This is a genomic window from Peteryoungia aggregata LMG 23059, assembly GCF_030814435.1.
Taxonomy (GTDB): domain Bacteria; phylum Pseudomonadota; class Alphaproteobacteria; order Rhizobiales; family Rhizobiaceae; genus Allorhizobium; species Allorhizobium aggregatum.
On the sequence record NZ_JAUSUW010000001.1, the window covers coordinates 454,986 to 570,328 of the forward strand.

The following is a 115,343-nucleotide window of genomic DNA, read 5'->3' on the forward strand; positions in this document are numbered from 1 at the left end:
GCAGCAGGCTGCCGAGCCAGACATAGGGCACACGCCGCCAGCCGAGCACGGATTTGTAGGTGTCGGACCGGAAACCGAAGAGCAGACGAAGCGGTGCTGCCAAAACCGGAATGGCGATCACGGCCGAAACGAGCGCAACGGAAACGCCGAGTTCGACGATCAGCACGCGGTTCAAGGTCCCGGTCAGGAGAACAAGCACGCAACCGGCAGAGACCTGAAACAGCGAAAGGCGCAGCAGCCTCGACAAGGGCATCTCGGCCGTTGCAGCATCCGCAAACGGCATGAAGCGCGTTCCGAGCTTCTGCCAGAACGCGATCATCTTGGCGTTGGCGGCGGCGATGCTCATGACTGGATCACCTCCATGGCCTGCGAGGTATAAAAGCCGACGGCAACCTTGTGGCTGCGCGCGGACTGCCAATGAGAGAACTCCGGATGATGCAGCATCTCGGCGACCAGCCGTGACGGATCGACAGGATAGATCGCCGGTGCGCGATTGCCGCGCGGAAAGACCTTGCCGGCGGCCAGCATGGCCCGCAGCAGACGCGATCCCGGCGCCAGCGTGAAGATCATCTGGCGCGAAGTGCGCTCGGCCAGGGTGTGAAGCACGCGCACGGCATCGGCAGGGCGATAGTGAATGAGCACATCCATCGCGACCACGGCATCGAAACGCCCGTGACGTGGGTCGAGCATGTCGCCGCTGTGGAAGGTGACGGAGCCCTTGAAACGACCATGGGCGGCTTCGAGGTCATGCGCCCGCTGGCGGGCATGCGCGATCATTTGCGCAGACAGATCAATGCCGACGACTTCGGCACCACGTGCGATGAGCTCGAAGGACAGAACTCCCGAGCCACAGCCTGCATCGAGGATGCGCCAGCCTGTGAGGTCCTGCGGCAGCCACGAAGCAAGCGTACCACGCATCTCTTCGCGCCCCTTGCGCACGGTGGCGCGAATGCCGCTCACCGGCTGGTCGCCGGTCAGCCGCTTCCAGGCATCGAGCGCGGTGCGGTCGAAGTAGTGTTCGATCTCGCCGGTGCGTCTGATGTAATCGGCCTGACTCATGACAACCTCACTCGAAGCCGAGAAATTCGAAAATTTCCCGGTCCTTCATCGGTTCGGCCTCAAGCGCAGGGGTGCCTGCCCAGAGGCGCTCGGCCAGTTGCATGTATTCCTTCTGGATGCCGAGGATCTCCGGGCTGTCGCCCATCTCGAACAGTGTGCTCTTCTTCAGCCGGCTCAGCCGCACATGGTCACTATCAGGCACATGAGCGAGGCGCGTCAGCCCGATCGCCGCATTGTAGCGGTCGATCTGGTCCGTTTCGCGCGAACGGTTGGCAATCACGCCGCCGAGGCGCACATCGTAGTTCTTCGACTTCGCCTTGATGGCGGCGACGATCCGGTTCATCGCGAAGATGGAATCGAAGTCGTTGGCGGCGACGATGACCGCGCGTTCGGCATGCTGCAGCGGCGAGGCAAAGCCGCCGCAGACCACGTCGCCGAGAACGTCGAAGATCACGACATCGGTGTCGTCGAGCAGATGATGCTCCTTGAGCAACTTCACCGTCTGGCCAACGACGTAACCGCCGCAGCCGGTGCCGGCCGGCGGACCACCCGCCTCGATGCATTGAACGCCGTTATAGCCCTCGACCATATAGTCTTCCGGACGGAGTTCTTCCGAATGGAAGTCGACTTTTTCGAGAACGTCGATGACGGTCGGGATCAGACTTTTGGTCAGCGTGAAGGTCGAATCATGCTTCGGGTCACAGCCGATCTGCAGCACGCGCTTGCCGAGCATGGAGAAGGCAACCGAGAGGTTCGACGATGTCGTCGATTTGCCGATTCCACCCTTGCCGTAGACCGCGAAGACCTTGGCGCCGTCGATTTCCATCGTCGGGTCGAGATGCACCTGAACGCTGCCCTCGCCATCTGCGCGCTCCCGGAGCTTCTCGGCGATGCGTGCCTCGCGTTCGGCAATCTTGCCATGGGTGTAGATGTTCATTGGGCAGCCTCCCTGACCAGCCCCTCGAGACGGTCTTCCAATTCTTCACCTGCCTGTTTCAGAGCGGCGAGCGTTTCTGCATCCGGCTGCCAATAGTTGCGCTCATGCGCCTCGATCAGCCGGTTGGCCACACGGGCGGCAGAAGCCGGATTGAGTGTGGCCAGCCGTTCGCGCATTTCGGTGTCGAGCACGAAGGTCTCGGTGATCTGCTGGTAGACCCAGGGATCGACATCGCCTGTCGTGGCCGACCAGCCGAATGTGTTGGTTACCTGCGTCTCGATATTGCGCACGCCCTCGTAGCCATGCTTCAGCATGCCCTCGAACCATTTCGGGTTCAGCGTGCGTGTCCGTGTCTCCAGCGCGACCTGCTCGCCGAGAGTGCGGACACGTCCCTCGCCCTGCGTCTGGTCGGAGATGAAGACCGGCAGCGAACCGCCACCCTTGGCCCTGTTGACAGCCTTGGTCAGGCCACCCAGCGTGTCGAAATAGTTCTCGATCGTGGTCACCCCGATCTCGACGGAATCGAGGTTCTGGTAGGCCATGTCGACCTGCCCGATCATCGCATCAAAGACCTCGGCCTGCGCGCTGGTCTTGCCGCGACGGTTGATCGCGAAGCTCTTGCGATTGCTGTAGGTCTGCGCGATCTCGTCATCGTCACTCCAGGAGGACGAGGCGACCAGCATGTTGACGTTGGAGCCATAGGCGCCATCGGCATTCGAAAACACTCGGTAAGCCGCCGCCTCGATGTCGCAGCCATGGCTTTCGCAATAGGCGAGCGCATGCTTACGAATGAAGTTCATCTCGACCGGTTCGTCTGCGACAGCTGCGAGATAGCTCGCCTCGGCCAGCATGCTCGCCTGGATCGGCAGGAGATCCCGGAAGATGCCAGACAGCGTCATGACCGCATCGATGCGCGGACGCTGCAGCTCTTCGAGTGGCACCAGAACGGCGCCGCAGACGCGGTTATAGGCATCAAGTCTGGGCCGCGCACCCATGAGTGCCATGGCCTGCGCCAGCGGCGCGCCGCCGGTCTTCAGATTGTCGGTGCCCCAGAGAACAACGGCCACCGTTTCCGGCAGGCGTCCATCGGTCGCGAGATAGCGTTCGAGCACCTTCGCTGCCTGGCGTTCGCCATCCTGGATGGCAAAGGCGCTCGGAATGCCGAAGGGATCGAAACCGTGAATATTGCGACCGGTTGGCAGCAGTTCCGGCGTGCGCAACAGGTCACCAGAGGGCGACGGCAAGACATAGCGGCCGTCCAGCGCCCTGACGAGGCCATCGATCTCGCCGTTGTGCGCCAGTTCGCGGTTCATCGTCACCAGCTTGTCGATACTGTCCTTGAGCTCACCCACGGCATTCTTCGTCATCCGCGTAATCGTCGCGGCGTCACCCTTGGCGATCGCGGCGATCAACTCAGTCTGAAGGTGCGGACGCACGGCAGGCGGCATGTTGGCGGCGACATGGTCGAGCATTTCCAAACGCTCGTTCTCTTCCATTGCGCGACCGGCAATGTGCAAACCGTGCGGAATGAGCGCGTATTCGACTTCAGCCACCTCGGCCACGAGCGCCAGCACCACGTCGGATTCGGCGAGCGCGATGCCATTCTTGCCCAGGTCCAGTTGCTCGGCCTGCACCTGAATGAGCTGGAACAGCCTCTCGCGCTCGACGCGCGCCTCGGGCGCTGCACTGCGATAGCGATCCAGGCTGCCCTTGATCTCCGTCAGGCCTTTGTAGAGCCCGGAATGCGTGATCGGCGGCGTCAGATAGGAGATCAGCGTTGCAGCCGACCGCCGTTTGGCGATCGTGCCTTCGGACGGGTTGTTGGCGGCGTAGAGATAGAAGTTGGGAAGCGCGCCCAGGAGGCGATCCGGCCAGCAATCTGCAGAGAGGCCCACCTGCTTGCCCGGCATGAACTCCAGTGCACCATGAGTGCCAAAATGCAAGACGGCATCGGCGCGGTAGGTTTCGCGCAGATAGCGGTAGAAGGCGGCAAAGGCATGGTTCGGGGCAAAGCCGCCCTCGAACAACAGGCGCATCGGGTCGCCCTCATAACCGAAGGGCGGCTGGATCGCGATCAGCAGGTTTCCATACTGGCGGCCGAGCACGAAGATGCCACGCCCATTGCTGAGAACGCGTCCCGGAGCCGGTCCCCACTTTGATTCGAGATCGGCGAGGTGTTTTTCATTGCGCACATGCTGGTCGACGGGGATGACCGTGTGGACATTCGCCTCGACGCCATAAAGAGCTGCATTGCCTTCAAGGATGCCGTCCTTCAGCGCTTCGGCATCGGCGGGCAAGTCGACATCGTACCCTTCCGACTTCAGCCGGCGCATGGTCTCGAACAGGCTCTCGAAGACGGAGAGATAGGCGGCGGTGCCGATGCTGCCGCTGTTCGGCGGATAGTTGAACATCGCAATGGCGATACGGCGCTCGGCACGTTCCTTACGCCGCAGGTCGACCATGGCCGCGAGGCGATCGGCGAGCAGCACGACGCGTTCGTCATCGGGCTGCATGCAGGCCCTGCCGGACGGGCAGGAGGCAAGCTCTCTCGAGCAGATGCAGGCTCTCGCCTCACCACCCGCGTCAGAGCGACCGCCGAAGACCATGGAACCGATGGAGCCGTCGAGTTCCGGGATCGCCACCATCAGCGTGGTTTCGATCGGGGTCAGCCCCTGCGTCGACGAAAACCAGACTTCCTTGCTCTGAAACTCGGTTGCCATCGCGGAGAAATAGGGAACATCGAGCGCCGCAAGTGTCTGGGCAGCGGCAGCGGCATCGCTATAAGCCGGTCCGCCAACCAGCGAGAAACCGGTCAGCGAGCAGAGTGCATCGATGCGCGAACCACCGGCAGCTGGCGTCATGAAGCGTTCGATTGCGCCGCGCATGTCGAGACCGCTGGAGAAAACCGGTACGACATTGAAGCCGCGCAGTTCCAGCTCGCGGATGACACGATCATAGTGGCCGGTGTCGCCAGACAGGATGTAGGTTCTCAGAAGCAGAAGCCCGATCGTCCCGCGCGCACCCGCCTTGTGCGGCAGGCTCGAGAGCTGCGTCGTGACCCTTGGCTTCAGGCCAGGATGATAGAGACCCATGTCGGGATATTCGACCGGATCTCCAACCGTAATGCGGCCCTGGAGGCCCTTGCGCTCGCCCTTGGCATATTTACCGACAAGCAGGCGGACCATGTTGGCGATGTTCTCGTCCGAAGCCGCAATGCGGTATTGCAGCGTCAGGAAGTAGTTGCGCACGTCCTGCGCGGTCCCCGGAATGAAGCGCAGCAATTGCGGCAGGCGACGCAGCATGGCGAGCTGGCGTTCCCCAGCTGTGCGGCCGCTGTCCTTGCCACCACGCGAGCTTTTTCCACGGAGCTTCTTCAGGAGTGCCAGCGGACCCTTCTGCTCCTCGCTCATCTTAAAGCGACCCATGGTCGTGTATTTCATGATCGTGCCGGCCGACATGCAGCAGGCCATGGCGTCGCATTCGAGGTGGCGTGCTTCCAGCACGTCTGCGATGGCGCGCACATGTTCCTCGACGAAGATCATCGAGACGATGATGATGTCGCCCGAAAGGATCGCCGAACGGCAGACTTCAAGGCTCGCCGGATTGTCGTTCCAGTCGGTTGCCGCATGGACGGAAAGCGTCAGGCCCGGCAGATCCCTGGCAAGGCTGCGGCGCGCATCATCGACAGCCGCGACAATGTGATTGTCGAGCGTCACGAACACCACCCGGACCGGGGTGCTGTCAGCGGGCGAAATGGGCTTTCGCGTCATACAGCGTCTCCACGGTGATCGGGCGGATACCCTTGCGGGCGGCGAAGAGTTCGGTGTTGCGGCGGGCCTTGCCACGCACGAAGAAGGGGATCTTTTTAAGCTCGCGCTCGGCATCTGGCGTCCAGGCCGCGTCGTCGGCGGGTACCTCGGCGAGCACAAGCGTCTCATCGTCAGAGACCACTTCGGTCGCATCAGCCGCAGTTGCAGGGGCGTGGCCATGCAGATGCGAGGCCTGGGCCTGATCATTGAATTCGAAATCGTCCCGGAACATCTGCAGGAGGTGCTCTTCGAGCCCCATCATCAGCGGATGAACCCAGCTGTCGAAGATGACATTCGCACCCTCGAAGCCCATTTGCGGCGAGTAGCGGGCCGGGAAATCCTGGACATGCACGGGGGACGATATGACGGCGCAGGGCACCCTGAGCCGCTTTGCGATGTGGCGCTCCATCTGCGTTCCCAGCACCAGTTCGGGCCGGGCCTCGATGATCGCCTGCTCGACATCGAGATGGTCATCGCTGATCAGGGCCTCGACACCGAATTCTTCGGCGGCTTCACGCACTTCTCGGGCAAATTCGCGCATATAGGTGCCCAGGCCACAGACCTTGAAACCGAGTTCTCGGGCGGCGATGCGGGCGGCAGCGATCGCATGGGTCGCATCGCCGAAAACGAAAACGCGCTTGTTGGTGAGGTAATTGCTGTCGACGGACCGCGAATACCAGGTGGCGCGGTCCTCGGCCTCGCCGACCGGCTGGTCGCTCGGAAGGCCCGCAAGTGCCCGGACTTCCGCAAGGAAGGTGCGCGTCGCGCCGATGCCGATCGGTACGGTCGAAACGAAGGGCATGCCGAAGGTTTTCTTGAGGTAGCGCGCCGCACTCTCGCCGATCTCGGGATAAAGCACGATGTTGAAGGCGGCGTCCGGCAGGCGCACGAGATCCTCGACCGTCGCGCCGAGTGGGGCGACGACGCGCACGTCGATGCCATTGGCGGAGAGCAGGCGGCAGATTTCCGTGACGTCGTCGCGGTTGCGGAAACCGAGGGCGGAAGGACCGAGGATGTTGCAGCTGTTCGGCGCCACCTGGGCCGGACGTTCGCGCCCTGCGGTGAAGCCACGGACGAGCCGATAGAAGGTCTCGGCTGCACCCCAGTGCTCCTTCTTCTGGTAGGAAGGAAGTTCCAGCGGAACAACGGGAATGCGCACATCAAGCGTGCGCGCCAGACCCGCCGGATCGTCCTGCAGAAGTTCGGCGGTGCAGGAGGCGCCGACCAGAAGCGCATCCGGCTGGAAGCGCTCAACGGCATCGCGACAGGCGGTCTTGAACACATCGGCTGTCGAACCGGCGAGGTCACGCGCCTGGAAGGTCGTGTAGGTCACCGGCGGACGCGAAGGGCGCCGCTCGATCATGGTGAAGAGCAGGTCCGCATAGGTGTCGCCCTGCGGTGCATGCAGCACGTAATGCACACCCTTCATCGAGGCGGCGATCCGCATGGCACCCACATGCGGCGGTCCTTCATAGGTCCACATGGTGAGTTTCATGATGCGGCCCTCCGGTTACCGGAGCGGTCGCCCGCGATCATTGCCTTGCGCGTCAGAGGACGGGCAAAGAGCTCGGCGAGATCACCGGCCTGCTCATAGCCCTGGATGGGTGTGAAGGCGAATTCGATCGACCACTTGGTGACGATGCCTTCAGCCTCGAAGGGATTGGCAAGCCCCATGCCGCAAACGACGAGGTCGGGCTTGGCAGCGCGGCAGCGGTCGATCTGGATCTCGACATCCTGTCCTTCGGAGATAGAGACACCCGGCGGCAGCATGGCGAGTTCGCCGGCCACATGCTCGCGGTGCAGATAGGGGCTGCCGACTTCGATGATCTCGGCATCCAGCTCGCGGCTGAGGTAGCGGGCAAGCGATGGCTCCATCTGGCTGTCGGGAAAGAGGAAGATCCGCTTGCCCTCAAGCATTGGCCGATAATGGGCGGTCGCCTCGCGGGCCCGCCGACGCGGCGCCTCGGTCAAGGCGGCAAAACGGGCCGGCGACCCGCCGAAGGTGTCGGCAATCGCCTTCAGCCAGGCGGTCGTGCCCTCTTCCCCGAGCGGAAAGAGCGCGTTGATCCGGGCGGCACCTAAGCTTTCGAGCGCGGCGGCCGTAGCGCCGAGATAGGGCTGGGCCAGGATGAAGCGCGTACCAGGGCCGATCTTGGGAAGCCGGGCGCTGCTGCGGCCCGGCAGGAAGACGACATCCTCAAGGCCCATTTCCTCGAAAAGGCGCGCAAACTGATCTTCGACGACATCTGCAATGGAACCGGCAACGACAAGCTTCGCAGTCTTGTCACCGGCGCCATGGGTCGATTGATCGCGCACAAGGGCCGCGAGGAAATTGTCCTCGCCCTGGGTAAAGGTCGTTTCGATCCCGCTGCCGGAATAGCAGAGGACCCGGGGCTTTGACCCATAGCGACGGTCGAGACGTTCGGCGGCACGGTTGAGATCGAATTTGATGACCTCGGAGGGACAGGACCCCACAAGCACCAGCATGCGGATGTCAGGGCGGCGCTCAAGCAGACGGGCGACTTCGCGGTCGAGCTCGTCATGCATGTCGACCATGCCGGCGAGATCGCGCTCTTCCATGATCGCCGTCGCGAAGCGCGGCTCCGAGAAGATCATCACGCCGGCAGCGGACTGGATGAGATGGGCGCAGGTGCGCGAACCGACCACCAGGAAAAAGGCATCCTGCACCTTGCGATGCAGCCAGATGATCGAGGTCAGGCCGCAGAACACCTCGTGCTGGCCACGCTGGCGGATGGTGGTGGAAGGCGCAGCACAAGAGACGAGCGGCTGGTTCATGATGCGCTCCCCGACAGTGAGGGAGCGTCAGCGAGCGCCTCGGAGCTGCTGCTGCGACCGACCTGATCCAGCCGCGCCAGACGCAGCTTCCAGAGAAACTGCCCGGCATTGATGACGTAGGTCACATAGGCGGCGAGTGCGAGCGCCATCAACTGACCGGGGGCCAGCAAGCCGTTAAAAAGTGCGACCAGATAGGCCGTGTGCAGCGCCAGAACCAGGATCGAAAAGACGTCTTCCCAGAAGAACGGGCGGGCGAAGAGATAGCGACCGAAGACTTCCTTCTCCCAGATCGAGCCGGTGATCATGATCGCGTAGAGCGTGAGGGTCTTCACAACGATGGAGATCTGGGCCGCCAGCAAGCCTTCGCCGACGATGAGATAGCGCAGGATCAGTGCAAGACTGACGAGAAACACGAAGAACTGTACGGGGGCGAGAATGCCCTGCACCAGCGTCCAGACACTCTGGTCGCGCCTGCGACGCTCGTCGAGGGTATAGAGAGCCTGTTGCGGCGCTGATCGTGTGGACTTGCCCATAGCAGTCACCCCTTCTCCCGACCCCTCCCAAGGGCCGTCGGGATTACAGCGAGACTACGCCCGGCGGCATCAAAGTGTCAACTTAGATTGACGTATATTTTGATTTACATAATTTCAAACAGGGTTCATTCTGTTCCTGCTCGTCCGACGGGAAGGCTTGCCCTGCCCATCCGACGCCGCACAGGATCGTTTTCGCGGACGGGGGGCACGGCGCGGGAAGATGGACGGATCACTTCAAGGACGCCACAATAGGCCGAACAGCGCAAAACCCGCACAAAACGAGGGTAAAAAGCCTTTCAAAGTGCTTGCTCCCGCAGGCAAGAGCGCATACCTAACCCAAAGCGAAGGAGAGACGCTCCGACGCTTGATTGAGGGGACGGTGGCTTCGATGACCGCCGAAAAGCTGTCGACGCGCTATGATCGAGGTCTGGAACACGATCGCCTCTACGAAAGGGCGCTCGCAGAGTTTCGTTTCCTGATCGTCAACCCGCGGACACGCCTTGCATCGCTGCGGGCCTTCCTCGACCACGAATTGCCGCCCGACCGCCCCAACTACGTCAAGGTGCTCTTCCTCGAGACGATTGCCCGCCTCCTCGGCAGGGAATGGACCCAGGACGACTGCAATTTCGTCGACGTGACCATCGGCACGGCCCGCCTGCAGGAACTCGCAATCTCGCTTTCCCAGGAATTGCAGGAAAGACAGCGCGGCGACGAGACCCCGAGCGCACTGATCATGGCGCCCGATGGAGAACAGCACACCCTGATGCCGCGCCTGATCGGACTCTTGTTCGAGAGCCTCGGCTGGTCAACACAGCTGCTGGAACCGTCGGCCACGAAGACTGCCGCCCTCGCGCGCGCCCTGGAAGGCGCCGACATCGCCTGCATCGGGTGGAGCAATATCCGCCTCGCGACGGAATTCAAGAGCCTTGTGCGCGATGTGCGACTGCTTAGGAAAGGGGCACGCCTTCCGCTGGTTGTCGGGGGCGCTGCTGCACTCGATTCCATTGATTTTCTTGTAGGTTTGGGGATTGACTGCATCTGTGACAGCGTTTACTCCGCCGTTAAAATCTGCGAAAGTTACTATGAATTGGAAAGAATCAGCCTGCATGCTCGCGCTGCTGGCAGGACAGCAGTGGTCACACCCAGCGGAATTGATTGGCTGACTTCATGAAGCCACTGAACGGTCATAGCGGTAAGGATGGTTTCGCCGTTGCAGACGGCCTGCTGAAAACGCTTGACCTGGATTCGATCGGTTCACTTGTCACCCTTGGTGCGGACGTGGTGATGCTGGTGGACAAAGCATCGATAGTGTCGCAGATCTATTTTGCAAACAATGACTTGGCAGATTACGGCCTGGCCAACACGGTCGGCCGGCATTTGCGGGACTGCGTGACGATCGAATCCATTCCGAAGATCGACTCCATGCTGTCTGCCGGCACCAGCCGTCACCCTGTCCGGGGTTATCAGGTCAATCACAAGTGCAACGGCAAGCCCGACCTGCCCCTCGTCTATTCCGCCTACAGCGCGCAGGATTTTCCCTACACCATTGTCGTCGGCCACGAACTGCGCCAGCAGATGCTGGATCAGCAGCGTCTGGTGCAGACACAGATGGAACTTGAGGCGGACTATCGTGAACTGAAGGACGCCGAGACCCGCTATCGGACGGCATTCAAGGTCGCAACGGTCGCCTATGTGATGCTCGACGGGGAACGACGCACGATCCTGGACGCCAACCCTGCAGCCAGTGCTCTCTTGTCTTCGGCCGGAGCCCCTCTGTCGGGAAAATCGATCCGCGACTTGTTTGGGAAGCAGGACCGGGACAGGCTGGGCGACGCGATCAGCGAAGCCCGACACAGCCCCAACCCGGTAGATCTTGATGGGATTGTCATCGCCAAGGGAGAAACCGTCTCCCTGACAATCCGCTCCTATCGCGAAAACGGCATCACCAACCTGCTGCTCGCCGTTTGGCCGGCCGAACAGAACCAGGAAACCAAACGCCAGCGCGGCGAGAAGGCCGTCGGCGCCGCCGCGATCGACCTGGCCGACCTTCCCGAAGCCGTTGTCCAGACAGATACGGACGGCATGGTGCTCGCCGCCAACACCCTTTTCCTCGACCTGATCCACGCTCCCTCGCTCACTCAGGTCCTCGGTCGAAGCATCGGCACCTGGTTTTCCACCTCGGCGATCGACATCCGCGTGCTCTATGCGCGTCTGCTGGATGAACCCTCCATTCGCGGCTTCACCTCGACCCTGACTGACAACCTCTCGGGCGAGAGCGCCGTCAGCCTTTCCGCTCGCCTCAATCCTGCGAACGATACGATCCAGCTGGTTGTGATCCCGCAGATGACCGCAAGCGAGCGGCTGACCATCCCCTCTCCGGGCGTCCCCGATCAGGCCGAGGGTTTCTCGGCCCTGGTCGGCAAGGTGCCACTCAAGGACCTGATCCGGGAATCGCTTGATGTCATCGAGAAGATCTGCATCGAGGCCGCCCTTGATCAGACCAGCAACAACCGTGCCTATGCCGCCGAGATCCTCGGCCTGTCGCGCCAGAGCCTCTACATCAAGCTGCGCCGCCACGGCCTTGAGGACTACCGACCGGGCGCCAACCGACCGAGTTGAGTGACAAATACATCTGTCAATTTAAGTTGACACATCCTTGGGTGCGGCTTAGCCTTCATCCATGGCCCAGATCCCTTCACACGTGTCGGCAGCCTCGTATCCGTCCCCTCGGGCGGTGATTGCGCTGTTGAAGCCAATCACCTGGTTTCCGCCGATGTGGGCCTTTGCCTGCGGCGCGGTTGCCACCGGCGCTGGGGTCGGCGAGCGCTGGTTGCCAGTGGCGCTCGGCATTCTGCTTGCAGGACCACTGCTTTGCGGCACGAGCCAGGCGGTCAACGACTGGTTCGATCGCCATGTCGACGCCATCAATGAACCGGACCGGGTCATCCCCTCCGGCCGCATGCCGGGCCAATGGGGGCTGTTTGTCGCCATCGTGATGTCTGTTCTGTCGATGGCAGTCGCCAGCCTGCTCGGATCGCTGGTCTTCATCGCCGCCCTCGTCGGCCTGGCCCTCGCCTGGGCCTACAGCGCCCCGCCCTTCCGCTTCAAGCAGAACGGCTGGATCGGCAACGGCGTGGTGGGTCTGAGTTACGAGACCCTGCCCTGGATCACCGCGGCGGCGGCAACGCTTGGCCAAACGCCTTCAGCGCTCACCATAATGACAGCCCTGCTTTACGGGCTCGGTGCCCACGGGATCCTGACACTGAACGACTTCAAGTCGATCAAGGGCGACCGCCAGATGGGTGTCGACACGCTCCCGGTCCTGCACGGCGCGCGCAACGCGGCCCGGATCGCCTGTCTGGTGATGGCGACCACGCAGGCCGGAGTGATCCTTCTGTTGGCATTGGCGGGCCTTGCGACCGGCGCGGCACTTGTCGGCGCAGTTCTCGCCCTGCAGATGCTCTGCATGATCCGCTTCCTGCGGGACCCGGAGGGCAAGGCGGTCTGGTACTCGGCCGTCGGCGTCGGCCTCTATGTCAGCGGCATGATGGCAGCAGCCGTCGCTCTTGGCTCCCTACCGCTGCCATCAGGCACCGGTGTCTAGGAGTTCGGCCATGCGACTTGAGACCGGGAACACGAAGGCGGGCCATGGGACAATCGGATTGAGCTGGTTGTCGATCATCCGGCTCGGTCTCGTTCAGGCCGCCCTGGGGGCCATCGTGGTATTGACGACATCGACACTCAACCGCGTCATGATCGTGGAACTCGGTCTGGCGGCGGTCATCCCCGGCCTTCTCGTCGGTCTGCACTACGGCGTGCAGATCACGCGTCCGCTCTGGGGCCACAAGTCCGACACCGGACGGTCGCGGACCCGCTGGATCCTCGGAGGGCTAGCACTTCTTGCCATCGCGGGCACCGGCGCCGCCGCCACCACGCTTCTTTTCGAACAGGCCTTCCTGATCGGCCTTGCTGCGGCCTTCCTCGCCTATACGCTGATCGGCATCGGCATCGGGGCCTCCGGCACGTCACTGCTCGCGCTGATCGCCATGAAAACAGCGGTCGAACGACGGGCGGCAGCCGCGACCATCACCTGGATGCTGATGATAACAGGGATCATCGTCACCTCGGTGCTGGTCGGATCCCAGCTAGACCCCTACTCCCACGATCGGCTGATCCTGGTCACGGCGATCACGGGTCTGGTCGCCTGTGTCGTCGGCATGATCGGCGTCGCCGGGATGGAAGCCAGACCATCCGTGGACAGCCAGGACGAACGGCCGATCGTCACTAGCTTCCGCGACAGCCTGCAAGACGTGCGCGATGATCGGGAGGCGCGCCTCTTCACCCTGTTCATCTTTCTCTCGATGCTCGCCTTCGCGACGCAGGACCTGATCCTCGAGCCCTATGCAGGGCTACTTTTTGCAATGACACCGGGAGAAACCACGGCGCTTTCGGGAACACAACATGCCGGCGTTCTGCTGGGCATGATCCTCGTCGGGCTCTCGGGTGCTCTTTTCGGCAAGCGCTTCCCGGATCTGTCGCGCCACTTCATCACGGGAGGTTGTTTCGGCTCGGCATTGGCGCTTGCAGCGCTCGCCCTCTCGACACAATCGGCGCCCCTCTGGCCCCTCGAAATCAACATCTTCCTGCTGGGAGCGGCCAACGGCGCCTTTGCGGTCGCAGCAGTCGGAACCATGATGATCCTCGCCGGACGCGGACGGAAATCCAACTACGGCATGCGCATGGGTATCTGGGGTGCGGCCCAGGCAATCGCATTTGGACTGGGCGGCATTCTCGGGACAGTGGCGCTGGATCTCGGCCGCTGGTTCACCGCCAGCGACGCGCTCGCCTTTGCCGCCGTCTTCACGATCGAGGCAGGTCTCTTTCTGATCTCGGCCCTGGTCGCCACGCGGATCGGCCGGCAGGGCGTTCCCAGCACGTCGAACAGCATGCCCAACGCCGCCATCATGCCCGGAGAATGAACCCGCGAGCCGGGACACCCCGGCAGGGAGAACCGCAATGCAAAAGATCTATGACGTTGCCGTCATCGGCGGGGGCCCCTGCGGGGCCATGGCAGCCGAACGCCTTGCGGAGAAGGGGCACAGCATCGTCCTGGTAGACCCGGACAATCGCATCAAGCCCTGCGGCGGCGCCATCCCATCCCGGGCACTCGTCGACTTCGGCATCCCTGAAACACAACTTGTCGCACGTGCCAATGCCGCCCGCATCATCGCCCCCTCCGGAAGGACCGTCGACATGACGATCGGCGATATCGGCTATGTGGGCATGGTCGATCGCGCCAGCTTTGATCCGTATCTGCGACAACGCACGGCCGAGGCCGGAGCGGAGCGGCTGACAGGAAAGCTGGAAGACCTATATGAGCGTCGCGACGGCATGCTCGAATTGACAGTTTCTCCGTCCGCTCCGGATGCCGATCAGGCCACGACACACATTGCCGCGCGCCGCGTGATCGGCGCGGACGGCGCAAACTCCGCCGTACGACGGTTGATGTTTCCGGCCTCCCGCAAGCCCCCTTATGTCTTTGCCTACCACGAGATCGTCGAAAGCCCGGTGGACGCAGACCCCGGCGTATTCCGGGCCGATCGTTGCGACGTCGTCTATGATGGCGGCATCTCGCCTGATTTCTACGGCTGGGTCTTCCCTCATGGCGGGCAAACCAGCATCGGCACCGGGACCGCCGTCAAGGGGCACAATATTCGCGAGGCGACGACGCGATTGAAGATCGCTGCCGGCCTTGGCGACTGCAGGGTGATCCGACGCGAGGGAGCCCCGCTGCCGCTGAAGCCGATGAAACGCTGGGACAATGGCCGCACCGTGGTTCTGGCCGGGGATGCCGCCGGCACCGTCGCCCCGTCCTCGGGCGAAGGCATATATTACGCAATGCTCTGCGGTCGCCTTTCGGCAGAGGCGGTGCACAAATCGCTCGTTACCAACAGTGTCGGCGCCTTGCGGGAAGCGCGACGGGACTTCATGCGCGACCATGGGCGGGTGTTTCTGATTCTCGGCATTATGCAGGCCATCTGGTACCGCAACGACCGGCTGCGCGAAAAGTTCGTGGCGATGTGCGCCGACCCGGATGTCCAGCGCCTCACCTGGGAGTCCTATCTCAACAAACGCCTGGTGAAGCGCGATCCGATGGCGCATCTACGCGTCTTCGCCAAGGACCTCGCCCAACTCTTCGGTTTGCCGGCAGGCCAGAGATGACAGCATGGCTGACGCAGTTCTTTCTGTCTGGCTGGATCAGCGTCGTGGCAATCGCCGTGCTCTGGTCGACAATCCTGGTTGCCGGGCTCCGTTCACCATCCCCGGGGACAGTGTTGGTGCGACTGATGCCGAACGCCGTTTCGGGAAGCTGCCTGCTCGCCGCCTTCGGCATCGCAACGCGCCAGGGACCGATCGCATGGCAGGCGCTGTTGCTGGGCATCTCGCTGATTGCGTTCCTTGTCGACTTGCGACTGAGGTTGACCGATCACGCCTCGGGATTGAGGCGCCGGACGGAGTGATTGAGCGTTGCGGCGGCGGTCACCCAGGCGAGATAGGGAACGAACAGCAGCGATGCCAGCGGTGCAACCGACCACGCCATGATGATGAACAGTGCGATCGACAGCCAGAGCACCGAAACATCGATCAAGGCGAGGTCCATGCGACGCATGCCGAAGAAGAAGAAGGACCAGAGCGCATTGGCAACCATCTGCACGCCCCAGATTACGAGAGGAAGAGACCAGCCGGCCGTGGACCACACGAGCCAGCCAGCATAGCCGATCGCGACATAGAGGATCGACCACACGACGGGAAAGGCCCACTTCGGCGGCGTCCAGCCGGGTTTCCGCAGCCCTTCGTACCATTCGCCTGGCTTGAACAGCGCGCCGCTCGAAGCCGCGATGAAGACAATGACGATAAAGACGACTGCGGCCATGATCCGGCTCCCGGTGAATTTGCGTATTCATGCAAGTACTGAGTCTGGACCCTGGTTCCGCAGACGGCTTCAGGCCCCGAGACGCCCATACGCCGCAGGAGCGGCGATGGTCGAATGTCATGCCAGCATTACATATGATTTTCATCCGCGATGCCATGGGAGGTCACACATGTCGAGGATAATTGCAGCCGCATGCACAGCCGCAGCACTCTTGCTGTCTTCAAGCGCTTTTGCCCAGGAGGGCGATGTGGCGGCCGGCGAGACCGTGTTCAAGAAATGCAGCGCCTGTCACAACGTCAACAGCGATAAATCAAAAGTCGGCCCCTCGCTGCAGGGCGTGATCGGTCGCCAGCCGGGCATCGTGGAGGGCTTCAAATACTCCAAGGCCATGGTCGACTTCGGCGCCGACAAGGTCTGGGACGATGCACAGCTGACTGCCTATCTCGCCAACCCGCGCGGGGTGGTGAAGGGTACGCGCATGGCCTTCGCGGGCCTCAAGGATCCGAAGGAAATCACCGACGTCATCGCCTACCTGAAAACCTTCAGCCCGGCTCCCTGAGCACAGGCTTGTTCCGCCGGAATAACATTTCCGGCGGAATTCGACATCGAAGTGTAAAAAAAAGTTTACATATCCCTCATCTTCTCCGAAGATGCACGTGTTGATCCATTCTCGGGTAATCCTCGCCGAGCGTGCCGCATGGCACTCTTGAAGCGACATGCTCCGAAGAAATGGGCTCTTTCGTGGGAGGAGAGCACCGTGGGCCTGTCCTGTGCGAATGACGTCGCCACCCCTTTGCTCGACCAGGTGCGATCACCGGACGATCTGAAGGGCATGCGCAGCGAGGAGCTCTGTCGGCTGGCGCAAGAGTTGCGGGACGAGACGCTTCGGATCGTTTCGGAAACCGGCGGCCATCTCGGTTCAAGTCTTGGCGTCATCGAACTGACCGTCGCCATCCACAGTGTTTTCAAAGCCCCCCGCGACACGATCATCTGGGATGTCAGCCATCAGTGCTATCCGCACAAGATCCTCACAGGGCGCCGTGGAAAAATGCGCAGCCTGCGCAAGAAGAACGGGCTTTCGGGCTTTACCCGCCGCAGCGAAAGCAGTTTCGATCCGTTCGGCGCGGCCCATTCCTCCACCTCGATTTCCGCCGGGCTGGGATTTGCTGCGGCCCGCGACCTGAAGGGCGAGGCGGGTCATGTCGTTTGCGTCATCGGTGACGGCGCAATGTCGGCCGGCATGGCTTTCGAGGCGCTGAACAATGCCGGAAACTCGGGCCGCCCGCTCATCGTGATCCTCAACGACAACGACATGTCCATATCCGCGTCCACGGGCGCGCTGTCCAACCATCTGGCGGCCATTCGCAAGGGGACGGAACCTTCAGCAAGCAACGTTTTCCAGAATTTCGGCTTTGAATATCGCGGACCGGTGGATGGTCATGACCTCGACACTCTCCTTCCCCTTCTCGAGGAGCTGCGGGACACGGCAACCGCGCCGGTCCTGTTGCATGTGACGACACGCAAGGGCGCTGGCTATGGCCCGGCGGAGCGGGCGACGGACAAGTATCACGGCGTCAATCCCTTTGACGTGTCGACCGGTGTGCAGGTGAAGGTTGAGGCGAAAGCACCGAGCTATACCCGCGTCTTCGCAGACGCGCTGATCCAAGAGGCGAAAGCCGACGAACGCATCGTCGCGATCACGGCGGCCATGGCCGCCGGCACGGGCATCGACCGGTTCCAGGCGGCCTTTCCAGATCGCGCCTTCGACGTGGGCATCGCCGAACAGCACGCCGTCACCTTCGCAGCAGGGCTGGCCGCGAGCGGCATGAAACCCTTCTGCGCGATCTACTCGACCTTCCTGCAAAGGGCATACGACCAGATTGTCCACGATGTCGCCCTGCAGCAGCTTCCCGTACGCTTTGCGATTGACCGTGCAGGACTGGTCGGCGCGGATGGCCCGACCCATGCAGGCGCCTTCGACATCCTCTATCTCGCCAACCTGCCGGGTTTCACCGTCATGGCGGCCAGCGACGAGGCAGAACTGGTGCACATGGTGGCAACGGCAGCGGCGCACGATCAGGGGCCCATCGCCTTTCGCTATCCCCGGGGAGAAGGCACCGGCGTCCCCCTGCCGATGAGGGGCGAACCACTGCCAATCGGCCGGGGCCGCATCCTGGAGCGCGGAAGCCAGGTGGCACTCCTTTCCTTCGGGACCCGGCTTGCCGATTGTCTGAAGGCGAGGCGCCTGCTTGGACTCGAAGGTATTTCCGCCACCGTGGCCGATGCCCGCTTCGCCAAGCCGCTCGACGCTGCCCTGCTTGCTGATCTGGTCGACGGCCACGACATGCTGGTGACCGTTGAGGAAGGGGCCACCGGCGGCTTCGGGGCACTTGTTCTGCATCACCTGGCGAACAGGGGCATGCTCGACGGGCGCTGCGCGATACGCACATTGACGCTCCCAGACACGTTCATCGCCCAGGCGAGCGCCGAAGACATGTATGAAGAGGCCAGACTGACGGCACGGCACATCGTGGCCACCGTCCACGGTGGCAGCGGCATCGCCCGCGGGCATGGTGAGGTTCGCCGCACCGCCCGGGCCGGCCAACAGGAACAGCCGACGCGCCTGCACCGCGCCGAGGATCGTTAAAACTAAACCACGGGACTAAATGCTGCGTATACGACTACGAGGAGTTTGGCGGCGGCGCAGGAATGCACTAATATCCCATCGGGAAGAGCGGATCCGCCCAGGCCGATGATCGGGAGGGTGACATGGGGGACGACAAGAAGGAGGGGCCGCTCGAAAGGGCGGAAGAACCTCCGTCCACGGGTGAAGGTAAGTCAGGACCGACCAGAGGCGATGTGAGGCTTACCAGCCTGGAGCAGCGCATACTGGAAAGCGCGATACGGGGATCCGTACCGCGGCTTGTTGGCGCTGGCCATTCGAACCTGACGATCGGCATGCAGGATGGCGACGTCCCGGCAGAGGTCGATTTCCATCTTCATCCAGAGCTTGATCCAAAGGCCCGTGAATTACCGGGCACAGAGAAGGCGATCACGTTTCGTGCGGCGCTCACTCAAGCGCTCATCGAGCATGACCCACGTGGGCACAGAGATATCATTGAGGAATTGCAACGCAGCGACCTGCCGATGCACACGCTGGCCATTCAGCTGTTTTCACCGGTCGCCGCACATCTTGGTCGGCTCTGGTGCAATGATGAAACCGACTTCATACAGGTGGCAGTGGCGTCCACCCGGCTCGGGATGATCGTCAACCATCTCTCCCAGAACCGCAGCCAGGCAATCCGAGACCGCCAGAAGGCGCGTCGGGTGCTGCTGGCACGGACACGTGGCGCCATGCACACGATCGGCGTCTCCATCGTCGCCTCCTGTTTCCGCGACATGGGCTGGGACGTGGACGGCGGCGCCGACCTGGAGCTCGATGACAGCCTCTACATGCGCCTGTCCAATTCCTCCTATGCGCTGCTTGGAATTTCTGTAGGCCGCGTGGACGAGGTCGACGAATGCGCCGAAGCGATCCGTCGGGTGCAGTCCAACCGGGGCATGAGCAAGATGAAAATCGCCGTCGGCGGCCCTGCGGTGATGAAGAACCCGCGCGCTTTCGGGAGCATCGGCGCCGATATGGTGGCAAAATCCGCTCTCGAGGTCATGCATCTCGCAGACCGGATGGGGGCATAATTGCCCCAAATCTTGAGCTAACCAAGCAGAATTACTCCCCGCGCTTCGGCGTCCTGGCTAGCGCGGAGAGAATATCTGCGGGAAGGGCACCGCCTGCCCTGTTTCGGCAGAACGCTGTGCGGCAAGTCCCATGGCAACCGCCCACCAGCCATCATCGAGTGCCACCTCGACCGGCTGCTGCCCGAAAACAGCCTTCTGGAAGCGTTGATGCTGGTAGAAGGTCGAGCCGTTGTGGTCGCCGGCTTCGAGCAATTGCGGATCGACGGGTATCTCGACGACATGCGGCCCCTTCGGATCACGTGGGGAGACGATCACCTGGGCGATCGGCGGCTCGCCAAGATGCTCGGGCCAGAAGCGACCCGGGCCGGGAACCAGGCACTCGATCTTGCCATTCGGCCCGACCGCCGAAATCTCTTCCTGATAGCGGGCACCTTCGGCGAACATGCAGAGCTCCAGCATGGCGCGGGCACCCGAGGCAAAGTCGACGATGACATAGGCGTTGTCCCAGATGTCGGAAGGCTTGCCATCATAGACCTCGTCGAGATGGTTCACCGACTGCCCGCCAGACGCCATGACACGCACGGGATCGGATTTCAGGATATGCCGCATCAGGTCGAAGAAGTGGCAGCATTTCTCCACCAGCGTTCCACCAGTATTGCGGTTGAAGCGGTTCCAGTCGCCAACCTTCTCGAGGAAGGGGAAACGGTGCTCGCGGATGGTCAGCATGCGGATGCCGCCGGTCGCCTCGTCCGCCTGCTCGATCATCCGGGCAACGGGCGGCATGTAGCGGTATTCCATGGCAACCCAGATCGGCGCCGGATAGGCGGCGCGGAGCGCTGCAAGGCGGGGCGCATCGGCCGGATCGGTGAAGAGCGGCTTTTCGACCAGCACCGGCAGAGGGCGGATCGCGGCGATCTTTTCGAGTTGTTCGAGATGCAGATAGTTGGGGCTTGCGATCAGCAGGCAATTCACCCCCTCGACGCCGAGCAGTTCTTCGATCGACGCAACCATCTTCGCATCAGGGACCGCCTCGGCAGAGAGCGCACGCATGCCAGCATCCGGCTCGAAGATTGCCGCCACCGACGCATCCGGCAGGAGTGCGATATTGCGCAGATGCTCCTGCCCCATCATGCCGCATCCGATGATCCCGTATTGAAGTCCTGTCACTCTTTCCTCCTGGATTGGACCGCTCCCCGCGGCCCTGTCATTTCAGCCGCGCGACGTAGCGGGCGACGGTGTGATCAAGCCAGGTCCGCGAGACTTCCGCGCGGACGCCCTCCTGGTCCTGGCTGATGCGTTGAATGTGTGTGACCGGCGCACCGACCGCCTGCCCAAAGCTCGCAGGCGCCCAATCCGGCACGACGTCGAGGCCGATCTGGTCTTCCGCCCGGGCGATCCAGAGCGAGAGCTTGGTGCGGTAGAAGAGATAGAGGGATTCCGACACCGCTTCGAGATCGATCGTCTCGACATAGGAGCCGTCGAGCCAGATCTCCTCAAGCGCCGCCGGTTTGCCGGAGAGACGGCGCAGACGCCGGATGCGATGCGCCTCTGTGGAACTGCCAAAACTGGGCAGTTCCGAAGGCTTCGGCAGGCGATCGATCGAGAGGATCTCAGCCGTTGGCAAACCGCCTCCGCCGAGGAGTTCCAGCCGGAACATCGCGTAGACCGACTTCGGATCGGAGATCGCCCTGATGTAATTGCCGGAGCCCTGTATGCGCTCCAGAAGCCCGCGATTCTGCAGCTCTGCCAATGCCTTGCGCAGCGTGCCGACGGCAATCCCAAGCTCTTCGGCCATGTCCCGTTCCGGCGGCAGTTTTTCGCCATCGATCAGCCGCCCTGCCGCGATGTCGCGCACCAGGAGTTCGGTGATCTGGACATAGATCGGAAGGCTGCCGGGCGGCTGCGTTGCGGGGTTCTGTGGCACTTCGGTACGCCCAAGAAAAAATTGATACACTATTGATCTACATCAAATCGGGTGTTAGGCAAGAGGAAAGTTGGAGCCTTGGAGGAGACCTCAATGACTGTCGTGCCCGTCACATCGGCCGATCTCGATGGCGCGGAAGTGTCGTGGTTCGCCGCCCTCTGCTCTGACGATTATCAATTTCTCGGCGTGCCGGATGGGGCCCTGCGCTCAAGCTGGGAACATTGCTCCGACATCGTCCAGAAGGCCGAGCAGCTTGGCTTCCGCAACATCCTTTGCCCCTCGTCCTACCAGGTCGGCCAGGACACGTTGAGCTTCGTTGCCGGTTGCGCGCCGATCACATCGAAGATCAACATGCTGGCCGCCATCCGCTGCGGCGAGATGCAGCCGATCATGCTGGCGCGAACCGTGGCGACCCTCGACCACATGCTGAAGGGTCGCCTGACACTCAACGTCATCAGCTCGGACTTCCCCGGCGAAGTCGCCGACAGCGCCTTCCGCTACAAGCGCAGCCATGAGGTGGTCGAGATCCTGCGCCAGGCCTGGACCCGCGACACCATCGACCACGAAGGCGAGGTATACCAGTTCAAGGGCGTTTCGACCGAACCCGCCCGCCCCTACCAGCAGAATGGTGGCCCCCTGCTCTATTTCGGCGGCTACTCACCCGATGCCCTCGAGCTCTGCGGTGCGCAATGCGACGTCTATCTGATGTGGCCGGAGAAGAAGGACCAGCTCGCGGAACGCATGAAGGCTGTGCATGCGCGCGCCGAAGCCCATGGTCGCACGCTGGATTACGGTCTGCGTGTCCACATGATCGTGCGCGACACGGAGAAGGAAGCCCGCGAATACGCCGAATACATCGTCTCAAAGCTCGATGACGAATACGGCAAGCTGATCCGCGACCGCGCGCATGACTCGATCTCGCTCGGCGTCGCCCATCAGGCCCGCGCCCGGGAACTCGCCGACCAGTTCGGCTATATCGAGCCGCATATGTGGACCGGCATCGGCCGCGCCCGCTCCGGCTGTGGTGCCGCCCTTGTCGGTTCGACCGACCAGATCCTCTCGGAACTCGAAGCCTACAGAAAAGTGGGTATCCGCGCCTTCATCCTGTCAGGATATCCGCATATCGACGAGGCGGTTCACTTCGGCACCAAGGTGCTGCCGGAATTGAAGACCGTCTCGCTTCCTCATGCTTATGGCCGCGTTCCCTCGGAAACGCCGCCCACACCTCTCGGAAATGGAGTTCGCCGCTGATGCAGCGCGTCAATCTCACCCCAGACCTAACCTTCAGCCGCCTCGTTTACGGCATGTGGCGCATCGGCGACGATGCCGACACCTCACCCAAACACGTCCAGGCCAAGATCGAGGCCTGCCTCGCCCAGGGCATCACAACGATGGACCAGGCTGACATCTATGGCGGCTACACGGCAGAAGCCGTGCTGGGCAACGCGCTCAAGGCCTCGCCCGGCCTGCGCGACAAGCTCGAGATCGTCACCAAATGCGATATCGTCGCACCTGTTGGCCGGCACTCGGCAGCGCGGGTGAAATACTACGACACGTCGGCGGCTCACATCACGGCGTCAGTCGAAGCCTCGCTCACCGACATGGGCACCGACCATCTCGATCTCCTTCTGATCCACCGCCCCGATCCACTGATTGATCCCGACGAAACAGGCCCGGCTCTCGATGCGCTCGTCGCCTCCGGCAAGGTCCGCGCCGTCGGCGTTTCCAACTTCCGCCCCTGGGACTTCTCGCTCTTGCAGTCGTCGATGGAGAACAATCTCGTCACCAACCAGATCGAGATGAGTCTGCTCGCAACCGACACCTTCGTGAACGGCGATCTGGCCTATCTCCAGGAGCGCATGGTTCCCCCGATGGCCTGGTCGCCGCTCGGCGGTGGGCGTCTGATGGACGGCTCGAAGCCGGAACTTCTCGCAGCCCTCAAGCGGATCGGCGCAGAACACGGCGTCGATGAAACGGCAGTTGCCGTTGCCTGGCTGCTGCGCCATCCGGCAGCCATCATGCCGGTCATGGGCACCAATTCGCTCGATCGTATTGCCAAGATTGCAGACGCGACCAAGCTTGAGATGGATCGCCAGACCTGGTTCGAGCTTTACACGCTTGCGATCGGCCGGGAGGTCGCCTGATGATGGCAGCCAATGACATCCATGCGTTGGAGGCCGTCTTCGTTCCGGGCGCCGACAATCATCGTGCCTTTCGCAACGCGCTGGGCAGCTTCACCACGGGAGTGACCGTGGTGACCGCAACGACCTCAGACGGTCCGATTGGCATGACGGTGAACAGCTTTGCCTCGGTGTCGCTCGATCCGCCTCTGGTGCTCTGGTCACCGGCCAAGAGTTCGTCGCGGTACGGCGCCTTTACGGGTGCCCGCCATTTCGCGATCCACGTGCTCGGTGCGGATCAGGACCACCTGAGCGCCGCCTTCACACGCGGCGGCAATGGCTTCGACGGGATCGAGGTCAGGTTCAACGACGAAGGCGTCCCGGTTCTGCCGGGCACGCTCGCGCGTTTCGAATGCGCCGAGCAGGCGCAGCATGACGCCGGTGATCACACGATCATCATCGGCAGGGTGTTAAGGGTCGCACATCGGCAGGGAGAACCGCTGTGCTTCTCGGGAGGACGGTTCGGACGCTTCGCGGTCTGAGCTGGGAGTTTGGGAGGAGGTCGTCGGTGCATGCCTGGCATGCGCGGCGAGGCAATTGGGGACCATCTGGAACAAGTGCCGCAAGGAGGATTTTACTCCGCCGCGGCCTGAAACTGGAACAGCCGTGTTTGTGCGGCGAGGTGTAGTCTTCGATAGTCTCGCGAATTGGCCGATGAAAAAGACGGGTGGAGACATGACAGCATTATCGAACCTGACCAACCTGCTCGGCCGGCTCAACGCCGCCGTGCTGATGGTCGGCCTATGGCTGGGCGCCGGCGCTCTCGGCATCATGCTGTTCTTCATGCTGATGCAGGTCTTCTTCCGCTACTTTCTCGGCAACGCCCTGCCCTGGAGCGAGGAGGCCTCGCGCTTCCTGATGCTCTGGATGACGGGACTACTTGTACCGACTGCCTTCCGCCAGGGCGGTTTTGTCGCCATTGGCCTGATCCTCGAAAACCTGCCGCGCCTTCTGTCCGCCTTGATCAGCCTGATGTTCCTCCTGCTGATCGGAATCGTGCTCTATGTCGGCATGCGCATCGGCTGGAGTGAAGTCACCGGGATCGGTGGCCGTTTCGCGATGGCCGCCATCGCCGTTCCGACCTCATTCGATCTCTCGACCTGGATGAAGGTGCCGCGCGGCTGGATGATGGCGTCGCTCGCGGTCGGCATCACCCTGATGTTTGTGGTCAACATAGAACTCGTCCTGAGAACACTCCTGAAGCTGACGGGCCATGACCGGGAGCTGACCCCGATCCGCATCGCCGGACAGCTGGGAGCAGAATGATGCTGAGCCTTTTCCTTCCTCTCTTCATCGTCTTCCTGCTCTTCGGCCTGCCGATCGTCTTCGGCCTGATAGCAGCACCTGCTCTTATCCTCTGGTGGAACGGCCAGGAGCGCGACATCGTGCTGCTCTACCGCAACATCTATGCGGGCATGGACAGCTTCCCGCTGATGGCCATCCCCTTCTTCATGCTAACTGGGGAACTGATGAACCGGGCGGGCATAACCGTCCGCATCGTGCGCTTTGCCCAATCCATGGTCGGCCACATGCGCGGCGGCCTGGCCCAGGTCAACGTCGTGGATTCCATGATGTTCGCCGGCATTTCCGGTTCTGCCGTCGCTGACGTTTCCGCACTCGGCGCCATGCTGATCCCGGCCATGGAGAAGGAAGGCTATACCCGCCGCTTCGCGGCCGGCATCACGGCGGCATCTGCCATTATCGGCCCGATCATTCCGCCCTCGGGCATCATGATCATCTATGCCTATGTGATGGGTGAAAGCGTTGCTGCCCTCTTCCTCGCCGGCATCGTGCCCGGCATCCTCATCGGCATCAGCCTGATGGTGATGATCCGGCTGCTGGCCAACCATTACGATCTGCCGGCCGCTACCAAGCGCGCCTCCTGGCGCGACCGTGGCCGGGCGATGATCGGCGCTTTCTGGCCGCTGCTAACGCCTGTCATCATCATGGGCGGCATCCTCGGCGGCGTCTTCACGCCGACGGAAGCCGCGGCGATTGCCGCCGGTTACGCCTTCTTCCTCGGCCTCTTCGTCATCGGCACACTGAAGTTCAAGGATATCCCGGGCATTCTGATGCGCGCGGCGATGACATCCGCCGTCGTGCTTCTGCTGATCGGGGCAGCCATGGCCTTCAAGACGGTGGCATCGCTTGCCCATACGCCGGAACTGCTGGCCGACCTGTTCCTCAGCCTCAGCGACAACCCGCTCGTCCTGCTCTTCCTTGTCAACATCCTGTTGTTCGTCGTTGGCATGTTCCTGGACGCGGGTCCGGCCATCATCGTGCTGGGACCGATTCTCGGGCCGATCTTCACCTCGCTGGGCGTTGATCCGGTCCATTTCGCGATCATCATGGTCGTAAACCTGACCGTCGGCCTGTTGACCCCGCCGATGGGCCTTGTTCTCTTCGTCACGTCCTCGGTCTCCGGACTGAAGGTCGAGACGGTGGCCAAGGCCGTCATGCCATTTCTCTTGGCGGAAATCGTGGTGATCTTCTTGATCACCTATTTCCCCGCCCTGACCCTAACGGTCCCGCGCCTTGCGGGCTTCGTCGACTAACTTGAGAAAACGGGAGGAACCAGAATGCTCAAGTCCATGTTCAAGACCCTGCTGCTCGCCAGCGCATTGACGATCACGGGAGTGGCGCAGGCAGCCGATATCACCCTGCGCGCCACCGCCAATTCCAACGAGAACGACGAGGACTATGACGGCCTCGTGGTCTTCAAGAACTATATCGAGAACGCCTCGAATGGTGCGATCGCCGTCGAGATCTTCATGGGCACGCAGCTCTGCGCCACGGGTGAAGAATGCCTCCAGGGCATCGCCGACGGCTCGCTCGACGTCTACATCTCGACGTCTGGCGGTGCAGCCGGCCTCTTCCCCTATATCCAGGTCCTCGACCTGCCCTACCTGATGAGCGACGACCGCGTGGCAGAAGCGGTTCTGACCGGTGACTTCACCCGCAAGCTGCGTGAGCGGGCGCTTACCGACAGCGACAACAAGATCCGCCTCATGACGATCGGGAATACCGGTGGCTGGCGCAATTATGCCAATACCAAGCAGGCGGTGAAGTCGCCGGCCGATCTCAAGGGCCTGAAGATGCGCACGGTGCCGGCCGATCTGCCGCAGCAGGTTGCGACCGCAGTGGGTGCAGCGCCGACCCCGATCCCGTGGCCGGAACTCTTCACCTCGCTGCAGACAGGCGTTGTCGAAGGCACGGCCAACGGCATCACCGACATCATGTCGATGAAGTTCCCGGATGCAGGCCTGAAATATCTGACGCTCGACGGCCACAGCTATATGGGCGCCTTCTGGTGGATGTCGAACGACCGCTTCCAGGGTCTGACACCGGAGCAGAAGCAGATCGTCGTCGATGGCTTTGCCGCCCTACAGCAGGCGACCTTCGCCTCTCCGAAACGCAAGGAAATCGCCGCATATCAGGACTTCGCCAAGGCCGGCGGTCAGATCTACGTGCCGACGCCTGCCGAGAAGGAAGCCTTCAAGACCGCCGTCGCGCCCGTCTTCGACTGGTTCAAGACGAATGTCACCGGCGGTGCCGAAGTGTTTGACCAGTTCACCGCAGCAGTTGCAGACGCTCAGAAAGCAGTCGACGCCGAACGCGCCGCTGATCTAAACTGATCGACAGGGGATGCGCGGTCGCCCCGCGCATCCCCATTTTCGCCCCTCGCATCCGCGACATTCTCTCCGCAGGGCGGCTTCTCAAAGGTGTTTCATGTCCGTTCCCTCATCAGCCTCGCCCGATCCGGAGCGGGATCAGCCTCATGCGGTCCTGCAGCATCGTTGGCGCCGTCTCTTTCCCGGCCTGTCGGTGACGATCCTGATCGCACTCGCATCAGCGTTCCTTTCCGAGCACTACGGCGCCCCGGCGATGTTGCTGGCAATTCTGATTGGCCTTGCCCTGCACTTCCTGGCCGAGGATCCGAAGACCGCTGAGGGACTGGACTTCGCCTCGCGCACGGTATTGAGGATCGGGATCGCTCTCCTCGGGCTGCGCGTGAGTGTCGCAATGTTCGCCGAACTCGGCGCTGCGGTGATCGCAATGATCGTCGCAGCCGTTGCCCTCACCATCCTCTTCGGCCTGCTGGCGGCTCGCCTAACGAACCAGGGGGCGGCATTCGGCTTTCTGACGGGCGGGGCGGTGGCGATCTGCGGCGCCTCGGCGGCCATGGCGATCTCGGCAGCGCTGGGCAGTACGCGCAGCAAGGAAGCTGACCAGCAGATGGTCTTCACGGTGATCGGCGTGACCATGCTCTCGACGCTGGCGATGATCTTCTACCCGATCGTGGCAAGCCTTGCCGGACTTGATGACCATCAGACCGGGATCTTTCTCGGTGCGACGATCCACGATGTCGCCCAGGTGGCAGGCGCCGGGTTCTCGGTTTCGGTACCTGCCGGCGAGACGGCCGTCTTCGTCAAGCTGATCCGCGTGACCATGCTGGCGCCGGTGGTTCTTGTGGCGGCACTCGCCTTCCGCCGCACCATAACCAGCGACGTGAAGCGACCGCCTTTGCTGCCGGGCTTTGTCGTTGCCTTCCTGATTCTAGCCGGACTGAACTCTCTGGTTTCCATTCCGCCGATGATCGCGGACTGGGCCGGCACCATCTCCCGTTGGGCGCTTCTGGTTGCCATCGCTGCCGTGGGAGTGAAAACCTCACTGCCGGAAGTCTTCAAGATCGGCGGCAGAGCCATCGGCCTATTGGTTGCGGACACGGTCTTCCTGGCCGCCCTGGTGCTCGCAGTGCTCGTCTTTGCCGGTCTCTAGCGTCGAAGCACTAGTTGTGAGCGCCCAAGGGACCGGCCTTCAGCCAGTCCCTGCGGCCAGCAGACGAAACTCGTCCATCAGGCTTTCCGCCAGGCTGCGCAGGACAAGCACCTCAAAGCTCTTCGGGCCGTTGCGGGTGAGCACAACACCGTGGTGGCCGAACAGGGTTGCAGCAGTCCTGCCGATCGGGAACTCGCGGATATCGAGATCGACTCCCGTTCCTTTGGGCAACAATTCCAGCACCGCCGAACCGCTGATACGGATCCGGCAACGGCCATGGCTCTGATCTACGACGGATACTCCCGCACCGAATTTTTGCTGTAGCAGATCTGCAATGTCGATTGCTTCGCATAGCAAAAACCATTGGCCAGGGCCGAAGACACGCAAATCCCAGCTCTTAGACGAACCGAGCACTTCCTGTATCACAGCCAAGATCTCCGCCTCGCTGACTGAGCCCGGACGTGCCATCAGCTGAAGGATGCTGTCTTGCGCCACAAGCTCGATCGAGAGACCGGCGAATGCGCCCTCGGCGACCGACACGACCGCGTGGCGGCGAAGGAGTTGGACAGGCACGATGTTCATCGGCGCGTGAATGAGATCAGACATGGAGTTTCTCGTTTGCGGGATCGACAAACACAGGGCTGACGAGGCACCCCATGGCAAACTCATTGCGCAGACCATTCCAGATCTGCACCTCCTCGCCATGGCGCGATGCACCACCCTTGACGAGGGCAAGGCCGATGGTGGAGCCGACATGCGGTGAAAAACAGCTGGACGTCACATAGCCTTCGTCGTTTTCCAGCGTCGCCGCAGCATCCTTCTTCAGGATATGCGCGCCGCTGCGGAAACTGACGGCCGGATCGAGCGGCACGACGCCAACCAGTTGCGGCCGCATCGCATCGACAAGCCCTTCGCGCCCGACCATCTGCCTGCCGATGAAATCCGGCTTGGCGGTCGAGACCATCTTTCCAAAGCCGAGATCAGCCGGCACCACGGTGCCATTGATCTCGTTATGGGTCACATGACCCTTTTCGATGCGCAGCACCGAGAGCGCCTCCACACCATAGGCGCAGATGCCATGCGCCTTGCCAGCCAGCATCACGGCGTCAGCAATGCTTTCGCCGAAATCAGCCGGCACGGCGAGCTCAAAGGCCAGTTCACCGGAAAACGAGATGCGAAACAGCCGACCCTTCAGGCGTCCGCCAAGCAGCGATACGTCTTTGGCGCCGAGATAGGGAAAGGCATCGCTGGAAATATCGTCATCGACAATCTGCTCAAGCACGGCGCGGGATTTCGGCCCCGCCACCGCCATCTGCGCCCACTGGTCGGTGACGGAGGCCAGCCGCACATCCAGTTCCGGCCACAGCGCCTGCGCGCAAAACTCCAGATGGTTCATCACGCCAGCCGCGTAGGCTGTCGTTGTCGTCATGAAATAGCGATCCTCGGCCATCCGGCTGGTGGTGCCGTCGTCGTAGATGAAGCCATCCTCACGCAGCATCAAGCCATAGCGCGCCTTGCCGACCGGCAGTTTCAGGAAGGGGTTGCAATAGATGCGGTTGAGAAACTCCGCTGCATCCGTCCCGCAGATCTCGATCTTGCCGAGCATGGAAGCATCGCAGATCCCGACCGCTGAGCGGATCGTCTTCACTTCGCGGTCAACGCTTTCACGCCAGCCGGTTTCGCCGGCCCTTGGAAACCAGGCGGAGCGATACCAGAGACCGGTTTCGACGAATGTCGCGCCATTCTTCTCAGCCCAGCCATGCAGCGGTGATCTGCGCACCGGCTGGAAGTGCTTGCCATGCGATGCACCGGCCAGCGCGCCAAACGACACAGGCGTATAGAAGGGGCGAAACGTCGTGGTGCCAACCTCTGCCGGCGCAATGCGCCGCGCTTCCGCCAGCAGGCCGATGGCATTCACATTGGAAAGCTTGCCCTGATCGGTCGCCATGCCATTCGTCGTATAGCGCTTGGCAAGTTCCACATGGCCATAGCCTTCCTGTACGGCGAGCCCCAGATCCTTCAGATGCACATCATTCTGGTAGTCGACAAAGGCCTTGGCCTTGATGCCGGGGATCGACCAGAGCGGCTTGGCCGGTGCTGGAACAATCTCCCCCTCGACAAGAGGCATAGCCACGCTGTCATGGGCGACACCAAGATCGGCAAGAGCCGCCTCGGCCGCCTTTGCCCCTGATATCATCACCGCCTGCAGGCCGAAGACACCGGCAGCCGATCCCGCAAGCGTGAGGTCCGGCAAACCCTCCGGCGCGAGAAAGGCTGAATGCTCATCCGACCAGCGGGGTTTTCCGCCGCGATGGCAGGCCAGATGAATGACCGGCGAAAACCCGCCGGACATGGCGAGACTATCGATGTCGAGCGTCTCCCGCTGGCCTTCGCGCCAGATCTCGATGCCTTCGACGGCCTTGCTGCCCTGCACATTCGACACAAAGCCACCGCGCACCAGCTGCGCCTTGCCGGAGTAAGCGATGGCCGCATCGCGCCGGCTGTCGACGATTGCAGCGACATTTACGCCTGACGCCTCAAGATCATTCGCCAGCGCATAGCCGCTGTCATTGGTGGTGAAGACCGCCACCCTCTTGCCAGGCGCCACCGCATAGCGATTGAGATAGCTGCGCATAGCGCCAGCCATCATGACGCCCGGAACATCATTGCCGCCAAACACCAACGGACGTTCTTCGGCGCCGGTGGCCAGAATGGCTTTCTTCGCCGCAATACGCCACAGGCGCTCCACGGGACGCGTGGCATCCGGAACCGCCACATGTTTTTGTACCCGCTCGACCGCGCCAAACACCTGCCCGTCATACCAACCAAAGGTAGTGGTGCGCGCCATCACCTGGACATTGGCGAGGCTTTCAAGCTCATCCACGGTCGCTTGCACGAAGGCGGATGCCGGGCGCCCATCAATGAGCGCGGTTTCTGAGAGAAGATAGCCGCCAAGGGCTGCATTCTCATCAAGCAGGATCACCCGAAGCCCGGCACGCCCGGCGGTAAGGGCTGCCATCAGGCCCGTCGCCCCGGCACCGATGACCAGCAGGTCGCAATGCGCCCAGCATTTCTCATAGGTGTCCGGATCCGCCTCATAGGTGGCGCGGCCAAGACCGGCTGCCCGGCGGATCACCGGCTCATAGAGCTTTTCCCAGAATTTTGCCGGCCACATGAAGGTCTTGTAGTAGAAGCCAGCCGACAGGAAGGGCGACAAAAGCCCGTTGACCGCGCCGATATCATGCTCGAGCGAGGGCCAGCGGTTCTGGCTTTGCGCCTCGAGCCCTTCGTATAGTTCGACCATGGTTGCACGGGTGTTCGGCTCCGTGCGCCCGCCCCGGCCAATCGTCATCAGCGCGTTGGGCTCTGCCGATCCAGCCGTCAGCACGCCGCGCGGTCGGTGATATTTAAAACTGCGCCCGACCAGTTGCCGGCCATTGGCAAGAAGGGCTGAAGCCAGCGTGTCGCCGGCAAAACCGGTCATGGCCCGGCCATCAAAGGTGAAACTTTGCGGCATCTGCCGGTTGATCAGGCCGCCGCCTGCAAGGCGATAGGAGGTCATGCGCGCACCGCCTTTGCATCGGCTGCATCGTGGCAGGCATAGATCTCATGCGTTGCCGTATCACGTGACACCACCAGCCAGCGGCGGCAACCGGATGTATGGTGCCAGTATTCTTCATAGGCACCGCGTGGATTGTCGCGCAGATAGACATAATCATGCCAGGCATCCTGCCCCGCATCGGCTGCCGGACGCGGCAGGACTGCTCCTTTCACGGTGAACTCTTCCTTTGGTCGAAGCCCGCAATGCGGGCAAGGGATACGACTGGCCATCGGTTGCGCTTTCGAAAAAATCAGTGAAGGTTCGGCTGGGCGCCCTGGCCCTTTTCATCGATCACATTACCGCGCCGGAAACGATCCAGCCGGAAGGCGCGCGCCGTCTCATGCGGCTCATCACGGGCAATCAGATGGGCAAAACAATAGCCAGATGCCGGCGTTGCCTTGAAGCCGCCGTAGCACCAGCCGGAATTCAGATAGAGATTGTCGAGATGCACCCGGTCGATGATCGGCGATCCATCCATCGACATGTCCATGATGCCGCCCCAGGACCTGAGAACCCGAATGCGCGACAGCGCCGGGATCATCGCCTTGCCGGCCTCCGTCACATGTTCGACGGTCGCAAGATTGCCGCGCTGGGCATAGGAATTATAGCCGTCGATGTCACCGCCGAAGACGAGCCCGCCCTTGTCCGATTGCGAGACGTAGAAATGGCCGGCACCGAAGGTCACGACGCCATCGATAAAGGGCTTCAAGCCTTCCGAAACAAAGGCCTGCAAGACATGGCTTTCCATCGGCAGCTTCAGATCGGCCATCTGCGCCACACGCGAGGAATTGCCGGCAGCTGCCAGCGCAAGCTTGCCGCAGCCGATAAAGCCGCGCGTGGTCTCCACCCCGACCGCCTTGCCGCCGTCGCGGCGAATGTCGGTCACCTCGCAATTCTGGATAATATCGACGCCATGGGCATCGGCACCTCGGGCATAGCCCCAGGCCACCGCATCATGGCGCACCGTGCCGCCTCGCTTTTGCAACAACCCGCCCTGGATCGGGAAACGGGCATTGTCGTAATCGAAGAAGGGCAGCATGGAACGCACGGCGGCGCGGTCAAGCAGGTCCGCATCCACACCATGCAGGTGCATGGCATTGCCACGCCGCGTATAGGCATCGCGCTGCGCATCGGAATGAAAGAGATTGAGCACGCCGCGCTGCGAAACCATGGCGTTGAAATTGAAATCCTGCTCCAGCCCTTCCCAGAGCTTCATCGAAAACTCGTAGAAGGGATTGTTGCCGGGCAGCAGATAGTTGGAGCGGATAATCGTTGTATTGCGCCCGACATTGCCGGAGCCGATGTAACCCTTTTCCAGAACGGCAATGTTACGGATGCCGAAGGTCTTCGACAGGTAATAGGCGGTGGCCAGTCCATGCCCGCCGCCACCGACGATGATCACGTCATAATGCGGCTTCGGTTCCGGCTGGCGCCAATGAGCTGCCCAGTTGCGGTTGCCGAAGAGGCCGTTGAGAAAGATCGAAAGTGCCGAATATCGCATCCGCGTCCGCCAAGTCTCAGGAGAATGTCCCCAGCGTAGGAGGCAATCCACCTCTTGAATTGCAAAATGGAGCCGCTTCAGGTTAGATTCGAGACATGAATCTTGCATCCACCACATCCCTGCAGCGCTATGGCTTCGTGTTGACGCCGAATTTCGCTCTGATGTCCTATGCCTCGGCGACCGAACCCCTGCGTGCCGCGAACCTGATTGCGCAGACTGCACTTTACGAGACCGTACCGCTCTCGCTCGGCGGTCGCCCCATGCCCTGCTCGTCCGGATTTGCGATCCCTTGCGAGGATCTCGCGATCGCCGGCACCAAATGCCACACCATCTTCGTGGTCGCCGGAGGCAACCCCGAAGACTGGAACGAGACAACCGCCTTGCACCCGGTGCTGCGACGGCTGGCGCGTCAGGGCGCGCGCATCGGTGGTATTTCGAGCGGCGCCTTTCTGCTCGCCGCAGCCGGGCTGCTCGACGGACACGACTTCACCATCCACTGGGAACATGCGCCCGCCATGCGCGAGGCCTTTCCCCACCTGTCGCCTCGCCAGGCCCGCTATGTGCTGGATGGCGACCGGGTCACCTGCGGTGGCGGCGTGGCACCTCTGGACATGATGCATGCCCTCATCGCTGCCCGCATCGGATCGGCCTTCGCCAGGCGCGTCAGCGACTGGTATCTGCATACGGCCATCGCCGAACCGACCGCCCCGCAGCGTGGATCGTCGAGCGAACGTTTCGGCACCCATCATCCCGCGCTCATCACCGTGCTGGAAAAAATGGAAGCCACCATCGAGCAACCGCTCGACCGGAAAAGCATGGCAAGACTGGCGGGTATCAGCGCCCGCCATCTGGACAGGCTGTTCGCAGAACATCTCGGCATCAGCTTCCATGACAGCTATCACCGCATCCGGCTGGATCACGCCCGCCGCCTGCTGGAGCAAAGCCCGCTGTCGATTTCCGAACTCGCCTTCGCGACGGGCTTTTCCAGCGCATCGCATTTCTCCCGTGCCTTCAAAGACCATTTTGGCCTGACGCCAAAATCCGCTAGAGCAACCAGACGCATGACATGAAGACTGACTGTGGTGATGGAGGGAGAGTAGGATGGCCAAAGGCACAAAGAATGGGAAGGCCCCGAGCATTCCACCCCTCGCCCAGGACCCGCATGCCGTCCGCGAGCCACGCGCCAACAATCTGGAGCTGGCGATCGGCCATGAAGTGCGCACCTATCGCAAGAAGCTCGGCATCACCGTTGCCGATATGGCAGTGGCAACCGGCATGTCCGTCGGCATGCTGTCCAAGATCGAAAACGGCAATATCTCGCCATCGCTCACAACGCTGCAGGCTCTGTCCAAGGCGCTGGGCGTGCCCCTCACCGCCTTCTTTCGCGGCTTTGAAGAACCGCGCAGCGCAAGCTTCGTGAAATCAGGAGAGGGCGTTCATCTGGAGCGGCGCGGCACCCGTGCCGGCCACCATTACAGCCTGCTCGGCCATATCGAGAACAATACATCCGGCGTGATCGTCGAGCCCTATCTCATCACGCTGAACGCCTCCTCGGATATCTTTCCGACCTTCCAGCATGAGGGCATGGAGTTTCTCTACATGCTGGAGGGCGAAGTGGTCTATCGGCACGGCGAAAGCCTCTACCGGATGGAGGCAGGCGACAGCCTGTTCTTCGATGCCGATGCGCCGCACGGCCCGGAAGAGCTGGTGAAGCTTCCGGCCCGCTACCTGTCAATCATCTCCTATCCACAACAACGATAGTTGCCTTAAAAGAAAAATTTATTCCCAAGGATTGATTTCCCTCTGGGGCGCTGCTAGGCCTGTCTTCATCGAGAAATGGAGATTGCGGCCATGTGCGGCATTGTTGGTTTGTTCCTCAAGGACAAGACACTGGAACCCCGGCTCGGGGACCTGCTTTCGGATATGTTGATCATCATGACCGACCGGGGTCCGGATTCGGCAGGGATCGCGATCTATGGCGGAACCGCCGGCGGCAAGGCGAAAGTCACCATCCAGTCGGCCAATCCGGGCTCGGATTTCGACGGTCTGGCCGATGATCTGGAGAAAGCCGGCATTGCGGCCTCCGTTGTCGTGAAAAGCACCCATGCCGTCATTTCCATCGACGCGGCTCAACTGCCGGATATCCGCGCCGTGCTGTCGTCCATCCGCCCGGATACCCGCATCATGGGTTCGGGCGAGAGCGTCGAAATCTTCAAGGAAATCGGCCTGCCGAAGGATGTCGTCTCCCGCTTCGACGTCCGCACCATGGGCGGCACACACGGTATTGGCCACACCCGCATGGCGACAGAAAGCGCCGTCACCACGCTGGGTGCCCATCCCTTTTCGACCGGAGCCGACCAGTGCCTGGTGCACAATGGCTCGCTGTCGAACCACAACAACCTGCGCCGTGAACTGATCCGCGAAGGCATGACCTTCGAGACGCAGAACGACAGTGAAGTCGCCGCCGCCTATCTGACCGCCGAGATGGCCAAGGGCAAGGATCTGGGCCAGGCGCTGACCGGTGCGCTGGACGATCTCGACGGCTTCTTCACCTTTGTCGTCGGCACGAAATCCGGCTTTGGCGTGGTGCGCGATCCCATCGCCTGCAAACCTGCCGTCATGGCCGAGACCGACCAGTATGTCGCCTTCGGTTCGGAATACCGTGCGCTCGTCAATCTCCCGGGCATCGAGACCGCCCGCGTCTGGGAGCCGGAACCGGCAACCGTCTATTTCTGGGATCACGACAAGGCCGCCTGAAGCCTCGCCTCACACGACACGAAAGTTTGCTCCATGCCTGTTTTCGATCTTTCTCAGACGCCGCTGCGTGAACTGAACAGCGCCCTTCACGCGCTCAGCGCCGGCACCAATGATACTGCCTTCGAAGTCGTTAACCCGCGCGGCCATCACGCCGTGGCTGTCGGGATCGATACCGCCGTCACCGTCGAGGTGAAAGGCTCCGTCGGCTATTACTGCGCCGGCATGAACGACGGCGGTACCGTCACCGTGCATGGATCGGCAGGGCCGGGGGTCGCCGAAAACATGATGTCTGGCACCGTGATCATCGAGGGCGACGCCTCGCAATATGCCGGCGCCACCGGTCGCGGCGGTCTGCTCGTCATCAAGGGCAATGCCGCCTCGCGCTGCGGCATTTCGATGAAGGGCATCGACATCGTCGTCAGAGGCTCGATCGGCCATATGTCGGCCTTCATGGGGCAATCAGGTCATCTCGTCGTCTGTGGCGATGCCGGCGAAGCGCTGGGCGACAGTCTCTATGAGGCCAAGCTCTTCGTGCGCGGCACGGTCAAAAGCCTCGGCGCCGATTGCATCGAAAAGCAGATGAAGCCGAAACATCTGGAAAAGCTGGCCGAGCTTCTCGAAAAGGCCGGCATCACCGATGTGAAGCCGGAGGAGTTCAAGCGCTACGGCTCTGCCCGCAAGCTCTACAATTTCAATATCGATAACGCTGACGCGTACTGAGGCGAGGAAAAGCCATGAGCTATCACAACCCCTTCACCCCGCCGCGCAAGTCTGCAACCTTTGACGACTACACGCTGGCCGAAATCCGCCGTGCGGCTGCTACCGGCATCTATGACATCCGTGGCGCCGGCACCAAACGCAAGGTGCCGCATTTCGACGACCTGCTTTTCCTCGGCGCCTCCATCTCGCGCTATCCACTCGAAGGCTACCGCGAAAAATGCGACACCTCGGTGGTGCTCGGCACGCGCTTTGCCAAGAAGCCGATCTACTTGAAGACCCCGATCACCATTGCCGGCATGTCCTTCGGCGCTCTCTCAGGCAATGCCAAGGAAGCGCTCGGCCGTGGGGCCACGCTTGCCGGCACGTCCACCACGACAGGCGATGGCGGCATGACGGACGAGGAACGCGGCCATTCCCAGACACTCGTCTACCAGTATCTGCCCTCGCGTTATGGCATGAACCCCAAGGATCTGCGCCGCGCCGATGCCATAGAAGTGGTGGTCGGTCAGGGCGCAAAGCCCGGCGGCGGGGGCATGCTGCTCGGCCAGAAGATCTCCGACCGTGTGGCCAATATGCGCAATCTGCCCAAGGGCATCGACCAGCGCTCCGCCTGCCGCCATCCCGACTGGACCGGCCCGGACGATCTGGAAATCAAGATCCTTGAACTGCGCGAAATCACCGACTGGGAAAAGCCCATCTATGTGAAGGTCGGCGGCGCCCGTCCGTATTACGATACGGCCCTCGCCGTGAAGGCCGGCGCCGATGTCGTGGTGCTGGATGGCATGCAGGGCGGAACGGCCGCAACCCAGGACGTGTTCATCGAAAATGTCGGCATGCCGACGCTTGCCTGCATCCGCCCCGCCGTCCAGGCGCTGCAGGATCTGGGCATGCATCGCAAGGTTCAACTGATCGTCTCGGGCGGCATCCGTTCCGGCGCGGATGTGGCCAAGGCCCTGGCGCTTGGCGCCGATGCCGTTGCCATCGGCACGGCGGCACTGGTTGCCATCGGTGACAATGATCCCAAATGGGAAGAGGAATACCAGAAGCTGGGCACCACCGCCGGCGCCTATGACGACTGGCATGAAGGCAAGGATCCCGCCGGCATCACCACGCAGGATCCCGAGCTTGCCGCCCGTCTCGATCCGGTCGCCGCCGGTCGCAGGCTTGCCAATTACCTGAAGGTCATGACGCTGGAAGCCCAAACGATTGCGCGCGCCTGCGGCAAGAACAAGCTGACCAATCTCGAGCCGGAAGATCTCTGCGCGCTCACCATGGAAGCCGCCGCCATGGCCCAGATCCCACTGGCCGGCACCAGCTGGTACCCCGGCAAGGGAGGTTTCTAAACCATGAATGGCCGCATCCGGCTCCCACGGATGCGGCCATTTTCAATTCCAACATGTGTCTCAATCCATAAAAACAGGGGAACGACGTGACACAGGATCTTGCAAGCTTCGCCGCCGAGCGCGGCATCAAATATTTCATGATCAGCTACACGGATCTGTTCGGTGCCCAGCGCGCCAAGCTGGTGCCGACCGAAGCGATCGCCGACATGCAGAAGGATGGTGCGGGTTTTGCGGGTTTTGCCACCTGGCTGGATCTGACGCCGGCCCATCCCGACCTCTTCGCCATTCCCGACGCCTCCTCCGTCATCCAACTGCCATGGAAGAAGGATGTCGCCTGGGTCGCTGCCGATTGCGTCATGGAAGACAAGCCGGTCGAACAGGCGCCACGCGTGGTCTTGAAGCGTCTGGTCACGGAAGCCGCCGAGATGGGCCTCCGGGTCAAGACCGGCGTCGAGCCGGAATTCTTCCTGATTTCCGCCGATGGCGAGAAGATTTCCGACGAATTCGATAATGCCGAAAAGCCCTGCTACGACCAGCAGGCGCTGATGCGCCGTTACGATGTGATTGCCGAAATCTGCGATTACATGCTGGAAATGGGGTGGAAACCCTACCAGAACGACCACGAAGATGCGAACGGCCAGTTCGAGATGAACTGGGAATATGACGACGCGCTGAAGACCGCCGACAAGCATTCCTTCTTCAAGTTCATGGTGAAATCCGTGGCCGAGAAGCACGGACTTCGCGCCACTTTCATGCCCAAGCCCTTCAAGGGCCTGACCGGCAATGGCTGCCACGCGCATATCTCGGTCTGGGATCTCGATGGCAAGGTCAACGCCTTTGCCGACAAGGCAATGCCGTTTGGTCTGTCAGCCAAGGGCAAGACCTTTCTCGGCGGCATCATGAAACATGCCTCGGCACTCGCCGCCGTGACCAATCCCACCGTCAATTCCTACAAGCGCATCAACGCCCCACGCACGATTTCCGGCGCTACCTGGGCGCCGAACACGGTGACCTGGACCGGCAACAACCGCACCCATATGGTGCGCGTGCCCGGCCCTGGCCGTTTCGAGCTGCGCCTGCCGGATGGCGCGGTCAATCCCTACCTGCTTCAAGCCATCATCATCGCGGCGGGCCTGAGCGGCCTGAAAAGCGATGCCGATCCGGGCCCGCACCACGATATCGACATGTATCGCGACGGGCACCTGATCAAGGACGCGCCGAAGCTGCCGCTCAACCTGCTGGATGCACTGCGCGCCTATGAGGACGATAAGGGCCTCCAGGCGGCACTCGGCACGGAGTTCTCCGCTGCTTATCTCAAGCTCAAGCATGGCGAGTGGAACACCTACTGCTCGCAATTCACCGCCTGGGAGCACCAGACGACGCTGGACGTCTGAATTCGCCGTGAAACGCGGACGTCATGCTCGGGCTCGTCCCGGGCATTTGCGTCCTTTCTCCGCCATCACCGTTGCAGATCCTCGCCCGTAGGGCGAGGATGATGACATCTGGCCGATTGCTGTCACCACCCGGAGCCTGAACCGATGAAATATGTGCTGACCGTTTCCTGCAAGTCGACCCGCGGCATCGTGGCCGCCATCACGGGCCTGCTCGCCGAGAAAGGTTGCTACCTCGTCGACTCCTCGCAATTCGACGACCTCGACACCGGCATGTTCTTCATGCGGCTCAGCTTCATTATTGAGGACGGAGCGACGATCGGGGAGATCACCGCAGGGCTGGAACCTGTGAAGAAGACATTCGGAATGACCGCCGAGTTCCATGACGGCGATGCCAAGATGAAGGTGCTGCTGATGGTCTCGCGCTTCGGCCACTGCCTCAACGACCTGCTCTACCGCTGGAAGATCGGTGCCCTGCCGATCGAGATCGTCGGCGTCATCTCCAACCACTTCGACTACCAGAAGGTCGTCGTGAACCACGACATCCCCTTCCACCACATCCCGGTGACCAAGGCCAACAAGCCGGAAGCCGAAGCCCGCATCATGGACATCGTCGAGCAGACCGGCACCGAGCTCATCGTGCTGGCCCGCTACATGCAGATCCTGTCCGACCAGATGTGCCAGAAGATGTCCGGCAAGATCATCAACATCCACCACTCCTTCCTGCCGTCCTTCAAGGGCGCCAACCCCTACAAGCAGGCCTTCGAGCGCGGCGTGAAGCTGATCGGGGCAACGGCGCACTACGTCACCGCCGATCTCGATGAAGGCCCGATCATCGAGCAGGACGTCGCCCGCATCACCCATGCCCAGTCGGCGGACGACTATGTTTCGATCGGCCGCGACGTCGAAAGCCAGGTGCTGGCGCGTGCCATCCACGCCCATATCCACCACCGCACCTTCATCAACGGCAACAGAACCGTCGTCTTCCCGGCAAGCCCCGGCTCCTATGCCTCCGAGCGGATGGGGTGAGCTTTGGCCAGGTGTCGCACCCGGCCGCCCCTCAGTCAGGCAGGACTATGAAGAAAGAATGGGGCGGCCATGGCCGCCCCATTCTTGTCTTCGCTGATTGGCCGCATTCCGTTCGGTCCGACTTACGTTTCAAAGACATGCGCACCGGCCGGATCGAACAGGATGTCGACAGCCGCCATCGGTCCGAGATCGTGCAGCAAAGGGTGTCCGAACGGCAGGCGCACTGACACAGAACCGCCTTCCGAGAGATCAACCAGGATGTCGGTGTTGTTGCCGAGGAACGTCATGTCCCGAATGGTCCCGTTCAGATGCCGTCCATCACCGCTGCCCTTGCGCAATTCGATGCGTTCGGGCCGCAGAAGCAACGCCCCCCGGCTTCCCTTCGAAGCACCATGCAGCGGCACGCCCGCCACTTCCACGCCGCCCTGCAGACGAAGCCTTGCCGAGCTCCCCTGCACCTCAACGACGTCGGCATCGACGAAATTCGAGTCGCCGATGAAGCCCGCAACGAACCGCGTCGCGGGTTCTGCATAGAGCGTCTGTCCTGAACCGATCTGGTCGATGCGGCCATGGCTGAACACCGCGATCCGGTCGGAGAGGCGGAGTGCCTCCTCCTGGTCATGTGTCACGTAAAGAATGGTCACACCGGTTTCCCGATGAATGCGGCGGATCTCGAACTGGATCTCTTCGCGCAGCTTCTTGTCGAGCGCCGAGAGCGGCTCGTCCATCAGCAGCACCGGTGGATCGTAGATCAGCGCCCGCGCGAGTGCCACGCGCTGCTGCTGCCCACCCGACATCAGGGCCGGCTTGCGGTCCTCGAATCCTTCCAGCCGCACCAGGCGCAGGGCCTCCTTCACCTTGCGCTCAACCTCGGCCTTCGGCATGCGGCGGATGCGCAAGGGAAAGGCGACGTTCTCGCCCACCGTCAGATGCGGAAACAGCGTATAGCGCTGGAACACCATACCAATATTGCGTTTGTGAGATGGCGTATCCAGAAGGCTTGCGCCATCGACCCGGATGTCTCCGGCAGTCGGATGTTCGAAGCCCGCCAGCATGTAGAGCGTCGTTGACTTGCCAGACCCCGAGGGTCCGAGAAAGGTCATGAACTCGCCCTTCTTGATATCGAGCGTGACATCCTTGACCGCAGTGATCGGACCATAATCCTTGCGGATATCGCGGATCTCGATGAAAGCTGACGTCATGTTTTTCGTCCCTTGCGGAGCACGGCCGCGATAATCATCAAAAGGAGCGTGAAGAGGATCAGAAGCGTGGAGGCGGCAGCGATAACCGGCGTCAGATCCTGGCGCAGCGTCGTCCAGATTTTCACCGGCAAAGTCTGAAGTGTCGGGCTGGCCATGAAGATCGCCAGCACCACCTCGTCCCAGGAGGCGAGAAAGGAGAAGACTGCCGCCCCGAAGATTCCGTGGCTGATCGCCGGAACCGTAACTCTCAGCCGCGCCTCCCAGGGGCTTGCACCACACAGGATCGCCGCGTCCTCAATAGACTTGTCGAAACCCTCGAGCGCACTGCCGATCGAGATGATCGAAAACGGCAGGGCAACGAGGAGATGGGCGATGATGAATCCAGGCAGGGTGCCGGCCAGCCCGATCTTCAGGAAAAAGGCGTAGAGCGCCACTGCAAGCACCACGACCGGAAGGATCATCGGCGTGAGGAACAGCGCTCGCATCAGCTCCTTGCCCACAAAGCTGCCCCGGTTGAGGCTGAAGGCGGCGAGAAACCCGATGACAACGGAGAGCACTGTAACGATCGCCGCGATCTGCAGGCTGGTAAGCGCCGATTGCAGCCATCGGGGATCCGAGAACAGCTCGATATACCAACGCATCGTCCAGGACGGCGGCGGGAAAATGAGCCATTGCGAGGAGCCGAAAGAGAGCGCGGCAATGAAGAAGATCGGCAGCACGAGGAAAAGACACACGAGTGTGGTCACGCCGATGAGCAACCACTTCCAGGCACCGAGCTTGTCATAGTCGAGCAGCATGGTGGCGCCTCCTCAGCCGATCCGGCGGGCGCCGAAGAGGCGCAGTTGCAGAGCATAGAGAAGGAGGGTGACGACCAGCAGCACGAAGGCAGCGGCACCTCCCATGCCCCAGTTGACCAGGGACTGGACGAATTGCGCGATCGTTTCGGCCAGCATCATGTTCGCCGTCCCGCCGAGCAGCGCGGGGGTGACATAGTAGCCAAGCGCCATGACGAAGACCATCAGGCCACCCGCCGCGACACCCGGGAGGGACAGGGGAAGCAGGATGTGCACGAAACACTGGAAACTGTTTGCGCCGCACAGGGCACCGGCCCTGAGGATGGCAGGATCGATCGACCTGAGCACCCCGACCAGCGGCAAGATAACGAAGGGCAGCATGATGTAGGTCATGCCGATCGTGACGCCGACAAGGTTGTTGACCAATGGCAGCGGCTGCTCGATCAGTCCAAGTCCCATCAGCGTCTTGTTGATCACGCCCGTTCGCTGCAGAAGGACCATCCAGGCATAGGTGCGCGCAAGCAGATTGGTCCACATCGACAGGATGATGATGGCGAAGACCAGTTGCGACCAATGCCGCGGAAGAACGGCAAGCGCCCAGGCGACCGGATAGCCGATGACCACCGAAAGCGCCGTCACCACCCCGGCCACCAGGAAGGTATTGGCGAAGATGCGCAGATAGGTGCCGCTGCCGATCAGTTCGGCGTAGTTCTGCATCCCGAATTCAGGCTCGGTCACGCTGCGCAACAGAAGGCCGAGCACCGGCGTGACGAAGAAGAGGATGATCAGGACGAGCGCCGGCATCGCATAGGCGAATGCCCCACTGCGTGGCTTCGCGCGCAGCCTGCCTTTGTCCGGTATCGCGAGATTGGCCATGCTGTACCCCGATGGTGGTGAGCCGGCCGGTGGAAACCGGCCGGCTTGGCGGTTACTTCGCCTGCCAGTCGTACCAGCGCTTGCCGATCTCATCGCGATTGTCGGCCCAATAGTTCATGTCGGCATTGACCTGGCTCTCGGCCTGCATGTCGGGCAGCGTCTTGCGGACGGCCTCGTCCATCAGAAGGTTGGCATCGAGATTGGTCGGTGCATAGCCCGTCGCCATGGCGAACAGCGATTGCTGCATGTCGGCCGTCGCGTGGGCGATAAACTTCATCGCGGCATCCTTGTTCTTCGTGCCCTTCGGCACGACGAGCGAATCTGCAGCGGTGATGTTTTGGTCCCAGGACGTTTCGACAGTGACCCCGGTGGCCGCGAGCGCGGTCAGGCGCCCGTTCCAGAACGAGCCGAAGGGCGCTTCGCCGGAAGCCAGCAACTGCTGAGAAGCAGCCCCGCCGTCCCACCAGATGATATCGGCCTTGATGGTGTCGAGCTTCTTGAAGGCGCGGTCGAGATCGAGCGGGTAGAGCTTGTCTGCGGCAACACCGTCGGCCAGCAGAGCCGCCTCGATCACGCCGGGCGCCGACCACTTGTAGAAGGCACGCTTGCCGGGGAACTTGGCGGTGTCGAACAGGTCGGCCCAGGTCTTCGGGCAGGTGCCGGCAGCATCCTTGTTGCAGCCAATGACGAAGGAATAATAGAAGCTGCCGACCGAAAAGTCGGTGACGAAGCGCGGGTCGAGCTTGGACTTGTCGATGATCGAGAAATCGAGCGGTTCGAGCAGACCAGCCTTGCCGGCCTGGACCGCATAGTCACCCTCGACATCGACCACGTCCCAGGTAACGCTGCCGGCCTCGACCATGGCCTTGATCTTGCCGTAGTCGGTCGGACCATCCTGGACCACAGTGGTGCCGGTATTGCTCGTGAAGCTGTCGGCCCAGTGTTCCTTCTGCGCATCCTGGGTCGTGCCGCCCCAGCTCGAAAAGACGATCTGATCGGCGAGCGCAGTTCCCGCAAAGCCGACCAGGGTGGTGAAGACAGTCGCTACCAGTAGTTTTTTCATGTTCCCGTTCTCCGTTATTGTTCTCTTTTTATGTGTCATGCAGGCAGGCTTGCACCGAGCGGCGAAAACGCCGCCGGCTTCATGATCTTGTTGTCGGCGAGCTCGATGAGGTCGCGGATTTTGGGCAGGAAGGCGCGCCAGGCCGGGTCGGCCATCAGCGCGGCTCGCCGCTCCTGCCGTTCGTCCAGGCTGGCAAAGGCCCAGATGTGGACGATTTCGTTGATCGGGCCGATTTCGGAGTAGAAGTAACCGACCAGTCGTCCGAGATGCTGCTTCTGGATCGTGATGCCTTCCTCCTCGACCACCTTGAGATAGTCGGGAATGGCGCCGTTCTTCAGTCGATAGGTGCGGATCTCGTAATACATGGCGTCACCGCATCACGAACGGATCGGGGATCGGATCGTCTGAGGTTCGGACCCAGACGGTCTTTGTCCGCGTGTAGTCGAGCGCGGCAGCCAGTCCGCCCTCACGCCCATGACCGGACTGTCCAAAGCCACCAAAGGGCGCAATCGGCGAAACAGCACGATAGGTGTTGACCCACACGACACCCGCACGGATGCGTCGGACCATGCGGTGGGCACGGGCGAGGTTCTGCGTGAAGACGCCGGCGGCCAGTCCGTAGCGCGTGTCATTGGCAAGCTGCACGGCCTCGGCTTCCGTTTCAAAGGAAAGAACCGAAAGCACCGGGCCAAACAATTCCGTTTCGACCGATGGCGATGTCACACCGTCACAATCGAGGATCGTCGGCGCATAGTAGTAACCCACATCCTTCGGCCTGCCGCCGCCGGTCACTAGCAGGGCACCGGCATCCAGGGATGAGTGGACCGTCTTTTCGATCAGCTCCCGCTGGCGCGCAGTACAAAGCGGCCCGACTTCGGTTGCCATCTCGAGCGGCGAACCAATGCGAATGGCCTCTGCTTTGCTCTTCAGAATGGCAAGGAAGCGCTCCTTGACTGAGGCCTCGACGATCAGGCGCGACCCCGCCACGCAGGATTGTCCGGTCGCGGCAAAGATGCCTGCGACCTGGGCGTTGGCGGCACTGTCCAGATCGGCGTCGGCAAAGACGATAAAGGGCGATTTGCCGCCGAGTTCGAGCGATGTGCTGGCGAGGTTCTCCGCCGAATTGCGCACGACGGCAGCAGCCGTTCCGGGGCCACCGGTGAAGGCGATATGGGCGATCTTCGGATGGCGGGTGAGCGCCGAACCGCAGGACGGGCCGAAACCCGTGAGAATGTTGACGACGCCAGCCGGGAAGCCGGCTTCATGCACCAGCCGGGCAAACTCCAGCAGCGGTGCCGGCCCCTCTTCCGAGGCCTTGACCACCAGGGTACAGCCGGCCGCGAGCGCCGGGCCGAGCTTGACGGCCGAGAGAAACAGCTGGCTGTTCCAGGGAACGATCGCGGCTACCACACCGACCGGTTCGCGGCGCAGCCACACATCCATGTCGGCCTTGTCGATCGAGAGATAGGCACCCTCAATCTTGTCGGCCAGCCCTGCATAGTAGCGATAGTAGTCGGCGACATAGGCGATCTGCGCGGAGGTCTCGCGGATGATCTTTCCCGTATCACGGGTTTCGAGTTCGGCGAGCTTCGGAGCATTCGTCGCGACGAGATCCGCGAGCTTGTAGAGCAGCTTGCCCCGCTGTGTCGCCGTCATCGCGGCCCAGGGCCCGTCCAGCAGGGCGCTTTCGGCGGCCTCGACCGCACGTTCGACATCCGCCTCGCGCGCCTCCGGCATGTCCGCCCAGGGCTTGGCCGTTGCCGGATCGAGGCTTTCAAACCGCCCGCTTCCGTCCTCGAATACACCGTTGATATACTGCTGGAAGCGCTGCATCAGACCCCCTCAGCCGAAAGCCGGCATGACATCGGCGATGAAGCGTTCGAGCGAGGCCTTCTTCCGCTCGAAGGACATGCCCGTGTCGATCCACATGGAATATTCGTCATAGCCCAGCGCCTCATAGGCCTTCAGACGGGCAACCACCTCATCCGCCGTGCCGATCGGCAGGTTCTTGCGCATCACGTCCGGTGAGAGCGCTGCATTGCCGGACATTTCCTCTTCGGTGAGCCGCTCGATCAGCCCCTGGCGGATCGGCTTCTCGTTCTTGAACCAGGCGGAAAAGTAATTGTAGTAGACGCTGACTTCCTTGGTCGCCTGCTCGACGTCGACCGCATCCGAGCCGACATAGGTGTGCAGGAGCAGCATGATCTTCGGCCGAGGCTGGTCCGGTGCCTTTTCGCAGGCCGTGTTGAATCGGCCCATCAGGGCCTCGATTTCCGGATCGCCATTCCAGAGCGGCGTCACCTGGACATTGCAGCCATTGGCAACGGCAAATTCGTGGCTGTTGGGATCGCGTGCAGCAACCCAGATCGGGGGATGTGGCTCCTGCACCGGCTTCGGTGCCGAGGTCGTCGACGGAAACTGCCAGAACTCGCCCTGATGCGCATAGTCGCCGCCCCAGATTCCCTTCACCGCCGGGATGAGTTCCCGCATGCGCTGGCCAGCGCCCCAGGCATCAAGGCCCGGCAGCAGGCGCTCGTATTCGAAGCCATAGGCCCCGCGCGCAATACCGATATCCAAGCGGCCATCGGAGATGATGTCCGTCATCGCCGCTTCACCGGCCAGCTTGATCGGATGCCAGAAAGGCGCGATCACCGTTCCTGTGCCGAGCCGCACATTCTTCGTGCGGCGGGCAAGGTCCGCGAGGTTGATGAAGGGGTTCGGGGCGATGGTGAAATCCATCGCGTGGTGCTCGCCGGTCCAGATCGCATGCATGCCGCCGCGATCGGCGATCTCGCAGAGCTGGATGAACTCTTCATAGAGTTGCGTATGCGTCTGACTGGCATCCAGCCGTTCCATGTGGACGAAGAGCGAGAACTTCATGGCCTAACCTCTGCCGACCTGGGCATGCACCCGGCCCTTTTCCTGATTGCCGACATAGACCCCGAAATTGCCGAGGCTCGATTCCTGAGCGTATCGCTTCAGGATGCCCCGTGTCGCGGGATCTGCGACGCGGTCGAGAGGCAGAGCGTCGATCGGGAACAGCGGCAACGCGCTTGTTTCCCCCTCGCCGAGCGCCGCCCGGTAGACCACATGCTGGCGCTTCTCGCCGGTGTCTTCGTAGATCGAGTAGACAAGCCCCGGCTCCACAGGAAGACCGCTCAGCGTCGACAGATAGGCAAAGAACGAACCGACACCGTCACCGGCTGCGAGGTCGCTCGAAGGAAGCCGAAGCCCACCCTTCCCGTCCTCGACAAGAAGAACGGATCCATCGCGCTCGGCGACCGCACCAATCTGCTGCGGCATGTCCGGCGCTCCGACAAGAGCCCTGTCGGACTGGGCCGGTGAAAAATAACCGCCACGCGCGTAACCAAGGCCGGCCTTGCCGCTGTCCTCGAACCCCTCGACCCGACCGATCAGGATCACATGATCACCGGCATCGACGACTTCATGCATGGAACAGTCGAACCAGGCGGAGACATCCGCGAATACCGGCGACCCATGGGGCCCGACGCGCCATTCGACAGCTGCAAAGCGATCCTCGACCGGGCGGGCGAAGGTATTGGACACCTCCTTCTGCGCCTCGGAGAGAATGTTGACGGCAAAACCGGCGGTGCGTGTCATTGTCTCGAAATTGCGCGAGGTCTTGGCCAGACAAACGAGCAGCAGCGGCGGATCAAGCGAGACGCTGGTGAAGGAATTGGCCGTGAAGCCGATTGGCTCACCGGCGGGATTGTGGGTGGTCACGACGGTGACACCGGTCAGGAAGGCCCCGAAGGCATTGCGCAGGGCACGGGGATCATGCGTCATGTCGAGCCTCCTCGCAGGTCCGCGCCATCCATTCAGACAGCGCCGCATTGACCGCATCAGGTGCGGTCAGGTTCACCATGTGCCGGTGTCCGGCGATGACTACCGCACGGCCGTCGGCGGCTGCCGCAGCCATTGCACACGCCATCTCCGGCGTCGAATTCAGATCACCTTCTCCGGTCAGAAACAGGGCGGGGCACCGCACCTGCGGCCAGCAATCGGCATAGACCGTGTCACCGGTGGCAAAGGCGCCATAGGCCGTGGCATAACCCTGCTGGTCCACCTCGGCCAGCAATTGGCGGGACAAGGCATAGGCCGCCTCATGCTCGCCTCCATCGCCGAACCAGCGGCGGAGCGGCGCTTCACGGTCGAAGGCACCCGTCATGATCTCCGCAGCGCGCTCCGTGACCGCCTCTCGTGCCGCCTCGTCGCGCCTGTGGACTCCGTTCAGCAACGCCACCCGGCTGATCCGCTGCGAGGCCTCGGCGGCGAGCCCGCCGGCAATCAAGGCCCCCATCGAATGGCCCGCGACGCTGACAGGACCCTGCCCAAGCTCCTCGATGAAGGTGACGAACCTTGCGACGAATGCGCCAAGTCCGGCACCCGCCGGAAGTGGCAGGCTCTCTCCGTGCCCAGGCAAGTCAGCGGCGATGACCTCGAAACGATCGGACAGCGCTTGCATCTGCGGCGTCCAGGCCTCGAGCTTCATCCCCACGCCATGGATCAGTACAAGCGGCTCGCCGCGACCGATCGCGGCATAGGCCGTGCCCGATGCCGTCCTAGACCGCGGCGGGATTGTGAACATCGTTTCCGAGCTCCTGGAGATCCTGGTAACGATCACCGATGCGATGATGCGGACGTCCACCGATCGAGGCGCCGAGCGCCACGACGATCTCGTCGGCTGCCGGCGCGTCGGGGATTGCGCACTGGATGGTCAGGTAATGCGACCGGCGCCCCTCGTCATTCTTGTCCATCAGCGGGATCATCACCGGCGCATTTGCGCCTCCCCGCGTATTGCAGAAGGCAAGATAGGATTTGGCGCCCACAGCCTGGCGATAGTGGTTGCCGAAGCGCAGCGTATGAATGAGGGCGGATGCGTGTTCGATTTCTCCGTCAAGCCCGACAACCGCTGCCTTGCCATAGGCTTCGACAGCTTCACCTGAACCGGTCACGTCCAGGATCATGCGGGTGAGCAGCGCGCCGAGCACCGGTGCAGCCGCATGGATCTCGGGCTTGAGATCTTCCACAAAGCCTCGGCCGGCCCAGGGGTTTTTGACCACCGCCATGGCCGCAATGAGCTTCAGCGGCGTCGGCGCAGCCTTGCCCCCTTCGATCAGGGTCGTCTCGACATGCAGGAGGGTTTTGCGAATGACCGGAACCAAGGTCGTCTCCATCGTTACTGTATGCCACATGTTGGTATACCATAAGACAACGTGTCAAGAGCTTGCCGCCAACAAAAAACGACGGTAAGGAAGGACCATGCTGAAAAGAGAATCCGATTTGGCCGATCTCAGGATCGAAACGCCGCCCGCAACCCTTCGGGAGATCGCACTCGATCGCCTGCGCCGCGCCATCATTGCGGGTCTGTTCGAACCCGGACAGCGGCTCGTCGAGCGCACGCTGTGTGATCAGCTGGGCGTGTCGCGCTCCGTCATCCGCGAAGTGATCCGGCACCTTGAATCCGAAGGTCTCGTGGAGAACATTGCCAAGCAGGGGCCGATCGTCGCGACCATCGCCTGGGACGACGCCAGACAGATCTACGAGATTCGCTCGGCTCTGGAATCGACGGCGGCTGCCGATTGCGCCCGCCACGCCGACGCGGCGGTCAAGGCGAAGCTAGGCGCAGTCCTGGCCGAACTCGACCGCACATCGAAGAACCACTCTCCACCGGCGATCCTCGACGCCACCCACGAATTCTACAAGATCATGTTCGAGGCGAGCGGCCACACCATTGCCTGGGAAATCGTCAACCGCCTGAACGGCCGGATCTCCCGCCTGCGCGTCATGACACTGTCGACCAGCAACCGCACAGTTTCCGGGCCGGCCCGCATGCGCGAGATCTATGAGGCCATCGAGCGCAACGACCCCGAACGGGCGGCGGCAGCTTGCCGCGCCCATGTCGAGGAAGCCGCGACAATCGCGGAGCGGATCCTGAAATCCTGACCTCTCCTGTATCCGGCGGGCGCAACTCGCCGGAGTAGCGCGAGAACGACCGGCAGCTTGCAGATATCTGTGACCATAGCTGTTCACAGGAGCCTGTCAGGCGAAGGCTTCAACCCGCCTTTCGCTGTCTCGATCAAAGAGATGCAGATGCGCCGGATCGAAGCTGAGCGACATTGTTTCGCCGGCCCGCAGGGTCTGCCGATCCGCCACGACGACATTGATCTCGGGTGTGCTGGCCGAGGTGATATAGGTCATCGACCCGGTGCTCTCGACGACGCCGACCGGCAGCCGGATTTGCGCGTGAGCCTCGGGAACCAGCCGCAGATGCTCAGGTCGCAACCCGACCACCAGTTGGAGGTTGGAAGGTGCGGGACGTTCGAGCCGGATGGATTGAGGACTGCCGAGGTCAAGCAGCAGGGATCGACCATCGGCCCCGACCGTCGCCGGGATGAAGTTCATCGCCGGCGAGCCGATGAAGCCGGCGACGAACTTGTTGACCGGCCGGTCATAGAGTTCCAGCGGCGCGCCCTGCTGCTCGATCACGCCTTGGCGCATGACGACAACATGGTCCGCCATGGTCATCGCCTCGATCTGGTCATGGGTGACATAGACGGAGGTGGCACCCAGCCGGTCATGCAGCGAGCGGATCTCCTTGCGCATATGGACGCGAAGGGCGGCATCAAGGTTGGACAGCGGCTCGTCGAACAGGAAGGCCTTGGGATGCCGGATGATCGCCCGGCTCATCGCCACGCGCTGGCGCTGGCCACCGGAGAGTTCGCGCGGATAGCGGTGCAGCAGGTTGGACAAGCCCGTCGTCGCCGCAACGTCTTCCGCCGCCTTCTTCGCCTCTGCCTTCTTCACCCCGCGAATGCGCAGCGAATAGGTGAGATTCTCCTCCACCGTCATATGCGGATAAAGCGCATAGGACTGGAAGACCATGGCCAGGTCGCGTTTGCGCGGCGGGACGCCGTTCATCCGCTCGCCGGCAATCAACAGGTCACCGGTCGAAATGCTTTCGAGACCGGCCAGCGACCGCAAAAGCGTGGACTTGCCGCAGCCGGATGGACCGACGAGCGCGACGAAGGAGCCCTTGCGGATCTTCAGGTCGATATCGCGCAGCGCATGATAGGCGCCGTAGTATTTGTTGACGCCCGATAGTTCGATCTGATGGGTCATTTGAGAGCTCCAGACGTGAGCCCGGAGACGATCCGGCGCTGCAGAAGAACGAAGGCCGCCAGGATCGGCGTCACATAAATCGAGGCAAACGCCATGATGTAGTTCCACTCATTGGTATTCGGCCCCATGAAGGAATTGAGGCCGACGCTTGCCGGCTGGAATTCTGCATCCTGGATGATCGACTTCGAATAGACGAATTCGCCAAAGGCCTGCATGAAGATCAGAATGGCCGCCACCAGAATGCCGTTGCGGGCAAGCGGCAGGACGATGTGAAAGAAGGCGCCGACCCGCGAATTGCCGTCGACAAGTGCGGCCTCCTCAAGCTCGATCGGCACGCTCATGAAGGTGGCGCGCACCAGCACCACGAAGAAGGGCATGCTCTTCGCGGCAATCGCGATGATGACGGCGAGCCGCGGATATTCCAGCATCCCGATTTGCGAGAAGCCGACGAAGATCGGCGTGATCATCAGCGAGGCCGGCAGAACCTGCAACATCAGGATGAGGAATAGCCCGACATCGATCCATCCGTTGCGGTAGCGGGCCAGCACATAGGCGCAGCCCGTACCGAGAAGCGTGATCAGCGCCACGGCGCCAAAGGCGATGATGAGCGAGTTCCACATGTAGCGGGCGAGGTTCCGGCTCTCCCAGACATACACGTAAGCGCCCCATTGCGGATCGCTCGGCCAGAAACTGGGCGGCGTCGCAAACATCGCCGAACCGGTCTTCAGCGTCGTGATGTACATCCAGTAGAGCGGGAAGAGATAGATCGCGGCCAGCAGGATCGCGATCGCCAGCATCAGGCGGTTGTGCCAGGTCTCACTCATCCGCGCACCTCCTGCCGGGTCGAGCGGACATAGACGATCGAGGCCAGCATGACGAAGACGATCATGATGACCGAGATCGTCGCACCACGGGCGAAATCATATTGCCGGAAGGATTGGTCCCAGGCCCAGTACTGCGCGACGTTGGAGGAGTTGTTCGGCCCACCGGAGGTAATGGCGGCGAAGAGATCGAATTGCTGCAGTGTGAAGATCAGACCAAGCGAGATGATCGCGCCGATCGTCGAGCGCATCATCGGCAGCGTGATCGTCCAGAAGCGCTGCCAGACATTGGCACCGTCGAGTTCGGCCGCCTCGTAGAGATCTTTCGGAATTCCGGAGAGACCGACCGAGAGCAGGATCATGTTGAAGGATGTGCCAAGCCAGATATTGGCGATGATGACGGCCCAGAGCGAATAGTTGGGGTCCGAGCGCCAGAAGATATTCTCCGAGATCAGGCCCGCCTCACGCAGGAAGAAGTTGAGCACCCCGAAGTCACCCGACAGGATCCAGTTCCAGATCGCCCCGACGACGAGACCGGGCATGACCCAGGAGACGAGAAAGAGCCCACGCAGCCAGGAGGCGCCGGGGAAGTTCGTCCAGAAGAACAGCGCGAGGGAAAACCCGATCAGGAACTGCCCGGCAATCGAGGCGCCGACGAAGATGGCTGTGTTGGTGAGAATCGGCCAGGTCTCGCGCTGCGCAAACAGCGAGACGTAGTTCTTGAAGCCGACAAAGGGGCGAAAGAAGGTGCCCAGAGAGAACATGTCGACTTCCTGGAAGCTCATCAGCACATTGTAAAGCAGCGGCAGGCCGGACAGGACGAAGAGGAAGGCGAGCGGCAGTCCGACGAGGCCGATGTCGAAACCACGGCCATCAGTCAGGCTGGACAGGATCTTGCGCATGGGGGTCTCCGCATCGCGATGGAAATCTCCGGTCGGGCCGCCCCCGCGACGAGGGGAACGAGGACGGCCCTCCGGGAGGTTGACGAGGTACGATGATCCTCCCACGTGGGGCATGGGCGGAGTATCGGTACCAATATGTCACCCCGTGACGGCAGCGATGGTTTCAGCCGCCTGATCAAGCGCATCCTTCGGCGTCATCTGACCGGTGAGAGCGGCCTGGATGGCGTCCTGGATCGCCTTGGAGATCTTCGGCCATTCCGGATGCGGTCCGCGCGCCTTGGCGTATTGCAGCTGCTCCTGGAAGACCTTCAGCGCGGCATCCTTCTTCTCGTTGCCGGTGGCCGGCAGCGTGATGTCGGAGCGGGCCGGAAGCTGGCCATACTTCTCGAACATCTTGTCGTCCTGCGAGGCGAAGTATTCGAGCGCCTTGAAGGCCTCTTCAGGATGTTTGCTATTGGCAAAGATCGCCCAGTTGAAGTCACCCATGGCGGACGAGCGCTCGGCACCGGCTTCCGGCACCGGCAGAAGCGTCACGCGCCAGTCGAATTTTGCTTCGTCCGACATGCGGTTCAACTCCCAGGGCCCGGAGATCGCCATGGCGGCATTGCCGGAGTTGAACGTGCCGGTGGAATCCCACTGGCCGCGCGTCAGACTGTCGGGGGAGGCGAGCTTCTCGTCCATGATCGACTTCCAGGCTTCGAGCGCCTTCACCGCACCATCGGCATTGATCTTCTCGTAGCCGCCGCCGCCCATCTGCGCCCAGGGAAGGAACTGGAAGGTCCCCTCTTCACTGCCCTTCGCCGAGAAGGCCAGGCCATAGACGTTCTTTGCGGGATCGGTCAGCTTGCGCGCCGCATCGATGAGTTCCGCCCAGGTCTGCGGCGGCTTGTCGGGATCGAGGCCCTTCTCCTTGAACATGTCGGCATTGTAGTAGAGCGCGATCGTGTTGGTCGCCTTCGGCACGCCGAACAGCTTGCCGTCCCAGGTGACGGAATTCAGTGGGCCGGGGAAGTAATTGGCCGGCTTGATCACCTCCGACTTGGCGATCCGGTCGGTCAGATCGAGGAAGGCGCCGCGCGAGGCAAAGAGCGCATGCTCGGGATTGTCGACGGCGATGATGTCGGGCGCCTGGCCGGTCGAATAGGCGCGCATCGCTTCGCTCACGACATCATCGAACTGCACCAGGCGATATTCGACCTTGATGCCAGGCTCCTTCTCGTCGAATTCGCGGGCCAGATTCCAGGCCGGCTGCTCCGGCTTGTCGAGGCTCCATATGGTGATGGTGACCTCTTCCTGTGCATGGGCTGCCACTGCGAGCCCGGACACGGAGGCTAGCGCCAGCGCGCCGGCCATCAGGCAATTCTTGATAGACATGCTCTCCTCCTTAGGGTTTGACCTTGTCGTTACGCCGACTTCCTCCAAGCCGGCAGGCAGTCTCATTGCGGATCGGTGACGAACTCCCCGCCCCGGCAATTCTTCAGATAGTTGAGGCCATGCATCTGGCCGGTCATTTCCAGCGCGTCGCGATAGACCGGGTCGTGCCAGCCCTCGATGTCGATCGAGCCGGACCAGCCGGCGAGCCGAAGCTCCGAGATCACGTCCGTCCAGTTGGTATCGCCGAAGCCCGGCGTGCGCATGAAGACGAAGGGGTGCTTGCCGAAGACCCCGTGTTCGCGGATCACGTCCCAGCGGATCGTCGCGTCCTTGCCATGCACATGGAAGAACTTGTGTGCCCATTTGCGGATCTGCGGGATCGGATCGATCAGATAGACCATCTGGTGGCAGGGCTCCCATTCGAGCCCGATGTGATCGTCTGGCGTCTCGTTGAAGATTAGCTCCCAGGCATCCGGATTGTGGGCAATGTTCCAGTCTCCGGTCTGCCAGTTGCCGTCCATGGCGCAGTTCTCAAACGCGATTTTCACGCCTTTGTCCGCTGCGCGCTTGGCGAGCTCACTCCAGATTTCGCGATAGCGCGGCAGGCTATCTGTCAGTGGACGGTTACGAATGCGCCCCGTAAAACCAGCGACACAGGTGGCGCCGAAATGATGCGCATTGTCGATGCAGTCCTTCCAGCCCTGAAGGGTCTCAAGGTCCATATCGTTGTCTTCCAGCGGATTGCCGAACATGCCAAGCGTCGAGATGGTAATGTCGCGATCGCCGATCGCCTCGACGCAGCGTTTGCCGAGATCGGCGAGATCCTGGCCATTCGTCGTCTGCCAGAAGAACGGCTCGAAGCTCTCGAAACCCATGTCGGCGATCTGGCCGATCCGCTCGGCCGCCTTGCCGCCGCTGGCGCTGACCATGGTTCCGATACGGATAGATTTTGCGGGATTGCTCACGGGCTTAATGTCCTTCGACTGAAATGCTGACAGGAAGTCCGGTCCGGGCGCTTTCGATCGCGCCGAACACCATGGACAGGCTCTTGATATTGTCGTCGCTGACAGTCTCCGGTCGTCGCCCGGACTTCACCGCATCAATGAATTCCGCAAGCACGCTTCGATGGCCGTGGGTCTCATCGAGGTCAGGAGCATCGGGAATGGAAAGCGCACGATGGCCACGCAGCAGTCCCGTTTCATCGCCGGCAACCGTCGCTTCGAAGCTCTCCTCACCATCCCAGGTGATCATGCCCTTCGAACCGACCAACCTCCAGGCGCTCTCCCAGCTCGTCCGCCGCCCTTCGGCACACCAGGAACCACGATAGCTGAAGACGGCATCGCCCGAGAGCCGGAAGATCGCATTGGCGGAGGCGCCATGGGCATACCAGGAGCCGGATGGATTGGTTTCGACGCAATAGACCGAAAGCGGCTCTTTGCCCGAGACGAAGCGGGCAGCGTCGAAGGTGTGGATCGCCATGTCGAGCAGCAGCACATTGTCCATCGCCTCGCGGAAGCCGCCGAAATGCGGGCCGATGAAGAAATCGCAATGGATGCCGGAAACCTCACCGATCAGCCCATCTTCCACCGCTCGGCGCAGGCGCCTGACGCCGGAGATGAAGCGACGGTTCTGGACCACGGCATGCACCCGCCCGGTTTCTGCCGCAAGCGCAAGCAGCGCATTGGCTTCATCCAAGGACGTGGCCAGCGGCTTTTCAGAAAGCACATGGCAGCCGAGCTTGAGCGCGGTGGAAACGACGGCGAAACGTGCCGACGGCACGACCACATCGAAGACCATGTCGGCCCGCGTGGCGTCGATGACAGAGACGAGGTCGGTATCAATCACCACGTGATCGAGGCCGAATTCGGCTGCCAGTGCTTCCGCAACGGCATGGTCGAGATCGACGAGCCCGACGATCTCGACATCGCGGCTCAAATCGGAAGCAGACTGAAGCGCTCGGAGCCAGCCTTTGGCCATAGCTCCGCACCCGCACAAAACGGCCCTTGAAGTCACTGATGTCCTCCCAAGAGATGGGCGAAACTCCTCTTCCGCGCATCCCGTAAACGTTTACGATACTATGAACGAGACTTTGCATGTGTCAATAGATTTTCGTAAACGGTTACGGAGCACTTTTCGGCGGAGGGATTGATGAAGGGTATCCGGCAACTGGCCGAACATCTCGACATATCGATCGGGACGGTATCCCGCGCCCTGAATGGCAAGCCCGATGTCAACGAGGAAACGCGGCGGCGTGTCCTGGAAGCGGCCGAGCAACTTGGCTATGTCGCGAACCAGGCGGGACGCTCGCTGCGCAAGGGCGCGACCGGCATCATCGGCTTCATGATGCAGACGGGCCACGACATCACCGGCCAGGGCGACACCTTCTTCATGCGCGTCTTCGACGGCATGCAGACGGTCCTTGCCCGCCACAAGCTCGATCTCGTCGCCCTGCTCTGCTCATCGGAGGAAGATCCCGACGACTATCTGAAACGCATCGTTGCGCGTGGCTTCGCCGACGGTATCATTCTCTCGGCGACCCGCTTCCAGGATCCTCGCTTCGAACTCCTGCACAAGACGAAGATCCCCTTCATCACGCTTGGCCGAAGCCAGACCGATGTCGGCCAGCCCTGGTATGATCTAGACTTCGAAGGCATGGCGGAAGAAGCGATCGAACGCCTGGTGGCGAAAGGCCATCGACGGATCGCGATCAGTCGCCCCCATGGCGACATCAACCTTGGCCATGTCTTCGAGAACCACAGCCGCGTGGTACTCGCCCGCCATGGCCTGGAACTCGATCCGGCCCATGTCTATCGCTCGGGCCCGAACGAACCGGGCGGCTATCACGTTGCCCAGCAGGTGATGAAATCACGCGACCGGCCATCCGCAATCATCCTCCTCAACGAGGCAACCGTCGTCGGCTTCTACCGTGGCCTGCAGGAGGCAGGCTTGAAGCCCGGCAAGGACATCGCCGTGATCGGCCAATACAGCCCACAGGCGCAGTTCCTCAATCCGGTGCTCACCTGCTTCCGGCCGGATCTGCGCTCGCTCGGCATAGCTCTGGCGGAAAGCCTGCTCGCGACCATGCCGGATTTCGCACATCACTATCCCGAAGCGACCAGGCGCAGGCTATGGCCGATGACGCTTATCGAGGGCGAAAGCGACTGAACAACAGAGGCGGCATTGACGACGCCAGACATCGCCATCGTATATCGCCATCGCATCGAAGCCCCAGGCCACCTTGACGTGGATCAAGGCTGCTAACGAGTACAACCGCTAGCCTCTCCTTGAAACACAAAGCGCGTTCTCCGAGCGCGCAACGGGGAGGTTCACAATGAACGAGAACAGCGCATTCGTCGTAGAATTCGATCAGCTTCGCCGGGCAGACGTGGCCAGGGTCGGAGGCAAGAACTCATCGCTTGGTGAAATGATCCAGCAGCTTGGCCAGCAGGGCGTGGATGTGCCGCCCGGCTTTGCAACGACCTCGCAAGCCTATTGGAACTTCATCGACGAGAACGGCATTCGGGAGACCATGAACCGGCTGATCGAGGACTGGCGTGCCGGCAAGGCCAGTCTTCCGCAAACGGGACAAGCGATCCGCCAGTTGTTCCTGCGCGCAGACTGGCCAGCATCCACGGCACGAGCAATCATCGAAGCCTACACGGCGCTGTCGAAGCGGGCAGGACGACCGGATGCAAGCGTGGCCGTCCGCTCCAGCGCCACCGCCGAGGACCTACCGGATGCGAGTTTTGCCGGCCAGCAGGAAACCTTCTTGAACATCAGTGGCGAGAAGGCGCTGCTGGATGCCTGCCGGCGTTGCTTCGCGTCGCTGTTCACCGATCGCGCCATCTCCTATCGCCAGACCAAGGGCTTCGACCACATGAAGGTCGCCCTCTCGATCGGTGTCCAGCAGATGGTGCGCTCCGACATCGGCGGTTCGGGCGTGATGTTCTCCATCGACACCGAGACAGGCTTCGACAAGGTCGTGCTGATCGATGCGGCCTGGGGACTGGGCGAGAACGTGGTCCAGGGCGCGGTCGATCCGGATGAGTACCAGGTCTTCAAACCGTTCCTCGATGATCCAGCCCTCTGCCCGATCATTTCCAAGAAGCGCGGGCACAAGAAGATCAAGATGATCTATGGAACGGGGGAACAGCCGACACGCAATGTTCCGACGTCGAAGGCGGAACAGGCGGCATTCGTGCTGTCCGACGCCGAGATCCTGACCCTTGCCCGCTGGGCCGCAACCATCGAACGCCACTATGGCTGCGCCATGGACATGGAATGGGCAAGGGACGGCGAAACCGGACGTCTCTACATCGTGCAGGCGCGCCCGGAGACGGTCCAGTCCAATCGCGAGACCGCCGCCTTCAGCAGCTATACGATCCGCAGCAAGGGAAAGACGCTGGTTACCGGTCTGTCGATCGGGGATGCCATTGTTTCCGGTCATGTCTGCATGATCGAAAGTGCCCGCGACATCGATCAGTTCATCGATGGTTCGATCCTTGTGACCTCGACCACGGACCCCGACTGGGTCCCGATCATGAAGCGAGCCGCGGCCATCGTCACCGATCACGGCGGCCGTACGTCTCACGCGGCGATTGTCAGCCGCGAACTCGGTCTGCCGGCGATCGTTGGGACCGGGAACGCAACGCATCTTCTGCACAGCGGGCAGGAAATCACCGTCTCCTGCGCCGAGGGCGATGAGGGGCTGGTCTATGAGGGAACGGCAAACTACGAGGTGCAAACCCTCAATATGGACGACATTAAGCCAACCCGGACCAAGGTGATGCTGAACCTCGCCAATCCGGGGGCTGCCTTCCGCTGGTGGAAATTGCCGGCCGATGGAGTGGGGCTGGCACGGATGGAATTCGTCATCAGCAACGCCATTCGCATTCATCCGATGGCACTTGTGCATTTCGACAGGCTGACGGATCCGGTGGCCAAGCAGGAGATCGCAAGCCTGACGTCCGGATATGACGACAAGTCGGCCTATTTTGTTGATCAGCTTGCAGAAGGGCTTGCCCGGATTGCCGCAGCGCTTCACCCGAAGCCGGTCATCGTTCGGATGAGTGACTTCAAGACCAACGAATATGCCGGCCTCCTGGGTGGTGCAGAATTCGAGCCGAACGAAGAGAACCCAATGATCGGCTTTCGCGGTGCCTCTCGCTACTATTCTCCTCGCTACAGGGAAGGCTTTGCGCTGGAATGCCGGGCGATCCGCAAGCTGAGAAACGAACTGGGTTTCCGCAACGTCGTGGTGATGATCCCGTTCTGCCGATCCGTGGGGGAAGCGGAAAAGGTTCTGCAGGTCATGGCCGAAAACGGCTTGCGGCGCGGCGAGGATGGCTTGCAGGTCTACGTGATGTGCGAGATCCCGTCCAACGTCATCCTGGCCAAGGAATTCGCCCGCTATTTCGACGGTTTTTCGATCGGGTCGAATGACCTGACGCAATTGACCCTCGGTGTCGACCGCGATTCCGGTGAGCTCGCCCATCTCTTCGACGAGCAGGATGAAGCGGTCAAATGGATGATCAGGACCGTCATTGCCGAAGCCGGCAAGGCCGGCGCAAAGATCGGTATATGCGGGCAGGCGCCCAGCGATCATCCCAGCTTTGCCCAGTTCCTGGTCGGCTGCGGCATCGACAGCATTTCGGTCACTCCGGACAGTTTCGTCGCGGTCAAGCAGAACGTCGCTGAAGCGGAGGCATCCCTCGATGAGGACGGGGCGGCGGAGGGATGACCAGAAGCCGGACAGTTTCGGTGGACACCGCCGTCGGCAGAAACCGCTAGAAGGGGTGGCGAGCCACGCATGACATCACCGAGCGCGCAGGCTATCACTCCGATCGCACATCGGCTGTGGATGCTTTCATGACGCCTATTGCCGCCATCAGGACATGCTGGACATGCTCCGGATCGGCCATCTGGAGCACGTCCAACTCGACCACGTCACGCATGATCGCCAGTCCCATCATCATCGAGAGGGTCAGGACAACCGGCACCCCGCCACCTGGGGGAGCGCGCTCAAGGAGCGGTCCGATGATCATGGCCTGGGCTACGCTCTTGATGACTCGCGAGGCTTCTGGGCTCGACAGCGATCGGATAATGATGTCGATGGGGCGCAACTCACCCGGCTCCCGGCTCTGCAGGATCTGGGTGGACAGCCGTTCGAGGGTATCCGGCCCCAGCTCTCGCAGCGCCTCCTCCGAGGCGATCGTGAAACGCAAACACTCCTCGAAGAGCTTTTCCTTGGAGCCGTAGCTCCTGTGAACCCAGGCGACGTCCACATCCGCGTCAGCTGCGATCTCGCGCAAGCTGGTCGTCTCATAGGACTGTATCGAAAACCGCCGGATGGCGTGACGCAGGATACGCTCCCGTGCCGGCTCCTTGCCATTCCGTTTCTTGCGCTCTTCGCCCTTCAAATCACGCCTCCTGGAAATCCTTGTCAGGCATAGCGCCAGCCCATTATCAACACACGTTGACAAATAAAGTCAACGTGTGTTGATAATAGCATTCCGGCACGCGAATGCCAAACCAACATAGCCTCAGGCCACGCGGAGATGAGACCAGATGCAACGCGACGTGTCACGATTTGGCCTGGGAGCCGCGATGCTGGCTCTTTCGCTCCTAGGAGGCTGCGCCACCACCACCCCGAAGCCGGAGAACCTCGCCTCATCGCCTCTCCTGCAACCCACTCACCTGAGCGACCAACCCTACAGCTATCGCAACCCGACAGTCGACTTTTCGGCCTATGACAGCGTGGTCGTTGCGCCAGTAAAGTTGGCATCACCACGCAGTCCTTCCGAGGCAGGCCTCGCACAGGATGAGATGGCGGAACTTGCGGGCATTCTGCGCCAGCAGTTCGCAGCCTCGTTGTCTTCGAGATTCCCTATTGTCAGCATCCCGGGACCGCGTAGTCTGCTCGTGGAATTGACGCTGATCGAGGCTGAGAAAAGCAAACCTGTTCTCTCCACCGTATCCCATGTCATGCCTGTGGGCATAGCGGTCAACGCAGGCGCGCAACTGGCAGGACGGCAAGGGACGTTCTCCGGCTCTGTTCTATATGCCGTCGAAGTGCGCGCGGCAGGGAACAGTCGAATACTCTATGCTGAGGTTGCACGCCGAAGCGCGGACGCCCTTGATCTGACGGCCAGCCTGGCTCCATTGGCGGCCGCTAAAGCTGGCATTCGAAATGGTGCAAGAGAATTTCCAGAAGACTTGATGGGGGCCAAATCAAGATGAAACGCAGAGATCATCATCTTCAGCACCGAGCGGTTTCAAGACCGTCCAGCCTGATCCTGTTGATTGCCGCACTCGCCTCGCTGACAGGCTGCGAAAGGCAAGCCGTCGAGGCTGAAAGCAAGCCGCAACCGGTGCTGGCCGTGGCCGCATCGGTCAGCAGCTATCAGCCCGTCGCCTCGATTACGGGGGAAGTCGAGGCGCGCATCCAGACCAATCTGGCCTTCCGCGTCAGCGGCAAGGTGGTCGAGCGACACGTTGATGTCGGCGCCCGGGTCAAGACGGGTGAACTCCTTATGCGCCTCGACGACAGCGAACAGCAATCGGACCTGAAGATCGCCGAGGCCTCCCTTCGGGCAGCGCAGGCAGACGTCAAGCAGAAGACCCTGGCCTATCAGCGCTATGAAACACTGCTGGAGGCCAGAGCCATCTCGCAACAGGTCTTCGATCAGGCCAGGGAGGGGCTCGCAACAAGCCAGGCGTCCCTGGAATCGGCACAGGCCAATCTCGAAACCGCGAAAGATGCCCTGTCCTACACGGCGCTTAAGGCCGACGCCGACGGGATCGTCACGGCGCGCAATGTGGAAGTCGGCTCTGTCGTTTCCGCAGCACAGCCCGCCTTGGCCATCGCCCGCGATGGCCCGAGGGACGTGGTGTTCGACGTGTATGAAGCCTTCTTTCTCAAGGGCGAGCCATCGCAAGAGGTCGAGGTCTCGCCCATCAGCGATCAAAACCGCAAGGCGACGGCAACAATCCGGGAGATTTCGCCCGTCATCGACCCACAGACCGGGACCATTCGCATCCGCCTGACGCTTCAGGACGACCAGTCATGGCCGCTCGGCACCCCGGTGGTCGGAGCCTTTCTCGGCCCCGCGCAGAAGGGCACTGTTCTGCCCTGGAGCGCCATGTCCTCACAGAACGGCAAGCCGGCGGTCTGGGTCATTGATCCGGCGACCCGCACGGCGTCACTGATGCCGGTCGATGTTTCGGTCTACCGGTCCGGGGATTTCATCGTGAGTGCCGGACTGAACGACGGGGCCCTCGTCGTAACCGAGGGTGTCAAGCTCGTTCGTCCGAATGAACTGCTCGACTGGGAGAGCTAAGAGGATGCATCATCACCGATCCAAGACCAGGGCACTGGCTCTGCTCGGCAGCCTTCTGGCTGCACTTCCTGTCCACAGTGCCGATCAGGACCCCGTACGGACCGTAGTGTTCGCCGAGGTCAAGGCAGATCACTCCGATCTTCTCCGCTTTGCCGGGACGATCCAGCCGAGGGTGGAGGCGGATCTCGCCTTCCGCACGTTCGGCCGGATCATCCGAAATTCAGTACAGGTGGGCGATATCGTCAAGCGTGACGACATCCTCATGGAACTCGATCCCCTGACAGCACAACTGGCTGTGCGCAGTGCGCAGGCCGAAGTGCGCTCGGCCGAGGCGCAACTAGAAAACGCTCGTATCGTAGCCAACCGTAATCAGATCCTCGTTTCCAGCCGAAGTGCGAGCCAGGCAGACCTCGAAGTGGCCGAGCAGGCCCTGATCGCCGCACAGGCCAATCTCGATCGGGCACAGGCATCGCTTCAGAAAGCCAATCAGCAGCTCGGTTACACGACGCTCAGGGCCGATTTCGACGGGGCGATCACACGCAGGAATGCCGACGTCGGAGAAACAGTCGCGGTGGGCCAGGCCGTTCTGGAACTGGCCCGCCTGGATCAGCGTGACGCCGTAATTGACGTGCCGGAATCGCTGCTTGAGCCGCTTCGCAACAGCCAAAAGGTTCAGATCGATCTTCAACTCGACCCGACGGTTTCGGTAGGCGGGTCTTTGCGGGAAATCGCCCCGGATGCCGATCCGACAACACGCTCCTACCGCGTGAAGATCGCGCTGGATGACGCACCGGTCTCCTTCCGGCTCGGGTCAGTCGTCTCGGTCTCGCTCACCAACGTAGTCGAAAACGCCGAAGTGACCCTGCCTTCATCGGCCGTCTTCAGCGAAAACGGCATCAGCCATGTCTGGCGGATCGAACCTGAAACGAACCAGCTGAAAAAGACGGAAGTGACAGTCGTTGCCGAAACGACGGCAGCGGATACTCTGCGGATCCTCGCGGGCCTGTCCCGCGGCGACCGCATCGTGGTGACCGGGGTCGATCAGCTCAAGGACGGACAAGTGGTGAAACTCGGACAGGAACGCCGCACGTGAACAAGTTCAATCTCTCCGACTGGGCACTCGAACACCGCTCGATCGTCTGGTATTTCATGATCGCCTTCGCGGTCGCCGGTTTCTACGCATATCTCGACCTCGGACGAGAAGAGGATCCCTCTTTCACCGTGAAGACCATGGTGATCCAGGCGCAGTGGCCGGGCGCGTCCGCCCAGGAAGTCACGGAACAGGTCACCGACAGGATCGAGCGCAAGCTGCAGGAACTGGCAGCCCTCGACTACACTCGCAGCGTGACCCAGGCCGGAAAGACGACCGTCTTTGTCAACCTTCTTGCCTCCACCAAGGCGCGAGATGTCGCGCCGACCTGGTTGGTCGTGCGCAACATGATCAACGATATCAGGGGCAATTTCCCGTCAGGCGTTCAGGGTCCCTTCTTCAACGATCAGTTTGGCGACGTTTACGGCAACATCTACGCCTTCACCTCCGACGGCCTGACACAGCGCGAACTTCGCGATGTCGCCGAAGACGCAAGAACGCGGATCCTGGCAGTTCCCAATGTCGGCAAGGTCGATGTCATCGGCGCGCAGGACGAAGTGATCTACCTGGAGTTCTCGACGCAGAAGCTGGCAGCCCTCGGCATCGACCGCTCGGTCGTCATATCCACACTTCAGGCGCAGAATGCGGTCACTCAGTCGGGCATCATGCAATCTGGTCCCGAAACCATCGCACTTCGTGTCGGCGGCAGCTTCAAATCGCAGGAGAGCCTTCGCGAGGTCAACCTTCGGGTCAACGACCGCTTCTTCCCCTTGACCGACGTGGCGGAAATCCGGCGGGGATATGCCGACCCGCCGACGTCTCTCTTCCGCTACAACGGCAAGCCGGCGATAGGCCTTGCCATCGGCATGAAGCCGGGCGCGAACCTGCTGACCTTCGGTGAAGACCTGGAAGCCAGGATCGAACAGATTACCGCCGATATGCCAGTCGGCGTCGAGGTCTTCCATGTCTCGGACCAACCCGCCGTCGTCGAGGAAGCCGTCTCGGGCTTCACGCGTGCGCTGTTTGAGGCCGTCGCAATCGTGCTGGCGATCAGTTTCATCAGCCTCGGCACACGCGCCGGCCTGGTCGTCGCGATCTCCATACCCCTGGTGCTCGGCATCACCTTCGTCGTCATGCAGTATGCGGGCATTTCTCTGCAGCGCATCTCGCTTGGCGCGCTGATCATCGCGCTCGGGCTGCTCGTCGATGACGCCATGATCGCAGTCGAGATGATGGTGGCGCGACTGGAGGCAGGCGACAGCCTGCGCAAGGCGGCGACATACGTCTATACCTCGACCGCATTTCCCATGCTGACGGGGACCCTCGTCACCGTCGCCGGCTTCCTTCCGATCGCGTTCAATAGCAGCAGCGCCGGCGAGTTTACCTTCACCCTCTTCGTCGTGCTGGCAACCTCGCTGACGGCGTCGTGGGTGGTCGCTGTGGTCTTCACCCCCCTGCTGGGCGTGACGATCCTTCCGAAGACGATCGCCAAGCATCATGAACACAAGGGCTGGTTCGGCCGCCTCTTCTCACAGGCACTTCAGGTGAGCCTGCGGTGGCGTTGGGTTACGATCGCGACGACACTGGTGCTCTTCGCCCTGTCTGTCGTCGGGATGTCGGCCGTCCAGCAGCAGTTCTTCCCCAGTTCCGACCGCCCTGAACTGATTGTCGACTGGAACCTCCCGCAGAACGCAACGATCGCGGAAACGACCCGCCAGATCGCCCGGTTCGAGGCCGAAAAGCTCGTGGGGAATCCCGACATCGATCACTGGTCAAGCTATATTGGCCAGGGAGCCCCGCGCTTCATCCTCTCCTATGATGTCCAGGATCCTTCTCCGGCCTTCGGCCAGACTGTCATCCTGACAAAAGACCTGGAAGCGCGCGACCGGCTGAGGAAAGAGCTTCAGGCCTATCTTCACACGACCTTCCCCGGAACGGATGCCTTCGTGAAGCTTCTCGACATCGGTCCGCCGGTGGGCAAGCCGGTACAGTACCGGCTCTCCGGCCCGGATCCGGTCACTGTGCGAGACGAGAGCCTGAAACTCGCCTCGGTGATGGGCGCAGACTCGTCATTGACCAGCATCGTCATGGACTGGAACGAGCCTGCACGGGTGGTCAAGATGGAGGTTCTCCAGGACAAGGCCCGGGAACTCGGCCTCTCCTCGCAGGACATCGCCAATGTGTTGAACGGTGTCGTCCAGGGCACGGGCGTCACGCAGGTCCGCGACGGAATCTATCTCATCAACGTGGTCGGGCGGGCCCAGGACAGCGACCGGTCGTCCATCGAAACCCTGCTCAACCTGCAGATTTCAAACGCCGGGGGCCAATCGATTCCGCTCTCCTCGGTGGCGACTTTCAACTATGAACTGGAACAGCCGAGCATCTCGCGACGCAACCGCCTGCCGACCATCACGCTTAAGGCCGGCGTCATCGGCAACAAGCAACCAGCGACTATCGTCAAGGATCTGCAACCCAGGATCGACGCTTTCGCAACACAACTACCGAGTGGCTACTCGGTAGCGGTAGGCGGTGCTGTCGAGCAAAGCGCACAATCGCAGGCGCCAATCATACAGGTCGTGCCATTGATGCTGTTTGTCATGGCAACCTTGCTCATGCTCCAGCTACAGAGCTTCCACCGCTTGTTCCTGGTCTTTTCCGTGGCACCGCTCGCCCTTGTCGGCGTGGTTGCAGCTCTCGTGCTGAGTGGAGCCCCTCTCGGCTTCGTGGCGATCCTCGGTGTCCTTGCCCTGATCGGTATCCTGATCCGCAATTCCGTGATCCTGATCGTGCAAATCGAACATCTGCGCGACGAGGGGGTGCCGACCTATCAGGCAGTCGTCGAAGCGACAGAACACCGTATGCGACCGATCATGCTCACGGCCGCCGCTGCAACGCTTGCCCTGATCCCAATCTCCCGGGAGGTGTTCTGGGGTCCAATGGCCTATGCAATGATGGGCGGCATCGTGGTTGGAACGCTGCTCACGCTGCTCTTCCTTCCGGCGCTCTACATCGCCTGGTTCAGGGTTCCGCGACCAGCCGATTGAGCGAAAGACGGTGCAGGAGGAAGCTGCTCCCTCCTTCGCTCCACGAGGCTTTTCAGGCCCAGAGCACACTGATCAACCAGGGCGCACCAATGGTGCGCCCTGGTTTTTTTGTGCGTCAGGCTCCCGGCACCGAGGATACGAATGATCGTTGGCAGAAATTATGATCAAGACGGTGACAGGGCTTTCCTCGGCATCGGGAACCTCGCGCAAATACACCCTTAAAAAATGTGAACTGAAAGGCATTGCAACCCGGGGTTATTGATGTATGCTCTCATTGCTAGAGCTTCCTCTATGCACACCTATAAGTAGAAATTCATTATTCTCACCATGGGAGAGGAATATCATGCGCCTGTCAGTCATATCAGCAGCCGAACACATCACAGCAGCCGGACAGGACCTGTTCGGGGCGAAGAACAGCGTCAGCCCGCATATGATCGTGCCCGGCGGCACGACCAGCTGCTTCGCATCCTGCTGCAGCACTTGCACCTGCGGCGTCCTGAGCATCGACGCCGGTAAGCGTCCCTAGGTCCGCTGGCCAGCAAACCCGCAAGCGATCATGTGCCCCAAGAATCTTTGAGGAGAGAGACGATGACAATAAGCTCGCCGCGGCTCATCGCCGTGACCATGCCTGCCAGCAATTCACGAGACCTCGCCAGCTTCTATGACAAGATCTTCGCGCTCAACTTCGGACGGACGATCAAGACCGACAATACAGCCTTTCAGACCTGGATCTCGGCCGGCGTGAAGCTGAACATCGGCGACCGCTACATGGACACCGAGACGACCATGGTGCATCTGGCCGTACCGAACCTGGCGGATTACGCCAAGCGCGTCACGGCGGCCGGCGGCAAGGTAATGACGGCGGTGATCCCGCTGACCTATCACCCGGAATTCATCCCGGACTACAAGGAAAAGTTCGCCCAGTTCAAGTTTGGCACCCCTGACGAGGTCACCGAGACCCTGGGTGATTTCCAGATCTGCTCGGACCCGCAAGGCAATCGCTTCGGCATCATTCAGTTGGCCGCCTGGGCCGAGAAGCTCTTCGAGCATGGCGAGATCTCCAAGATCGAAATCGCCGAACAGCGGGCATCGATCGGCCATTCCGATCGGCTTGAGGCCATGGAAGCCCACTAAAGCGAGCGCCGGGCCGGGAGCCTCGAGCGCCGGCCCGTTTCGCTCCCACACGCGATCCAAACAACAGCCGGGAGCACCCGATGACCGAAGCTGCGTCGGACGAGGCGACGGCTGGCCCAGGCCTGCCCATCGCCAGCGCCGCCTATCTAAATTCATTCAAGAATTTCACGGCCCATGCCAGTTCGACGGGATTGCGCACCGCGCAGTTGCGATACGCCATGGCAGCCGGGGAATTGTCGAACCCCGCTCTCGAATTTCTCCTCAATTCGCGCTATCGCCGCGGTGATCGTGAGTTCGAGATCTCGGTGCAGTCCTACTTTGATGATGCAGCCCTGACGATGGTCTCTCAGGTCGGGCGGAGAATGCGAAAGAGCGGGGAAACCTTCGCTCTGCCAACGCCCTTGCCGCTTCCGATGGCCCTGCACGAGGTTATCGCCAGGAGACGAAGCAACCGCACACTGTCGGGGGAACCGCTGAAGCTCACCGCGCTTGCAACCATATTGCAATGCGCCGCCGGCATTACGGCGACAGCAACGACCGAACTCAAGGACGGAACGCCATGCAGCATGCCCTTGCGGGCAGCACCGAGTGGCGGAGGCCTCTACCCGATCGACCTGCATCTCGCCGTCCGCGATATCCCCGGCCTCGCACCGGGCCTGTACGACTTCCTGCCATTGCAGGATGCGCTGGCACGGATCGAGACGGATGCGGCAGGCGATGACGCGGTCCGCGGCGTGATGGCCGCGCTTCCCGGTGATTTCGTAGACATTCGCAGGGCTTCGGCCTTCCTTGTCTTCTCGGTATCCCCGTGGCGCAGCATGCGCAAATACGGCCAGAGAGGGCTCCGTTTCGCCCTGATGGAAACCGGTTACATCGCTGAAAACGTCCATCTGGCGTCAACGGCAATAGGGTGCGCCAGCTGCGACTATGGCGGCTTCTACGATGACGAACTCAACCGGGCCTTCGGCTTCGACGGCCACTATCAGACAGCAATTCACGCAATGGTGTTGGGGGGATAATGGATACGAAGCTCGACGACAGCCGCTTGACGGCGTCTAAGCGCGGCCTGGAAGGTCCGCGCCTGAAGATCGATTTCAGCCTGATCATTCATGGTCCCGACCATGTCGAGCTGAGATCGGGCGGGTTCAATGCAGTCTCGCATTTTCTGCGCGACGAGGACCAGAATGGCCAATTGGCTGCCATCCTGAAGCACCTGGACGGACGATCGGTCAGAGACGTTGCCCGCGAGACGGGCGCACGGCGCGCAATGATCGAGGATCTGATCGATCACCTCTACCAGATTGGTGCCATTCAGGATGGTCCGGAGCACGTACTGGACGCCTACTTCGATCGCATCTTCCCCTCACTGCGCAGCCGCGACACCGGGCTTTCGGCACGAATGCCGGCGACGATCATCGGTGCAGGCGCGATTGGCGACATGCTTGCCACATCAATCCGCGAACTGTTGCCGGATGCCGACGTGGCCGTGCTCGGCGACGAGGATCCGACGATGCGTGCGCTGCGCACCCTGACACTGTCACGTTTCGAAAAGGGGTTGGACCGGGCAACGATCGAGGAGGACTTCATGCCGCTGATGGGGAGACTGTTGCTCCTTCCCCAGCTGCCGATCGATCCGCATCGCGCTCTGGTCCTCAATCGGCTCGCACTGTTGCTCGGTTCTCCCTGGTTGTGGGGCGCAGCGGATGGGCCCACCCTATTCGTTGGCCCCCTCACCGTCCCGGATGCCTCGGCCTGCTTCCAGTGCTGCGAAACCCGGGTTACCATGAACCTGCGCGAGACGGTTTCCTACCAGCGCTACAAGTCAGCCCTGGCGGAAGGCCAGGTCCGGCAGGCCCCGCTGAAGATCGAGACTGCCTTGCAGCACATTCTGGCCGGCCACATGGCGCTCGAAGCCGTCAACTATCTGGTCACCGGAACGACCTTCACCATTGGCAAGACCTTGTCACTCTACATGCCGACGATGGAGTTCTGCTTCCATGACATCCTGCGCCTCCCCGGCTGCCCCGCCTGCGGGCCCGAGGCTTTCGTCGAGGAACCCGAACTCTACTACGACATGCGGGCCTTGCTCGATACATCGGTAGGAGTAAGCCGATGATCTGCGAGACGGCTGACCCCGCCGGACTGAGCCCGCAAATCCGCAAACTGATGCAGCGGACGATGAGCCCACTCACGGGCGTGACACGGAGCCTCGGCATTTTCCTCGGCAACCGGCATGAACCGCGCTTCGTCGTTGCCGGTGCGGAACTGACGGGGATCCACGTTCTGCAAGGCAGAGCTCCCCCGAGCCGATCGATGCATATCGGCGGCTGCGGCGCGACCGCACGCGAAGCCTTGCTCCCGGCCCTCGCCGAAGCCTTGGAGCGCTATGCGCAGTTGCAGGCCGGCATGCGGCCTCCGGCCTCGACCTGCTTTGCAAGCCATGCGGACCTCGTTCGGACAGGAAGCAAGGCAGTTGCCATCGAGCATCTGCACTACTTCAGCCTGGAACAGGAAAAGGCGTCCCGCCATCCTTTCCGAAGGCCGACGGAAGAGGATTCACTGCAGTGGAGCCGGGGGCTTTCTCTCGTCAGCGGAGAACGCCTCTACGCGCCGGACCAGCTTCTCTTTCTCGGCTATACGCCACAGATCGATCGCGGAGAGCCCTGGATCGCACCGGCCGTGACGACGGGCACCGCCGTGCATGTGACGCCACTGGCGGCCCTGCGCAACGCCCTGCTCGAACTGGTGCAGCTGGATTGTGCGATGGGACATTGGTACGGGCACCAGGCTCCTGTTCGCGTCATCCCGGACGGCCGCACCAGACGTCTGAAAGCCGCCATTAAAACCCTGGTCGGCGTCTCGTCGACGGCAAAGCCAGAATTCTATCTCCTGCCCAATGCCGATCTGCGGGTTTTCACCATCGCATGCCTGCTTGTCGACGAGAAGGGGATTCCAGCCAGCGTCGTCGGCCTGGGCACGGACATGCGTCTGGAGGAGGCAATGTATAAGGCATTGTCGGAGAGTTCCGGCATCTACCAGCTGGCAAAGCTGGTGTTGCTGCAGGAGCTGCAGACCCATGGTGGACGCCTGCCGACGATCGACACCGAACAGATCTATGACCTCGACATGAATGTCGTCTACTACGCGCAGGCCGCGAATGCCGAAGGACTTCGGTCGCGCTTTCGCGAGGGTCAGACGGCGACCGCAGCAGACCTGCCGGCGGACCCGGACCTGCCTGTCGGGCCGGACATAGCACCGCTGATAGCCGATTTCGCCAGCAGCGGAAAAGAGCTTCTGTACTACGACCTCACGACCGCCGATCTGCGCGATGCCGGCTTCTTTGCAATCCGCGTCTGGTCGCCGGACACGATCAGCCTGTCACTGCCCAGCGCGCCAGTACTCGGCCATCGAAGGTTGGCAGCCTATGGAGGAGCGCGTCACGATGCCGGCATCCATCCCTACCCATGATGCATTGTCGCTGGCGATCCTGATCGCACTCGTCCTGTCGTCCGCCGGCGCCCCGGCACTCTCAGCCTATGCCGGCGCGCTCCTGACATCCTGTGGCGTCCCCATTTCCCGCTCCCTCGTCTATGCCATGACGCTGGCGCTTCTCGGATCCACAGGCCTTGTTCTCCTGGGCGCCGATCTCCTGCTCAGCCCGCTGTGGCATATGTTGCCGCTCAACGCTGGCGCGACGCTGGCAACGATTGCCCTTGCGATGGCACCGGCAGTGGGGCTCCTTGCCTATACAGCCGACATCGCCATCGGCCGGCGCATCATACGCAGTACGCGACCGACGGCGCGGCAGGTTCAACCGCCGCACACCTCGATTGCAGCCTCATCCCCCTGGCAGCGGGCGACGCCGTCAATGACACGGCCACCGGCAACCAGAACAGAACCGCTCCGCCATGAGCCGCCACAACTGGACCCGCCCTGGCTGCTGTCCGTGATCGGTGCCGGAGAGGAGCTGGCCATACGTGCCATTCTTGTCACCACAAGCGGCGCATCGCTGGCCTTCCTGCCGATCACGGCAGCCCTCGTGACCGTCTGGTTTGCGGCCATTCATGTGCGCTTCGGGGCCGCACAATTCTGGCAGAAGCTCCCCCTGTCGATCGGAGCAACCCTGCTGCTGATGATGGGCGGCGTGATCCCGGCGGCGCTCGCACATGCCCTGTTCAACATCGCAGCTGCACGTCGGCTGCGGACTTTGGCGGGCGCCTCATGAACAACGCCGCCGCGATCATCCTCGGCCCGATCATCTTCCTGACGGCAACCGCCATCTATTATCTCGTGCTGACACGAATAGCCGATCGGGCTGTTCTCGATCTTTGGCTGAAGCGCCGGGCGGGCAGGACCGAAAGTGTCGAGGATCAGTTTGCTGTCGTCAATATTGCGGTGGCGGCCGTCTTCCAGGTCGCCACGGTTGCACTCCTCGTCGTCCTGCTGGACGTCCCGCTCGTCGCCCTCATGCTGGGAGACTTCGACCCGCTGCTCTTGCTGATGGTGGTTCCGCTGGCGCTGGCCGAGCTGTCCCTCGCGTCGATGCTCGCCGGGCTCATCATGATGCTCGTGCCGGATATGCAGGCCGGGCGTTGGCGCGCGATGATGGATGCCGGCTGGCTGCGGTCCTTCATGAAGATCGGCACGGGCGAACGTCGGGCTGCGGCACCCGCGATCCTGCTGGTCTACATCGCTGCGGAGGAAACCCTGTTCCGCGGTATAGGACTATGGGCTTTTCGTTCGAACCCGGCGATCGCGGCAATGATGACCAGCCTTGCATTCGTCGCGGTACAATGCGTCGGCATGCCCTCCTGGCGCCATGCGATTTTCCCGGTGGCAGGCGCCCTGGTCATGGGACCCGCCCATGCGCTGCTCGCGCTCGCCGGTGCTCCCCTGCTGTTCCTGATCGCGGTTCATCTCACCTTTTTCCTCGCCGCCATCGCAACCGCCCCATACCTCGATCATCATCGCAATCGGGAGTACACGTCATGAAGTTTGGCCTTTCCTTTCTCCCGGATGCCGCACCAGACAACAAATCGGCCAGCGACTACTATCGAGATGCCCTGGACATGTCGGTTCTGGCTGACGCAGCAGGCCTTTCGACCATCAAGATTACCGAGCACTACGGCATGGCCTATGGCGGTTATTGTCCCGATCCGCTGATGTTCCTGGTGGCGGTCGCGCAAAAGACACGTCAGGTCCGCCTGATGACCGGCTGCCTGTTGCCAACGTTCCACCATCCGGTGCAACTGGCAAGTCGGATCGCCATGGCCGACGTCTTGACCAACGGTCGTCTTGACGTCGGGTTTGCCAGAGCCTTTCTGCCCGCAGAATTCGACATGCTGGGCATTGACCTCGACGAAAGCCACACCCGCTTCGATGCCACGGTGGCGGCCATCGCCGATCTGCTGACACACGGAGTGGCGTCCGCGGAAACGCCGTTCTTCTCCTACCAGGACGTGCACCTGCTGCCTCCGCCCGTGCAGCGGCCTCATCCTCCGCTCTGGGCGGCAGCTGCCAGATCCCGCAGCAGCTTCGCGCGCGCCGGCGAGAGAGGCCTCAATCTCCTGACAGCCTTCACCATCCAGTCCGATCAGCATCTGACCGAGCAGATCGCGATCTATCAGGAAGCCAGACAGGATGCCGGCCATGCCGGGCGCGGGCGCGTCACTATGCTCATCCCCTTGTTCGTCCACACCGACGACCGGGTGGCGCGGGAAAGAGGCATGGCCCATCTGCGACGCTACCATGCCACCTGGGCGGACGCATCGACCAGCTGGCGCAACCGCAGCTCCCGCGCCTATCCAGGCTACACCGACCTGCACCGGCAGCTGGAAGCGCTGAGCGCGCAGGACGTATTCGAAAACGGCAGTCTGGTCTTCGGCGACCCCGAACGGGTGCGCGACCATATCGCAAGACTGACAGAGACCTTCGATATCGACCAGATCCTGTGGAATGTGGATTTTGGCGCCATGGGACGCGAGGATGCGATCTCCTCACTCTCCCTGTTTCTCGAACGATGCCTAGATCACAACGACAAGACGGATCAGGCAGCCATCCGGTCAGAGGTGGAGCGCTGCGAAGCCCAGAACGTCCGCCTGCCCAGGCCTGCAAGGCACATGACCTGAGCAGCCGACGACTTCGATCTGATTGTCCAGGGAAGGCGAAAGCAAGAAACACCGCCTCTTGATTTGAACATGACTGCCAAGCGGCAAGCTTTGATCACTTGTCCGCTGGATTTGCGATGGTGTTCTGTGTCAAGCTTGCTGGACTGGATATCGCGGGCCGATGGAAAGTACATCGTGTCACGTCAGGAATTTTGCGCCGGATGCAATTCGACAGCCGAAAACCGAAGATCGATCAGTTCACAACGCTGAAGTCGTCTGTCTGCCTCGATTGCGGGTGCCGTTTGTGAGCAGAGACGGCAGCCCATCACTCTCGGAGAGGACAGTCAGGGCGGGTCTCTGGATGACGGGTGGCAGGTTTCTGGCCAAATGCCTGGACCTCATTTCCCTCCTCATTCTGGCCCGTTTCCTGGGGCCTGCTGAGTTTGGCGTCGTCGCGATGGCGATGACGGCCGTGATCATCGTCGAGACATTCTCCGAGATGCCCTTGTCGGCCGCGCTCCTGAACTACCAGGCACCGACGGACGCGATGTACGATACGGCCCTCACGATTGCGATCCTGCGTGCGCTCGCCATCGTCGCAATGCTCTGCGCTCTCTCCTGGCCTCTGGCACAGCTCTATGACGAACCCCGCCTCATCGCACTTCAGTGTGCCCTGTCCCTCGCACCAGCGATGCGCGGCCTGCTGAGCCAGAGGCTCACCGAATATGCACGCGTGCTGGATTTCCGCCGCGACGTCGCGCTCGATGTCATGGCCAAAGCCGGGTCGCTGGTGATCGCAACCATCCTGGCCGCCATGACGGGAAGCTATTGGGCGATCGCGATCGGCAAGATCTCGACGACGGCCATCGCGATGATGGCCTCCTACCTCTTTGCACCACAGCGCTTCCGTTTGACCCTGGCGGAATGGCACGTCTTCGCTGACATGATCGGCTGGAACGCCGCGCGGCAGATATTGGTCGCGCTGAACTGGCAGATAGACAAGCTGATCCTTCCGCGCTTCGTCGACGTCGCCACATTCGGTCGGTTCAGCTGGGCCGACAGCCTGGTCGCCGTCCCGGCACAGGCCATCATTCAACCCATCACCCCGCCCCTGTTCTCAGCCTTTGTCGCGGCACGCGAGGGCGGGCAGATGGACAGGGTATACCTCAAGGCCTCAACCGGAGTATTCGCGGTAACCGGGACGATCTTCCTGATGATGGCGCTTCTGGCAGAGCCGATCATTCATCTCATTCTGGGCCCTCGATGGCAGGAGACGGCACCGATCCTGACCTGGCTCGCCTGCGCAGCCGCCATCGGTTTTGCACCGACGGTTCTGCTGCCCGCGCTGGCGATGGCGCTTAACAACACCAGGATCGCCTTCATCCAGCTCTTGATTGAGTTCAGCGTCAAGGTACCGTTGATCATAGCTTTAACCATGACCATGAAGCTGCAGGGGCTTCTCATCGGTCACACGATCGCATCGGTGGTCGGCTTCATCGTCACCATGGTGCTGGTTCGCAAACTGGCCGATCTCAGCATCACGACCCAGCTCATCGGCTTTTTGCGACCCTCGGCCGCGATGCTGCCCATGGCGCTGTTCCTGGTGGGCACATCGAATGTCTTCGGCCCGCAAGACAGTGCACTCTACACATTCCTCAACCTCTCCTGGATCTGCGGCGTTGCGCTGGTCCTGTTCGCCGCAGTCGATCTTTTTCTCTGGAAACTCTCAGGCGCTCCGGATGGCTGGGAAGCACTCGCCTTGAGAATGGCGCGAAAGATTGTGCGACGATAGCAGGCGAGGCAGATGCGGGATCCCCGGGCCAGCGGACGTCAATGGACCAGGGAGCGGTTTGCCACATCCGCCTGCAGCATCTGCGAGCGATAGAGGTCGAACAGGCGTTGCTGCCAATTGCTCGCTGAGAGGATCATATGGTCCCGTCCGAGAAATCCGCGATGGCTCATCGCAGCGATCGTGACATCATCCGCAGCCAGTGTTTTCAACGTCGCGCTCAGCCCCGCCGTATCATAAGGATTGCAGCGGAAACCGACGCCCTCCTGCAGGATATCGTCCCGGGTCGCTGCAAAATCGCTGATGATGACGGGAATTCCGGAGCTGATCGCCTCATAGGCCACCAGAGAGAATGTCTCTCTGGAACGGGTGGGAACGACGACGCATCGTGCCCTGCTGGCGACCTCCCGCAGTCCCAGGCGGTCCTTGAAACCGAGCAGCCGCGCCCGTGGATAACGAGCCGCGATCTCTTTGGCCAGCTCGCCGTCTCCGACAAAGGTCACCGGTACATCAGCTTGCTTCGCCGCGTCCGCCAGCAGCAGCACACCCTTGTCGTGATCAAGGCGGCCAACGAACAGGAACTCGGAATTGTCTTCCGCAGCGACCCGCTCCGCAGACCATGGCTCCACGACGTTCCTCAGCACCTTGATCGAACGGGCAGCAACACCTCCATGCTCAAGCAGGCCGACCATTCCTTCGTGGACAGCGAGGACAGTCCCCTTTGACCGGGACAGGTCCATGAACGCCCGCCGTTCGATATCCCGGACGATCCGCCATGCCTTTTCCAGGCGAGACCGGCGATCACAGTTCGAGCCCAGGCATGCGAGCGACAGCGGCGCCAGCGTACAAGGCACGCCCTTCTGGAAATTGAAGTAGCCCCCGTTCGGACAGGCAAGGAAGAAATCATGCGCACTGAGGACCACACGCGCCATCACCGGGCGCAGGACCGCGAAGATCGATGGCGACAGGATCTTTGACCAGTTGTGAACGTGATACAGCGTGCCCGGCGTGTCATTTTCCCGGATGAGAGCCCGCAGCCTGCGGGCAGCCGTCGCATTGAAGAGCCCCGTGATGGCAGCGTTGGCGAACGACAGACGACGCAATTCGCTGTTGCCGATCGCATGGATCTCGACACCCTTCTCCCGCAAGCCCGGATTGTCTCCGGAATCGCCGCAGAAATAGACAACGGACACACCATGATCCGCGAGCATTCCCGCGTTCTTCAAGGCAATGACAGACGGCCCGTCGCGCGCCTCGCAAAGGTCGCTTATGATGACGACACGACTGGGCATGACGTCAGAAATGCCGCCTTCTTTCAGCCTGGTCATCCAACTCCATCCCCCACGTGGTGCCTGCACAAGTGCAGCACGTCACTCCTGTGCCTTTAGTATCACCTGCGACCATTGGGTGATTGCCCGCAGACGCCCGCAGCCAGCTTTCGCTGATCCAGGCGCACTCCCTCCCGCGGGGCTGCAAGTCGAGGCACTTGTGTCAGCAGCGTCCGACACACCGACCGTCCGCGCTCCGATCTCGGCGTGATTGTCAGGCATCGGCCGGTCTCCCGCCCATCGGTTCGATTGCCCTGCCGGCATCGAATGAAGTCACCCGCTCAGGAGCCAGCTGTCCGCGCAACAGATCGAGAAGTGCATGCATGTTGCCCCTGATCCTGCCTCTTCGGTCGATGTAAGGCTCGGGCAAGAAGCCACGCCCGAAATTGCTGGCAAGGTTGCGGAAGATCTGGCCCACCACCAGACGCGGTTCCATCGTGCCTTTTCTCATCATGTAGATCGGATTGGCGATCTGGGAGTAGCCGAAGCGCTCACCGCTGGTGCGCCCGCTCTTGACCCCCATATGGACCCCGAGACAGTCAGGTGACTTGACCAGCCTGCCGCCGCGCGCGGCCAGCTGGGCGCCAAAGTCACGATCCTCAAGCCAGCCATAGAGCACAAGACGCTCGTCAAATCTGACATCACCGATCGCGCCAAACCGAAAGGCCATATTGCATCCATAGGGGCTGTAGCGTTCGGCCCAACCCGACTTGGGTTCGCCGGTTGCAGCCTCGACGATCTGGACAGCCTCTTCGAACGGAATACCCGGCCCCTTGATCCCGTCGGCAACCACATGCCCGGTGACACCCACGATACCCCTGTCGTCCTGGAGGATCTGAGCGGCCCTCGACAGCCATTCGGCATCGGCCACGAAATCGTCGTCGAAAAAGGCGACGATTTCGGTGCCGGCCTCGATCGCCTTCAGCGCCGTGTTGCGTTGGGCCGGCAGCCCCACCGGAGAGAGCACGACCTTCACTGCATCAAGCGACACAAGGTCTCCTGCATCCTCAAGTTTGCTGCAGGAGACGATGACAGACGACGGCGCCAGGGTTTGGGTCGCAAGGAAATGGCGCACCGTCGCAGACACCACGTCAGGTCTGCCGAGAGTGGCGAACACCGCAGCCACCCGCGACTGTGTTCGCTTCGGGGCAGCCGACCTCCTCACGCCTGAGACAGGGTTTTCCAGCAGCTCCAGATACCCCTCCGCACTGCTCATCCAGGAAAAATGGCGGCATTGTTCTCGACCCGCACCAATCAGATGAACCCGCAATGCCTCCGATTCCGCCAGGGAACGAATGTTGTCCACCCATTGCCGTTGATCGAACGGAGAAGCCATCAATGCGGCCTCTCCACAGACCTCCGGCATGCTGGCGGCATCAGAGGACAGGACAGGACAGCCCCGCGCCATCGCCTCCACGATCGGCAGCCCGAAACCCTCGGTGACAGACGGAAAGACGAGGCAGAGAGCGTGATCAAGAAGATGGGCGAGATCGTCGTCCGTCACCCTGCCGCAATGATAGACATTGGAATGCTCGAAAGAAGCGCCCGTCGCACCGATCGCACCGCCCCCCGCGATGACGATGTTGATCCCCATCTCATCGAGCCGGGGAGCAATCGCAACAAGCAGTGACATGTTCTTGTGTTTGGCGCGGGAACCAAAGGCCAGCACATACGGACGATCTCCTTCCTCGACAGGCAAACCCGCAGGCAATTTCGCCTTCGCCGGGTTCCAGAGCAAAGCGTGCTCATGACCATTCGGCAGGACCGCGATCTCCGAAAGGGCTATCGGCAGATACCGGGCGAGTTGCCGGGCTGACGCGTGAGAAACCGTCGCGATCCTCGCTGCGCGCCGCACCAGCAATGGCTGAAGGCTACGATAGGCCGCCCGAAAACCGCAGCTGTAGCTTTCCGGCGAGGACAGAACGTTGCTGTCATGGATACAGACGATCTGCTCGTTCTTGATAGCTGGCGCCATATTGCAAAGATTGAGGAGCCGACGACCGAGTGAGGCCAGCGGCAACTCTGCCTGCTCCCAGGCATAGCCTTGCAGAAAGCCGGTTTCGACGGTGCGAAGGCGATGGTAGCCCGGCTGGCTGGCTGACCTCGGCGTCAGCACCACAGACCCGCTCGCCTCTTCAAGCCGATCGATGGCGTCGACGACATTGCGGGCATACCGCTGAACGCCGGTGATGCTCTGGGTAAGATAGCGACCGTTCACCACGAACGCAGAAGCACTCATGTCAGTGCCCTGTCGCCTGCAGCAGCCCATGCATGTCCGGCTCGGTCATTCACCAAATTCTCCTTGCGATCATGAGCTCCGATCAACGTGCAAACGATCTTGCAGTTAAAGGATAAGCGGCGGATCATCCCCTCGATAGTTGTTGCTTTTGCTGAGACTTACTCAAAAAGGAGTATGTCGGGAGCAAGCGGAGATCTCGTCGACCGACGCCTGCGCCGGTCTCCTCTGTCGGCGACGACGTCGGCGGGCTCGCGATAGGTTCGGCAGCGTCGAAACAAGCGTACTAGTGCAGGGGCACCTGGCTCACGTCCTGGAAAAGCGGCGAGCGCGACGCAGCATAGGGTCTGGCCTCGATCGCAACATGACGCTTGGCAAGTTCCTGGTCGATGATCTTCTTCATCTCGATCTTGAAGTTCATCGAACTGAACTGGGCGGCATGCATCTGGATCGTGTCGGATCGGAATCGCGGCTCCATGGCCTCGAAGACCTCCACGGCCTCAACCAGCGACTCGACCGATTGATCCTTGAACAGGATGCCCGTATGCCCCGGCACCACCGTATCCAGGGCGCCACCACGCCCATAGGCAATCACCGGACGCCCGCTCGCCATGGCTTCGACCGGAACGATGCCGAAGTCTTCCTCACCGGGGAAGACAAGCGCCCGGCAACGGGCAAGTCTGGACTTGAGCTCCGAAAAGGAGGCAGGCCCGGTGAAGGTGATCGTAGGCCCTGCAATCCGCTTGAGAGCCTTGACTTCCCGGCTATCGCCGTCACCGAGCACGACGAGGTTGCGCCCCAGTTTCGTGAACGCACGCACGGCAAGGTCAATGCGCTTGTAGGGGACGATCTGGCCGGCGCAGAGATAGAAATCCTCGACATCGCCGCCCGGTACAAAATCCTCGGTTGCGACCGGTGGATGCACGACGACGGACGAACGCCGGTAGTATTTCCCGATACGGTTGGCGACATGATGCGAGTTGGCCACGAAACGATCGACGCGCAGACTGGAATTCGCATCCCACGTGCGCAAAAGCGGGGCCAGCAATGGCATCATCACCTTCGCCATCAGACCGGCATTGCCGCGATAGAAGTGGTAGTGATCCCAGAGGTAGCGCATCGGGGAATGACAGTAGCAGACATGCAGCGCGTGCGGCGGTGGGATGATCCCCTTTGCAGGCCCGGATTCGCTCGAGATGATCAGGTCATAATTTCTGAGATCGAAGCTCTCGAGAGCAAACGGCATGAGCGGCAGCAGGGATTGATAGTGTTTCCTGGAGCCCGGCACGTGCTGTAGGAAGGAGGTGAAGATGCGGTGGCGCTGGATTTTCTCCGACAGTTTGTCGCGGTCGCAGACCAGGGTGAAGATGTCGGCGTCCGGATACATGTCGCACAGCGCCTCGACGACCTTCTCGCCGCCGCGCATGGATACGAGCCAATAGTGAACGATCGCTACCCGCATGGTTTTTCCTTCCGATATCACGGTGGCAATCTACCCACGCATCCGATCTCCCGGACAGAACCCACTAAGGTCTATCGGCATCACCAAAGTGACAGATACCGTCCGACCGCAACCTCCCACTCAACCAAATGACGCAAGATCTTGCCGAAACACGCTGTCGGATCTCATCCGATAGGAGGGAGGGCGTACCCATCCCTACCAAAAGTGACTAGGCCCCACCGATAGGGAGTGAATTTACTCCGCACGCATTGGCGCGAAGATGGAGAAGTAGCGTGCCGGATGCTGCCAGCATGTCTGGCATGCCGGTGCAGCAACCAAACACGGGGCGAGGCAATGCTGGTACGACATTCACGAACATCGCCTTGGGCGCGTCCGTATCGTTCGGGGCTATTGGGCTGCGCGCTGGCTGGGTTGCTGCTTCTGCCCCTGGCCACCCCCGCAAATGCAGACGCCAGGCTCCTGCCGTTGACACGCGTGAAGGTGACCATTGTCGAATGGATCGCTTCGACCGGAGAATACAAGGAGTGGACGGCACTCAACGGCGAGTATTCCGTGTCCCAGACCGGCACCATCGCGATCCCTTTGCTCGGCGAGTTCACGGTAAAGGACGAGACCGCGAGTTCGGTCGCACAGAAGATTTCGACGCTTCTTAAGGCGAAGACGGGTCTGGCCGCCGCACCGGTGGCCACCGTCGAGGTCACACGCTACCCCATGTTCTACGTCTCCGGTGTAGTGGCCAATCCCGGCGAGCTGGAATTTCGCCCCGGGCTCACGATCACCCAGGCGGTTGCGATGGCGGGCGGTCGCGAGCGGCGAAACGAAGCCAATGGGCTCGGCGAACTGGAGCAGTTGCGCTACGCCGGCGAGCTGAAGCGCTTCGACCTGCTGCTGAAGCAGCTTATGGCAAAACGGGCTCGTCTCGAGGCAGAGCTGAATGACAGCCCAAAGGTCGAGTTTCCGCCAGAACTCGCCAATGCACGCGACGGCAGCACCGGAAAACTGTTCATCCAGAGTGAGGGTGACCTGTTTCTGGCGCGCGCGGAAGCACTGAAACGGCAATTGACCTCTCTTTCCGAGTTGCAGGATCTGCTCGGAAAGGAAATCGACGTGCTGGATGAAAAGACGGCGGTGCAGGATCGCCAGATCAAGATTGCGCAGGACGAACTCGCGAGCATCGCTTCCCTGGTCGACTCGGGCACCTTGGCCAAATCGCGCGAGACTGCGCTGGAACGGGTCGTCGCCGACCTCAGCAGCGACAAGCTTGACCTCGTGGTCGCGGCGATGCGGGCGAAGCAGAAGCTGAGCGAGACGGAGCGGGATGCGATCACCCTGAGGGGCCAGAGGCGGACCGAGGCCGGACGCGATCTTCAGGAAGTGACGGCAGAGATCGAAGACACCAAGCTCAAGCGCGACACGGTGATTGAGCTTCTTCAGGCCGCGGGTGCCGCTGTATCGCGCGATGTGGCACGGGCCGCAGCAGCGGTCACGCCACTGAACTACTGGGTGACACGGGCGGACGGTGGCGGAATTCCGGTCGAACTGCCGCCTGACGCGGCTCTTGCTCCAGGGGACGTCCTTGACGTTCGCTACGACATCTCGTCGGACGCTGCTGATTTGCCGCAGGTTTCACGGGTCGCACAGCCTTCGCAATAATCATCAGTGGATCAACAGGCACGAAGGAGGGAAAAGCCCATGGGTCTCCATGAGTTTGGAATGATTGAGACCGTCCCTCCGCGGGACGGGCGGGAATATCCCGGCTCGGACTCTGTCTCGCTGCGCGACCTGTTCAACGTGCTGAAGAAGAACATACCGATCATTGCGGTTTGCACTGTCCTGGGGCTCACGCTCGGCATCCTCTATAGTGTCAAGACCCCGTCAACCTACCAGGCCACGGCGCGTCTCGTGATCGACCCTGAACAAAGTCGCATTCTCTCGCAGGACGCCACGACGGGCACTGTCATCATTGAGGCGGCAGAGATCGCCAGTCAGGTCGAGATCGTCAAATCCGAGGCCATCGCCGAAAGCGTTATCCGCGAACTCGGACTGATGAACGATCCGGAGATCGTCAGTTCGACGTCGTGGCAATCAGCTCTCAAGGGATATGCCGTTTCGGCGATCAACTCTTTGGCCGGCAGCGGCGATACGGAGCACGCTGCGCAGGGCACCGAGGAACAGATGCGACGGACGATGGACGGCTTCCTGGACCGCGTGTCCGTCCGCCGGGTTGGCCAGTCCTATGTCCTGGAGATCGGCTACCGCTCCGGCGATCCGGAAAAGGCTGCACGGACGGCGAACGCCCTGGCCGAAGCCTATATTCGAAATGGCATGAATGACCGCGCAGAAGCAGCCAAGCAGGGCGCCCTCTGGCTCGAGGGTCGCCTGGTGGATATCGGAGGCAAGGCCCGCGAGGCTGCGCTGGCTGCCGAAGAATATCGCAATCAGCATGACATTACCGCCATGGCCAACGAGACGTCGCTCGATCAGCAGCAACTGTCCGAAGTTAGCAGCCAGATGCTCGCTGCACGCGCGGAGACGGCCGATGCATCCGCCAAGCTGACCACCCTGAGCCGCTTGATTGCCTCCAACTCCACGGACGCCAATCTCCCCGAGATTGCCAACAACCCGCAGATTCTCAAGCTGCGCGACGAGATGCGCCTCGCGGAGATCCGCCTTGAGGGCCTCAAGGAGCGCTACAGCGCCGGCAATCCCGCGATTACCACCGCAACAGCCGACATCGCCCGCATCCAGGCCAACATCGTCAATGAATTGCGCCAGGTGGAAGCACTGTATCGGTCGAACCTGGAGATTGCCCAGGGGCGCGAGAAGCTGGCAGAACAGCAATTCGAGAATGCCACCAGCCAGGGTGCGGACAAGAACATCGCCCGTGTCGAACTCGCCGAGATCGAAAGCCGCGCCAACACATACAGACGGCTCTACGAAAGCCTGCTGCAGCAGTTCGTCAGCACTTTTCAGACCCAGTCCTTCCCGCTCGGCAAGGCCCGCATCGTGACGGCAGCGACCGAGCCCTTGAGCCGCAACTGGCCAAAGCCCTCTGTTGTGCTGCCCTTCTCCCTGGTCCTCGGAATGTCGTTCGGTCTTTTCGCTGCCGTCGCGCGCAACAGCCTGGACCGCCGGGCCGGTTCCAGCGAACGTCTCCAGCGCGAACTGGGCATCACATCGCTCGGCCATGTCCCGGTCTACAGGGCACAGCCCACGGCCAATGGCCAGGCGGAGGGCCTTCCTGCCACAGTCATGCCCTTGCGCGCGATCTTGGACACGCCCTATTCGCCGTTCTCGGAGGCGCTTCGCAGCGTGAAGAACTCTCTCGATGCGATCATCCCGGCCCATGGTTCCGTGGTCATCGGGATCACGTCGGTGGGCAGTGGCGAAGGCAAGACGACCATCGCCACCAATCTGGCGCAACTCTATCAGAATGAACAGCAATCCGTCCTGCTCGTGGACGCCGACTTCGTGGCAGCCCGCCTCACCCGCCTCGCCTTCAACGCGGCGCCCGACTTCGCGTTGAAGCCGATCCACCCGGCAACCTTCGGCGACACCTCCACAACGGGTACCACCACCCGGCTTCTGCGCACCTCGCGCAGCACCGAGCGAAGCTGCATCGATCATGAGCCGGACGGAATGCCGGATCATTCTGCCGTGCCGGTCCCGCTGCTCACCGTTGAACAGACACGCCATCTCGCGACGGGTCCCTACCGCTACGGGCATCTCTCTGCACTCAAGGAAGCCCTGGCAAAGCTGCGCCCGAAGTACAAGCTGATCATCGTGGACATGTCGGGTTTCGAGGAGTCCGCTGATACACGCACCATTTGCTCGCAGGTCGACGGGATCATCCTGGTGATCGGCAACAACAAGAAACTGACGATCGAGCGGCTTTCCGAGGCGTTGAAGGTCTTTGGTCGCTCGCGGGTGTCGCTGCTTGGCGTCATTTCAAACCGCAGCGATACTGGCTCGCGGCACCGCTCGCCGTTGTCGAGGGGACTGACCGCATGAATATAGAAACGGCCCACGCTCTGACGCAGCACGAGGCGGCTCCATCCTGGTCGAAGCTGGAACTCGTGATAGGCATTCCCAGCGCCGGTCGCCGGGATATCATCGGCGAGGTCATGCCATTGATAGCCCAGCAGACACGTCTGCCGGACGAGATCGTGATCTGTGTTCCAACATCCGACGACGTCGACGAAAAGACGCTCTCACGCCTGCCCTGCCCTGTGCGCGTTCTCGTATCCCAACGCGGTCTATGCAGACAACGCAACGCCATCCTGGACGCCGTGCCCGAGGCCGACATCGTCCTTTTCCTGGACGACGACTTCCTTCTCGGACCAAGCTATCTCGCCGAGATGGAGCAGCTGTTCCTGAAGAACCCCGATGCCGAGATCCTGACGGGCACAGTGATCGCCGACGGCATTAACGGCCCTGGCATTCCCCTTGCAGAGGGCGTCGACCTTCTGCGGAACGCTGAATCCCCGGTCGACCAGACATCGACAGTCGAAACCTATAGCGGTTATGGCTGCAATCTCGCTGTACGCATGTCCACGCTGCGCATCTGCGGACTGCGCTTTGACGAGAACCTGCCCTTCTATGGCTGGCTGGAGGATGTCGACTTCAGTCGCACTGTCAGCCGTTTTGGTCGGATCCTCACCTCTCCGCGCCTGATCGGTGTGCATCTGGGCACCAAGGTCGGCAGGACGTCCGGCCTTCGCTTCGGGTATTCGCAGATCGCCAACCCGCTGTATCTGATGCAGAAGGGAACCATGAGCCCGCGCCACGCACTGTCCCAGATGGCGCGCAACCTGGCGGCAAACCTCGTCAAAGCCCGGTCACCGGAGCCATGGATCGATCGCAAGTCGCGGCTGAGGGGAAACCTGCTCGCCCTGCGCGACCTCCTTGCCAGACGTCTGGCACCGCAGAACATCGAAATGCTGGATTGATCCGATCACGACAACCAAGAGAAAGCCTTGTCAGACGTGAACCGTCGGACGATTGCGTCAGCCATGGCCCTCGCGCAGATGGCCGCTCACCGTTTGGCGATTGGCCTCAACCACAAGACCAGATCCCGCGACACCGCCTAGAGCCTGAAATAGAATCCTGCGCTGCTGCTTGGTCCCAGTTCGGGATGTGTGTCGATGACATGCGACAGGGCATCGATGGACCAGCGGTCAACGAGCCGGTAGCCGATCGTTTCCAGGTCCCGAACCAGATCGGCCTCGTTCCGCATCTGATAGGGAACATAGGCATCACCTATGCGCTCAAGCGTGACCAACGGAGGGCCGTTCTTTCGCAGAGCGACCTTGTTCAGCAGCAAATGAGGCGGGAGAGCGGGCAAGCGAGTCAGCAGAGAAGACAGCGGAATATCGAGGTATTGCATCAAGCCGGATCCAAGGAAGACCGGCAGCCGGGGCGCATCATTAACGTCGTCGACAAAGCGCAACGCGCGAAGACCATCCTCCTCCGCGCGCCGCCGTCCAGCCTCTGCGATTGCCGGCAGTTCATAGATGACCCACCGGAAATCCTCGGACAACGCGAGCGGTGCACGAAAGGCACGGTATTTCGTGCCCATGTGGCCGCCGGCATCCAGAAGGCCGTCGATCTGATCATGCAGTCTGCTCAGCCAGAACATCACCGGATAGTCCCACGGCATGATCCCGCACATCTGTTCGAACGACACCTGCGCGATCTCGTGATGATTGTAGCCCGCAAGCCTGCCGGCCCTGGACGCCGCGGCGAAGGCCTCTTCGTAGGAGGGAAAGGCACCGGTGAACCTGCGCGGTCGGGGAGAAAGATAACGCAGCCGGCCTGCGGCTGCGCGAAGGGGCAGCATGGACTGCTCGAAGCCGGATTCTGCGCCTCGCAACAAGGCCCTGACCCTCTGCTTCATCGACGCGTTCCCCCCGCCGGAACCGTCAATCTGTTTGGGCATGACATTCATGGCTTCACTCCCAGGTCAGCCACCGCCGCGAGCAGGAGGCCGCCGGCCACCTTGTGCAGCACCGCGAGCGTGGCGAAATAGACCAGGCCACCGGCAAGGACCTGCACGATGTTTGTCAGCAGCCCGTTCGCGACCGACTGCGCGGCCACATTGCCAAGAAGGAAGACCGTGATCGCCATCGCCGAAACCGCAACGGCAGGATGCGCACAGCCGCGCAGAACGCGTGGCCAGCTCACGGCCCCATAAAGGCTCTGCAGCCATACAGAAACGGCGAAGGAGAAGACGGCAGCGATACACTGCCCCAATGCCGCCGCCACCATTCCGAAGGGTGCCAAGAGCAGGATCAGGCCAATCGACACGAGGCTGTTCACCAGGATGGCACCAGGGACCTTGCGAATAGCGCCGGTCAGGGAAAGCAACGGCTCCGTGATGGATCCAGGCATCAGCAGGATCTGCTTGACCGCCAGGAGACTGACCAGGATGGCCGCAGGAGCCCAGGCCTCCCCTAGGGCAAGATGAATCAGCGTGCCCGACATCAGGGCGAGGCCGATATAAACAGGTGCCGAAATCACCATCAACACCACGAGAAACGTCGTTGCCTTGGCTCCAATTTCCGGTGAGGCGCCCGGTTCGGAGACTGCGACCTTGCGCAGGATTGCCCAGGCCAGCTGCCGTGCCGGTTCCGCCACGAGGTCGGCAAACGCCGACACGATGCGTTCAGCCGCACGGTAATAGCCGGCCTCGGCGAGGCCGAGCACGCTGCCGACAACGAGCGTACCCGAGTAGGACCGCATCAGCACAAGAAGGCGGGTGAAGGTGATATGCCGGGAGTATTCGAAGAGCTCCCGGAGGAACGCGGTGTGAAGGGTAAGCCTCGGCCACCATTTCAGCAGCGCGATTGAGGCAGTCACCGTCACGGTCTGGTTGACAAGCCGCCCCCCGACGAGAGCAAAGATGTTCCAGCCATATAGCAGGCCGAAAATGGTCACCGCGGTGGCGATGAGCTCGGCGGCAATCCTGATGATGCTGAGGGCCTTCAGACGACCATCGGCGATGAAAATGCCCTCGCAAACGGAGGAAAAAGGTGTCGGCAGCAACCAGGCACTGAACAATGCCACCAGAAGAGCCTCCTGCGGCATATCCAGGAAAACGACAAGAACCGCCGCTGCGGTCGCACCGATCACCATGGCCCCGGCACCGGAAATAATCGCCACGGTTGCGATCTGATCCAGCCGATCACCGTCATGATTGGTCTTCATCACGAACTCGCGCCACCCCCCTTCTGCCAGCACGACAAGCAGGGCGACCAAAGCTGCGACATAGGAAAAGAGACCGAATTCCGCAGAGGCAAGCGTGCGGGCTGCAACGACGAAGGTCGCGAGCTGGGTAAACTGCATGACGATCTTGGCCCACAGGGTCCACATCGCCTTCCCGACGACGGAACGCGCAATCGCCCCCACCCGCAGGGAAGACGCCGCCCCGGAAAGCCACATGCAAGTTTTGGAGATCATCATCAGCATCAGCTTGCTGCCTTATTCTGCGTCTATCGTCGTCGTCGGCTGCAAGAATCGGACGCCGGATCGTGGGCGCAGCCGGGAGCGACGATGACTTCAGACTTTATTGACCAGTTTTCGATAGAAACGTGTCTCCTAGGTCGAGCTTCGTTCGGATCCGCAACATGCCGGCATCACGTTCCGAGTTCGCCGAAGCTGCGGGATTGGTGAGGGACTTGTCCATGAGCGAGGTCGCTTTGAAATTCCAACTCAGATGGCTGGCCTTGATAATCTGCCTGACCTTCTGGGCTGCCGTCATCATCTGGGTCGCCTGATCCGGATCAGCGCTCGTTCTGCGCAAAGAAGACGACCGCGATCGTCTTGAGGATGATCAAGAAATCGGTGCGCATCGAGCACCTGTTGTAATAATCGATGTCGAACTCCACCCGTTGTTGGTAGGACGTATCCGCTCGTTTCGAGACCTGCCAGAGACCCGTCAGGCCAGGCGTCAGGGTGAGATAGCAGTGGACATGCGGGCCATAATGCTCCAGCTCCGCCGCCACGATCGGCCTGGGGCCGACAATGCTCATGTCTCCGGCCAGGATATTGAAAAGCTGCGGCAACTCGTCCAGGCACGTCATCCGGAGGTATTTCCCGACCCAGTGCACGCGCGGATCGTTCTTGAGCTTCTGTGTCTCACGCCATTCTTGAAGGAGGACCGGATCACTGGCGAGCAACTCGCTGAGCACCTTTTCCGCGTCCTTGCGCATGGTGCGGAACTTCAGGCAATTGAACGTCCGTCCTCCCCGTCCGATCCTCTCGTGGCGGAAGATGATCGGGCTCCCGTCGACGATCAGCAGCGTGACGGCAACAAGCACCAGGACCGGAAAGAGGAAGATCAGGGCAAGGAGCGAGAAAACGATATCGAAGGCACGCTTGAACCCGCGCCGGCTCGCCTGTCCGGACGACAATTCACTCTCGCAACGCTGCGCAAAATTACCCGAATACAAAGACATCATTTGACCTCATGCAGGATACAGGCTGCCTGTGAAGATGCGAGGAGGCAATTGATCCTGATAGCCAGCGGCTCGCCTGATATAGGTAGACACCTGCCGGTTTTTTCCGCCGAATAGGCAGTGGAACCACACCCGCAATACCTTGGCGAGCAAGAACATCACGCGCCAAAGCCCGGCCTTTTGAGCCGGTTTTCAGCCGGATCGCAGTGGGACTTCATTGTTCGGATGGGGCAAGGGAGCTGCACCTCCGGATCATCGGCAAAGGAGCGTCAGGCTGCCACCGTCTGCGGGATACGCCCCCTGACGGCCAGAGCCCCCTTCAGCCCCGCCATGATGAAGAACACGAGCCCAAGATCGACGGTAGATCCGGAAATCAGCGCACCGACGAGAAGGCACAGGCAGCCGTTTCGTGCGGCGATCCCAACATCGTCCTCAAAACTGCGAGGCACACCCTTCGGCAGGACAATCGACGTCGCAAGGAACATCAGGAAGAAGAAGGTTCCGGGAATCCCCACATTGGACAGCAAGGCGATGGCAAATGAGGAGGTTCTGGCTGTCCCGAGCCCGACCCCGAAGCCGTAGGACCCAAAGAAATTGGCAATACCGTACGCATTCCAGGTCCCGCGCTCGATTGCCGACAGCGAAGTCGGCTTGCTCAGAAGTGTGATGTCGATGAAATTGTAGACGGTCGCGTAGAAGTTCTCGTTCAGGGCCAGCAGGAACCCGACAGCCAGTGCCGCCACGGGCAGGCTTGCTACCACAAGGGCACTCGCCCTGGTCCCGGATGCGCCGCCGGCCCGGAAAATGCTGCTGACATAGAGGATCGCAAGGCAGACGGGCAGTCCTGCGATACCGCTTGAGGATGTCGAGCGGACGATCATCAGGCAGGACACCAGAAACAGGAGCCCGCTGATCTTGCTGTAGCGCCCGCAGATCCAAAGGCTTCCGCAGAAGCCGACCATCCCCAGGCTTGCGCCGGCAAAGGCCGAGGCTTCGGGCCATGATCCGATGATGCGGCGCATGCCGGCCACGATCTCGTCGACATGAAACGTGTAGGAGGCGTTGCGGATGTAGGAAAACAGGGAAACGAGCGGTGTGCCCGGACTGACCATATCCGCCACGCCGAAGAAGATGTTTGCGGCGGCAAAGCCCATCAGTCCGATCGTCACATGGCGAAATCCTCGGGGCCTCGACGCCACCGACAGGATAAGGCAGAACGTCACGAGATCCGCGAGGAGATACACCGCCTGGGTGAAGTTGCCACTGACCGGGCCGAGCGGAATGATGCCTTCGGGATTTGGCATGCCGCCGGTCCCGATCGGCACGATGTCCATCGTATTGGCCAGCAGGCGCGGCGCGAAATAGCCGGTGACGATACCGTAGACAACCAGCAATGCCAGCCACATTGCCGGAGACGACCGCAATATGGCATCGACCATCGGCTGGATTCCGCCATGCAGCCACATCACCGAGATCATCATAAAGACGATGAACAGATGCGCGGGCTGGATGCCGGTTGAGCCAAATATCAGGGCTGCAGCACCGCCCAGAACAGGGAAGATGGAGAAGGCGATGACCGTTGCCCCCTGACCTCTCAAAAGACAGAGGATACCAATGATCAAGGTCAAAACACCGATTGGCTCGACGCTCATCAACTACTCGTCCTGTTCGACGCCCTCATCGACCGCGAGGGGTCATAGACACGTCTTCCTCGTCACATTGGTCCGGCACCCATATTCCGCTATGGGGCCTCGTCGGGGAAGTCAGCCTTCCGCAGTAGGTCGCGGCTGATCAGGACATGCGCCCGGACATATTCGTCGACACCCAGCCCACCAGGGGCCATCCTGCCCTGTGCCCGCACGGCCATTTCAAGCATTTCGTCCGGTTTGCGCCCGACCTCCAGCAGCGCATCCGCCAGCGCCATCGGATCCTGGGGCACCACATAGCGTACCGCCTCTTCGGGAAAGTAAGCCCGAAGCCCTCCCGTATCCGACGCAACGATCGGAAGACCCGCCAGCGCGCCCTCCTCGATCGCCGTAATCCCGCTTGCGTGCAGATTGGGCTTGAGCGGCACGCAGAGCACGCTCGCCTTTTCCATTTCGGCCATGAGTTCGCGAGTGTGCCTGGCCCGTCGGACTTCAACGTTCGGAATGTTCCTGACCAGCCTCTTCGCCACGGTGCCCGAAAGAATGACGACAGAGAGCTCCGGCTTGGCCTTGGCGGCAGCAACCAGCGTTTCCCAGTCCCGATGCCTGTCGTTGCCAATTGCCAGCACCCGAACGGGACCTGGCCGTGACCGCGGTGCGATCTTGGTTTCCGTCGGGATTCCGAAGGGGACGAACCGCACATCGGCACCCGGAAACAGTTTGCGAGCCACCTCAAGGTTCAACGGCGAAAGAAACGTCAAAACGTCCACCCTTGGAACAAGGCCTGCATAGAGCGTCCGCTTGAGCCAGGACAAGGAGAACCAATGATCAAACAACCAGACCGTCTGGCCGATGATTTTGGTGCGTGTGCCCGTCAGCTTCGCCACCGCAGCAACAGCAAGATACTGTGACTCGGTGTGGGTCCAGATGACATCGACCTCTGCAAAAGCCTTTCTCTGCCGCCAGGCATGAAGGAAATCGAAGCCGAGAATGGCACGAAGACCATATCTCGCGAGCTTGGACAAAGGCCCCTCATGGCACCCCTTCGAGAAGGTGACGGAGCAACCAAGGTCGTTTGCCCGCCCATAGCCGTAAGGGGTGGCGTCATTGATACCGACAAGCGTTCCGGCAGCCCAGCCTGCCCGCCAACGCTCTGCATCCTTGTTTTCAGCCAGATGAACAAAGACGCGAATGGGACCTTCGGACGGCGAACGATGTGCATCCTCTACCGGCATTATAGGAGCACCAAATCAAAATCAAACACGACCACACTCCGACAAACAAAACCAAAACCAACCCAAAATAAAATCCAGGAAAAAATGGTTATTTCGACACTTCACAATTCAATACAACATCAAAAACACGCAACATCACAATAAAAAACATGAAGAAGCTCCATTGAAGCGAAAAAGAAACCATTGTAACCTTTTCTAATCGCAGGCCGAGGGATATCGACCATGAATTCTCAATGCATCGTCTACGTGACAGATGAGAACTATTTCTTTCCGACCGCCATATCGGCCATGCAGGCCAGAAAAGCAGCGAGCCAGGCAACGGATGTCGTCATTGTCACGACGGAAGCATTTCACAACAAGTCAGGCTGCGAGCGCTTCTGTCACACATCGAACATCCTCCTGCTCGATGGCTCTCAATTTCTGGCAGAAAAATTCGCCCAAGTCGATCGTCGGGAATTTGGCGGAAGAGTGAGCATAGCCGCCATGGGTCGACTGCTTCTGTCGGATCTACTACCGGATCACTACGAACAAGTAATCTATATCGACGGAGATACCCAAATAGTGGGAGACCTTACACCTTTGGAGGAATTCACCGTCCCGAAAGGCAAGTTTCTCGCAGCACCGGACTATGTCTCGATCATCCAGGCAGCGAGCAAAAACCAGCCTCATCACTACTTCAATTCCGGTGTCCTTAAATTTGACCCTAGGGCATGGATCGGCAAGGCCGCCTTTGATTACTTCGTCGCCAATGGCGGACACCTTCATGACCAAGGCGCCCTGAACACGGTTTCAGGCGACTCATGGATTCGCATGTCAAGCCGCTGGAACTTCCCGCGACAGTTCCTTCATCTGACGACAGAGCAACCGACCATCCTGCACTTCGCCTCCCATCCGAAACCATGGGACGGCGTGTACTTCCCGTGTACATCGCGCCAGACCGCCCCCTATGTGCAGGCCCTGCGTGAACACGAATACCTTCGACCGTTCGTCCGCAGGATCTCCCTGGCCAGACGCACGGCCTACAAGCTCAGGTCGCTGCGCCATCAACTCACCTGTCAATGGCCGACGGCGGACACTCTCGCCGAGATGGAAAGCCTGCGGCGTGTGGTGGGGGACTGGAGCTGCGATAGAGCCTTGTTTGCAGCTGCCGAAAAAGACCATGCGGGCATGGTTGGCAATGGCGTCGCGGTCGCCATCTCGTGATCGGAGAGCCGCGATGCATGTCTTGCCGTGATGCATGTCTTTATGAGCAGTATTGGGAAATGAGGTTGATCATGCATGCAGGTAAACTCACCGAGGTCGGCCGCAGGCTCCTCGCCGTTTCGGTCGGGCTTGCGTTCTCCGTGACAATGTCGACCGGCGGGACAGTGCATGCCGCAGAGGTTTCAGCCAGACCAACGGCAGAATTCCTGAGCAGCATCGGCATCGTCTCGACCTTCGACGACAGAGGACAACCCTACGCGAAAACGCTGGAGATGCTGAAATATGGCGGATTTCGCTGGCTTCGCGGCGGAATTGAAGGGGTGAGCGAAATCGGCCCGCTGACGATCGAGACCTTTCTGTCCCTTCATCGTGAAGCCGGCGTCAAGATCAGCTGGGGGCTCGGAAGCGGTAGCGGCGATCTTGAAGGACTGATCGCGACAGGGCGCATTCTGGCAGAAGCAGGTGCACTGCTGGCATTCGAAGGCAACAATGAACCGAACAACTGGCCGGTTGTCTACAAGGGTAAGAAGGGTGGAGGCAGAGGCTCGTGGCTGCCCGTCGCCGAGTTGCAGGCCGATCTCTATCGCGCGGTCAAGCAGGACCCTCTGCTGGCCGCCTACCCCGTCTGGTCCATCTCTGAACCGGGCGCCCAGACCGACAATGTCGGCCTGCAATTCCTGCAGATCCCACATGGGGCGGGCACCCTGATGCCGGACGGGACGCGCTTCGCCGATTATGCCAATGTCCATAACTACATCTACCACCCGAATGCGCCGGACCCATCCGACAACAAGACCTGGGACGCAGCCGATCCAGGCATCAGCTCCCCCGTCGACGGTCTCTACGGAAACTTCGGAATGACATGGGCCTACAAGTATCAGGGGCATACGGAAGACGAACTGGCGACACTGCCCAGAGTGACGACCGAGACCGGGGTGGCCATAAAGGGTGAGGTGGACGAGGCCTTGCAGGCCGCCCACCTCGTCAATCTCTACCTGGCGCAATTTGCACGAGGCTACCGCTACACCTCGGTTTATCTCCTGCGTGACCGAACAGACGAGCAGGGAAATCAGACCTACGGCTTTTTCCGTCCCGATTACTCACCCAGAACGGCCGCAATCCATCTCCACAACCTGACCAGCATTCTGGCAGACGACGGCATGAAGGAAACGCCGGACAGCGTCGATTACACCCTGGAGCCACAGCACGACACTGTGCACGACCTGCTTCTGCAGCACAGCGACGGCACATTCCAGCTCGTGCTGTGGGGAGAGGCCCTCGAAGGGCAGAATACCACCACCATCAAGCTCGGCAGACGGGTCGCGACGGCAACAATCTACGATCCGACGACAGGAAAAACTCCCGTTGCAGAGGAGAAGGATGTCTCCGAGATCACCCTGACACTCGGAAACCACCCGTTCGTGATCATGTTTCGATAGATGACGGGATGCATTCCAGTGGAAGCACTTGCCCCGGACCTTTTGCACAATGGTGAACGCCTGCCCGGTGGCAGGCTAAACCTCGGCAACAGTCTCACGCCGAGCGCATCGAGCTTGCAACAAAAGCGAAGCGGCCATTCAGTCTGAGTGAATGGCCGCGATGACAGGGCGAAAGCAAAAAGGTGTCGGCCGTGTTGGGAGCAGGCCTATTTCAGTTTGAACGCCACCTGGGTACGGTTGGTGACATTGAGCTTCTTCATGATGTTGCGGATGTGAACCTTGACCGTGCTCTCGCACAGGTTCATTTCATAGGCGATGATCTTGTTTGCCTTGCCACGACGCAGCGCTTCGGCCACCTCGATCTCGCGCGGCGTGAAGTTCTCGTTGACATAGCTGGATCCCTTGACCACCGAATTCAGCGCATCCCGGCTGGCCAGAAGGCTGCTCACGGGAATGAAGACGCCGCCAGCGCGCGCAAGGGATATGGCCTCTGCGGCAACACTGATGTTGACGCTCGTTGGAATGTAACCACGCGCACCCGCATCGATCGCACTGAGCAGGTCACCAAGGTCATCGGATTCCTGGATGACGATGACCGGACTGAGCTTGAAAGCCGCCGCGACCGCCTTGATCTTGTCGCACGCGCCCTTGTCGCCAGACTTCCCGCCGGTCAGAACGAGCAGGATCGCCGCCGGATCACTCTCTAGCTTGCGGCCTCGCCATTCCTCAACCGACCCGGCAGTCAAGATGCGCATGCTGGGGTCGTAGCTGGAGAGGCTACGAGACAAACATTCGCGATCCAGAACCCGGCTGTCCAGGATCAGGACATACTCATCCAGTTTCATATCAACTGTCTGATTGGATGACAGGCTACTGAGATAGTCTATATCGGCCTTCTTCAATTTATCGATATTGTGCGAGGTCGACGCATATGCACTCATTTTAACCCCCTCAATTCGCTTAAAACTCACCGATCGCTCGGTACAAAAGGTCACGCCATCTACTTATGCTGGTCGATGCCGCTATATTTACTTTATCCTATCAATTCATACGGGTGATTTTTTCACAGTTTTGTTAGCAGCGCATTAACCCAAGTTAATTAACGGCAAAGAAGCCATATTTTCACCAAATTTGGTCGCAGCGACAGAACAAGACCATGCTTGCGTCATTTTTGACTAAATAATTGTAGGACAATAATCTGCTGATCGTTGCACCCGACAGCTTTTCACTAGCGGTCGGCATGGCCGATACTGGCATCCGGCACGCTGAGGTAGCTCGGCTCGAAATCAACAATTTCCATGAGCTTGCGCCGGTTCAGAAACTCGACGATCCCATTGCGAAACGACAGAAGACCAGCCACCCGCATGTCCTTGAGAACGCGGTTGACATGGACGGTTGACAAGCCCAGCGCATCGCCGATCTCGGCTTGCTTGAGCGGACACTCGAAACCATCCAGCTCCGGTCTGGATGCATTGCCGGCGCGCACGGCAAGCTCAAGCAGCAGGTGACCGGTGCGACCGAAGGCATCCCTCCGCCCGATACTTGCTAGGCGCTCCACCATTCGGGCATGACGCTTCATCATCTCGACGGTCATGATGAAGGGCAGTTGGGACGCGCCTTCACTGCCCTGCCCCGAGAGCTGGCCGGCGAACTCGTAGCATGTCACGGGCGATATCGCCTGAACGCTTTCCTGGGACATGAGCGCCGAGGCGGACGACAGCACGTCTCCATGCAGCGAAAAGTCGGTGACGATCCGGGTGCCGTTCGACATTGTGCGACTGGATACGACCCATCCGCTGCTGATGAAGAGAATTCTCGACGCATCGGTTTCTGTGTCGAAGATCGTGGCACCCGGTGCAAACCGGCGCATAGAGGCACCCGGCGGCTTCTGACCACTTTTGTGGTAGTCGAAACCTATCGTGTTTAAGCCATTCCAATGCTCGTTTACCACCATGCAGTAACCCGCGCGCATACGCCCTCAAAGGCGATCAAAACACGATCAAAAAACATGTTCATGACACTATCACTTTCGGATCATAACGATCGGGATCAATACTCTTCAAGTGCGACAGCGCCTAAAGGCGACAGAATGAAAGCAATCTCGAAAGGAAAGTGTTCTATCGGATACACCCGAATTGCTTAGATCACTTACCTTCACTTACCGGAAATTGGCGCCCAATCCGATAAGTTCGGGCCATTAGACTACCCTTTCGGAGTAAACACGATACATCTAAAGAATTAGCTCACCTGTCCGGTTGGGTTAAAAATATCGCCGAAAACAAAGCTTCAACGCCTCCAACCGAAAGCACGTCGCGACTGGCACGACGCTGTAGCTCTCTTGTCCAAGCGGTGGTTACCTGCGGAACAGTCAATCCGCCATCTTTCTCCGCTGTGAGGCCGACCTTAAAAGCGGCGTGGCAAACTGAAGGTGGTTCATTGCCCTCGCAATCCCTGACAACAGCAATCTCCATACGTTGAAATCGTCCCGAGGCCCCGTCCCTCTGATCATTGCCGGTCCGCGCCGCCAGTTGGCGGAGGCGATAGACAAGGCACCGATAGGCTGCACGCCTACCCAAATGGATTAGACCGGGAAGCCGAAGACCGTCCGCTCTCACCCCAATGACCAACTTTCCATTTCACGTACGCGTGAAATTCTGGCGTCGTGGAAAAGGCCGCGTTTGAAGCCTTGCCGACATGTGCAGGCCTGAGGTTCCGCGTTCGGGTCGGACAGAAGCGTTGAAGCAGGGAAAGCCGATGATGGGTATCCAGCATGTGAAGGGTGCAGATTTCGACAAGGGGGGAAATCGAAGCGTCGGCCCGCGCTACGATGGCTCGCTGGGCGTTCCCGAAATCGTCAGGCAGCACGCGTCCTCGCGTCCCGATGCGATCGCCGTGATATGTGGCGACGCCCGTCTCACCTATCGTGAACTCGACCAGTTGTCGGACGCGCTGGCGGGCTATCTGATGGCGCGAGGCGTCGAAAAAGGGGATATCGTATGCCTCCTCGTGCCGAGGGCCTTGACGACGGTCGTCGCGAAGCTTGCCATCCTCAAGGCAGGCGCGGCCTATCTGCCCCTGGACCCTGCCTATCCGACGGACCACCTTCATTATGTTCTGGCAGAGTGCAACCCCAAGGTCATCCTGGCGGATGCGGAACAGGGCATCGATCTCTCGGCGCTCGCTCCCGTCGCCGGCAGTGTGGTGGATCTGCCGCGCCTGCTCGCGCAACTTGAACCCGGCAACGCCGATCGGCTGCCGATGCTGGCCGGAACGGACCTCGCCTATGTGATGTACACCTCCGGCTCGACCGGCCGCCCGAAGGGAGTGGCCGTGCCGCACCGAGGCATCACCAGATTGGTGCTGGACCAGAACTTCATCGAGTTTCGTCCCGGCGACATCGTGCTGCATTCCACAACCATATCCTTCGACGCCTCGACCGTTGATGTTTGGGGCACCCTTCTGAACGGCAGCACGCTCGTGATCATGCCGAAGGCGAATTTTTCGCTGACGGACATGCATGATCTGATCCGGACCCACGATGTGACGATCGTCAACTTCACCACGGGCCTCTTCAATCTCTTCGCCGATCATGCAGACGTCCACCTGCCTACACTGCGTCATGCCATCTTTGGAGGCGAAGTCGCGTCCGCAGCGCATGTACGCCGCTTTCTTTCGGCCTACCCGCACTGCGCTCTGACGAATGTCTACGGCCCGACCGAGGCGGCCTGCATCGCCACGACCTTCACTGTACCGAAGGATTTCACGGCAACTGAGCTGCCGATCGGACAGGCGATCTCCCACACGCAGGTCCTTCTGCTCGACGAGGAAATGAATGTCCTGCCGCCGGGGATGGAGGGACAGATCGTCATCGCCGGGGAAGGCTTGGCCCTCGGATATTTCAACCGTCCCGACCTGACCAGCGAACGCTTCGTGACCATCGAGACCGATGAAGGTCCGCTGCGCTGCTATCTGACCGGAGACCTTGGGCTGCTTGATGAGCGGGGGCTCTTCCATTTCAGGGGGCGCAAGGACCGTCAGGTCAAGATCAACGGCAAGCGGGTCGAGCTTGAGGAAATCGAGGCGACGCTGCGCAGTCACCCGCGGCTGCTCGAAGCGGTCGTGGAATGCAGGGAGCCTAGCGGCATCAAGAGGATCATCGCCTATCTGCGGCCGCGCGATCCCCAGGATCTGACCAACCCCAATCTGGTTCCCGCCGTCATGGAGCGTCTGCGCAACACGCTGCCAGCCTACATGATCCCGAGCGCAGCGATCGTCCTTGCCGAATTCCCCCTGACCCGGGCCGGAAAGATCGACCGTTCCAAACTCCCCATGCCGCCAATCGAAGATGTGAAGCAGGCCGCGCCGCAAAGTCGCAGCGAGGAAATCCTCACCCGCCTCTGGCGCGAGGCCCTGGGGCTCGATGCCATACCTGCAGACCGGAACTTCTTTGACCTCGGAGGAACCTCCCTTCAGTTGATGCGGGTCCATGCGGGACTGGAAATAGAACTCGGGCAGCGCTGTGAGGTTCTGGCCCTCTTCAAGCATCCGACGGTTCAAGGCATGGCGCGGTTTCTGGATGGGGGAGGCTCGCCCACGACGCGATCCACCACGGCAGATCCGCGTGCCGCCTCCCAACGCAGGACCATGTCGCAGTTTCGGCGGACTACTCCATGAGAGAGAATGATAGGCCCATCGATACAGGCTTGAGCGATGCGCTGGCACACAGCGAACCGCTGCCGGACGGCATTGCAATCGTTGGACTTTCGGGCAGATTTCCAGGTGCGCCGAGCGTGGCCGAGCTCTGGCGCCTGGTTGAACGCGGGGGCAATGCGTTTCAGGTTTTCTCCGCCGATGAGATCGAGGATTCATTCACTGACGAGGAACGGGCCTCACCGGACTACGTCGCGTGCCGACCGCACCTGCCCGATGCCGACCGGTTCGATGCGGAATTCTTTGGCATGTTCGCGCGCGAGGCGGCGCTGACGGACCCCCAGCATCGCATCTTCCTGGAGCTCTGCTGGGAGGCTCTGGAGATCGCAGGATACGATCCCTATCGCGCGCCCGGCATCGTCGGCGTTTTCGCCGGTTGCTCGATGCCCACCTATCTGCTCAACAACGTGATGGCCGATCGTGCCGCCGTCGAAGAGGTCACCTCGAACTACCAGATCGGCTGCTACAGCCAGTTGATCGGCTCCATCGGCGACGCCCTGTCGACCCGGGTGGCCTATAAGCTCAACCTCAAAGGACCGGCCTTTACGCTGCAATCGGCTTGCTCGACGTCATTGCTGGCCGTTTCCCAGGCGTGCCAGAACCTTCTCACCTATAGTTGCGACATGGCACTGGCCGGCGGCGTCTCGGTGACGATCCCCCAAAAACGCGGCTACATGTATCAGGAAGGCGGCATGGTTTCCCGCGACGGGATCTGCCGCCCCTTCGACGCGGACGCGTCTGGAACGGTCTTCGGCAGCGGTGCAGGCGTCGTTCTGCTCAAGCGGCTTGAGGATGCGATCCGGGACGGCGACCAGATCTATTCGGTGATCCGCGGCTATGGCGTCAACAACGACGGATCCGACAAGATCGGCTTCACCGCCCCAAGTGAGGATGGACAGGCAGAGGCCATCAGTGCCGCGATGGCGCATGCGGGTATCGAACCGGCGACCATCGGCTACATCGAATGCCACGGCACGGCGACGCCGCTCGGCGATCCGATCGAGTTCGCCGGCCTGGCAAGCGCTTTCAGCGACGCGCACGACCAGAGGGAAACCTGCGCGCTGGGCTCTCTCAAGGGAAATATCGGTCATCTCGATGCCGCAGCCGGCGTGGCAGGCCTGATCAAGGCAACGATGGCGCTCCATCACCGCAAGATTCCCCCCATGCCGAATTATGCGGCGCCCAATCCGCGCATCAAGCTGGGGGAGACACGCTTCTACATTCCGCGCGAAGCGATGGACTGGCCTTCGGGCCAGACCCCGAGACGGGCGGGTGTGAGCGCATTCGGTGTTGGCGGAACGAACATTCACGTCGTGTTGGAAGAGGCGCCGGCACGGCAGGAGGAAAGGGTTGATGAGCACGGCCCGATCGTTTTGCCTCTCTCTGCACGGACGCAGGCGGCCCTGGTCGAAATGCGCGGCAATCTTGCCGGCTACCTGGAGGCGAACGGCGATGTATCGCTGCGGAAGGTGGCGCGGACCCTTCAGCAGGGCCGCTCCGATTTCAGGTTGCGCACGGCGATCGCGGCTTCAACGGTCACCGATGCAGTGGCGCAGCTCCGGGCCGACAGCTTCGTTTCGAGCGTTGCAGAAGACAGACCACCGCCGATCGTCTTCATGTTTCCCGGACAGGGCTCACAATATGTCGGGATGGGTGCCGAGCTCTATCGCAGCGAACCGGAATTCGCCCGTTGGATCGACCGTGGGACGGAGCTGCTGAAGCTCCGCTTCCGGATCGATGTGCGCGACTACATCTGCCACAGCGGCCCCGTAAGTGCAGCCATGACAGCCGAGCAGCGCGAGACGCGGATAGCCCAGCCCTGCCTCTATCTGGTCGAGTATGCGCTGGCCCAGCTCTGGATGAGCCGCGGCCTGAGGCCGGATGCCATGATTGGTCACAGCGTGGGCGAATTCGTCGCCGCAACGCTCGCCAATGTGATTTCCTTTGAAGATGCGCTGACACTGGTGGCCACACGTGGTCAGCTGATGCAGGATCAGGCGCCCGGGGCAATGCTTTCCGTTCGCGCGGCGCCAGAGACCTTGCGGGAATTTCTGACGGGACAGGCCGAGATTGCGGCCATCAATGCCCCCAAGCTGTGTGTCGCATCAGGGCCGACCGACGACATAGAGGCTCTCCGCTCAGTCCTTGAGAAGGCAGGAATCGCGTCCAGCCGCCTTCAGACGTCCCATGCGTTTCATTCTGCCATGATGGAGCCCTGCATCGACGCACTGCGCGATGTTGCAACCAAGGTGACATACGGGCGCGCGACAGTTCCCTATGTATCCTGTGTCACCGGTGGTTGGCAGAATGACGAGCTTGGATCCTCGCCGGACTACTGGTCAAGACATTGCCGTGAGCCAGTGCGTTTCGCCGAAGGTCTGGAAACGCTGTGCCGGGATCAAAGCCCGGTGCTGCTGGAGGTCGGGCCCGGCAGGACCCTTTCGGTCTTCGCAGCCCAGACGATCGGACGAGGCGAAGTTGGTGCCATCGTGCAATCGCTTCCGGAACACGACAACGGCCAGGCAGCGCAGCGCTTTCTGGCGCAGGCCCACGGCCGGCTATGGATGGCGGGAAGCAATCTGCCCTGGCCCGCCCTACCCGACGACGACCAGCGGGTGCTCCCGCTACCAACCTATCCATTTCAGCGCCAGCGGCATTGGATCGACGCGCCAGCGTCGGTTCGACGAGCATCTGCGGCAAGGCCCGCCCCCATGCCGGCGCAGCCAGAGACAAACAAGAGTGAATACATTGTGAAAAGTGAGGTGGAGACCATGAACGCCATCAGTTCCATCACCATCCCGGATCGTCAGGCGGGATTGGAGACGTCTCTCCTGACGCTTTTGGGCGACATGTCGGGCGAACCGATCGACGCCAGCAACAGGAGCGACAGCTTTCTCGAACTCGGCTTCGACTCCCTGTTCATCGGTCAGTTTGCCCAGAAGATCGACAAGCAATATGGCGTGAAGATCTCGTTCCGCGAACTTTTGAGCAACATTCCATCGATTGCGGCTCTCGCCCAATATCTCGACATGAAGTTGCCGCCAGAACCCGTCGCGGCACCGGTTGCGGCAGTGGCGCCCGTGCAGCAGGCTGCGGCGACCGTGCCATCTCCAGCGATCGGTTTTTCGGCAGCGATGCCGGCAATTCAGCCTCAGGCGCAACCGAGTTCCGCAACCCTGCCCGCCGTCGCGCATGCCGGCGTCGTCGATGGCAGCCTCCAGTCTGTCCTGCAATCTCAGCTCGCCCTGGCGCAGACCCTGTTTTCGCAGCAGCTTCAACTGCTCCAAGGCACAGCCCAGACCATCCCCACGCCCGTGATCCATGCAGTGCAGGCGACACCGGCAAGCCAGCCCACGCCCGCCGCAGCACTTAACGACAAGCCAGCGACGATTTCAGCCAGTGAGAACGCCGTGGAGATTGGAGGCGATCGGTATCGCCACTATCAGCAGGGAGGCAGATCGGCGGCAACAGAACTGACCCCGGATAAGGAAGCCTTCATCAATGACCTGATCCTGGCCTATTCCAATCGGAACAAGGGGTCGAAGGCGTATACGCAAGCGCATCGGGCCCGTCTGGCAGACCCGCGAACGGCCTCCGGGTTTCGTGCGGAATGGAAGGAAATGATCTTTCCGGTCGTCTGCGACCGCTCAAAGGGCGCGCGGATCTGGGATGTCGATGGCCATGAATACATCGATCTGGTCAATGGCTTCGGCCAGACGGCGTTCGGGCATGCACCCGACTTCGTCGTCGAGGCGATGAAGGAGCAGATGGACGCCGGATTTGCCATCGGCCCGCAGACACCGCTGGCCGGCGAAGTCGCCGAAATGATCGGCACCATGATCGGCCACGAACGCGTCACCTTCTGCAACACCGGCTCCGAAGCCGTGATGGCCGCGATGCGCCTTGCTCGTGCGGTCACCGGTCGTGACCGCATCGTCGTCTTCGCCAATGATTATCACGGCCAGTTCGATGAAGTTCTGGTGAAGGGCCGGGCCCGCACCAGGGAACCGGTCGCTCTGCCGATCGCGGCCGGCATTCCATCCGGTTCCGTCGGCAACATGGTGGTTCTGCCCTATGGAGCACCCGAAAGCCTCGACTGGATTCGCGCCAACGCGCCGGATCTGGCCGCAGTCATCATCGAACCGATCCAGAGCCGGCACCCGGAACTGCGTCCACGGGAGTTTGTCCGCGAACTCCGCGAGATTACCACGGCTGCCGAATGTGCCCTCGTCTTCGATGAAGTTGTGACCGGTTTCCGCGTCGATCCGGGCGGCATGCAGGCCATCTGGGGCATTCGCGGCGACATGGCCACCTACGGCAAGGTCGTCGGCGGCGGCATGCCGATCGGGGTTCTCGCCGGTACAAGCCGGTTCATGGACGCGCTTGACGGAGGGCATTGGGATTTCGGTGACGAGTCCGTGCCGAGCGTGGTGCCGACCTTCTTTGCCGGGACGTTCGTGCGCCATCCCGTGGTGCTCGCCGCAGCGCGGGCCGTGCTCCATCATATCGCGGGCGATGGTGCAGCGCTCTACAGCCGCGTCGCCAACAGGACAGAGGCGCTGGTCGAGGAGATCAATGCGGAACTCGCCAAGCGGGGGATCCCGCCATGTCTCCGCGGCTACAAGAGCTGGTTCGTCACCGACTTCACCAGCCAGGACCCCTTGGGCGGCTTGCTCTACCCCTATCTGCGGATGAACGGGATCCACATTCAGGACGGCTACCCCTGCTTCCTCACCACGGCGCACAGCGAGGAGGACTTCAAGACGATTGCCCGCGCCTTCCGCGATGCCATCGATGCCCTGCAATGCGTCGGCATTCTCGCGCCGAAGGGCGGGAGCGAACTGGCCCCGTCGCTGGTGATGGGCAAGCAGACCATGCTCACCAAGGCCGAAAGACCTGAGAGCGCCGCATTGACGGAGGCACAGTCCGAAGTCTGGCTCGCCGCGCAGGCGGGTGACGAAGCATCCTGCTCCTTCAATGAGTCCCTGGCATTGTCGCTGGACGGACCTCTCGATGAGGCGGCGTTCCTCACCGCATTGAAGATGGTGGTGGACCGTCATGACGCCCTGCACATCCGCTTCGACCGCAATGGCGCACGGTTTGGCTTCATTCCAGACTTCGTCCTGCCGCTCGACCGAGTGGACATCAGCACAGAGCAAGACCCGCAAGGCGCGCTGGAAGAGCTGATCGAACGGGAGGCGACGATACCGTTCGACCTCGTCAGCGGCCCGCTCGCGAGGGCGCGGCTCGTGCGCATGGCCAGTGACCGCCACGTGTTTGTGTTTACAGCGCACCACATCATCTGCGACGGCTGGTCTCTGAACGTGATCATCAGTGAATTGGCGGCGACCTATTCCGCCCTTCTGAAAGGCGAAACGATATCGCTCGAACCGGCCATGTCCTTCGCAGACTATGCCACCAACCATGCCCCGAGTGCGGATGTCAGCCGTGATACGGCGCGCTTCTGGCAGGAGCAGTTCAAGGATCTGCCCGAGCCGGCAGACATGCCCTTCGACAGGCCTTACCCGGACCGGCGAACATTTGCCGGGGGAACCTGCACGGCCATGATTCCGACCGAGACCTGCAGGCACATCAAGAAGCGCGGCGCCCGCATCGGCGCAACCCTGTTCTCGACGATGCTGGCCGCCCTGCAGGTGATGCTGGCACGGCTCTCGGACCAGAAGGACGTTGTCATCGCCGTGCCATCGGCCGGACAGAGCCTCGTCGAGGACAGGATCCTCGTCGGCCATTGCGTCAATCTCTTGCCTCTGCGCCAGACCGTCGATCCCCTGACGTCATTCGAGGATCATCTGAAGCGGACGCAGCAGCTTGTCCTTCAGGCCTTCGAGCATCAGGACTATACTTACGGAACTCTGGTGAAGACGCTTGGCGTCAAACGCGATCCGCGGCGACTTCCCCTGACAGGGATCCAGTTCAACCTGGAACGGGTAGCAGCCGATGCCGAGTTTGCCGGACTGCAGGCCAGGATCGTGCCGAACCCGAAGCAGTTTTCGAACTTCGACATGTTCCTCAACATGATCGAGAGCGCAGACGGCATCCGGATCGACGTGGACTACAATGCAGACGTTCTGGACCGCTCGACAGTGGATAGGTGGATCGGTCACCTGATGACCCTGGTCACCGCGCTGGCCGAAGACATGCAGCAATCCATCGCCCAGATCCCGCTGCTGTCGCCGAGCGAGAGGGACTGGTTGGCGCGAGATTTGAACCGGACAGAGACCGATTATGACCGTGATCAGTTCGCTTTTTCGCTTTTCTCTGAAAAGGCGCGGGCGATTCCGCAATCCATCGCCGCACGCCATGCCGGGCAGACCATCACCTATGGTCAGCTCGAGCATCGCTCCAACCAGTTCGCCCGCCACCTGCGCACCATCCTGCCGCGCCCGGGCGAACGGGTGGCCCTGTTGGTCGACCGTTCGATCGACATGCTCGTCGCCTTGCTCGGGATCATGAAGGCCGGCCATGCCTATGTCCCGCTCGACCCGGGCCATCCGGAACCTCGCTTGCGTGAAACGCTGGCGACGGCGCGCCCCTCAGTCCTGGTATGCGACAGCGATCATGGCGCAGCATTGGCAGGCCCGGGCATGACAACGGTCCGTCTCGACAGGATCGGCGACATCATGGCGACGCTGTCCGGTAACGCATTGGCAGAATTGCCGACGGACACGGGGAGTAGCGCCTATGTGATCTTCACGTCGGGCTCGACCGGCACGCCGAAGGGTGTCGCCATATCGCACCGCGCCCTTACCAACTTCCTGCAGTCCATGGCGAAGGAGCCCGGCTTTACAGACCGCGATGTGCTGGTGGCAGTCACGACGGTGTCCTTCGACATCGCCGGGCTGGAACTCTATCTTCCTCTCATCGCCGGTGGCAGCATCGTGATCGCCGACCGCAGCGAAGTCGAGGACGGCTTTGCGCTGGTCCGGCTGATCGATCGGAGCGGAGCAACGGTACTCCAGGCGACACCTACGCTTTGGCAAATGCTGGTGGAGGCAGGTCTGGATGGCAACAGGCCACTCAAGAAGCTCTGCGGCGGGGAAGCACTGCCAAAGGCGCTGGCACAGACCCTTTCGAGCATGCAGGGCGAACTCTGGAACATGTATGGCCCGACCGAAACCACCATATGGTCTTCGGTTGCGCACATTGCGGACCCGAATGCGCCGATCACGATTGGCCACCCGATCGCCAATACCCAGCTTCATATTGTCGACGCGGATGGCCGTTTGGTTCCACCTGGCGTTACAGGCGAACTCTGCATCGGAGGTCATGGCCTCGCCGAGGGCTATTTTGATCGCCCCGATCTGACAGAGGCCGCCTTTGTCGTCAGGGACATCGGCAACGGCCTGGCGCAACGCCTCTACAGAACAGGTGATCTGGGTAAGCGTATGGCTGACGGTTCGCTGCAACTGCTCGGTCGGCGCGACAACCAGGTCAAGCTGCGGGGCTTCCGGATCGAACTCGGCGACATCGAAACGGTGATCTCCCAGGTGAAGGGCTTGCGTCAGTGCGCTGTCGTCGGAGCACGCAACGGCAAGGGCGAAACGGTCCTGGTCTGCTACTTCGTCGCCGAACCGGGGACGCCGGGCGCCGATAGCGCAGAGCTTGCCAAGGCAGCCCGCGCCCGGTTACCAGCCTATATGGTTCCAACCGTCTGGGCGCTGGAGACGGAGCTTCCCCAGACCGGCAACGGAAAGCTCGACCGCAAGGCACTCGCCTCTCGCGACATCCGCCGCGGACCGGTGGAACAGGTTGCCAAGACCAAGCCTCGGACAGCCTTGGAAGAAAAACTGTGGTCCATCTGGAAGAGCGTCCTCGATGTCGAGACGCTTGGTGTGGACGACAATCTCTATGCGATTGGAGCCGACTCTCTGATGATCTTCCGCATTGCGGCCCGGATGCTCGATGCCGGACTTCCACTTGAGGCCAAACATCTGCTTCGCCATCCCTCCATCGCGGAACTGGCCGCCTATGCGGAAGAGCTGGAAGGCACCTCGCCCGCTGCTGCCGTTGAACCTTACCAGGTTCCCTCTCTTGCAAGCTTCCGCAATGGCGCCCGTCGCCGGATCGAGAGCCTGTCATGAACCAACCCGATCATCCCGCCGGGCTCTCGCGGACCGACCCCGATGTGATCGCCGAGTTTCCATGCACCCAGACCCAGCTGCGGTTCTGGGTGCTGGACCAGTTGCAGCCTGGAAACCCGTCCCTCAACGTCGCCGTCCGATGGGAGCTCCGGGGAGCATTCAGATCCTCGACGATCGAAGCCGCCTTCCGCAAGATTATCCAGCGCCACGAGATCCTGCGAACCCGCTTTGTCGAGCGAAACGGAAACCCGTGGCAACAGGTGCTCGATGCGGTCGACTTCAAGATGTCGGTCATCGACCTGCGAAACATGCCGGCGGGACAGCGCGAGCAGCGGATCCTCTCGATCGGCGAAGAGACCGCCTCGGCTCCCTTCGACCTCGCACGCGGAGGTCTCTTTCGCGTCACCCTTCTGATGGTCGAGAACAACAGGGCCTTCATTCTCATAACCGTCCATCATATCTGTTTCGACGGTTGGTCGATCCGGGTTCTCGGTCGCGAGCTGGGAGAGATCGCGTCGGCCATCGATGCCGGACGGACGGCCGAACTGCCGGAACTACCTCTGCAATACGGTGACTTTGCCCTCTGGCAACAGGAATACATGGCGGGTTACGGCTTCGGGTCCGAAGCCGACTTCTGGAGGAACAGGCTGAAGGACGCCCCCTATTTCGAGGTGCCGACCGATCACCCGCGTCCAACATTCAGGACAACCAGCAGCAATATCATCGCTGTGTTGAAGCCCCAGGATTTCGGCACCCGTCTTGAGCAGGCCGCACGCGACCACCGCGTTTCCCTCTATGCCTATGGCGCTTCGGTGATCAGCGCCGTCCTGCATCGCTTTACCGGTGCCACGGACATTCTGTTTGACACCCAGATCGCGGGGCGGGAGCAATCGGATCTGGAACCGATGATCGGCGTCTTCATCAACAATCTCGTGATGCGTCTGCCCGTAAATCCGCAGGCCTCGTTCGAAGAGCATCTTCGCCAGTCTGCCGATTCCGTTCTGTCGGCGGTCAATCACCAGCACATGCCCTTCAACAAACTTGTGGAGTTGATCAACCCGGTCCGCGATCCCTCGCGGAACCCGTTGGTGTCGGTAAACTTCAACCAGTCAAAGGCCTTTCTGGAAGACCGTCGCTATGGCGACTTCGAACTGATCAGTGCGCCTTCGCAATCGCCCGGCGCGATTTACGACATCAGTTTCAGCCTGGTTGGGAGGCCATCTGGCTGGCGCATGTCGATCGAGTACAATACCGATCTGTTCGAGAAGAGCACGATGGAGCGATTGCTGCAGCTCTGGCAGGATGTCTATGATCAGGCGCTCAACGATCCGACAGCGCCGCTCGTGCCGCTGATGTCACCGATCGACTTGGCGGAACCGGCGGCCGGGGCCAATCAATCCTCCCTGAGCATTGACGAAAACGGCCCGTCACCCACGCCTCACAACCTGAGGACCGGTTTGCCGGCAGCAACAGCCATCGCCAGCGCTGCCGAGATCGCACAGCGCATGGGAAAGATCTGGGCCGATGTGCTCGAACTGAGCCAGGTTGCACCGAAAGACAACTTCTTCGCTCTGGGCGGCCACTCACTGGCTGCGATCCGGATGCTGTCGCGCGTTCGGGACAGTTTCGGCGTCAAACCGGACCTCGCTCAGCTTTTCAAGGACCCGACGCTGGAAGGTTTCAGCGAGTTCGTTTTCCGCAGCCTGATGGCTACGGCGGCGAACGCTCCGGTCCAGGTCACCAATCCCTGGAAAATCACGCGGTACAAGACCGGAACCGGGCCCTATTCCGTCTACACACTGAACCATCCGTTTCACTACCACCGGCTCGCCAATACCCTGGATGATCGGATCTCCGTCTATAACGTAAACATGTTCGGAGCGACGGTCGAGGAAACGTCGGCAAATATGCCTCTCGAACAGATCGCGGCTCAGGTCGTCGAGGCCATGCAGGTCGACGCCCGGAAGGGGGGCGTGGCGCTGGTCGGATTGTGTGTGAACGGCGTCCTGGCTCTGGAAGTTGCCGCACAGTTGCAGGCAGCCGGCGTCGACGTGGTCTTCACGGCGATGATCGATTCCTGGGCGCCTGGCTATTCCCTGCCGGTCACGCAGTTCCGCCGACGTCTCTGGAAGTTCGGACGAAGGCTCGATCGTGCACGCTATCTGGTGCGCAAACTGCTGAGAGGCCGGATCAAGCCCCTGGCATTCTTGAAGGAATTTAAGGCGACACGCTGGATGTTGAAAAGGCTCGGCATCCGTTCGGCCACTCCAACCGCCGATGAAACGACAACCACACGCGTCATCGATTTTCTCCTGAGAGCCGCGCAATCCTATCACCCTCAGCCGAGCAGTTCATTGATGCTGTTCAGGAGCGAGGCAAATTCTCTCTGGGCGAAGGGAATTTCGTTCGGGTGGCAGCCTGCAGAGATTGCGATAACCAAGGTCATTGATCTGGCAGGCTGGCACGAGGAAGCGCTTGGCTCCGGCGGTGCCCGGACGCTGGCAACGTCCATCGAAGACGGCCTCTTTGGCGAGCGTCGGTGACATGGACAGCTTGGTCACCAAGGCTGGCAAGACGGGCACACGGTCGCCACCAGCAACCGTTCTGCGGATCGGTGTCCTTGTCGACCGGCCGGATCATCTGGAGAATTGGCAGCTCAGGATCATAGATCGGATCCTGGAAGACAGCCGGTTCTGCCTCGCGTCCATCCTGGTGAGCCCGGCGCCCGCAGATCGCGGCAAGGCGTCCAAGCTCCTGCAGCTGGCCTTTCGGCTGGAACGGTCGACCCTTGGCCGCCAGCCCAGCTATCACCCAAAGCACTTCTCTCTTGCCGACCTCCCATTCGAGCCGGTCCACTCGCGCGTCTCGGGTGGTAGCGGCCAGAAGCTCGATCTTGTCCTCTGCCTGTCGGACGGGGGATTGAACGAACCGGCAATCGCCGACCTGCGTTTCGGCGAGTGGCATTTCTCCTTCTCACGGCATGCTTCCGCTGGCGCAGACTGGTTCGGCTATGCCGGAGTTATCGAACGAAGCCCGGTGACGGAGATGCATATCGAGGTCCGACGAGACGGGGCGGCAACGGACTGCATTCTGGCTACGGCAGCCTTCAACACGAAGTTCAGCGCGGTCCGCAACGGCGACTTCATCAAGGAGCGCGCTGTGACCCTGCTGATGCGGGAACTGCGCTGCCTGGCAGATACCGGCGGGATGGAGCTGGCTTCCCCCCGCCCGGAGAGGAAAGCCGCACCCAGCCCGCCAACCGGTCGGCAACTGGCGCGCTATGCCGCAACCCTCTCGAGGAACCTGTTCGCCCGCGCGGTGGAGGCCGTGCAGGCCAAGCTGGGCAAAGATGCAGCTGCCTGGGCTCTCTATGTCGGAGAGGGGCAGCCGCAGGATTTCGACCCACGGACCGCCGTGCCGGTCACCGCGCTCGGCGACGAGATCCGGGCAGATCCGTTCCTTGTCGAGCATGAAGGGCAGACCTACGTTTTCTACGAGGCCCTGGAGCCTGGCCAAACCAAGGCGCATATCGCTGTCGGACGCCTAATCGGCAACACGCTGGAAAGGCTGGGGATTGCCTTGAAATGCGACCATCACCTCTCTTTCCCGTTCGTCTTCCGCCATGACGGACAACTGTTCATGATGCCGGAAACCAATCAGGCACGACGTCTGGAAATATGGCGCTGTACCGAGTTTCCCCTGCGCTGGGAGTTGCATTCAACTGCCCTCGAAGGCCTCTCGTCAGCCGATAGCACCCTGACGCTTTTCCGCGACCGGTGGTGGCTGTTCACCAATATCTCGGATTTTCATGCCTATGAGGATCACTGCAGCGAATTGCATCTCTTCGAGGTGGATGGCCCGGATCTGAAGCGCGTCGTTCCGCATCGGCACAATCCCGTCGTCATCGGCAGTTCGGTCGCCCGCAATGGCGGTCGGCCGTTCGAGCATGCCGGAAAGCTGTTCCGACCATCCCAGCGCAACGAACATGGCATCTATGGCTATGGCCTGAACATCATGGAGATCGAGCAACTCGATCTGGAAACCTATCGCGAGCGGTGCCTTCGCACCATAGAACCGGATTTTACGCCCGGTCTGATGGCCTGCCACCATCTGGACGCAGCAGCGGGACGCTACATCATCGACGTCTTGCCCGGCCAATTGCCGGGATCACCGCGGTAGCGAAGTTCCACCCTTGCGCCGCGTGACAGGACGGCAACAGCGCCACAAAAGCCGCTGGGCACATCAAGGCCGAGCAGAACCCAGTCCTCAATGCTTCCGATCGATGGATCCACTCGCCGCAGCATGGGCTGCTGGTCATCAATGAGCGAGACATCAAAACTGTCGAGCGCCAGCGACAGTCCGAGACCGGTCGCCTTGACGAAGGCCTCCTTGCGCGTCCAACCACGAAAGAAGGCCAGAGTCCGGTCGCCCGGCGGCAAGGTCTGCAGTTGGGCACACTCCGCCTTCGAAAAGAAATGCCCTGCAACATCCTCCCCGAACGTCCGGACTTCTTCGATATCGACACCGAGTTCAAAGCCGCGCGACACGGCCAGAACAGCCTGCCCGGCACTATGGCTCAGATTGAACCGAACCGGGCCCTGACCCGGCGCGGCAAGCTCCGGTTTTCCCTGGGCATTGTAGGAGAAGGAAAGTGCTGCGGGAGCCGAACCGACATATTGGCCGAGAATACTCCGCATCGCGGCCCGACCGCCCATATAACGCCGGGCGTCCTGCGGCTTCACGAAGCGGGAGGCCCGCTCCTTCTCGTCGCCCGACAAGATCTGAAGCGCGCTCATCTCGTTGCTCCCCCAGTCGTCGAGCGACCAGGTCCAGATGTCGACTGCGAAGAGATCGGCAGACGTCATGCGCAGACCGCGCGGCGAAATGACATAAGGCGGCGAGCATTCCAAATCGCGTTCAGGATCAGACCTCCGGCCATCTGCTGTCAGCCATCACATGATGACCACTGCTCGACCGACTTTATGATCTTCCATGCACGTTTCAAGGTGCTTCCGGCCCCGCGCCGGGCGGCAGAGATCTCAGTTGTCGCGCCCGCTCCCACGCCCTCCAGCCTGCGACGCTTCGCTCATCGCGCGCACAAGAAGCAGCATGACCAGGGCTTGCCCGTAAGGTGCCGGAACGTTCGGTATCTGGCGATAGAATTCGAGGGTGTGGCCCATCGGTGTACCATCTGAAACCTGCAACACGATGCCGCTTCCGTCGATCCTCGAGAGAACGGCAGCCAGCGCACGCTCGGCAACCGGACGGTAGCTTTCGTCGACGATACCGAGATCCATGCCGCGCAGGATGCCATAGGCGATGGCTGCCGTCGCAGAGGTCTCCTCGGGCGAGGTGGGATCGCAGACCAGCGTGTTGAACATGCCGTTGTCACGCTGATGGGCGGCCAGGGTCCGCAATTGCCCTCCTAGGATATGCACAAGGTGCCGCTTGAGATGCGCCGGCACGTGCTCGACGAGACCGAAGAGTTCCGGGATTGCGACGGTGATCCAGGAATTGCCCCGCGCCCAGAAGGCCTTGGCGAAGTTGTGTCGTCCGTGGAAGGTCCATCCGTGATACCAAAGGCCGGTGACCGGATCGGCGAGAAAGCGCTCATGCACCATGAACTGGTAGAAAGCCTCTTCGATCCAGTCCTGTCGACCGAAACGCTGCCCCGCCCGAGCCAGGAAAAGGCAGGTCATGAACAGCGTGTCGTCCCACAATTCGCCGTCGTTCATGCGCTCCTTGACGACATGCTGGAAACCACCGTCCTCGGTTTTCGCCAGCGACGTGACGAGCCAGTCCGCCCAGTCTCGAACCAGTTCTTCCCAGTCGGGACGGTCGACATGGTCGATCAGCACGCAGAGCGGCAGCATCGGCGAGCTGGAGTTCACCTGCCGCGGCGGCAGACCGCGCCCGATCTGCCAGTCATACCAACGCGCGATCGCATCGATCAGCGAGCGGTCCTGGATTGCCTCGGCATGGCGCAGGAGACCATAGATGCCGACACCAACCTCCCAGTCCCATTCATCGAACTGGATGTCATAACCACTGTCCGAAAGGTCGGCGGTTTCGTTGATGCCCTTCAGCCTGGCCAGGCCGACGGCGACGCGCGAAAGGGCTTCTGAAAGAACTTCGGGAGCGGGAAACAACATGCGCGAAAATCCTGACTTGGGAGACTAGAAGGAAGCCGCATCGATCCGTTGGATCATCGGATCGATGCTTCTGTTCGGGAAAAGGTGAGGCTGGCCGTCGACAGAGAGACCATCGAGCCAGTCGAGTACGAGAGAAGGCCCTTGGGGCTGCCGGACAGAAACCCGTCGACCGTCGTCGGACAGTTCCACCCGGGTTTGGGCGAGCAGGTTTCGAAAGCTCTGCAGATTGCCGGCATCGGCTGCATCAGCGACGACCACATACCAGGCCGAGTTCGTCCCCTCTGCCCGGAACTCGATCCCGGCGCACGGCCCGGTGTCGACCGGCACGATCGTGCGGGTCGCCGTGAGCGCAGCGAGCCCCGCCCCGCTCCTGAGCATGATCCAGTTGTTCTCCAGGACGACTTCGTCGAAGGCCTGGCACTCGACATAGCCATGCGTGAAGGGAAGTCGCGCATCCACCCCGAGATCGTAGAGAAGCAAAGCCGAGTTCTGGAACTGTGCCGCCCGCGGCATCGAGCCGTTGCCTGCCCAGTAGGAGGGGCGTTGGTGTCCCCAGGGGTCGTCCTCGCCGGGATGATTGACCCAGGCCCTCGCCAGCGGATGGGCTGCGAACCTGATGTCGAGAATGTGCTGCTGATGCCCGCGACCGCCGGGCTTCCCGTCCATGGTCGACGAAAGCTGCACCGCCGCCGTCTTGTAGAGAACGA

At 61.4% G+C, this 115,343-nt stretch carries 93 protein-coding genes (2 of these 93 cut by a window edge); 48 read left to right on the forward strand and 45 right to left on the reverse strand.

All coding sequences use genetic code 11. The features are described from left to right. The 7 genes in view from J2045_RS02190 to bchF are tightly spaced (at most 7 nt apart) and all read right to left on the reverse strand, a layout consistent with a single transcriptional unit that may run on beyond the window. Nucleotides 1-346, reverse strand: the 5' end (the start) of a protein-coding gene (locus J2045_RS02190) for a BCD family MFS transporter (protein WP_307368837.1). Its footprint begins 1,094 nt before the window's first position; 346 of the gene's 1,440 nt are visible here — the first part of the coding sequence; it begins with the start codon at nt 344-346; its stop codon lies off the left edge, out of view. Then, complete coding sequence (gene bchM / locus J2045_RS02195) at nt 343-1,059, reverse strand: magnesium protoporphyrin IX methyltransferase (RefSeq protein WP_307368840.1); 717 nt, start codon at nt 1,057-1,059, stop codon at nt 343-345. Before bchM ends, J2045_RS02190 begins: the two co-directional genes overlap by 4 nt. Nucleotides 1,060-1,066: 7 nt before the next feature. After that, a complete protein-coding gene (bchL, locus tag J2045_RS02200) occupies nt 1,067-1,996 on the reverse strand; it encodes a ferredoxin:protochlorophyllide reductase (ATP-dependent) iron-sulfur ATP-binding protein (protein WP_054147805.1) in 930 nt (309 codons plus the stop codon). After that, nucleotides 1,993-5,766 (reverse strand): magnesium chelatase subunit H, encoded by a 3,774-nt coding sequence (locus J2045_RS02205; protein WP_307368848.1) that lies wholly within the window; start codon nt 5,764-5,766, stop codon nt 1,993-1,995. The genes bchL and J2045_RS02205 overlap by 4 nt, the downstream gene beginning before the upstream one ends. After that, on the reverse strand, nt 5,738-7,300 hold the full coding sequence (bchB, locus tag J2045_RS02210) for a ferredoxin:protochlorophyllide reductase (ATP-dependent) subunit B (protein WP_307368850.1): 1,563 nt from the start codon (nt 7,298-7,300) through the stop codon (nt 5,738-5,740). Before bchB ends, J2045_RS02205 begins: the two co-directional genes overlap by 29 nt. Then, complete coding sequence (locus tag J2045_RS02215; RefSeq protein WP_307368852.1) at nt 7,297-8,601, reverse strand: ferredoxin:protochlorophyllide reductase (ATP-dependent) subunit N; 1,305 nt, start codon at nt 8,599-8,601, stop codon at nt 7,297-7,299. The genes bchB and J2045_RS02215 overlap by 4 nt, the downstream gene beginning before the upstream one ends. After that, nucleotides 8,598-9,134 (reverse strand): 2-vinyl bacteriochlorophyllide hydratase, encoded by a 537-nt coding sequence (bchF, locus tag J2045_RS02220; RefSeq protein ID WP_307368855.1) that lies wholly within the window; start codon nt 9,132-9,134, stop codon nt 8,598-8,600. Before bchF ends, J2045_RS02215 begins: the two co-directional genes overlap by 4 nt. A 388-nt stretch (nt 9,135-9,522) precedes the next feature. Here bchF and J2045_RS02225 point away from each other — a divergent pair, with 388 nt between their 5' ends. The 6 genes from J2045_RS02225 (at nt 9,523) to J2045_RS02250 (ending at nt 15,655) form a co-directional block, all read left to right on the forward strand. Beyond that, nucleotides 9,523-10,305, forward strand: a complete 783-nt coding sequence (locus J2045_RS02225) for a cobalamin-binding protein (RefSeq protein WP_307368858.1) — start codon at nt 9,523-9,525, stop codon at nt 10,303-10,305. Further along, on the forward strand, nt 10,302-11,753 hold the full coding sequence (ppsR, locus tag J2045_RS02230) for a transcriptional regulator PpsR (RefSeq protein ID WP_307368860.1): 1,452 nt from the start codon (nt 10,302-10,304) through the stop codon (nt 11,751-11,753). The genes J2045_RS02225 and ppsR overlap by 4 nt, the downstream gene beginning before the upstream one ends. 61 nt (nt 11,754-11,814) lie before the next feature. Next, entirely contained in the window at nt 11,815-12,738 is a 924-nt protein-coding gene (chlG, locus tag J2045_RS02235) for a chlorophyll synthase ChlG (RefSeq protein WP_307368863.1), read from the forward strand. Between the two features lie 10 nt (nt 12,739-12,748). Beyond that, nucleotides 12,749-14,113, forward strand: a complete 1,365-nt coding sequence (locus J2045_RS02240) for a BCD family MFS transporter (protein ID WP_307368866.1) — start codon at nt 12,749-12,751, stop codon at nt 14,111-14,113. A 37-nt stretch (nt 14,114-14,150) separates the two neighbouring features. Continuing rightward, entirely contained in the window at nt 14,151-15,356 is a 1,206-nt protein-coding gene (locus J2045_RS02245; protein ID WP_307368868.1) for a geranylgeranyl diphosphate reductase, read from the forward strand. After that, nucleotides 15,353-15,655 (forward strand): hypothetical protein, encoded by a 303-nt coding sequence (locus J2045_RS02250; protein WP_307368871.1) that lies wholly within the window; start codon nt 15,353-15,355, stop codon nt 15,653-15,655. The genes J2045_RS02245 and J2045_RS02250 overlap by 4 nt, the downstream gene beginning before the upstream one ends. Here J2045_RS02250 and J2045_RS02255 read toward each other — a convergent pair. Continuing rightward, a complete protein-coding gene (locus J2045_RS02255) occupies nt 15,622-16,068 on the reverse strand; it encodes a TspO/MBR family protein (RefSeq protein ID WP_307368874.1) in 447 nt (148 codons plus the stop codon). The two genes, J2045_RS02250 and J2045_RS02255, sit on opposite strands and share 34 nt — an antisense overlap. 169 nt (nt 16,069-16,237) lie before the next feature. Between J2045_RS02255 and J2045_RS02260 the strand changes: the two genes are divergently transcribed. The 3 genes from J2045_RS02260 to J2045_RS02270 all read left to right on the forward strand — a co-directional run bounded on the left by J2045_RS02260 (nt 16,238) and on the right by J2045_RS02270 (nt 19,764). Continuing rightward, nucleotides 16,238-16,627 (forward strand): c-type cytochrome, encoded by a 390-nt coding sequence (locus J2045_RS02260; protein ID WP_307368877.1) that lies wholly within the window; start codon nt 16,238-16,240, stop codon nt 16,625-16,627. Between the two features lie 138 nt (nt 16,628-16,765). Next, a complete protein-coding gene (locus tag J2045_RS02265) occupies nt 16,766-18,715 on the forward strand; it encodes a 1-deoxy-D-xylulose-5-phosphate synthase (RefSeq protein ID WP_307368880.1) in 1,950 nt (649 codons plus the stop codon). A 122-nt stretch (nt 18,716-18,837) separates the two neighbouring features. After that, nucleotides 18,838-19,764 carry a cobalamin B12-binding domain-containing protein gene (locus tag J2045_RS02270; RefSeq protein ID WP_307368883.1) on the forward strand — a complete coding sequence of 309 codons (927 nt, stop codon included), beginning with the start codon at nt 18,838-18,840 and terminating at the stop codon, nt 19,762-19,764. Between the two features lie 57 nt (nt 19,765-19,821). Here the strand turns inward: J2045_RS02270 and J2045_RS02275 are convergent, their stop codons facing one another. Both J2045_RS02275 and J2045_RS02280 read right to left on the reverse strand, forming a co-directional pair. Further along, nucleotides 19,822-20,895 (reverse strand): Gfo/Idh/MocA family protein, encoded by a 1,074-nt coding sequence (locus tag J2045_RS02275; protein ID WP_307369242.1) that lies wholly within the window; start codon nt 20,893-20,895, stop codon nt 19,822-19,824. A gap of 73 nt (nt 20,896-20,968) precedes the next feature. Further along, the gene (locus J2045_RS02280; RefSeq protein WP_307368886.1) at nt 20,969-21,688 is read right to left on the reverse strand and encodes a GntR family transcriptional regulator; all 720 of its coding nucleotides are present in this window, start codon (nt 21,686-21,688) and stop codon (nt 20,969-20,971) included. Between the two features lie 93 nt (nt 21,689-21,781). Here J2045_RS02280 and J2045_RS02285 point away from each other — a divergent pair, with 93 nt between their 5' ends. From J2045_RS02285 to J2045_RS02315, 7 genes are all read left to right on the forward strand, one after another. Further along, nucleotides 21,782-22,939 (forward strand): LLM class flavin-dependent oxidoreductase, encoded by a 1,158-nt coding sequence (locus J2045_RS02285; protein WP_307368888.1) that lies wholly within the window; start codon nt 21,782-21,784, stop codon nt 22,937-22,939. Further along, on the forward strand, nt 22,939-23,832 hold the full coding sequence (locus J2045_RS02290) for an aldo/keto reductase (protein ID WP_307368889.1): 894 nt from the start codon (nt 22,939-22,941) through the stop codon (nt 23,830-23,832). The genes J2045_RS02285 and J2045_RS02290 overlap by 1 nt, the downstream gene beginning before the upstream one ends. Further along, entirely contained in the window at nt 23,832-24,350 is a 519-nt protein-coding gene (gene smoA, locus J2045_RS02295) for an NADH-dependent FMN reductase SmoA (protein WP_069043217.1), read from the forward strand. Before J2045_RS02290 ends, smoA begins: the two co-directional genes overlap by 1 nt. A gap of 193 nt (nt 24,351-24,543) precedes the next feature. Continuing rightward, nucleotides 24,544-25,134, forward strand: a complete 591-nt coding sequence (locus tag J2045_RS02300) for a TRAP transporter small permease (protein WP_307368895.1) — start codon at nt 24,544-24,546, stop codon at nt 25,132-25,134. Continuing rightward, complete coding sequence (locus J2045_RS02305; RefSeq protein WP_307368898.1) at nt 25,134-26,423, forward strand: TRAP transporter large permease; 1,290 nt, start codon at nt 25,134-25,136, stop codon at nt 26,421-26,423. The genes J2045_RS02300 and J2045_RS02305 overlap by 1 nt, the downstream gene beginning before the upstream one ends. Nucleotides 26,424-26,447: 24 nt before the next feature. After that, nucleotides 26,448-27,503 carry a TRAP transporter substrate-binding protein gene (locus J2045_RS02310; protein ID WP_307368901.1) on the forward strand — a complete coding sequence of 352 codons (1,056 nt, stop codon included), beginning with the start codon at nt 26,448-26,450 and terminating at the stop codon, nt 27,501-27,503. 94 nt (nt 27,504-27,597) lie between these two features. Next, nucleotides 27,598-28,647, forward strand: a complete 1,050-nt coding sequence (locus tag J2045_RS02315) for a YeiH family protein (RefSeq protein ID WP_307368903.1) — start codon at nt 27,598-27,600, stop codon at nt 28,645-28,647. 39 nt (nt 28,648-28,686) lie between these two features. On the opposite strand, the gene J2045_RS02320 is transcribed toward J2045_RS02315, so the two are convergent. From J2045_RS02320 to J2045_RS02335, 4 genes are read right to left on the reverse strand one after another with little or no spacing between them, the layout of a single operon-like run. Continuing rightward, on the reverse strand, nt 28,687-29,253 hold the full coding sequence (locus J2045_RS02320) for a sarcosine oxidase subunit gamma (RefSeq protein ID WP_307368906.1): 567 nt from the start codon (nt 29,251-29,253) through the stop codon (nt 28,687-28,689). After that, nucleotides 29,246-32,209 (reverse strand): sarcosine oxidase subunit alpha, encoded by a 2,964-nt coding sequence (locus tag J2045_RS02325; RefSeq protein ID WP_307368909.1) that lies wholly within the window; start codon nt 32,207-32,209, stop codon nt 29,246-29,248. The genes J2045_RS02320 and J2045_RS02325 overlap by 8 nt, the downstream gene beginning before the upstream one ends. Continuing rightward, nucleotides 32,206-32,478 carry a sarcosine oxidase subunit delta gene (locus J2045_RS02330; RefSeq protein WP_307368911.1) on the reverse strand — a complete coding sequence of 91 codons (273 nt, stop codon included), beginning with the start codon at nt 32,476-32,478 and terminating at the stop codon, nt 32,206-32,208. Before J2045_RS02330 ends, J2045_RS02325 begins: the two co-directional genes overlap by 4 nt. Nucleotides 32,479-32,498: 20 nt before the next feature. Continuing rightward, a complete protein-coding gene (locus J2045_RS02335) occupies nt 32,499-33,749 on the reverse strand; it encodes a sarcosine oxidase subunit beta family protein (protein WP_307368914.1) in 1,251 nt (416 codons plus the stop codon). Nucleotides 33,750-33,844: 95 nt separating this feature from the next. Between J2045_RS02335 and J2045_RS02340 the strand changes: the two genes are divergently transcribed. The 7 genes from J2045_RS02340 (at nt 33,845) to purU (ending at nt 40,989) form a co-directional block, all read left to right on the forward strand. Continuing rightward, a complete protein-coding gene (locus tag J2045_RS02340; RefSeq protein WP_307368917.1) occupies nt 33,845-34,819 on the forward strand; it encodes a GlxA family transcriptional regulator in 975 nt (324 codons plus the stop codon). A 31-nt stretch (nt 34,820-34,850) separates the two neighbouring features. Then, nucleotides 34,851-35,510 carry a helix-turn-helix domain-containing protein gene (locus J2045_RS02345; protein WP_307368920.1) on the forward strand — a complete coding sequence of 220 codons (660 nt, stop codon included), beginning with the start codon at nt 34,851-34,853 and terminating at the stop codon, nt 35,508-35,510. Between the two features lie 90 nt (nt 35,511-35,600). After that, the gene (locus J2045_RS02350) at nt 35,601-36,506 is read left to right on the forward strand and encodes a class II glutamine amidotransferase (protein ID WP_307368923.1); all 906 of its coding nucleotides are present in this window, start codon (nt 35,601-35,603) and stop codon (nt 36,504-36,506) included. Nucleotides 36,507-36,539: 33 nt separating this feature from the next. Continuing rightward, nucleotides 36,540-37,226, forward strand: coding sequence for a GXGXG domain-containing protein (locus J2045_RS02355; RefSeq protein WP_307368926.1), 687 nt, complete (start codon nt 36,540-36,542; stop codon nt 37,224-37,226). A gap of 14 nt (nt 37,227-37,240) precedes the next feature. Beyond that, entirely contained in the window at nt 37,241-38,569 is a 1,329-nt protein-coding gene (locus J2045_RS02360) for an FMN-binding glutamate synthase family protein (RefSeq protein ID WP_307368929.1), read from the forward strand. A gap of 86 nt (nt 38,570-38,655) precedes the next feature. After that, complete coding sequence (glnT, locus tag J2045_RS02365; protein WP_307368932.1) at nt 38,656-39,963, forward strand: type III glutamate--ammonia ligase; 1,308 nt, start codon at nt 38,656-38,658, stop codon at nt 39,961-39,963. A gap of 144 nt (nt 39,964-40,107) precedes the next feature. Next, nucleotides 40,108-40,989 carry a formyltetrahydrofolate deformylase gene (gene purU, locus J2045_RS02370; RefSeq protein WP_307368934.1) on the forward strand — a complete coding sequence of 294 codons (882 nt, stop codon included), beginning with the start codon at nt 40,108-40,110 and terminating at the stop codon, nt 40,987-40,989. 122 nt (nt 40,990-41,111) lie between these two features. On the opposite strand, the gene J2045_RS02375 is transcribed toward purU, so the two are convergent. From J2045_RS02375 to J2045_RS02420, 10 genes are read right to left on the reverse strand one after another with little or no spacing between them, the layout of a single operon-like run. Then, nucleotides 41,112-42,191 (reverse strand): ABC transporter ATP-binding protein, encoded by a 1,080-nt coding sequence (locus tag J2045_RS02375; protein WP_307368936.1) that lies wholly within the window; start codon nt 42,189-42,191, stop codon nt 41,112-41,114. Beyond that, a complete protein-coding gene (locus tag J2045_RS02380; protein WP_307368938.1) occupies nt 42,188-42,988 on the reverse strand; it encodes an ABC transporter permease in 801 nt (266 codons plus the stop codon). Before J2045_RS02380 ends, J2045_RS02375 begins: the two co-directional genes overlap by 4 nt. Nucleotides 42,989-43,000: 12 nt before the next feature. After that, nucleotides 43,001-43,861, reverse strand: a complete 861-nt coding sequence (locus J2045_RS02385) for an ABC transporter permease (protein WP_307368941.1) — start codon at nt 43,859-43,861, stop codon at nt 43,001-43,003. 52 nt (nt 43,862-43,913) lie between these two features. Continuing rightward, on the reverse strand, nt 43,914-44,924 hold the full coding sequence (locus tag J2045_RS02390; protein WP_166598989.1) for an ABC transporter substrate-binding protein: 1,011 nt from the start codon (nt 44,922-44,924) through the stop codon (nt 43,914-43,916). A 35-nt stretch (nt 44,925-44,959) separates the two neighbouring features. After that, nucleotides 44,960-45,289: an NIPSNAP family protein gene (locus J2045_RS02395; protein ID WP_307368950.1), complete on the reverse strand. Its 330-nt coding sequence runs from the start codon at nt 45,287-45,289 to the stop codon at nt 44,960-44,962. 4 nt (nt 45,290-45,293) lie between these two features. Further along, nucleotides 45,294-46,757 (reverse strand): aldehyde dehydrogenase, encoded by a 1,464-nt coding sequence (locus tag J2045_RS02400; RefSeq protein WP_307368951.1) that lies wholly within the window; start codon nt 46,755-46,757, stop codon nt 45,294-45,296. Nucleotides 46,758-46,766: 9 nt separating this feature from the next. After that, the gene (locus J2045_RS02405) at nt 46,767-47,804 is read right to left on the reverse strand and encodes an LLM class flavin-dependent oxidoreductase (RefSeq protein ID WP_307368954.1); all 1,038 of its coding nucleotides are present in this window, start codon (nt 47,802-47,804) and stop codon (nt 46,767-46,769) included. 3 nt (nt 47,805-47,807) lie between these two features. After that, on the reverse strand, nt 47,808-48,731 hold the full coding sequence (locus tag J2045_RS02410) for a flavin reductase family protein (protein ID WP_307368957.1): 924 nt from the start codon (nt 48,729-48,731) through the stop codon (nt 47,808-47,810). Further along, a complete protein-coding gene (locus tag J2045_RS02415) occupies nt 48,721-49,533 on the reverse strand; it encodes an alpha/beta fold hydrolase (RefSeq protein WP_307368960.1) in 813 nt (270 codons plus the stop codon). The genes J2045_RS02410 and J2045_RS02415 overlap by 11 nt, the downstream gene beginning before the upstream one ends. Further along, nucleotides 49,508-50,122, reverse strand: coding sequence for an amino acid synthesis family protein (locus J2045_RS02420; protein WP_370872958.1), 615 nt, complete (start codon nt 50,120-50,122; stop codon nt 49,508-49,510). Before J2045_RS02420 ends, J2045_RS02415 begins: the two co-directional genes overlap by 26 nt. Nucleotides 50,123-50,207: 85 nt before the next feature. Here J2045_RS02420 and J2045_RS02425 point away from each other — a divergent pair, with 85 nt between their 5' ends. Continuing rightward, the gene (locus J2045_RS02425; RefSeq protein ID WP_307368963.1) at nt 50,208-50,891 is read left to right on the forward strand and encodes a GntR family transcriptional regulator; all 684 of its coding nucleotides are present in this window, start codon (nt 50,208-50,210) and stop codon (nt 50,889-50,891) included. Nucleotides 50,892-50,987: 96 nt separating this feature from the next. Here the strand turns inward: J2045_RS02425 and J2045_RS02430 are convergent, their stop codons facing one another. The 6 genes from J2045_RS02430 to J2045_RS02455 form a co-directional block, all read right to left on the reverse strand. Next, the gene (locus J2045_RS02430) at nt 50,988-52,067 is read right to left on the reverse strand and encodes an ABC transporter ATP-binding protein (RefSeq protein WP_307368966.1); all 1,080 of its coding nucleotides are present in this window, start codon (nt 52,065-52,067) and stop codon (nt 50,988-50,990) included. Continuing rightward, nucleotides 52,064-52,891, reverse strand: a complete 828-nt coding sequence (locus tag J2045_RS02435) for a carbohydrate ABC transporter permease (RefSeq protein ID WP_307368970.1) — start codon at nt 52,889-52,891, stop codon at nt 52,064-52,066. The genes J2045_RS02430 and J2045_RS02435 overlap by 4 nt, the downstream gene beginning before the upstream one ends. After that, entirely contained in the window at nt 52,888-53,790 is a 903-nt protein-coding gene (locus tag J2045_RS02440) for a carbohydrate ABC transporter permease (protein ID WP_307368973.1), read from the reverse strand. Before J2045_RS02440 ends, J2045_RS02435 begins: the two co-directional genes overlap by 4 nt. Before the next feature lie 138 nt (nt 53,791-53,928). Further along, complete coding sequence (locus tag J2045_RS02445; protein ID WP_307368977.1) at nt 53,929-55,164, reverse strand: ABC transporter substrate-binding protein; 1,236 nt, start codon at nt 55,162-55,164, stop codon at nt 53,929-53,931. A 62-nt stretch (nt 55,165-55,226) separates the two neighbouring features. Further along, complete coding sequence (locus tag J2045_RS02450; RefSeq protein ID WP_307368980.1) at nt 55,227-56,129, reverse strand: sugar phosphate isomerase/epimerase family protein; 903 nt, start codon at nt 56,127-56,129, stop codon at nt 55,227-55,229. A gap of 4 nt (nt 56,130-56,133) precedes the next feature. Continuing rightward, nucleotides 56,134-57,177, reverse strand: coding sequence for a Gfo/Idh/MocA family protein (locus J2045_RS02455; RefSeq protein ID WP_307368982.1), 1,044 nt, complete (start codon nt 57,175-57,177; stop codon nt 56,134-56,136). 135 nt (nt 57,178-57,312) lie between these two features. Between J2045_RS02455 and J2045_RS02460 the strand changes: the two genes are divergently transcribed. Together J2045_RS02460 and ppsA are read left to right on the forward strand one after the other, a co-directional pair. Then, complete coding sequence (locus J2045_RS02460; protein ID WP_307368985.1) at nt 57,313-58,329, forward strand: LacI family DNA-binding transcriptional regulator; 1,017 nt, start codon at nt 57,313-57,315, stop codon at nt 58,327-58,329. 166 nt (nt 58,330-58,495) lie between these two features. Beyond that, on the forward strand, nt 58,496-60,904 hold the full coding sequence (gene ppsA, locus J2045_RS02465; protein ID WP_307368988.1) for a phosphoenolpyruvate synthase: 2,409 nt from the start codon (nt 58,496-58,498) through the stop codon (nt 60,902-60,904). Between the two features lie 94 nt (nt 60,905-60,998). On the opposite strand, the gene J2045_RS02470 is transcribed toward ppsA, so the two are convergent. Beyond that, nucleotides 60,999-61,583 carry a TetR/AcrR family transcriptional regulator gene (locus J2045_RS02470; RefSeq protein ID WP_307368991.1) on the reverse strand — a complete coding sequence of 195 codons (585 nt, stop codon included), beginning with the start codon at nt 61,581-61,583 and terminating at the stop codon, nt 60,999-61,001. Nucleotides 61,584-61,731: 148 nt separating this feature from the next. On the opposite strand from J2045_RS02470, the gene J2045_RS02475 reads away from it, so the two are divergent. The 13 genes from J2045_RS02475 (at nt 61,732) to J2045_RS02535 (ending at nt 76,670) form a co-directional block, all read left to right on the forward strand. After that, nucleotides 61,732-62,403: a DUF3313 domain-containing protein gene (locus tag J2045_RS02475; RefSeq protein ID WP_307368995.1), complete on the forward strand. Its 672-nt coding sequence runs from the start codon at nt 61,732-61,734 to the stop codon at nt 62,401-62,403. Beyond that, nucleotides 62,400-63,503, forward strand: coding sequence for an efflux RND transporter periplasmic adaptor subunit (locus tag J2045_RS02480; protein WP_307368998.1), 1,104 nt, complete (start codon nt 62,400-62,402; stop codon nt 63,501-63,503). Before J2045_RS02475 ends, J2045_RS02480 begins: the two co-directional genes overlap by 4 nt. Before the next feature lie 4 nt (nt 63,504-63,507). Beyond that, nucleotides 63,508-64,596: an efflux RND transporter periplasmic adaptor subunit gene (locus J2045_RS02485; RefSeq protein ID WP_307369000.1), complete on the forward strand. Its 1,089-nt coding sequence runs from the start codon at nt 63,508-63,510 to the stop codon at nt 64,594-64,596. Further along, nucleotides 64,593-67,637: an efflux RND transporter permease subunit gene (locus tag J2045_RS02490; protein WP_307369003.1), complete on the forward strand. Its 3,045-nt coding sequence runs from the start codon at nt 64,593-64,595 to the stop codon at nt 67,635-67,637. The genes J2045_RS02485 and J2045_RS02490 overlap by 4 nt, the downstream gene beginning before the upstream one ends. A 343-nt stretch (nt 67,638-67,980) precedes the next feature. After that, on the forward strand, nt 67,981-68,163 hold the full coding sequence (locus tag J2045_RS02495) for a hypothetical protein (RefSeq protein WP_307369005.1): 183 nt from the start codon (nt 67,981-67,983) through the stop codon (nt 68,161-68,163). 62 nt (nt 68,164-68,225) lie between these two features. Then, complete coding sequence (locus tag J2045_RS02500; RefSeq protein ID WP_307369007.1) at nt 68,226-68,771, forward strand: VOC family protein; 546 nt, start codon at nt 68,226-68,228, stop codon at nt 68,769-68,771. A gap of 80 nt (nt 68,772-68,851) precedes the next feature. Further along, entirely contained in the window at nt 68,852-69,790 is a 939-nt protein-coding gene (locus J2045_RS02505; protein WP_307369010.1) for a SagB/ThcOx family dehydrogenase, read from the forward strand. After that, entirely contained in the window at nt 69,790-70,887 is a 1,098-nt protein-coding gene (locus J2045_RS02510) for a TOMM precursor leader peptide-binding protein (RefSeq protein WP_307369013.1), read from the forward strand. The genes J2045_RS02505 and J2045_RS02510 overlap by 1 nt, the downstream gene beginning before the upstream one ends. Beyond that, nucleotides 70,884-72,239: a YcaO-like family protein gene (locus J2045_RS02515; RefSeq protein ID WP_307369017.1), complete on the forward strand. Its 1,356-nt coding sequence runs from the start codon at nt 70,884-70,886 to the stop codon at nt 72,237-72,239. The genes J2045_RS02510 and J2045_RS02515 overlap by 4 nt, the downstream gene beginning before the upstream one ends. Then, nucleotides 72,214-72,996, forward strand: coding sequence for a CPBP family glutamic-type intramembrane protease (locus tag J2045_RS02520; protein WP_307369020.1), 783 nt, complete (start codon nt 72,214-72,216; stop codon nt 72,994-72,996). Before J2045_RS02515 ends, J2045_RS02520 begins: the two co-directional genes overlap by 26 nt. After that, entirely contained in the window at nt 72,993-73,763 is a 771-nt protein-coding gene (locus tag J2045_RS02525) for a hypothetical protein (protein ID WP_307369023.1), read from the forward strand. Before J2045_RS02520 ends, J2045_RS02525 begins: the two co-directional genes overlap by 4 nt. Continuing rightward, on the forward strand, nt 73,760-74,899 hold the full coding sequence (locus J2045_RS02530; RefSeq protein ID WP_307369026.1) for an LLM class flavin-dependent oxidoreductase: 1,140 nt from the start codon (nt 73,760-73,762) through the stop codon (nt 74,897-74,899). Before J2045_RS02525 ends, J2045_RS02530 begins: the two co-directional genes overlap by 4 nt. Before the next feature lie 340 nt (nt 74,900-75,239). Then, nucleotides 75,240-76,670, forward strand: a complete 1,431-nt coding sequence (locus tag J2045_RS02535; RefSeq protein WP_307369029.1) for an oligosaccharide flippase family protein — start codon at nt 75,240-75,242, stop codon at nt 76,668-76,670. A gap of 38 nt (nt 76,671-76,708) precedes the next feature. Here J2045_RS02535 and J2045_RS02540 read toward each other — a convergent pair whose 3' ends face one another. The 3 genes from J2045_RS02540 to J2045_RS02550 form a co-directional block, all read right to left on the reverse strand. After that, a complete protein-coding gene (locus J2045_RS02540) occupies nt 76,709-77,995 on the reverse strand; it encodes a glycosyltransferase family 4 protein (protein WP_307369032.1) in 1,287 nt (428 codons plus the stop codon). 214 nt (nt 77,996-78,209) lie between these two features. After that, nucleotides 78,210-80,234 carry a glycosyltransferase gene (locus J2045_RS02545; RefSeq protein WP_307369035.1) on the reverse strand — a complete coding sequence of 675 codons (2,025 nt, stop codon included), beginning with the start codon at nt 80,232-80,234 and terminating at the stop codon, nt 78,210-78,212. A 283-nt stretch (nt 80,235-80,517) separates the two neighbouring features. Next, complete coding sequence (locus J2045_RS02550) at nt 80,518-81,693, reverse strand: glycosyltransferase (RefSeq protein WP_166599021.1); 1,176 nt, start codon at nt 81,691-81,693, stop codon at nt 80,518-80,520. 333 nt (nt 81,694-82,026) lie between these two features. On the opposite strand from J2045_RS02550, the gene J2045_RS02555 reads away from it, so the two are divergent. Genes J2045_RS02555 through J2045_RS02565 form a run of 3 tightly spaced genes read left to right on the forward strand, consistent with a single transcriptional unit; the run spans nt 82,027 to nt 86,642 of the window. After that, entirely contained in the window at nt 82,027-83,346 is a 1,320-nt protein-coding gene (locus J2045_RS02555) for a polysaccharide biosynthesis/export family protein (protein ID WP_307369039.1), read from the forward strand. 60 nt (nt 83,347-83,406) lie between these two features. Continuing rightward, on the forward strand, nt 83,407-85,704 hold the full coding sequence (locus tag J2045_RS02560; RefSeq protein WP_307369042.1) for an exopolysaccharide transport family protein: 2,298 nt from the start codon (nt 83,407-83,409) through the stop codon (nt 85,702-85,704). Next, the gene (locus J2045_RS02565; protein WP_307369044.1) at nt 85,701-86,642 is read left to right on the forward strand and encodes a glycosyltransferase family 2 protein; all 942 of its coding nucleotides are present in this window, start codon (nt 85,701-85,703) and stop codon (nt 86,640-86,642) included. Before J2045_RS02560 ends, J2045_RS02565 begins: the two co-directional genes overlap by 4 nt. 137 nt (nt 86,643-86,779) lie before the next feature. On the opposite strand, the gene J2045_RS02570 is transcribed toward J2045_RS02565, so the two are convergent. From J2045_RS02570 to J2045_RS02595, 6 genes are all read right to left on the reverse strand, one after another. Beyond that, nucleotides 86,780-87,589, reverse strand: a complete 810-nt coding sequence (locus tag J2045_RS02570) for a methyltransferase, TIGR04325 family (RefSeq protein ID WP_307369047.1) — start codon at nt 87,587-87,589, stop codon at nt 86,780-86,782. A 47-nt stretch (nt 87,590-87,636) separates the two neighbouring features. Next, nucleotides 87,637-89,154: an oligosaccharide flippase family protein gene (locus tag J2045_RS02575; protein WP_307369050.1), complete on the reverse strand. Its 1,518-nt coding sequence runs from the start codon at nt 89,152-89,154 to the stop codon at nt 87,637-87,639. Between the two features lie 103 nt (nt 89,155-89,257). Beyond that, entirely contained in the window at nt 89,258-89,455 is a 198-nt protein-coding gene (locus J2045_RS02580) for a hypothetical protein (protein ID WP_307369053.1), read from the reverse strand. A gap of 19 nt (nt 89,456-89,474) precedes the next feature. Then, nucleotides 89,475-90,152 (reverse strand): sugar transferase, encoded by a 678-nt coding sequence (locus J2045_RS02585; RefSeq protein ID WP_307369056.1) that lies wholly within the window; start codon nt 90,150-90,152, stop codon nt 89,475-89,477. A 266-nt stretch (nt 90,153-90,418) separates the two neighbouring features. Then, nucleotides 90,419-91,801, reverse strand: a complete 1,383-nt coding sequence (locus J2045_RS02590) for a hypothetical protein (RefSeq protein WP_307369059.1) — start codon at nt 91,799-91,801, stop codon at nt 90,419-90,421. 89 nt (nt 91,802-91,890) lie between these two features. Continuing rightward, nucleotides 91,891-93,030: a glycosyltransferase gene (locus J2045_RS02595; protein WP_307369062.1), complete on the reverse strand. Its 1,140-nt coding sequence runs from the start codon at nt 93,028-93,030 to the stop codon at nt 91,891-91,893. A gap of 222 nt (nt 93,031-93,252) precedes the next feature. Here J2045_RS02595 and J2045_RS02600 point away from each other — a divergent pair, with 222 nt between their 5' ends. Both J2045_RS02600 and J2045_RS02605 read left to right on the forward strand, forming a co-directional pair. Further along, complete coding sequence (locus tag J2045_RS02600) at nt 93,253-94,233, forward strand: glycosyltransferase family 8 protein (protein WP_307369065.1); 981 nt, start codon at nt 93,253-93,255, stop codon at nt 94,231-94,233. Between the two features lie 71 nt (nt 94,234-94,304). Then, the gene (locus J2045_RS02605) at nt 94,305-95,672 is read left to right on the forward strand and encodes a glycosyl hydrolase (protein WP_307369068.1); all 1,368 of its coding nucleotides are present in this window, start codon (nt 94,305-94,307) and stop codon (nt 95,670-95,672) included. Between the two features lie 206 nt (nt 95,673-95,878). Here J2045_RS02605 and J2045_RS02610 read toward each other — a convergent pair whose 3' ends face one another. Together J2045_RS02610 and J2045_RS02615 are read right to left on the reverse strand one after the other, a co-directional pair. After that, nucleotides 95,879-96,667 carry a LuxR C-terminal-related transcriptional regulator gene (locus tag J2045_RS02610; RefSeq protein ID WP_307369071.1) on the reverse strand — a complete coding sequence of 263 codons (789 nt, stop codon included), beginning with the start codon at nt 96,665-96,667 and terminating at the stop codon, nt 95,879-95,881. 233 nt (nt 96,668-96,900) lie between these two features. After that, a complete protein-coding gene (locus tag J2045_RS02615; protein ID WP_307369074.1) occupies nt 96,901-97,542 on the reverse strand; it encodes a Crp/Fnr family transcriptional regulator in 642 nt (213 codons plus the stop codon). 884 nt (nt 97,543-98,426) lie between these two features. Between J2045_RS02615 and J2045_RS02620 the strand changes: the two genes are divergently transcribed. Genes J2045_RS02620 through J2045_RS02635 form a run of 4 tightly spaced genes read left to right on the forward strand, consistent with a single transcriptional unit; the run spans nt 98,427 to nt 112,663 of the window. Continuing rightward, nucleotides 98,427-100,346: a non-ribosomal peptide synthetase gene (locus tag J2045_RS02620; protein ID WP_307369077.1), complete on the forward strand. Its 1,920-nt coding sequence runs from the start codon at nt 98,427-98,429 to the stop codon at nt 100,344-100,346. Beyond that, a complete protein-coding gene (locus tag J2045_RS02625) occupies nt 100,343-108,484 on the forward strand; it encodes a non-ribosomal peptide synthetase/type I polyketide synthase (RefSeq protein ID WP_307369080.1) in 8,142 nt (2,713 codons plus the stop codon). The genes J2045_RS02620 and J2045_RS02625 overlap by 4 nt, the downstream gene beginning before the upstream one ends. Then, the gene (locus tag J2045_RS02630) at nt 108,481-111,027 is read left to right on the forward strand and encodes a condensation domain-containing protein (protein ID WP_307369083.1); all 2,547 of its coding nucleotides are present in this window, start codon (nt 108,481-108,483) and stop codon (nt 111,025-111,027) included. Before J2045_RS02625 ends, J2045_RS02630 begins: the two co-directional genes overlap by 4 nt. Before the next feature lies 1 nt (nt 111,028). Then, a complete protein-coding gene (locus tag J2045_RS02635; protein WP_307369086.1) occupies nt 111,029-112,663 on the forward strand; it encodes a glucosamine inositolphosphorylceramide transferase family protein in 1,635 nt (544 codons plus the stop codon). On the opposite strand, the gene J2045_RS02640 is transcribed toward J2045_RS02635, so the two are convergent. The 3 genes from J2045_RS02640 to J2045_RS02650 all read right to left on the reverse strand — a co-directional run. Beyond that, nucleotides 112,615-113,349, reverse strand: coding sequence for a 4'-phosphopantetheinyl transferase family protein (locus tag J2045_RS02640; protein WP_307369089.1), 735 nt, complete (start codon nt 113,347-113,349; stop codon nt 112,615-112,617). The genes J2045_RS02635 and J2045_RS02640 overlap by 49 nt on opposite strands. A 174-nt stretch (nt 113,350-113,523) precedes the next feature. After that, nucleotides 113,524-114,636 (reverse strand): beta-galactosidase BglB, encoded by a 1,113-nt coding sequence (bglB, locus tag J2045_RS02645; protein ID WP_166599036.1) that lies wholly within the window; start codon nt 114,634-114,636, stop codon nt 113,524-113,526. Between the two features lie 24 nt (nt 114,637-114,660). Next, a protein-coding gene (locus J2045_RS02650) for a PA14 domain-containing protein (RefSeq protein ID WP_307369092.1) crosses the window boundary here: on the reverse strand, nt 114,661-115,343 show its 3' portion. 1,828 nt of this gene lie beyond the right edge of the window; the window shows 683 of its 2,511 coding nt (coding positions 1,829-2,511); its start codon lies off the right edge, out of view; its stop codon occupies nt 114,661-114,663.

Excerpts from the sequence above, each read along its gene's own strand:
- bchM (WP_307368840.1), bottom strand. The coding sequence starts at position 1,059 with ATGAGTCAGGCCGATTACATCAGACGCACCGGCGAGATCGAACACTAC.
- bchL (WP_054147805.1), bottom strand. The coding sequence starts at position 1,996 with ATGAACATCTACACCCATGGCAAGATTGCCGAACGCGAGGCACGCATC.
- J2045_RS02205 (WP_307368848.1), bottom strand. The coding sequence starts at position 5,766 with ATGACGCGAAAGCCCATTTCGCCCGCTGACAGCACCCCGGTCCGGGTG.
- bchB (WP_307368850.1), bottom strand. The coding sequence starts at position 7,300 with ATGAAACTCACCATGTGGACCTATGAAGGACCGCCGCATGTGGGTGCC.
- J2045_RS02215 (WP_307368852.1), bottom strand. The coding sequence starts at position 8,601 with ATGAACCAGCCGCTCGTCTCTTGTGCTGCGCCTTCCACCACCATCCGC.
- bchF (WP_307368855.1), bottom strand. The coding sequence starts at position 9,134 with ATGGGCAAGTCCACACGATCAGCGCCGCAACAGGCTCTCTATACCCTC.
- J2045_RS02225 (WP_307368858.1), top strand. The coding sequence starts at position 9,523 with ATGACCGCCGAAAAGCTGTCGACGCGCTATGATCGAGGTCTGGAACAC.
- ppsR (WP_307368860.1), top strand. The coding sequence starts at position 10,302 with ATGAAGCCACTGAACGGTCATAGCGGTAAGGATGGTTTCGCCGTTGCA.
- chlG (WP_307368863.1), top strand. The coding sequence starts at position 11,815 with ATGGCCCAGATCCCTTCACACGTGTCGGCAGCCTCGTATCCGTCCCCT.
- J2045_RS02240 (WP_307368866.1), top strand. The coding sequence starts at position 12,749 with ATGCGACTTGAGACCGGGAACACGAAGGCGGGCCATGGGACAATCGGA.
- J2045_RS02245 (WP_307368868.1), top strand. The coding sequence starts at position 14,151 with ATGCAAAAGATCTATGACGTTGCCGTCATCGGCGGGGGCCCCTGCGGG.
- J2045_RS02250 (WP_307368871.1), top strand. The coding sequence starts at position 15,353 with ATGACAGCATGGCTGACGCAGTTCTTTCTGTCTGGCTGGATCAGCGTC.
- J2045_RS02255 (WP_307368874.1), bottom strand. The coding sequence starts at position 16,068 with ATGGCCGCAGTCGTCTTTATCGTCATTGTCTTCATCGCGGCTTCGAGC.
- J2045_RS02260 (WP_307368877.1), top strand. The coding sequence starts at position 16,238 with ATGTCGAGGATAATTGCAGCCGCATGCACAGCCGCAGCACTCTTGCTG.
- J2045_RS02265 (WP_307368880.1), top strand. The coding sequence starts at position 16,766 with ATGGCACTCTTGAAGCGACATGCTCCGAAGAAATGGGCTCTTTCGTGG.
- J2045_RS02270 (WP_307368883.1), top strand. The coding sequence starts at position 18,838 with ATGGGGGACGACAAGAAGGAGGGGCCGCTCGAAAGGGCGGAAGAACCT.
- J2045_RS02275 (WP_307369242.1), bottom strand. The coding sequence starts at position 20,895 with ATGATGGGGCAGGAGCATCTGCGCAATATCGCACTCCTGCCGGATGCG.
- J2045_RS02285 (WP_307368888.1), top strand. The coding sequence starts at position 21,782 with ATGACTGTCGTGCCCGTCACATCGGCCGATCTCGATGGCGCGGAAGTG.
- J2045_RS02290 (WP_307368889.1), top strand. The coding sequence starts at position 22,939 with ATGCAGCGCGTCAATCTCACCCCAGACCTAACCTTCAGCCGCCTCGTT.
- smoA (WP_069043217.1), top strand. The coding sequence starts at position 23,832 with ATGATGGCAGCCAATGACATCCATGCGTTGGAGGCCGTCTTCGTTCCG.
- J2045_RS02300 (WP_307368895.1), top strand. The coding sequence starts at position 24,544 with ATGACAGCATTATCGAACCTGACCAACCTGCTCGGCCGGCTCAACGCC.
- J2045_RS02305 (WP_307368898.1), top strand. The coding sequence starts at position 25,134 with ATGCTGAGCCTTTTCCTTCCTCTCTTCATCGTCTTCCTGCTCTTCGGC.
- J2045_RS02310 (WP_307368901.1), top strand. The coding sequence starts at position 26,448 with ATGCTCAAGTCCATGTTCAAGACCCTGCTGCTCGCCAGCGCATTGACG.
- J2045_RS02315 (WP_307368903.1), top strand. The coding sequence starts at position 27,598 with ATGTCCGTTCCCTCATCAGCCTCGCCCGATCCGGAGCGGGATCAGCCT.
- J2045_RS02320 (WP_307368906.1), bottom strand. The coding sequence starts at position 29,253 with ATGTCTGATCTCATTCACGCGCCGATGAACATCGTGCCTGTCCAACTC.
- J2045_RS02325 (WP_307368909.1), bottom strand. The coding sequence starts at position 32,209 with ATGACCTCCTATCGCCTTGCAGGCGGCGGCCTGATCAACCGGCAGATG.
- J2045_RS02330 (WP_307368911.1), bottom strand. The coding sequence starts at position 32,478 with ATGGCCAGTCGTATCCCTTGCCCGCATTGCGGGCTTCGACCAAAGGAA.
- J2045_RS02335 (WP_307368914.1), bottom strand. The coding sequence starts at position 33,749 with ATGCGATATTCGGCACTTTCGATCTTTCTCAACGGCCTCTTCGGCAAC.
- J2045_RS02340 (WP_307368917.1), top strand. The coding sequence starts at position 33,845 with ATGAATCTTGCATCCACCACATCCCTGCAGCGCTATGGCTTCGTGTTG.
- J2045_RS02345 (WP_307368920.1), top strand. The coding sequence starts at position 34,851 with ATGGCCAAAGGCACAAAGAATGGGAAGGCCCCGAGCATTCCACCCCTC.
- J2045_RS02350 (WP_307368923.1), top strand. The coding sequence starts at position 35,601 with ATGTGCGGCATTGTTGGTTTGTTCCTCAAGGACAAGACACTGGAACCC.
- J2045_RS02355 (WP_307368926.1), top strand. The coding sequence starts at position 36,540 with ATGCCTGTTTTCGATCTTTCTCAGACGCCGCTGCGTGAACTGAACAGC.
- J2045_RS02360 (WP_307368929.1), top strand. The coding sequence starts at position 37,241 with ATGAGCTATCACAACCCCTTCACCCCGCCGCGCAAGTCTGCAACCTTT.
- purU (WP_307368934.1), top strand. The coding sequence starts at position 40,108 with ATGAAATATGTGCTGACCGTTTCCTGCAAGTCGACCCGCGGCATCGTG.
- J2045_RS02375 (WP_307368936.1), bottom strand. The coding sequence starts at position 42,191 with ATGACGTCAGCTTTCATCGAGATCCGCGATATCCGCAAGGATTATGGT.
- J2045_RS02380 (WP_307368938.1), bottom strand. The coding sequence starts at position 42,988 with ATGCTGCTCGACTATGACAAGCTCGGTGCCTGGAAGTGGTTGCTCATC.
- J2045_RS02385 (WP_307368941.1), bottom strand. The coding sequence starts at position 43,861 with ATGGCCAATCTCGCGATACCGGACAAAGGCAGGCTGCGCGCGAAGCCA.
- J2045_RS02390 (WP_166598989.1), bottom strand. The coding sequence starts at position 44,924 with ATGAAAAAACTACTGGTAGCGACTGTCTTCACCACCCTGGTCGGCTTT.
- J2045_RS02395 (WP_307368950.1), bottom strand. The coding sequence starts at position 45,289 with ATGTATTACGAGATCCGCACCTATCGACTGAAGAACGGCGCCATTCCC.
- J2045_RS02400 (WP_307368951.1), bottom strand. The coding sequence starts at position 46,757 with ATGCAGCGCTTCCAGCAGTATATCAACGGTGTATTCGAGGACGGAAGC.
- J2045_RS02405 (WP_307368954.1), bottom strand. The coding sequence starts at position 47,804 with ATGAAGTTCTCGCTCTTCGTCCACATGGAACGGCTGGATGCCAGTCAG.
- J2045_RS02410 (WP_307368957.1), bottom strand. The coding sequence starts at position 48,731 with ATGACGCATGATCCCCGTGCCCTGCGCAATGCCTTCGGGGCCTTCCTG.
- J2045_RS02415 (WP_307368960.1), bottom strand. The coding sequence starts at position 49,533 with ATGTTCACAATCCCGCCGCGGTCTAGGACGGCATCGGGCACGGCCTAT.
- J2045_RS02420 (WP_370872958.1), bottom strand. The coding sequence starts at position 50,122 with ATGGAGACGACCTTGGTTCCGGTCATTCGCAAAACCCTCCTGCATGTC.
- J2045_RS02425 (WP_307368963.1), top strand. The coding sequence starts at position 50,208 with ATGCTGAAAAGAGAATCCGATTTGGCCGATCTCAGGATCGAAACGCCG.
- J2045_RS02430 (WP_307368966.1), bottom strand. The coding sequence starts at position 52,067 with ATGACCCATCAGATCGAACTATCGGGCGTCAACAAATACTACGGCGCC.
- J2045_RS02435 (WP_307368970.1), bottom strand. The coding sequence starts at position 52,891 with ATGAGTGAGACCTGGCACAACCGCCTGATGCTGGCGATCGCGATCCTG.
- J2045_RS02440 (WP_307368973.1), bottom strand. The coding sequence starts at position 53,790 with ATGCGCAAGATCCTGTCCAGCCTGACTGATGGCCGTGGTTTCGACATC.
- J2045_RS02445 (WP_307368977.1), bottom strand. The coding sequence starts at position 55,164 with ATGTCTATCAAGAATTGCCTGATGGCCGGCGCGCTGGCGCTAGCCTCC.
- J2045_RS02460 (WP_307368985.1), top strand. The coding sequence starts at position 57,313 with ATGAAGGGTATCCGGCAACTGGCCGAACATCTCGACATATCGATCGGG.
- ppsA (WP_307368988.1), top strand. The coding sequence starts at position 58,496 with ATGAACGAGAACAGCGCATTCGTCGTAGAATTCGATCAGCTTCGCCGG.
- J2045_RS02475 (WP_307368995.1), top strand. The coding sequence starts at position 61,732 with ATGCAACGCGACGTGTCACGATTTGGCCTGGGAGCCGCGATGCTGGCT.
- J2045_RS02480 (WP_307368998.1), top strand. The coding sequence starts at position 62,400 with ATGAAACGCAGAGATCATCATCTTCAGCACCGAGCGGTTTCAAGACCG.
- J2045_RS02485 (WP_307369000.1), top strand. The coding sequence starts at position 63,508 with ATGCATCATCACCGATCCAAGACCAGGGCACTGGCTCTGCTCGGCAGC.
- J2045_RS02495 (WP_307369005.1), top strand. The coding sequence starts at position 67,981 with ATGCGCCTGTCAGTCATATCAGCAGCCGAACACATCACAGCAGCCGGA.
- J2045_RS02500 (WP_307369007.1), top strand. The coding sequence starts at position 68,226 with ATGACAATAAGCTCGCCGCGGCTCATCGCCGTGACCATGCCTGCCAGC.
- J2045_RS02505 (WP_307369010.1), top strand. The coding sequence starts at position 68,852 with ATGACCGAAGCTGCGTCGGACGAGGCGACGGCTGGCCCAGGCCTGCCC.
- J2045_RS02510 (WP_307369013.1), top strand. The coding sequence starts at position 69,790 with ATGGATACGAAGCTCGACGACAGCCGCTTGACGGCGTCTAAGCGCGGC.
- J2045_RS02515 (WP_307369017.1), top strand. The coding sequence starts at position 70,884 with ATGATCTGCGAGACGGCTGACCCCGCCGGACTGAGCCCGCAAATCCGC.
- J2045_RS02520 (WP_307369020.1), top strand. The coding sequence starts at position 72,214 with ATGCCGGCATCCATCCCTACCCATGATGCATTGTCGCTGGCGATCCTG.
- J2045_RS02525 (WP_307369023.1), top strand. The coding sequence starts at position 72,993 with ATGAACAACGCCGCCGCGATCATCCTCGGCCCGATCATCTTCCTGACG.
- J2045_RS02530 (WP_307369026.1), top strand. The coding sequence starts at position 73,760 with ATGAAGTTTGGCCTTTCCTTTCTCCCGGATGCCGCACCAGACAACAAA.
- J2045_RS02535 (WP_307369029.1), top strand. The coding sequence starts at position 75,240 with ATGACGGGTGGCAGGTTTCTGGCCAAATGCCTGGACCTCATTTCCCTC.
- J2045_RS02540 (WP_307369032.1), bottom strand. The coding sequence starts at position 77,995 with ATGACCAGGCTGAAAGAAGGCGGCATTTCTGACGTCATGCCCAGTCGT.
- J2045_RS02545 (WP_307369035.1), bottom strand. The coding sequence starts at position 80,234 with ATGAGTGCTTCTGCGTTCGTGGTGAACGGTCGCTATCTTACCCAGAGC.
- J2045_RS02550 (WP_166599021.1), bottom strand. The coding sequence starts at position 81,693 with ATGCGGGTAGCGATCGTTCACTATTGGCTCGTATCCATGCGCGGCGGC.
- J2045_RS02555 (WP_307369039.1), top strand. The coding sequence starts at position 82,027 with ATGCTGGTACGACATTCACGAACATCGCCTTGGGCGCGTCCGTATCGT.
- J2045_RS02560 (WP_307369042.1), top strand. The coding sequence starts at position 83,407 with ATGATTGAGACCGTCCCTCCGCGGGACGGGCGGGAATATCCCGGCTCG.
- J2045_RS02565 (WP_307369044.1), top strand. The coding sequence starts at position 85,701 with ATGAATATAGAAACGGCCCACGCTCTGACGCAGCACGAGGCGGCTCCA.
- J2045_RS02570 (WP_307369047.1), bottom strand. The coding sequence starts at position 87,589 with ATGAAGCAGAGGGTCAGGGCCTTGTTGCGAGGCGCAGAATCCGGCTTC.
- J2045_RS02575 (WP_307369050.1), bottom strand. The coding sequence starts at position 89,154 with ATGATGATCTCCAAAACTTGCATGTGGCTTTCCGGGGCGGCGTCTTCC.
- J2045_RS02580 (WP_307369053.1), bottom strand. The coding sequence starts at position 89,455 with ATGATGACGGCAGCCCAGAAGGTCAGGCAGATTATCAAGGCCAGCCAT.
- J2045_RS02585 (WP_307369056.1), bottom strand. The coding sequence starts at position 90,152 with ATGATGTCTTTGTATTCGGGTAATTTTGCGCAGCGTTGCGAGAGTGAA.
- J2045_RS02590 (WP_307369059.1), bottom strand. The coding sequence starts at position 91,801 with ATGAGCGTCGAGCCAATCGGTGTTTTGACCTTGATCATTGGTATCCTC.
- J2045_RS02595 (WP_307369062.1), bottom strand. The coding sequence starts at position 93,030 with ATGCCGGTAGAGGATGCACATCGTTCGCCGTCCGAAGGTCCCATTCGC.
- J2045_RS02600 (WP_307369065.1), top strand. The coding sequence starts at position 93,253 with ATGAATTCTCAATGCATCGTCTACGTGACAGATGAGAACTATTTCTTT.
- J2045_RS02605 (WP_307369068.1), top strand. The coding sequence starts at position 94,305 with ATGCATGCAGGTAAACTCACCGAGGTCGGCCGCAGGCTCCTCGCCGTT.
- J2045_RS02615 (WP_307369074.1), bottom strand. The coding sequence starts at position 97,542 with ATGCGCCGGTTTGCACCGGGTGCCACGATCTTCGACACAGAAACCGAT.
- J2045_RS02620 (WP_307369077.1), top strand. The coding sequence starts at position 98,427 with ATGATGGGTATCCAGCATGTGAAGGGTGCAGATTTCGACAAGGGGGGA.
- J2045_RS02625 (WP_307369080.1), top strand. The coding sequence starts at position 100,343 with ATGAGAGAGAATGATAGGCCCATCGATACAGGCTTGAGCGATGCGCTG.
- J2045_RS02630 (WP_307369083.1), top strand. The coding sequence starts at position 108,481 with ATGAACCAACCCGATCATCCCGCCGGGCTCTCGCGGACCGACCCCGAT.
- J2045_RS02635 (WP_307369086.1), top strand. The coding sequence starts at position 111,029 with ATGGACAGCTTGGTCACCAAGGCTGGCAAGACGGGCACACGGTCGCCA.
- J2045_RS02640 (WP_307369089.1), bottom strand. The coding sequence starts at position 113,349 with ATGACGTCTGCCGATCTCTTCGCAGTCGACATCTGGACCTGGTCGCTC.
- bglB (WP_166599036.1), bottom strand. The coding sequence starts at position 114,636 with ATGTTGTTTCCCGCTCCCGAAGTTCTTTCAGAAGCCCTTTCGCGCGTC.